The organism is Janthinobacterium silvisoli (genome assembly GCF_014200725.1).
Taxonomy (GTDB): domain Bacteria; phylum Pseudomonadota; class Gammaproteobacteria; order Burkholderiales; family Burkholderiaceae_D; genus Janthinobacterium.
The window spans coordinates 57,672-171,906 of record NZ_JACHCL010000008.1 but is presented as its reverse complement, the minus strand read 5'-3'; the positions used below and the strand labels follow the sequence as shown (position 1 = coordinate 171,906).

Sequence of the window (114,235 nt, the reverse complement as noted above, 5' to 3'; positions counted from 1 at the left end):
CTGGATACGGCCACATCAGTTCAATCACGGATTGGCACCGGCCGTCACCGAAGAAAAACTTAACGTAGTGTCCGGGATGGGTTGACCACTACAAATAGACGCTGCCAAGGGAGCGAAATAGGGATTTCTTCTTTGAGAAGTTGGCCGATAACTAGTCCCTTAGTCGTATCCTCGGACGCGTAAAGGGCCTTGACTGCGGATTCTTGCATGAGGAAGGCAGAGTCCTTGATCATAGGAAGGAACTTGATACCTTCTCTGAATCGCCCATCCTCTAGATATCCAATTGGTTTTACCTCGACCCGTCGGACAAAATATGAGCTTGCACCGTCGCCCTCGACTCTGCGTTCATCCAGGTATTCACCTTGTACTAGGCATACGATGTCCCTGAACCCACGCTGTATAGACAAATATTCCCGGATCGACACGCCTTTGTATTTTTCGCCATGCAAGAACAGTGTGTCGCGGTTCGATTCTTCAAAGATGCGAATCGAAATCTTGGTCCCTTCGACCGCGACGACCTCGCCAACACGAATAGTCATTCGGCCACCCCTTCAGCCAAAGCGGCCTTGGCACTCACTGCCGTTGGTGACGCTGTGAAAACCTGTTCATTGAATGCTGTGAAATCTAGCGGATCATCGAGCACGATGGTCTGCACATTCGGAAACTCAGCAAAGTACCCGTCAATAGTAGCCTTCGCGCCCGCGCTGTAACAGCACACGTAGACTTGAAGTGAAGGATTCGACAGGGATCGCCGAACCAACTGACGAATATGTTCATCCGCAAATGAAAACCCAAAGGTCAACAATACTGCATGAGGCTTCTCAAGCTCATAGCTAAGGTAGCGGAGCATCTGGTAATAGTGCTCTTCGAAGACGGTTTCGTGGAACTTCCACTTGGTAGGGTTGACGATAGGCAGCAAATCGTATTTCTCCCAAAACGCAGAAGTCTCTTTACCAACAAACTTCACATCAGGAAGATCATCTACCTCCTTTGTTGGGTCAAGCAGAACATTTGAAAATTCATCACACTTTGCAAACCCGCCTGAAGTCACGAGCCTTTCCCCGTTGCTGGTGAGGTAGTTGACCTGAATGCGATCTGCATCTTTGAACCAATAATTGGAACCATGCAAGTGGATCAAGTTAATTTGCGAAACTTCGTTTCGATGTCGCCCGAAGATCCCGGTTTGCGTCGTCATCGTACTGAAATTCCTGGCGTCGAGATATCGACGCTTGAAACCGGTTGTCCCATCATTCAAGTAGAACTCATGCTTGCGCTCTTTCCATAGCTCCTCGGCCGCATGAGCAAGGCATCCATCGTAGTTTGTTGTGAATAGGTTGCATACCTTGCGCTGATCGGCCTTTTTTCGCCTTAACAGCAAGAGCAACGAACCGAGAAATCGCCGGTAATTTTCCAATACCTCCGCATGGACAGCGTTTACCGTCGCCCCAGTGTAATCAAACGCCAGCACAGGTTCGATGCACGTTTTGTAGTAGTGCATGAACAACGCGGAATAACGCGGGTCAGTTCGATCCTGAAACAAGGTGGCCAGTGACTCAACCGTGGTATTTGCGCCATCATTCGATTTGATACCAAGTTCAAGCGTTGGGAATAAGCCATATGATGCCCCGGAACCGATCAAGATATTAATATTTTGATCGCAAAGATCGATAAAGCTAAATGTTGATGTCATTGGGAGAAACCTATTCTAAGATTAATATGATTAAAATTAATATTATTATCGAGATATTTCTTAAGGTAACCGAAAAGATGCCTTTCTACCAAATTGCGAGAAGCTGTGCATCCCAGTTGCAAGTTTCTAAAAAGGCAGCAAAATTAACGGCTTGAATGCGGCATGGGCAAATGCATAAACTACTGTATTTATACGCAGTATAGAGAGGGGGAATTACCAAGCGATCTGGACGAAATTATGCGTCGGGATGCGGAAACATAAGAAGCTCGAGAGATACTAGAGCATAATCACCGACTTCCTATTGCTTTGTGAACTGTGCGAAACAGAGGGCTTGCTGGTGGCTATCTGCCCGCGAATGCCTCGCACCGTAGCGACCCTAGTATTCACATTGGCTCGATTTCCAAGCCGTGCCCCGGTAGCCACCATTCGGAGAACACCTTATCAAGAGCATAGCGCTCGCGTTGATCGTTAGTGCACGCCTTGGCTAGGCTGAACACGTTCTTCATTCTCGCCAGTTGCTCGCCAGGAGTCGAAGTTGCCCGAGGCTGTAAGTTATCGATCACGCCGATGACCCGGTCAAAAACCTCCTTTGGAAGTTCATCGGGGGCCACACTAAAGCTGGTAATTCCGTTGTGCGTCATTACTGGCGGAATTGCCCGAAAAATGACCCGATGTAGCGCCTTATCTCCAGTTGCCAACGTGGAATGGTTTCCGATTGAATATCCAAGCTGGCGCAGCACTGGTAGCATGAGCCACATATTCAGGTCGCCAGCGCGGTTACGGAGGTACGGTACGTTCATGTAGTCGCTCTCGTCTTTTTTAGACGGCTGAAATTCTAAGAAAGATGAGAGGTACGAATAGGCAGGTTTAGAGTCACTTTTAAACTTGAACGATTGTTGTTTTTTTAGTGCTACTCCCAGCGCCGTCAGCGCTATCGCGCCCATGAAGCGGGGAATGTCGGTCTGCCCCATTTCAGTCAAGCGCATCAGCGATTCATCGACTGACAACTTCTGAGAGAGCAGATTCTTCATAATAGCGACGAATGGAATTACCGAGCTGAATTGCCTGCGAAGTGCCTTTTCGTTCTTCATTATCAGCTGAACTTGATCGCTTCCATAGCCCGTGCGGAATTTGACACCGTACCGTGCAAGGTTGTCGATCCAGTCGTTGATACGGGCCTCTGGTTCTTCACGGAAGCAGGGATTCGAAAACCACTGCTCTTGAATTGCCATCCAAGGATTTACGACGCAATCGCGAAGCAGATTTTCAGGTAGTTCGGATAGCCATTGAGGTCTAGTTAAGGCATTGTTATCTAGAAAGAGCTCAAGTGCTCCTTGGCGCTGTTCAACATTTAGGAACGGCCAAATTACGGCGGTTCCTGACTCGGTGCGGTGACAGCGGCGAAGAAAGGGGATGGCTTCGTTCATACGTGAAAGTGGATTTGTAAGTTGAAGTAGGGATATATTTTTCGCAATGCTACTCTGCAACGAGTGGCTGAATATGGGAATTATAACAATCTAATCTATCTGATAACTGTTATCCAATAAGTCTGAGCTACCACGCCTTAGTTGCGGCCTGTAGTGTCTGGACGCAAGCCTCGATATTCCTTCGGGTCACCACTCATGAGATAGCGCCGCTCGACCCGTAGGGTTAGATAGTTCTTCAGCGCTGCAACAAGATCAACGGTGGCGACGACCTTTAGTCACAACCGCCCGAAGCACTCCCCCCGCACGCCAGATTTCAACTGAAACAATCTTTCGATAGCCGGAAACATGGCTGTCTTCCTGGGGTCTTATTCTGTACTCATGGCATCGGCCATTCAAGTCCAGAAAGCGAGGCTTATCATGAAAACCAGGATTCCTTTACTTATTCCATTCATTGCCGTCGGCCTTGCCAGCGTCTGCAGCGCAGCGCTGGCGACCGAGTACGGCAACGTCGTCTCCAGCACGCCTGTGACGGCGCAAGTGGCCGTACCGCAGCAAAGCTGCAAGAACGTCACCCAAGTGCGCGCCCCGGAAACGTCGGGTGGCGGCGCGGTGGCGGGCGCGCTGATCGGTGGCCTGGCCGGCAATGCGATCGGCGGCGGCGCTGGCCGCGCGCTGGCGACCGGCCTCGGCGTGGTGGCTGGTGCGATTACCGGCAACAACATTGAAGCGGCCAACACGCCGCCGCAACAAGTCAATAGCCTGGTGTGCCAGAACGGCGCCAGCTACGTCAACCGGGTGATTGGCTACGACGTCACCTATGACTATCAAGGCCAGCGCTACCAGGCCCGCGTGCCGCAAGACCCGGGCGAGCGCATCGCCGTCAACGTCTCCGTGACGGCCAGCGGCGACACCTCGTCACCCGCTGTGATGCAGCAGCAAGTGGTGCCTGTGGTCAATCCCGTCAGCACCACCGTGTATGTCGATAACTCCGACTTTGGCTGGTACCCAGCGTATGGTTACTACGGGTATGGGAGCTTCGGCCGGCCGGTGATCGGCATAGGCGCGCACTTTGGCGGCGGCTTCCACCACGGGCGTCGCTTCTGATCCGGGGCGCCGTTGCCGCCATCGGGCGGCAGCGGCGCCGTTGTTACGCACCCGGCTATCAAAAACATGGGTCGCGTGTAGACTTTGACATTGTAAAAAAGAAATTTTTAGGGGTAATAGATGACGCGTTCTGCCCAAACCGTTTTTCCTGTGCGCGCCGAGGGGCGCATTCTGCCTTGGCTGCTGGTGGCCTTGCTGGCCGTTGCCGGCGCTGGCGGCTGGTGGTGGCACTCCCATCAACAGGCCCAGGGCCAGGCTGCAGGCCAGTCGCATGAAGGTGGCGGGGGGCGCGCACATGGCCAGGGAGGGCCAGGGGGCAGGGCCGCGCCGCCATCGCCGGTTTCCGTGCAAGTGGCGCGCAAGCAAGATATCCGCGTGCTGGTCACGGCGATAGGCAATATTGCCGCCTCGAATACCGCCATCGTGCACGCCCAGGTCAGCGGCGTGCTGCAGCGCCTCGATTTTGTCGAAGGCCAGCAGGTGAAGGCGGGCCAGCAACTGGCGCAAATCGATCCGCGCTCGTTCCAGGCTAGCCTGGACCAGTCGCAAGGCGCGCTGCTGCGCGACCAGGCGCAGCTGGAAAACGCCAGGATCGATCTGGTCCGCTACCAAGGTTTGCTGGCCAAGGATGCGATTCCGAAACAACAGCTCGATACCCAGGTCGCGCTGGTGCATCAACTGGAAGGCACGGTGAAACTGGACCAGGCCGCCGTCGCCAGCGCCCAGCTGCAATTGTCCTACACCCGCGTGACGGCGCCCATCTCGGGCCGGGTGGGCCTCAAGCAGGTCGACCTGGGCAATGTGATCCAGCCTACGGATGCGAATGGCGTGGTGATCATCACGCAAACCCGGCCCATCGCCCTGACGTTTGCCGTGCCGGCCAGCAATATCCCCGTAATTTCAAAGCGCCTGCACGGCGGCGTGGCGATGCCCGTGCAAGCGTTTGACCGTGGCGGCAAGCAGCCGCTGGCCGTGGGCACGGTGGCCACCGTCGACAATAGCATCGATGTGACGACTGACACCATCAAGGTCAAGGCGCTGTTCCCGAATCTCGATGACAGCCTGTTCCCGAACCAGGCCGTCAACGTGACCTTGCAGCTCGACACCCTGCACGATGTGCTGGCAGTGCCGCAGGCGGCCGTGCTGCGCGGCGCGCAGGGCGCCTATGTGTATGTGGTGGGGGCGGATAACAAAGTCAGCGTGCATGTGGTGCAGCCAGGCGCGGCCGATGCCAGCTGGGTAGCGGTGCAAGGCGATCTGCAGGCCGGTGACCGGGTAGTGATCGATGGCGGCGACCGCTTGCGGCCCGGCGCCACGGTGGAGGTGATTACAGCGCAGGCGCAGCACCATGCCGCCCCGGCAGTTGCACACTGAGTAGCGGGAACCACGCATGAATCCCTCGAAGATTTTTATTGAACGGCCGGTGGCCACGGCGCTGCTGATGGTGGCGATCCTGCTGGCCGGCATGCTGGCTTACCGGCTGCTGCCGCTGTCGGCCTTGCCGGAAGTCGATTACCCCACGATAGAAGTGACCACCCTGTATCCGGGCGCCAGTCCGGACGTGATGTCGACCACCGTGACGGCGCCGCTGGAACGCCAGTTCGGCCAGATGCCGGGCCTGAGCCAGATGACGTCGACCAGTTCCGGCGGCGCTTCCGTGATCACCTTGCGCTTTTCGCTGGGCTTGTCGCTGGACGTGGCTGAACAAGAGGTGCAGGCCGCCATCAATGCGGGCAGCAATCTGCTGCCGACCGACTTGCCCATGCCGCCCGTTTACAGCAAGGTCAATCCGGCCGATGCGCCCGTGCTGACCATCGCCATCACGTCGCCCACCATGGCGGTGACGGCCGTGCACGACCTGGTGGAAAACCGGCTGGCGCCCAAGCTGTCGCAAGTCGATGGCGTGGGGCTGGTCAGCATTGCCGGTGGACGCAGGCCCGCCGTGCGCATCCGCGCCAATCCGCAGGCGCTGACCAACCTGGGCCTGGCGCTCGACGATGTGCGCACCGCCATCGTGGCTGCCAACGTCAACCAGGCCAAGGGCAGTTTTGACGGCGCCCAGCGCGCGTCCACCATCGACGCCAACGATCAGCTGAAATCGGCGGCCGAATACCAGGACGTGATCATCGCCTGGAAAAATGGCAATCCCCTGCGCCTGAAAGACGTGGCCAGCGTGGTTGATGACGCTGAAAACCTGCACCTGGCTGCCTGGTCCGACCGCACGCCAGGCGTGATCCTGAACGTGCAGCGCCAGCCTGGCGCCAACGTGATCCAGACCGTGGAAAGAGTGCGCGCGCTGCTGCCCAAGCTGCAAGCCTCGCTGCCGCAGGCTATGCAGGTGCAGGTGATCGCCGACCGCACGACCACTATCCGCGCCTCGGTCGATGACACGCAGTTCGAACTGATGCTGTCGATTGCGCTGGTCATCATGGTGATCTTCCTGTTCCTGCGCAGCGCCAGCGCCACCGTGATCCCCAGCGTGGCCGTGCCGCTCTCCTTGGTGGGCACGTTTGGCGTGATTTACCTGGCCGGTTTTTCCATCAACAACCTGACCCTGATGGCGCTGACGATTTCCACCGGCTTCGTGGTCGATGACGCCATCGTCATGATCGAAAATATCGCCCGCTACGTGGAAGAGGGTGAAACGCCGATGGCGGCCGCACTGAAAGGCAGCAAACAGATCGGCTTTACCATCATTTCGCTGACGATTTCGCTGCTGGCCGTGCTGATCCCGCTGCTGTTCATGGGCGACGTGGTGGGCCGCTTGTTCCATGAATTTGCCATCACCCTGGCCGTGGCCATCCTGATTTCCGCCTTCGTGTCGCTGACCCTGACGCCGATGATGAGCGCGCGCCTGCTGCGCCCCGAGCACGAACGGCGCCAGACGCGCCTGGGCGCCTGGAGCGAACGCAGTTTCAATGCACTGGTCAGCCGCTACGGCGTGGCGCTGGACTGGGTATTGAACCGCCCGCGCATGGCGATGCTGGTGTTTGCGGCGACGCTGGTCTTGACCGGCTTGCTGTACGTGATCGTGCCGAAGGGCTTTTTCCCCGTGCAGGATACAGGCTTGCTGCAAGTGATCACGGAAGCGACGCAAACCACCTCGTTTGACGCCATGGGCAAGCGCCAGCAGGCGATCGCCGATATCATCCTGCGCGATCCCGATGTCGATCACCTGGCCTCCTTTATCGGCGTCGATGGCGACAACCCCACGCTCAACACGGGCCGCATGCAGGTCACGCTCAAGCCGTTTGCCGACCGTAGTGCGGCCGCGCCCGAGATCATCCGCCGCCTGACGGCCAGCACTTCGCATGTGCCGGGCATCACCGCCTATTTCCAGGCGGTGCAAGACCTGACCATCGAAGACCGCATTTCAAAGACGCAGTACCAGTTCCTGCTCAGTTCACCAGACCAGGCCCAGTTGAGCGCTGCCGCCACCAGCCTGCTGGCCAAATTGAAAACCCTGCCGGACCTGGCCGACGTGGCCAGCGACTTGCAGCAGCAGGGCCAGCAAGCCTATGTGCAGATCGACCGCGAAGCGGCCGGCCGCCTGGGCGTGACGGTTTCGTCCATAGATACGGCGCTGTATAACGCGTTTGGCCAGCGTTTGATTTCCACCATTTACACGCAAACGTCCCAATACCGCGTGGTGCTGGAAGCAGCCGGTGGCGCCGATGGCGGGCCGGACGCCATCGGCGGCCTGTACGTGCCCGGTTCCAGCGTCAACGCCGCTGGCGTCACGACGGTGGTGCAAGTGCCGCTCGCTTCGGTGGCGCACATCGTCAACCGGCTCGCGCCGCTGGCCGTCAATCATGTGGGCCAGTTCCCGGCCGTGACGATATCGTTCAACCTGGCGCCCGGCGCGGCGCTGGGCCATGCGGTTGACGCCATCAAGGCGCAGGAAGCGTCCTTGCATTTCCCGGCCAGCGTGGAAACCAGCTTCCAGGGCGCGGCGGCAGCCTTCCAGGCTTCATTGAGCAGTACCGTGATGCTGATCCTGGCTGCCGTGGTCACCATGTATATCGTGCTGGGCGTGCTGTATGAAAGCTATATTCACCCGCTGACGATTTTGTCGACGCTGCCGTCGGCCGGCCTGGGCGCGCTGCTGGCCTTGCTGGTGGCGCGCGAAGACCTGGGCATCGTGGCCATCATCGGCATCGTGCTCTTGATCGGTATCGTCAAGAAGAACGCCATCATGATGATCGACTTCGCCCTGTATGCCGAGCGCGAGGAAGGCATGGCGCCGCGCCAGGCCATCCACCAGGCTTGTTTGCTGCGTTTCCGTCCTATCCTGATGACTACCATGGCCGCCTTGCTGGGCGCCTTGCCGCTGATGCTGGGCACGGGCGTGGGCCATGAGCTGCGCCATCCGCTGGGCGTGACCATGGTGGGTGGCTTGCTGGTCAGCCAGTTGCTGACCCTGTTTTCCACGCCGGTAATTTACCTGGGCTTCGCCGCCTGGGCAAAATCGTTTGCCGACTGGCGTGCGCGCCGCGCGGCGGCACGGTCTGGGCAGGACGCAGGGAGCGCTGCATGAATATTTCAGCGCCATTTATCGCGCGGCCCGTCGCCACCACCTTGCTGACCCTGGCCGTGGCGCTGGCCGGGGTGCTGGGTTTCATGCTACTGCCCATCGCACCCTTGCCGCAAGTGGATTTCCCCACCATTTCGGTCAGCGCCAGCCTGCCTGGCGCCAGCCCCGACACCATGGCGGCCACCGTGGCCACGCCGCTCGAGCGGTCACTGGGCAGCATCGCCGGCGTCAATGAAATCACGTCGCGCTCATCCCTGGGCTCGACCAGCATCACCATGCAGTTTGAACTGGACCGCGACATCGATGGCGCGGCGCGCGACGTGCAGGCGGCGATCAACGCGGCCCGCACCTTGCTGCCGACCGGCTTGCCCAGCAACCCCACTTACCGCAAAGTGAACCCGGCCGACGCGCCCATCATGATCCTGGCGCTGACCTCGTCGACCCTGACGCGCGGCCAGATGTATGACGCGGCATCCACCGTGCTGGCCCAGCGTTTGTCGCAAGTGCAGGGCATCGGCCAGGTGAACGTGGGCGGCGGCGCCTTGCCGGCCGTGCGCGTGGAACTGGACCCGGACAAGCTGGCCGCCAAGAGCATCGGCATCGACACCGTGCGCACGGCGATAACATCCACCAATGCCAACCGGCCCAAGGGCGCGGTGGAGCAGGATGGCCAGAGCTGGCAAATCGGCGCCAACGACCAGGCGCGCACGGCGGCCGACTATGCGCCAGTGCTGCTCAGCTACCGCGATGGCGCTGCCGTGCGCCTGCGCGATGTGGCCACCTTGACCGATTCGGTGCAGGATGTGCGCAATTACGGCGTGGCCAATGGCAAGCCGGCGATTGCGCTGTTCCTGCTCAAGCAGCCGGGCGCCAATATCATCGAGACGGTGGAACGGGTGCGCGCCTTGCTGCCACAGCTGCAAGCCTCGATCCCGGCCGCCATCGACATGAACGTCATCAGCGACCGCACACCGACCATCCGCGCCTCGCTGCGTGAAGTGGAGCGCTCGCTGGCGATTGCCATTGGCCTGGTGGTGCTGGTGGTGCTGGCTTTTTTGCGCAACTGGCGCGCCGCCGTGCTGCCTGCCGTCGCCGTGCCCGTCTCGCTGGCGGGGACTTTGGGCGTGATGTATTTGTGCGGCTACAGCCTGGATAACCTGTCGGCCATGGCGCTGACGGTGGCCACCGGTTTTGTGGTCGATGACGCCATCGTGGTGCTGGAAAATATCTCGCGCCATATGGAACAGGGCATGGGCGCGCGCGAAGCAGCCTTGAAGGGCGCGCGTGAAATCGGCTTCACGGTGGTGTCCATCAGTATCAGCCTGATCGCCGTGTTCATCCCGCTGCTGCTGATGGGCGGCGTGGTGGGGCGGCTGTTCCGCGAATTTGCCGTGGTGCTGTCGACGGCGATCCTGATTTCCATGTTCGTCTCGCTGAGCACCACGCCCATGATGGCGTCGGTGCTGCTCAAGCCGCCCACGCACAAGCGGCCGGGGAAGGTGGGCGCGGCGCTGGCACGGGCCAGCCGGCGCCTGATGCGCGGCTACCGGCGTTCGCTGGCCTGGACCTTGCGCCACCAGCCGGTGGCCATCATCGCCCTGCTGGCGGTGATCGGCCTGAACGTGTTCCTGTACACGGCCATCCCCAAGACCTTCTTTCCACAGCAGGATACAGGCGTGATCGTGGGCAGTGTGCAAGCCGACCAGGGCAGCTCCTTCCAGATCATGCAGCAGCGGGTAGACCGCTTCGTGAAGATTTTGCGCGCCGACCCGGCGGTGGCCAATGTCAGCGGTTCCACCGGCGGCAACCAGATCAATACGGCCAACTTTTATATCACGTTAAAACCGCTGGCCGAGCGCAAGCTGGCGGTGGACGCGGTGGTGGCGCGCCTGCGCGGCCGGCTGTCGCATGAACCGGGCGCCAATCTGTTCCTGGTGCCGGTGCAGGATATCCGCATCGGTGGGCGGCAAGCCAACGCGCAGTACCAATACACTTTGCAGGGCGACGATATCGACACCTTGCGCACCTGGGAGCCGCGTATCCGCAATGCGCTGGTCAAGCTGCCCGAGCTGACCGATGTCAATAGCGACCAGCAGGACAAGGGCGCGCAAACGGCGCTGCAGGTGGACCGCGATGCGGCGGCCCGCCTGGGCGTGAGCATGACCACTCTGGACAACACCTTGAACGACGCCTTCGGCCAGCGCCAGGTGGGGGTGATCTACAACCCGTTGAACCAGTACCGCGTGGTGATGGAGCTGGCCAGCCCGTATCTGCAAGGGCCGGAAACCCTGAACAAGCTGTATGTGAGCAGCGCTTCGGGCGCGCAAGTGCCGCTGTCCGCGTTTGCCACGATTGCGCCGCGCAATACGCCGCTGTCTGTCAACCACCAGGGCGGCAGCCCGGCGTCCACCGTCAGTTTCAACCTGCCGCTGAATATGTCGCTGTCCGAGGCGACCGGCGCCATCGACAAGGCCATGCAGGGCCTGGGCTTGCCGGCGTCCGTGCGCGGCAGTTTCCAGGGCACGGCCAACGCTTTTCAACAGTCCTTGTCCTCGCAGCCTATCCTGATCGCGGCGGCCATCGTCACGGTCTATCTGGTATTGGGCATGCTGTATGAAAGCCTGGTCCACCCGATCACCATCCTGTCGACCCTGCCGTCGGCCGGCGTGGGCGCCTTGCTGGCCCTGATGCTGTTCAAGACACAGTTTTCCATCATCGCCCTGATCGGCGTGATCCTCTTGATCGGCATCGTCAAGAAAAACGCCATCATGATGATCGACTTCGCCATCACGCGCCAGCGGGCCGGCCATATGGGGGCGGGAGCCGCCATTTTCCGTGCCGCCAACCTGCGCTTGCGTCCCATTTTGATGACGACGGTGGCGGCCATCTTTGGCGCCATCCCGCTGGCCGTGGGCAGCGGCGACGGTGCGGAACTGCGCCAGCCGCTGGGTATCGCCATCGTAGGCGGCCTGATTTTGAGCCAGTTGCTGACCCTGTACACCACGCCTGTCGTGTATGTGCTGATGGACCGTTTCCGCCGCCAGGGCAGTAAAGCTGTACCGGCGCCAGACGTTGATCCCTCCCATTCCACCCTTATTGCCAGGTAGCGCCATGCATAACCGTGTTCTTCACCTCCCTCGTTTTGTTTTTTGCCTGCCCTTGCTGCTGTCGGCCTGCGCCGTGACGCGCGTGGCGCCGCCACCGCCCGTTACCGCACCCGCCGCATTCAAGGAAGACACGCCATGGCAGCGCGGCACCGGCGCCGCTGCTACGGCCGCCATTCCTGACGACTGGTGGACCTTGTTTGGCGACCCGCAGCTCAATGCACTCGAAGCGCGCCTGATCGTCGGCAATGAAAACCTGAAATCGCTGGCGGCCCAGCTGGCCAGCGCCCGCGCCGCGGTCGAAGCGAGCCGCAGCGCCCTGTATCCCACCTTGTCGGTGTCGGCTGGCGCCGCCCGCGATGGTAATCCCGCGCAGACGACTGGCAATGGCGGCAGCATCAGCAATACCGCCAACAGCATTACCTTGGGCGCCAACGCCGCGTGGGAAGTTGACCTGTGGGGCCGGCTGTCGCAAGCCAGTGAAGGTGCGCAGGCCAGTGCGCAAGCGAGCTTTGATGATCTGGCGGCGGCCCGTCTGTCGGCCCAGGCTACCTTGGCGCAAACCTATTTTTCGCTGCGCACCAGCGACGCGCAGCTCGATTTGCTGACGCGCAGCGTGGCCGCTTATCAGCGCTCGCTCGATTTGACGTTAGCCCGCTACGATGGCGGCGTGGCGGCGCGCAGCGACGTGCTGCAGGCGCAGACCCAGCTCAAGAGCGCCCAGGCCCAGCAAGCCGATATGGCCGCTCAGCGGGCCACGCTGGAACACGCGATCGCCGTTCTGCTGGGTATTGCGCCGAGCGCCCTGGAAGTGGCGGGCGTGGCGGGCCTGCCTGCCGTGCCGCCGGTGCCGGAACTGCTGCCGTCCACCTTGCTGGAGCGGCGGCCCGATATCGCCGCGGCCCAGCGCCGCGTGGCGGCCGCCTACGCGCAAATCGGCGTGGCCGACGCCAGTTATTTCCCCGCGCTGTCGCTGTCGGCCAGCGCCGGCTACCGCAATACCTCGCTTTCGAACCTGGTCAGCGCACCCAATTTCCTCTGGTCGCTGGGCTCCAGCCTGACCGAAGCGATTTTCGATGGCGGACAGCGCAAGCTGGCCAGCGCGCAGGCGAGGGCGGCGGCGGACCAGGCCACCAGCACCTATCGGCAATCGGTCCTGACGGCCTTGCAGGAAGTCGAGGATAACCTGGTGCTGACCAGGCGCTTGCAGGAAGAAGTGGCTTACCAGACCGACGCCGTGGCGGCGGCGCAGCGCAACCTGGCCATCACCAACGACCAGTATGCGGGCGGCACGGTCAGCTATCTGAATGTGGTCACGGCGCAAACGGCGGCCTACACCAGCGAAAGCAGCTTGTTGTCGGTGCAGAACCGCCAATTGGCGGCCACGGCGATCCTGCTGAAAAATATAGCAGGACGCTGGGAGGTTGACGCACCGGCTCCTGCTCCAGCGCCTCGGAGCTAACGCTTGACCGAGCTGCTTTGTGTCAATTGTCATCATGTTTTTGCTAACAGAAACATGTTCGACATGGCAGCGGAGCAAGATGGAATCAGATGCAGCGCTACGGTGCATCGCTTCCACCTTCAAGGAGAATGATCATGAACGTCGATTATCAAATCAGCAGCTCACGCTCCCACGCCATCTGCGCCGTGATCGCCCTGGCCGCCACGGCCGTCCTGATGTGGCTAGTCTTTACGGTAGCTGGCGATTATTACGTGGCCGATGCACAGGCCGCCGCCGTTGCCATGCAAACTGTGGCGCAGCAGGATATCCCCGCCGCCAATATCGTCCATGTCCATCCATAGCGGTGAACAGGCTTATGTTACAGATGACATATTCGAAGGCCCGTACCGACATGGCGAAACGCTGAGAACGGGTGAGAATACACTCAGCGCGCCACTGCCGGCGCGGCCGACAGGAGAACGATATGCCGATTCAGCAGACCGAGCAGAAAACCACGCCACTGGCACCGGGCCAAGATCAAAAGCTGGAAGTCGCTGAGCTGATCGGCGTTGTCTATACGGAAATACCGCCCGTGGAACAGCGCCATCTGCTGTCGCAGATACTCAAGCCCCTGGGATTATTGTCTTTGGCGGCGGTGGCCAATGGGGTGTTTGCCAGGCTGTGGCTGCGCGGCGACAGCCAGCATGAACATCTGCGCCTGGACGATGCGCATAATCTGCCGCCTAGCGACATCGTCACCCTCGTGCATTTCGTGCAGCAGGTGAGCGCTGAAACCATCGAGGGGCTGGCCAGCACCCTGTGCACTTCGCCCACGCTGGTGGGGTCGGCGGCGGCGGCCATGCTGCTGCGGGTGCTGATGCGGCGGATACAGGAGCGCAGCGAAAGGCACCGCGAGGGGCGCCGCGGCGCGCGGCCGGCTGGCGCCCATTGAACACTTTTACACCATCAGAACAGGGTATCGACGTCGCTGGCCAGGCGGTAGCCGGCGCCGCGCTCGGTGACGATCAATTTGGGCGCGGTAGCGTCTTGTTCCATTTTCACGCGCAGGCGGCGGATCTGCACATCGATCGAGCGGTCATAGACTTCCGCCTCGTGCAGGCGCGACAAGGACAGCAGCTGGTCGCGGCTCAGCACGCGCTGGGGCGAGCGGCACAGGGCGTTGAGCAGGCTGAATTCGCCATTCGACAAATCGACCGCCGTGCCATCGGGCGCGGTCAGGCGGCGCGTGCGCAAGTTCAGTTCCCAGCCCGAAAAACGAAACGCGCGGCGGCTGCCATCGCGCTCGGGCAAGGTCGCTTGCACCTGGTAGCGGCGCAGCACGGCGCGCACGCGCGCCAGCAATTCACGGGGGCTGAACGGCTTCGTCACATAGTCGTCGGCACCCAGTTCCAGTCCCATCACCCGGTCCGCTTCTTCATTACGCCCCGTCAGCAGTATGATGGGAACGGTGGCGCGTTCGCGCACCTGGCGCGCCAGCTGCAAGCCGTCTTCGCCGGGCAGTTTCAAGTCCAGCAGCACCAGGTCGACGGCATGCGCTTCGAGCGCGGCAAACATGGCGCTGCCCGTGTGCACGCAAGTGACGCGCATCTCGTTATTACCCAGGTATTCAGCCACCAGTTCGCAAATGGCGGCATCATCGTCCAGCATCAGGATATGCGGCGCAACGGAGTTAGTCATGTTCAGTAATCAATCGTCGGTAGGGGCCAGGGTAGGAGCAAGGTCGGGCATGGATGATATCGTATCAGAAGCGAAGCCCTTGCTGCGCCGGTCCATCTTGCTGGCCCTGATTATTTCTGCCGTCATGATATTGGTGGCAAGCTTGTCGCTGCTGCATTTGCGGCGCGAAGCGATCGATACCCAGGGCCGCGAATTGCGGCTGCTGTCGCTGGCCCTGACGGCCGAAGTGGGGCGCGGCTTGCAGGGCGTGGATGAGGGATTCCGCGCCATGCAGACCGAATTGCGCGAAGGCCGGCTGCCCACCAGCGGCCCGCTGGCAGCGCGCGTGCTGAAAACCCATGTGGACCTGATGCCGATGGTGCAAAACTTGTGGCTGTTCGACGAGCAGGGCCAGGTATTGGCGGCGGCCGACGCCAGCGCCCCGCCGGCCCTGGCCTCGTTTGCGCCATCGCTGGACAGCCTGCAAGGCGACCGGGTCGCCATCAGCCGGCCGTACGCGGCGGCGCCCGGTGCGCCAGCCAAGGTGGCGATGGCGGCGCACTTTCCTGCCGAGGCAGGCCATCCCGGCGGCTGGTTCGTGGCTGCCTTGCCGGCCGAATCGCTGCTGGGGGCGTTTTCCATCGCCTCGCCCGCGCCGGACGCCCGCATGGCTGTATTCCGCACCGATGGCGTGCGCCTGGCCGGCGCCATCGTGGCAGGCGCCAAGATCAGCGAAGAGCAATTGGCGCGCCGCCTGGCCGCCATGCAAGATAGCGCCGTGCGCCACTTTCACGATGACAGCGAACGCCTGGTCGCCATGCACAGCCTGCCCGAGTTTGGCATCGACGTGGTGCTCACGCGCGACCTGGGCGTGATGCTGGTCAGCTGGCGCCAGGCCGTGCGGCTTACCCTGGTGGTGGTGATCTTCCTGATACTCGTGCTGGCCGTCTCCGCCTATTACATTGTGCGCGCCGATACGCGCCGCGCGCGCGCGCAGCAGGCCTTGCAGGCGCAGCAGGCGCGCAGCAGCAAATTCAGTTCGCTGGGGGCGCTGGCAGGCGCCGTTGCCCATGACTTCAACAATGTGCTGGCGGCCATCGTCGGTTATGGCGAGATGGCGCAAGATGCGGCGGTCGAGGGCAGCGCCCAGCGCCGCCACCTGGATATGGTCATCAAGGCGGCCTTGCGCGGCAAGACGCTGGTGGCGCGCATCCTGACTTTCAGCGGCGGCGGCGCGCGCGCGTCCACCTCGTTTGACTTGAAAGCCATCGTCGAAGAAGTGCTGGCCATGCTGGAAGGCTCGCTGCCGGCCGGCGTCACCTTGCAGGGGCAGTTGCAGCTGGACGAGGGCAGGGCCAATGGCGATCCGACCCAGGCTTTCGAAGCCATCATGAATCTGTGCACCAACGCCATGCAGGCGATGCCGTCCGGCGGCGCCCTGACGGTGGCACTGCGCCGCGTGCAAGTGGAGCAGGCGCGCATCCTGTCGCACAGCCGGCTCGAAGCGGGTGCATATCTTGAACTGAGCGTGGCTGACGAAGGCAGGGGCATTTCACCGGAAGTGATGGAGCATCTGTTCGAACCGTTCTTTACCACCCGCGCCAAGGAGGCGGGCACGGGCCTGGGCCTGGCCGTGGTGCATGGCGTGGTGGCGGAATTTGGCGGCGCCATCGATGTGCGCAGCAAGCTGGGGCGCGGTTCCGTATTCACCATCTTCCTGCCCGAATCGACCGATACGGACGATGATGGCCAGCTGGCCGCCCCGCCCACCAGCGATACACCGCAGACCGTCATGGTGATCGACGACGATCCCGACCTGGTGGCGATGGTCGAGGAAATGCTCAAGGATATGGGGTATGACACGGTCGGCTACACGGAGTCCCCGGCCGCCCTGCAAGCCTTGCTGGCAGAACCGCAGCGTTATGCCCTGGTGATCACCGATGAAGTGATGCCTAGCCTGAGCGGCACGGCGCTGGCCCAGGTGGTGCATGCACAGCTGCCCGACTTGCCGCTGGTGTTATTGAGCGGCTATGGCGGCCCCTTGATGGCGGCCAAGGCAACAGCGGCTGGCGTGTCGCAATTGATGCTCAAACCGCTGCGGCGCGAAGAGTTGGTGCAGGTGATGGCGGAATTACTTCCTCATTTATTGCCACGCTTACTGCCGCGCGCCTGATTAACTAGCGTCTAAAATTAATCGACCAGTGCTTGCATGGGGTTTTCCTCCGAGCCCAACAACTGGATGCTGCCCCGGCGCGAGGCGGCCACGGCGGCATTGCCACGCAAACGCAGTTCATGCTCGTAGCGGGCAATGGCAGGCAGCAAGCCGGAATGGCCATGCGCGACGTCCAGCAAGGCTTGCAATAGTGCTGCCGCATCGGCCAGCGCCGTATTGGCGCCCAGGCCGCTGGCCGGACTCATGGCGTGGATGGCGTCGCCCAGCACGGTGATCGCGCTGGTTTTCCAGGCCGGCACGGGCCTGGCGTGGCGGATGGGCGCTACGGTGATGGCGCCGGGATCGGCCAGCTCGAACAGCGCTTGCAAGGCAGGCGACCAGGAGGCCGTGATGCCCGCAATACAGCCCTGCAAATCCTGCTCCATGCCCACGAAGCGCTCGCGCTTGCCTATCATGGCCCAGTACAGATAGTCTGGAATGTCCGTCAAAGCCAAGCCGGGTGGCATGTTGGGCTGCGATGGCATGGCGTCGATCACCATCGCCAGGCCAGGTTCGAACAGCACGGAGGTGTCGGATTGCAACTCCGGCGCGACCCGGTGTGCAGCCGCCGCCATGGCCGTCGTGCCATAGATGCAAACATCTCCCGATTCTTCCGGCCGCACGCCAGGAAAGCGCCAGCCCATGACGGCCGAATGCACGCCATCGGCGCCCACCAGCATATCGGTCAGCACGCCGCTGCCATCCGTAAAGTACACGTCTACCTTGCCGTCGGCCCGCTCCCTGTAGCGGTCGAACGCTTTGCCGAAATGCACGTGTTCGCTGATGCCGGCCAGCAGGATTTCACGCAGGCTCAAGCGGTTGATGCGCAGGTCGGGTTGGCCGTCCTGCTGCCAGTCCTGTAGCCCTTTGTCCTTCAAGGTGGATAGTTGCGCATCGATCATGCCCACGCCGGGCGAGGGCGGGGCGCCGCATTGTTGTAATAGTGCGTTCAGCTGCGGCGGCAGGCAGGCGGCGAGGGCAGCCAGGCCCGTCTGGTCCAGCCGCAGCCGGTAGCCTTGCCGGCGGCTGTCGTTGGCCGCATCCTTTTCGTACACATCGAAGGCGATGCCCGCCTGTTGCAAGCCTTGCGCCAGACACAGTCCGCCGATGCCGGCGCCGATGATGGTGACGTGGGGAGAGTTAGTTGTCATGCTGGTCCTTGCTGAAGAGTTTGGATACCGCATTATTCGACAGCAAGCCTCTGGCGTGATAACGTGGTAAAGACATAAAACAATGAATTTGAGCCATGCAGGAACTAGAACAGACCATCCCGGATTTCAGCGAACAGGCCGATGGCCCGCCCTTGATCGTGTTGTGGAGCGATGACGGCCCCAAGAGCCAGTTCCAGCTGGGCACGCGCGAAGTCGATTGGCACCGCCATGTGCGCGGTCAAATGATGTGTGTCGAGAGTGGCGTGGTGCATGTGCGCACACGGCAAGGTTCGTGGATCTTGCCGCCGCACCGGGCCGGCTGGCTGCCGCCGGGGCAGGAACACAAGGTCAGTATAGCCGGGTCTATGAGCGGTTGGAGTCTGCTGCTGGCCCCCGACGCCTGCGCTGGCTTGCCCGCGCAGCCGTGCGTGATCGGCAGTAGCGAGGTGCTGGTCGCCATGGTGCGGCGTGCTGCAACGTGGCCGCAACAAGCGCCATTGACGGCCGCCCAGCAGCGAATGATGGCGGTCCTGCTCGATGAATTGGCTGATGCGCCGCAGGAACCCTTGCATCTGCCCATGCCGGCCGACCGCCGCCTGCTGGCCGTGGCCAAGGCCGTGCTGGCCCAGCCCGACAGCCAGCGCAGCTTGCAGGAATGGGCTTTGTGGGGCGCCATGTCGGCGCGTACCCTGAGCCGGCTGTTTCCTGCCGAAACGGGCATGAGTTTTGCTCAATGGCGCACGCAAGCCGGTTTGCTGCATGCGCTGGAAAGGCTGGCCCATGGCGACGCCGTGGCCGAGATTGCGCACAGCCTCGGTTACGCCACGCCCAGCAACTTTATCGCCATGTTCCGCCGCAGCTTGGGCGTCTCGCCAGGCCGTTATTTCAAGCCTTGAGGCAGCAGTTGCCGCGATTTCTCATACAGCAACTTTGCTTTCGCCTGATCGCCCTTGGCCTGCCAGGCTTCGGCCAGGCTATCCCACACATTGGCCGAGGCAGGAAATAGCACGGTATTGAGTTCAAACACGCGCAGGGCGGCGTCCAGCCCCAGATTTTCGCGCAGCATGTAGCCCGTATTGTTGATGGCCTGTTCCAGCGCCGCTCCCTGCATCGAGCTGCGGGCTTGCAATGATTTCGCTTGTGCGGCACTGTCAAAGGCTGGGGCCAGAGCAGCATGAATCAGTTGTTCGGAAACGACTTCCACCGGGAACTGGTCCGGTGCGGCGGCCGCCATGACGCTATTGACCAGGGTGCGCGACCAGACGTTTTTTGCGCTGCCATTGGTCAGGTAAATGACGGTGTAGCGGTCGCCGTCCAGGCCGCCCCGGTAGGCAATACGGGCGCGCACTTTCGTGCCGCCGTCATGGCCTACTTCATGATAAGGCCCCATTTCACCCGTTTCCCAGCCGGTGGCAAAGCCTCCACGCTGGCCGTTGGCCAGCACAGGCGCTTGCCAGAATTGCTGCAATGCAGTCTTGCCGACCAATTCGCCATTCGTCAGCGCCTGCAGGAAGCTGGCTAGATCGTCCAGCGATATATACAGATCGCTATGGGCATGGGCATATGCCGGCCACACTACTTCTTTACTTTGCTGCAAGGCGCCATCCTTGCCCATATAACTTGTTGCCACACCGGTCTTGGGCAAGGCGGCCGCTCCCAGATACGTGTGTTTCAAGCCCAGCTTTTGGAGGATGCGGTCATCGGCGATGCGCTCATACGGCTTGCCGTAATGGGCTTCGAGCAAGGCCGACAGCACCAGATAATTGGTCTGCGTGTAGCGGGTGTTGGTGCCCGCAGCAAATTGCAGCGTTTGCTCTTTCAGGGCGTCAAATGCTGCCTGCAGGCTGGCGGGAAAGGGGGAGCGCGGCCCATCGTCCCTGGTCTGGGCGGCCCCAAAATACTCGGGCACACCCGACGTGTGATTAAGAAACTGTCGCACGGTAATGTGATGCCAGGCTACCGGCAAGCCGTGCACATACAGGCTGGCCGGCTTGTCCAGTTCGACTTTCCCTTGCTCCGCCAGTTGCATGACCAGGGTGCTGGCAAACAGCTTGCTCAGCGAATACACGGGAAACAGGGTGTCGGCCATGATGTGTTTCCTGGTGGCCAGATTGGCATCACCATCGGCGCCCCTAAATAACACCTTGCCGTCGTGGGCGATGAACACAGCCTGGCCTGCGATGCCGTAGCGCTGGGCATTGAGGTGCATTTGCTGGCTGACGGCTTGCGCCAGGGGCTCTGCCGCATAAGCTGAGTGCGGGACCAGCAAAGCCAATGGCAAGGCGAAGCGGAAGAGGGCACGCGGTATCAAGGAAGTTCCTCATTGAATTTGTTGGCGGAAGAATATCACCATTTGATACTCGGCAGCCACATCCCGATGGTGGCGACAAAGATACCGATACTCATGGCCACGCTGCACAAGACCAGCAAGGCAGTCATGCCAAAGCGGGCGGTAGTGCCGCCATGGGCGCGGCACAGCAGATACAGTTGCAGCACGGCTAACGGCAGCAAATATTGAGCGTAGGACAGAAAACTCAGGAACGGCCCCGTAAAAGTGTCGGGATTAAAACCCGAGGGGCCGCCATGGATGGCTATCCAGAACATCAGGCCGACGCGGAAAAACCATACGCCGCTGACCGCCAGGAAGAGTCGCAAGGCCCAGCGGTTGTGCGCCGCAAAATCGCGCTGCAGGGCGCGCCACAAGGCCAGGCCAGCAAAGAGAAGCACCAGCACGGCGTTCAGGCTGGTGCCCAGGTGCTGGGCCATGTCGCCCACGGCGCCGCGCAGCCAGACCATATACAGGCCGGACAGGGCAGCCACCACCGCGCCAGTCAGGTAGACGCGTCCATTCCAGCGGTGAAACACGGGCGCGCGGCGCCGCACTTGCGGCACCAGTTGCAGCGCGCCGCCCAGCATGATGAGCATGGCCAGCAGCAGATGGGCGCCCGTGACCAGATTGCCGGCCGTATCGCCCGGTACATGGCCATGCGTCATGACATGGTTCCAGCCCTTGAAGTTGCCGCGCACAGCACTGCCGCCATACAGTGCCAGGATATAGACGGCAAAGATGCATTGCCCGATGACGGTGGCCACGAACCAGAAGGTGGTGGCCGACGCCAGGGCGGTGGCTGACCAGGCTTGCAGGCGGGGCCGCGCTGACAAGGTCAAAGTTGCTGAAGTCATTTGTGAGTCCCTGTGAGTTGTTTGATCTTCACGATAGGCAGCCGCCGCCAGACAAACAACGGTGCAAGGGCAAACTTGCGATGAGCGGCGGTTTTCAGGACTTGAATGACGGTAGCAGAGCGGTTATTGTGGCGGGATGCCAAAGATGCCACTCACCTCACTCACATTCACCAGGCGCGGCTTGGCCACGCTGTTGCCGAGCGCCAGGCATGCGCTGATCGTGCTGGTGTTTACCCTGGTGCTGTCGTGGGGGCTGCATCTGTTCAGCGGCACGCCGTATCCGGCCGTGTTCGGGCGCATCGGCTTCCTCGGCGCTGCGCTGCTGCTGGCGTATTCGGTGGCCGGAGTCGTACATCCGCGCTGGTTGTCGCCGTCCCTTGCACGTATCGCGGCCATAGTGGTGACGGCGCCCATCGCGGCCCTGATCACGGCCATCGTCGCCCAGCGCGGCCAGTTTATCGCCCACCTGAGCCAGATGGAAAACCTGATCGGCCACTTGCTGATGGTATTTCTGGCGCTGCTGTTCGGCATTTTGTTTTCCCTGCTGGCCATGCGCCGCGAACGCCATGAGCGCGAGCGGACCGACCGGTTGCAGGCCGAGCTGGAAAAGAATAGGCTCGAGCGCGAATTGCTGGATGCGCGTCTGCGCCTGCTGCAAGCGCAGATCGAGCCGCACTTCCTGTTCAATACCCTGGCCAATGTGGAAGCGCTGGTTGCCTCTGGCTCCAGCAATGCCGGGCCCGTGCTGCGCCACTTGATCGCTTATCTGCGCGCCGCCATGCCGCGCCTGAACGATGCCGAAGCTACCCTGGAAACGGAATTGCAACTGGTGCGCGCCTATCTGGAACTGATGCGTACGCGCATGCCGGACCGGCTGCAGTTTTCTGTCACGGACGTGCCCCAGGCGGCGACCTTGCGTTTTCCCGCCATGTCCTTGCTGACCCTGGTAGAAAACGCCGTGCGCCACGGCATCGATCCCGGCATGCAGGGCGGCTCCATCGAGGTTGGCGGCCTGCGTGACGAAAGTACGGGCAAAGTCGTCTTATGGGTCAGCGACACGGGCGTGGGCATGGCGGAAACGGCGCAGCCCGGCGTGGGACTGGCCAATGTGCGCAGCCGTTTGCAAGCATATTACGGCGCCAGCGCCCGCGTCGAGCTGCATGAAACGGCGCCCCACGGCGTGCGGGTTGAACTGCATTTTATTCCTGGAGAAACCCCATGAGACGCACCAGCGCATTGATCGCCGACGACGAACCGCTGCTGCGCGAGCGCCTGCGCAGTCATCTGGCTACTTTGTGGCCCGGGCTGCAATTGCTGGACGATGCCCGCAATGGCCCGGAAGCGGTCGAACTGTTCGAGCTGCACCAGCCACAGGTCGTGTTTCTCGACATCCATATGCCTGGCTTGAACGGCATCGAAGTCGCGCGCACTCTGGCCCGCCGTGCCCACCTGGTTTTTATTACTGCTTATGAGCAATATGCGGTGCAGGCTTTTGAGCAGGGCGCCATCGACTACTTGGTCAAGCCTATCGATCCGGCGCGCCTGGCCGATACGGTGCAGCGCTTACAAGGCCAAATGACCAGTCCGGTATGGGCAAATCCATCCATCGAGGCCGTGCTGGAACAACTGGCTGGACGATTGGTGGCCCAGCCCCGGCCATGGCTGCAATGGATCAAGGCTTCGGTGGGCAATAGCGTGCGCCTGATTCCCGTCGAGCAAGTGCGTTTTTTGCGCGCCGATGACAAATACACGCAGGTCGTGTGGGACGAAGGTGTGGCGCTGATACGCAAGAGCATACGAGAACTGGCCGAACAGCTCGACCCGGCCCGCTTCGTGCAGACGCACCGCTCCGTCATCGTCAACCTGGGCTATGTCAGCGAGGTGGTGCGGGGCATCAATGAAACTGCCGAGCTGCATCTGCGCGGTAGCGTGGAAATCTTGCCCGTCAGCCGTAATTATTTATTTCACTTCCGCCAAATGTGATGACGATATCTGCTGTTTTGCGGCCCAGCGGCGGTATTGCCGGGTGCGCAGAGCATTGCCGATCTGCTGGGCGATCAAGGCGCGCAGCGGGCTGACCCCGGGCTGCGGCGCCCGGTCGCGGCTGAGGCGATTGAGCTGGAACTTGATAACGGCCATGTTGGCAGCGGCCGCATACAGCTTGTCCTTCCACGTCACCGGCTTCAGCACGGGCACGCTGTCCAGGCCCGCACGCCAGTCGCGCGGCAGCGATGGCTGCAGGGCCAGCGCCGTGGCGATGCCGGCCATGGCGATGCCGCTATCGATAACGTTTTCAGCCACGGCGCGGCGCCGGATGCCGCCCGTAACCATCAGCGGCATGCGGGCGATATTGGCCACTTCCTTGGCAAACTCCAGGAAATACGCTTCGCGCGCCAGGGTGCGTCCATCGCGCGCCTCGCCCTGCATGGCGGGCGCTTCGTAGCTGCCACCCGATAATTCGACCAGGTCTACCTGTAAATCGTTGAGCATGCCGACCACGTGGCGGGCGTCTTCCAGGCTGAAGCCGCCGCGCTGGAAATCGGCTGAATTCAATTTTACGGCCACGGCAAAGGTGGGCGCCACGGCGGCCCGCACGGCCTTGACGATATCCGTCAACAGCCGTGCCCGGTTTTCGATGGAACCGCCCCAGCGGTCCTGGCGCTGGTTGCTGAGCGGCGACAGAAATTGGCTCAGCAAATAACCGTGCGCTGCATGGATTTCCACGCCCGTAAAACCGCTTTGCTGGGCCAGCCTGGCGGCCGTGACGAAGCGCTGTATCACGTCCGCGATATCGGCCTCCGTCATTTCCCTGGGCATGGGGAAGATCTTGGAATGCTTGCCCAGGTCTACCGCGATGGCCGACGGCGCCACGGTGGCCTGCTGCATGGCGGCAGGCATTTGGCGGCCCGGATGGTTGATCTGCATCCAGAATTGCGCCCCGCGCGCACGTCCCGCCTGGGCCCATTCGCTGAAACGCGGCAGGTGTGCATCATTTTCCAGCACCACGCCACCGGGCCCTGTCATGGCGCGGCCATCGACCATCACGTTGCCGGTCAGTATCAACCCCGCTTCACCGTCGGCCCACTGCCGGTACAGGCGTAACAGTTGCCTTGACGGCGCCTGGTCGGCATCGGCCATGTTTTCTTCCATGGCGGCCTTGGCCAGGCGGTTGGGAACGGTCTGCCCGTTGGGCAAGGTCAGTGGCGTAAACAAAGTGTGCATGGTGCTGCTTTCCTGAAAAGAGGAGCTCATGCAGGCCACTATAAGATTAAACCATGGTTGAAGGTCAAGCGGCTTGGGCCACTTTTGCTATGATGAAAGCTTAAGGCAAGCTTTAATGTGAAACTTACAGGAAGACATCGATGAAAATCGGCGAATTGGCCAGGCAGAGTGGCTTGAATGCATCGCGCATCCGCTTTTACGAGGCGCGCGGCTTGCTGCATGCCGTGGTGCGCGGAGAAAATGGCTACCGCAGCTACCCGCCCGAAGCGCTGCAGGTTTTGCGCAGCATCACAGGCGCCCAGCGGGCGGGATTTTCCCTGGAAGAAATTCGCAAGCTGATCCCGGCCGACTTGAGCAGTTGGGACCAGGAAGAACTGCTGCAGGCTTTGCGCCGCAAGGTGATCGACATTACAGCGATGGAAGAGCAGCTACGGCAGAGCAGGACAGAGCTCGAGCGCCTGCTGGCAGTCATCGCTGCAAGACCGGCCGATATGGCGTGTGACGACAATGCCAGGCGGGTGCTGAGCGAGGTGCGTTAGCGGCTTTTAGCTGTGCTGCTTTTGCGCCTGGTAGACTTGTAATTGGCAATAAGCGGCGCGCAGCAGCGGCACGTCCAGGCCGTGCTTTTCCGCGCGGTTAGCCATGTTGCCGAGGATATCGTCGGATTCCAGGCGCGCAATATCCTGCGTGATATCGCGCATCATCGAGGCGGCCCAGGTCGATTGTTCGTCGAGCAAGAGCTTTTCCATGCGAAGTACTGTCTCGGGGGAAAGATCAAATCCTTCCGCGGTGGCCACGCCGCGGCATTCCGCGATCGCTCTTTGCATCAGGCTGCGTCCGCCGGGCGCGGCCAGGATGTCGGCCACCGTGCCGCGCATCAAACAGGTCATCAGGGCGCCGGCCGCGATCATCACCCATTTGTCCCATAGCGCCTGGGTAATATTGTTTGAAAACGTGCGCGCGCCGGGGCTGGCGGCGAGCAGGGCGTGCACAGCCTGCGCCTGATCATGCAGCAGCGGCGTTCGGGCGCCAGTGATCACGACATCGTTCGCACCCAAGTGCCGGATGGCGCCATTTTCAGCGAGCATGGTGGCGATGTAGGCGACACCACCCAGCACTCTATCCTTGCCGAAGCGTTCATCCAGCCTGTCGTAGGCGCCCAGTCCGTTCAAAAAAGGCAGGATGGCGGTGGCCTGCCCCACGGCCGGCGCGATGGCGTCCATCGCCTGCTCGAGGTCATAGCCCTTGCAAGTGACGATGATCACATCGTAATCGGTCTGGACGGCATCTTGCGTCACGGTCTGCACCGGTGCGTGAAAATTGCCCAGTTCGCTGTGCACCACCAGGCCGTGCGAAGCGAGCAGGGCAGCCCGTTGCGGGCGGACCAGGAAGGTAACATCGGCGCCAGCCTGTATCAGGCGCGCTCCGTAATAGCCGCCGATGGCGCCTGCTCCCAGTATCAATATTTTCATGATGTGTTCCTTGTAATGGATTACGGCACTGTGCATCCATAGTATATGCACGCTATATGCTAATTTAGTCGCACAACATTATATATGTCAAACATCATTTATATGGCGCGCACAGATTTCACTTTACATAAATTCGATAATTCAACTATCATCGAAATATTGTATCGATTAACTTACTGATGGAGATGTTGCATGCTCACCGCTTTCCTGATTTTTCTTGCCACCCTGGTGCTGGTCATCTGGCAACCCCGGGGCCTGGGCATAGGCTGGAGCGCGGCCATCGGCGCGGCGGTGGCGCTTTTGGTCGGCGTGATCCAGTTATCCGATATTCCCGTCGTCTGGCATATCGTCTGGAACGCCACCGGCACTTTTGTTGCCGTCATCATCATCAGCCTGCTGCTGGACCAGGCCGGTTTCTTTGAATGGGCGGCGCTGCATGTGGCGCGCTGGGGCGGCGGTAGCGGGCGGCGCCTGTTTGTGCTGCTGGTCTTGCTCGGCGCCGCAGTGGCCGCGCTGTTTGCCAATGATGGCGCGGCGCTGATATTGACGCCCATCGTCATCGCGATGCTGCTGGAACTCAAGTTTTCGCCCAGGGCGACCCTGGCTTTTGTGATGGCGGCCGGCTTCATTGCCGACACGGCCAGCCTGCCGCTGGTGGTGTCCAACCTGGTCAATATCGTCTCGGCCGACTTTTTCAAGATCAGCTTTACGCGCTATGCCAGCGTGATGGCGCCCGTCAATGTGGTAGCCGTGCTGGCGACCCTGGGAGTGCTGATGTGGTTTTTCCGCAAGGATATTCCCCGCGACTATGAGCTGTCGCAGCTCAAGCGCCCCGGCGCCGCCATCCGCGATTTGTCCACTTTCAAGGCGGGCTGGCTGGTGCTCGCGGTGTTACTGGTTGGCTTTTTCTGGCTGGAAGACCTGGGCGTACCGATCAGCGCTGTGGCTGCCGTGGGCGCCGTTGTCTTGCTGGTGGTAGCGGCCAAAGGCCATGTCATTTCCACCCGCGCGGTGCTCTGGAATGCGCCGTGGCAAATCGTGGTTTTTTCACTGGGCATGTATCTGGTCGTATATGGCTTGCGCAATGCCGGCCTGACCAGCTATTTGACGGGCGTCCTGAACCATTTTGCGGAGTATGGCGTGTGGGGTGCAGCCATGGGCACTGGCGTGCTGACGGCCGTGCTGTCGTCCATCATGAACAATCTGCCGACCGTGCTGGTGGGAGCTTTATCGATAGAACCGGCCACGGCGCATGGCGCGGTCCGCGAAGCAATGATCTACGCCAACGTGATCGGCAGCGACCTGGGACCGAAAATCACGCCGATCGGCAGCCTGGCCACCTTGCTATGGTTGCATGTGCTCGACAGCAAGAATATCCACATTTCCTGGGGCTATTACTTCCGCGTCGGCATCGTGCTGACCTTGCCGGTACTGTTGCTGACATTGGCGGCACTGGCAGTGCGGCTCGGCTGATCGCCTAGGGAGACTTCTTCGTCACGCCTATCATCGCGCCAAAGTCCGGCCCGACTTCAAAGACATCGCCCGGATACATGCGCGAGACACTGCCGTCCAGGTACAGCGCATCATTGCAGGCCAGCTTTTCGCGCAGGAAGCGGGCAAACATGTAAAAGCTCACCACGTCGCGCGACACCACCAGGGTCAAGGTATTGCCGGGTCCGGTACAGGCCGCGTTGCGGATCACCCGGTTGTCGGAATCGGGCATGAACAGGGTGTTGATCTGGCCGTGGTAGATCAGGATGGGTCCTGATTGCGTGGCGAAACTCACGCCGGCGAGCAGGGTGTCGCGATGCTTGGACAACTGGTCCGTATCGATGATGGCGGCGCGCCGCTCGCCCAACAGCAGCGCGCCGTTGGGCTGGATATAGAAATTGCCATAGGCATTCTTGCGTTCGTTGAGCTGGCGTTTGACCAGGCCATCTTCTATATACAGCCCGCGCGGGCGCAAATCGGTGTCATAGATACCCGCATTGGTCGCGCACACCAGTTCTTCGCCACGCTGGCGCAGCCATAGTTTCAGCTGGTTCAGGCGCCGGAATTCCTGGCCCCGGTCATCCTTCCAGTACATGCGCACGGCGTCCTTGTCGAGATCGATCTTGCAAACGCTATAGCCCGTGTCCTGGAAAACATAACGGTTCAGTTCCGCCGCCTGGCCAAACAGGGGCAGGGCCAGCGCGGCGCAGGCCAGGAAGCGCCGTGGCGCAAGCAAGGTTCGATATATCTTCAACAGCGTGATCTTCTTTATCGTCATAAGCCGGGGCCGGGTGCGCCAGTCCAGGGACGCTATGCTGGACGCGGCCAACATGATACCAGTCCGGGCGACTATCGGCATGCGCCGGACAGTGGACTCAAGCGATGTCTTTTCTGCAGATAATGAAGAAGAAGGGGAAGTTTTCGTGAATTTCCCGGATCTCCAGCAAGCCAGCCTGGCCAAACTCCGCGCGGATGCTGGCTTCGTCATAGAAAAACATGCTCACGCCAGCATGGATTTCATAGCGGTCCTTGTCCAGCAACTTGCCTTGTCCATAGGTATGGGCTTCTTTTGAGATGGCCGTGAACACCATCAAGCCGCCCGGCGACAGTTGCCGGTAGCAGTCGCTCACCAGCTTTGCCCGTTCGCCACTGCCCAGCAAATGGATCAGCGCGTAGCAAAAAACGCCGTCGTAAATGGCGTCATCGAAGGGCATGTCCGTGACGGAACCGTAGTGAATAGTCATGGCTGGCCCGGCATGCTTCCTGGCCAAGTCTATGGCGGTCTGCGAGATTTCAATGCCCGTGACATCCATGCCCTTGTCCCGGAACACCTGTGCATTGCGGCCATAGCCGAAACCGGGTATCAGCACATTGTGGATGGACTCCGCTGCAAACAAGTCGCTGGCCAGCACGGCGGATTGGGCCGGCGCCATGCCCCACATTTCCTGCTTGTCCTGGAAATTTGCTTCCCAGAATTCGGTTTTTGACATGATGATCCTTTCAAACAGGTTTATTCGTGGCCGTCGATCGTCCAGTTGCCGGCCCGGCACAGCGCATCGAAATCGACCAGCAAGTCGGCCAGGGTGACGCTTTGCAATCGGGCATTGAGCAGCGCTTCGGCTTCCTTGAGGGCGCCATCGAGCGCCTTGTCGACGGCCCGCGCCACCGCGCATGCGGGATTGGCTTCGTCGCCGCCGATATAAAACAGGCGCGGGCCGCCCACCGCACGGTGGATATCGAGCAGGCTGGTGGTGCTCAGATCGCAGGCGATGGTCCAGCCGCCGCCATGGCCTTTCACCGATGTGGCATAACCGGCTTCGCGCAGCCCGGCCATGGTCCGGCGCACCACGGCCGGGTTGGTATCGAGCATCTTGCCGATCTGCTCGGACGTAAAAGGTCCGTCGTGCCGGGCCATGTGCAGCAGCACATGCAGCATGCGCGATAAACGGCTGTCGTTTCTCATGATGTCTCCTAGTATCCAGACGGGGAGAATATCACGATACTTTAGATGTTACAAATCATGTGGCTCATAATGTCATGACGATATGAATGAAGATGCGCTTGATATGATGCGAAAATCATCCACTCCGTGCCCCGATTGGGTCAGGCATGCCGAAGCTATCGATGGCCTCGAGCGTATGGAAGCACGGTTTCAGGGCAACGCTTATTGCCTGCATCGCCATGATACTTATGCCATCGGATGTACTCTTGCCGGGGTGCAGCGCTTTCATTATCGGCGAGGCCAGCGGGACAGCCTGCCTGGCAACACCATGGTGCTGCATCCGGACGAATCGCACGATGGGCAAGCCGGTGGGGACGATGGTTTCCACTACCGCATGATCTACGTCCAACCTTCACTCTTTCAAGATGTGCTGTGTGGGCAGGCTTTGCCCTTTATCGATGGCGGGGTGAGCAGCGATCCGCGCCTTGCTGCCGCAACGGCATTATTGCTACAGCCCTTGAACTGTGCGCTGGAGCCGCTGGAGCAAAGCGATGGCATCGCGGAGCTGGCGCACGCGCTTGCTGCGGTTGCCGGCATGCCAGGCCGGCGTCCCAAGGGGGATTTCCTGGCAGCACGGCGTACCCGCGACTATCTGCATGCCAATTTCGTGCAGGTCGTGACCCTGGATCAACTGGAAAAGGCAGCGGGCCGCGATCGCTGGAGCTTGTCGCACGACTTCCGCACGTTTTACGGCACCAGTCCTTACCGCTATCTGACCATGCGCCGTCTCGATGCGGTGCGCCGCATGCTGCTCGCTGGCATCTCGCTGGTTCATGCTTCGGCCGCCGCAGGCTTTGCTGACCAGAGCCACATGACGCGCCATTTCTCGAAAACCTTCGGGTTGACGCCGGGGCGCTGGTTAAGGATGGTCAAAGGCGACGGGCAGCGCTAATCTTCGACAACCTCACCACGATCATTCAATACTTTCCATGGAGGCCAGCGTATCGTGAGCTTCACTTAACTTTGAATGGAGAGAACAATGTCCCAAGCTTCGCATCACAGCGCTGCGCCTATGGATCGCGGTCAGTGCAAGACGATAGACATGGTCGGCAAGATTGCCCAGATCGATGGTCACTGGCAACCGCGCGTCGTCGCTGAAATGAATGACGATCAATTCAAGGTCGTCAAGGTACTGGGTGAGTTTCCATGGCATCGGCATGCCGAAACAGATGAAACATTTCTCGTGCTCGAAGGTGAGTTGCGGATTGATTTTCGTGGTGGACCAAAGGGCGACGGCTGTATCGTGCTGCGTGCCGGCCAGATGGCGGTCGTGCCCAAAGGGATGGAACACAAGCCCAGCGCGTGTGCCGAGGTAAAAATGCTGCTGATAGAACCACGCGGTGTGGTCAACACGGGCGATGGCGCAAAGTCCGAGCGCAGTGTCGAAAATGACCAGTGGATTTAGCTAACTGACGCTGGCCAGGCAAAATATTGCTATCGAACTGACATGAATACTGCCCTTATCAGATTTACTATAAATGGGAGTAACGATGCCTGGGCCACGCCATATCATCATTGCCGCTGCTGCATGGCTTTGCCTGCAGGGCAGCCCCACTGCTGCTGACCCACATGAACACGCCACTGAGCCGGCTCATTTACGGGCGTGGCGCTGATGCAACTGGCCGAAGACGGGCTGGTGCCGAATGCCGCGACGATATACATGCTGGCGCCAACTTTGACGCGAAATTAAGGACGCAAGGATGTGGCGATGGTAGACCAGTAAGCACTGCTTGCTGGATTCAAACCTCGCGCCGTACGATGCCATCAAACACGGCCGACCAGGTTTGCTCGATAAACTGGTCGGTGATCGGATGTTGCCGGATCAGCATGCGGTAGATCAAGGGGCCATACAGGGCATCGACCAGCATTTCCAGGTCCAGGTTCGGTAAAAATTCACCTTGGTCCATGCCACGCTGCAATACCGCCTTGGCCGCCGCGCGTCTCGGCTGTAAATAGCCGGCAAACAAAGCTTCACGCATGTCTGGGTCACCCTGGCTGTGCGCAATCATTTCAGCCAGGATTTCCCCGGTCCTGCCGCGATAAACCAGTGACAAGCCCTTCATCTGGCGCGCGATATCGGCGCGGGCGGAGGAGCTTTCCTGGAATGCAATCGCGGGCGCCACCGCATGCATAAAGGCTTCGGCCGCCAGCACGCCCTTGTTACGCCACCAGCGGTAGATGGTTGCCTTGCCGACATTCGCGCGGCTGGCTACGCCTTCAATCGACATCTGCTGGAAACCTGTCGATACCAGTAATTCATAGGCGGCAGCCAGGATGGACAGGCGCGCAGACTCGCTACGCTTGCGGCCTGGCGTGGACGCTGCGGGCTGGCCGGATGTTGTTGGTGGCAATGCGGTCACGAGGTGCTGCTCCAGTATGAGAGGGCTATATTGTCACACAGGCATATCGCGGTGGATATCGATATAGGTATAGCTAGGCTAAAAGCAGACTCCATGATAATTCAATATAATACGAGACGATGCGAATCGTATTATATTATTTACTGGAAAGGCGCACCATGTCCCTAACATACCCCTTAGTCAGCCTGGAACTACGCAGCAAAATCACGTCAGATGCCACACTGGAATTGTGGCTGGAAGAAGTTGCCGTACCGCCGCCTGCAGACGATGAAATTGTCGTGCGCATCGATGCCGCGCCCCTCAATCCTTCCGACATGCTGGTGCTATTTGGTCCCGCCGACCCGGCCAAGATCGCAATAAATGGCACGCCTGCGCGGCCCACCGCATCGGCCAGGATTGCTCACGAGCGCATGCCAGGGGCGTCGGCAAGGCTGGATCAAGCCTTGCCGGTAGGCAGTGAAGGGGCCGGTGTGGTGGTCGATGCAGGGCAGGGCGCCAGCGCCTTGATCGGCCGCACGGTGGCTATGCGCAGCATGCAAGGGACTTATGCGCAATATCGCGTCGTCAAGGCGGCAGATTGCCTGCTCTTGGCGGAAGGCGTGGCCCCGCACGAGGCTGCTTCCGCCTTTATCAACCCCTTGACCGTGCTGGGCATGGTGGAAACCATGCGCCGCGAAGGGCATACGGCGCTGGTGCATACGGCCGCCGCGTCCAGCGTGGGCCAGATGCTGAACCGTTTGTGCATCAAGGAGGGCATACCGCTGGTCAATATCGTGCGCAGTCCGGCCCAGGTGGCCATATTGCAAGAACTTGGCGCCAGCTACATACTGGACAGCAGCTCGGCCACTTTTGAGCTTGAGCTGGTGGCAGCCTTGACGGCAACGGGCGCGACCCTGGCCTTCGACGCCATCGGTGGTGGCGCCATGGCGGGCACCATCTTGCGGGCGATGGAAACGTCCTTGAGCGCGAAGGCATCTGCTTTTGCACGCTACGGTTCGTCGGTGCACAAGCAAGTGTATATCTATGGCGTGCTGAACCCGGGGCCAAGGATAGTCGAAGGCAATTTCGGCGCGGCTTGGGGTGTGGGCGGCTGGCTGATGACCTGGTTTTACAACAAGCTCGACCCAGCTACGGTACAGCGTCTGCGTGCCCAGGCCACCAGCGAACTGGACACGACCTTTGCCAGCCACTATACGGCGCATATTTCCTTGGCTGATATGCTCAAGCCAGAGATCATGGCTGCCTACAGCCGCCGCGCGACCGGTGAAAAGTTTCTTGTTTGCCCGGCGCAAGCCGGCTAAACGTGGCTGTCTGCAGCTGGCGCCGTGATAATGTTGATTTTTTTCATGAACTCCAGAAAATAGTTGTAACAAGTGCTTGTTCAAGCCGACTTACTGAAACAAAACCTGCTGAACAAAAACTAAGGAGTGATCTTGAATACAATATTGTCACGCGGCTTTGCGGCCGTTGCTGCCGCCACCGCCATGCTGGCCGCCACCCATGCCATGGCGCAATCGGTTGCGCCCACGCCGGTGGAAGAAGTTGATGCTTTGAACCATGTTTTCGGCCAGCACGCCGGCCAGCGCGCTTCGCATGCCAAGGGCTTTTGCGCCGCCGGCGAATTTACGCCAGCCCCCCAGGCGTCCAGCCTGGTGCAAGGTCCTTTGTTTGAGTTAGCCAAAGTGCCCGCAATCGTGCGTTTTTCCATCGGCGGCGGCAATCCTGTTGCTTCCGACAAGGGCCGTGGCGTGCGCGGTCTGGCGCTGCAACTGAATGGCGGCGGCGAGAGCTACAATCTGGCCTTGATTTCAGAACCCGTGTTTTTCGCCGCCACGCCGGCATCGTTCGTCAGCTTCCTGGAAGCGCGCGTGGCCGATCCCGTCACCCACAAGCCCGATCCGGCAAAAATCGCTGCCCACAATGCCCGCTATCCAGACGGCAAGCTGCAGCCGGCCCTGCTTGCTTCCCATGCGGCATCGACTTCCTATGTCACTACGCCGTATTTTTCAAATAACGCCTTTGTGTTCACCAATGCGGCTGGTGTCAAACAAACGGCGCGCCTGGTGGTAGAGCCCGATGCAGGCACGCAATACCTGAGCGCAGAAGAAGAGAAAAGCAAGCCTGATTCTTACCTGCAAGCCGAACTGAAAGACCGTTTGGCCAAGGCGCCGGCCGGTTTCACCGTATTTGCCCAATTGCCTGCCGCCACCGATTCGCTGGTCGATCCGAGCCAGCAATGGAGCGGCACCCAGCGCATCGGCCTGGGTCGATTGCAAATCAACAAACTGGCCGACAGCAATAGCTGCGATCCGGTAGTATTTATTCCTTTGCAATTGCCGACCGGCATCACGGCTTCAGACGATCCTATTTTGAAAGAGCGTAACGCCTTGTATGCCATTTCCTTGTCGCGCCGTTTGCAAAAGTAAGGAAGCCAGCCCCGATGTCCGCACACCAAGCCAGCCCAGACACCACGCTAGACAGCTGGGACCAGATCACGCGCGAGCGCAGTTTTTTGCTGCGTCTGGCGCAGCTGCAACTGGCTTCCAGCGCCGATGCCGAAGACGCAGTGCAGGAAACCTTGTTCGCGGCGCTGCGCAACTGGTCCGGTTTTGAGCAGAAATCGAGCGTGCGCAGCTGGTTGTGCGGCATCTTGCGCTACAAGATCGTTGACGCGATCCGCGTGCGTGGCCTCGGCATGGCGCCTATCGAGCATGACGATAGCGACGCCATCATCGATAGCTGGTTCACCGGCGACGACGCCTGGCACCCGGCAAGCTTTGTCAACCACCTGTGCGGCGAAAAAATCGCGGAACGAAGCCAGCTATTGAGCATCATAGAGTTATGCATGGCGCGTTTGCCGGAACAAAGCGCGCGGCTATTTTTGATGCGCGAATATCTGGGCATGGATTTGAGCGAAATCGAGGCCGGTTGCCAGCTCAGTGCTGGCAATTTGCGCGTCATCTTGTACCGCGCACGCATGCGTTTGCGCGACTGTGCCGTACGCGGCTGGGGAGAGTTCGAATGAGCCAGGCAGCACCGACGTCATCCATCACTTGCCGCGACACCACCTATCTGGTGTGCGAAGCGCGCGACCGCAGCTTGAGCGCAGACGAACAGGCATCGCTGACGAATCACATACAAACCTGCCCTTACTGCCAGGTTGCCGCGAAACAGTTCAGCCAGTTATTTTCACAGCTGGACGAGTTACTGGCCCGCAGCCAGCCCTGAATAACACAACAACTTACTTAAGGAGGCTGATATGCACCCATCTACCCCAAGTCCGACCGACCTGGTCGACGCCCTCAACAATACCTTTGGCAAACATCCAGGCAAACGCGCCTCGCACGCCAAGGGTTTTTGCGCCAGCGGCGAATTTATCCCGGCCGAAGGCGCGGCAGCGCTGGTCGACAGCCCCCTGTTCAAGGCTGGCCCCCTGACGGCGATCGTGCGCTTTTCCATCGGTGGCGGCAATCCCGGCGTATCCGACAAGAGCCGCTCGGTGCGCGGCCTGGCCGTGCGCCTGCAAGGGGTTACGGAGAAATACGATCTGGTACTGATCTCGGAACCCGTGTTCTTCGCCGCCACGCCAGAATCGTTCGTCAGCTTCCTGGCCGCGCGCGTGGCCGATCCCGTCACGAAAAAGCCCGATCCGGCAAAACTTGCGGCGCACAATGCCGCTTTCCCGGATGGCATGCGCCAGCCGGCCTTGCTGGCCAGCCATGCAGCGCCCGCGTCTTACGCCACCACGCCTTACTTTTCCAACAATGCTTTTGTATTCACCAACGCCGATGGCAAGCAAACCACGGCCCGCCTGGTCGTCGAACCGGCTGCCGGCACCCATTACCTGAGCGCCGACCAGGAACGCGACCTCCCCGATAACTTCCTGGAAGAGGAACTGGCGGCCCGCCTGGCGAATGGCTCCGCATCGTTCACCTTGTACGCGCAATTGCCGGCTGAAAACGATACCCTGACTGACTCCAGCCAGCCATGGCAGGGAGCAGGGCAGGTCGCTCTGGGCGATTTGCATGTGACAGGGCTGGCTGGCGCCGAACTGTGCGATGGCCTGGAATTCGTGCCCATCATCTTGCCGCGCGGCATAGCACCATCGGATGATCCGATTCTGGTCTCGCGCGCAGCTGCGTATGCAGTGTCCCTGGAACGGCGCAAGGCGGTTTAAGCCCAGTAAGAAAGTGCGGTGTGTGTCGGGGAAACGTAGTTGTTTAGTTTCGTATGATCATATCCCTCATCGCAGTATAGCCGTGTTCTGCGCTGGTGTCGTGCTTGACCAGTCTATCGCTAGCTTTCTATCGTGATTGGCACCACGAGGCGAAACTGATCGGATAAACGTCAGCCCATGGGTCGCGCATCCATCCGAAAGCCCGCACCACTTCGGAAATCTGGCAGGAAATCAAAGATTCCGGGCTGTCGGATCGCGAAGCTGTCAAGGTGCTCAATATCACCCGGCTCAAGGCCGCCAAGTAGATCAATCATCAAGCTGCTGACCGACAACGGCTTGCAATTCACTGACTGCTTCACAACAAAAGATAGGAAGCTCAGTGGTCAACACGCCTTCGATAAAGTTTGCGCCAGCATGGGCATCGAACGCAGCCTGGCGCTGCTCTGACATCCGCAACGAATGACATGATCGAACGATCCAACGGTTGTGTCGGCGAACTATTGCAGCAGACTCGATTCGACAAGCCGGGCTAATCTGGAAGCGACCTTGCTTAACTATTTAAAGCTTTACCACCACATTCTACAACGCCCCATCGGTATAAAAAAATCTATCAAAGCGCTTAAAGAATGGTAGCAAAAGAATCCGGAGCTATTCGTGAAGCCTGTTTATGATCAAACGGGATTGGACAGTTAAAAATCTTGCTACGTTAAACTGGGCTTTCGCGGGGCGCAGCAGAATCATTTTGAGTCTACTTTTTACATTATTTTCCAATTTACAATAATGCATTTAGGTTAAAGTGTCATGTTCACCTCAGAAGTAGAAAATAATGAATAATATTCAACCTGAAGATTTCCGAAATTTACCGTCATCAGAGCGGCAACTAATAATTGTTCAGCCGGATGAAGTAGCAGCAGCATCACGTCGTTCAGCACAAAGTTCATCATCGGACGAGGGGTCTTTCGACTGGAAGGCTGCAGCTGCACGTGTCGCTAAGACATTTTTCTTACCATATGGACCTGTTATCAGCATTACGATAGAAGCTATTAATGCAGTCGCGAAGGCACGAGAAAGTGGTTTAAACGTTCTGCAAATAGGAACGACTGAGGCGCAATCAATTCAATTTCCTCCTGGGCATCCTCGTCAGCAGACGCTATACGTCGCACATCCTGCAAAACCATCCGTTTACTACACAACGGCGACTTTTCATCGAATGGCGTTCGAACATAAATTTTCTGAAGCCATCTCGTTATTAATGTCTCTAGGGGCAAAAACGATTACTGTAGAGCATGTGCGCGGTTGGTCTAGGGAGTTTTCCGCTAAAGTTTCGACCCCATTAGCAGGGGTCGAAGCGGAGGCAGGCCTTGGCCAGTCGGCGAAAAGCGGGCACTCTCTACTATTTGAAGCTAAATTGAAAAATAACAGTCCACCTTCAATTCCCGAAGATCTCGTATGGTTTCCGCATGAACCAACATGGCAAGCGGTTGCGCAAGGCCGAGTGAAGTTTGGTCTGTCGAAATTTTCGTTGGCAGTAAATTATGACGATGACTTTACTGTGAATGCGGGACTGAAAGTTCGTGTTCAGAAAGCCGGTCTAGATCTGGGTGGTACTTTTGAAGATCATATGGCGACAACATGGAAAATATTTGGTGACTTCGAGGTTGATAACTAAGAACTGAATGCGCATATCCGAGCCTTAGTTAATCATACATGTACATGCTATCGTTCAGCATGGCTGCGTCTTTTTTGCGTGAGCAATTTGTCATTCTAAGCCGTACGGTCGAGGTTATCCTATTGCGTTGAAGAACTCCAACTGGATACGCACTCTCCAAGACTTGCCATTGTCTAAGCAAAGAAAAGACAGACGCTGCAATGAATAGGTTCTCAGGAAACCAAGCATTTTCTATTCGTCATTATTAGTCTAGAAGAATACGTTCCCGATGGTCTTACCACACTATAACGGAAGGCGAAGGATGGCATATCCGACTAGGTCAGTAACAGAATGCATGCTGCTGATCTTTATAAAGGCAAGTTGGTTACGACAGCCTGGTCTATCTTCAACTTGAGTTGCTGAAGAAGGTCCACGACTTTGCGTGCTGGCGGTGCAAAATTGCCGTCGGCACGACATGACACTTGACAGAGTCGGACTTTAAGCTGGCCGGGCAGGCCGGTACATCCGGCATTCGGCCGCCAACGCCAGCAAGTTCGGATCGCGTTCGCGGCTTTTCAGCATCAGCAGGGTAATCAACTGGTGCGAGGCATATTTTGCCTGCAGCGGCAGCAGTTCCAGGCGCGAGCTGAAGGCGCTGACCCGGCCTGGCAGCAGGCTGTAACCGAGGCCGCCGCTGACCATATTGATCAGTGAAAAAATGTCGCCTACCCGCATCGCCGTATGCGGCACAAAACCGGCCAGTGCAAATGCGTGATTGAAGCTTTGGGCCGTGACAAAGCCTTCGTTCAAGGTGACGAATTTTTCGTCGCGCAGCGCCTGCAAGTCGACCGGCCCTGTGCCTGCATACGGCGAGTCGGGCGGCGCGGCCAGGAAGATATCGTCCTGGAACAGCGGCACCGACACGAGGTTGGCATGGTTTTCTTCTCCCTGTTCGCCGATGATGATGGCGTCCAGCCGGCCATCGGCCAGGCTTTGCAGCAGTTCGCGGTTGGAACCCAGGGTCAGGTCGATATCGAGGCCCGGACGGCGCAATTTCAAGGCGATCACCAGCTGCGGTATGCAATGCAGGGTCAGTGAATACAGCGAGCCTATCTTCAACCGCACTGGATTGATGCCCGACATTTCACGCACCTTGCGCACGCCTTCCTCGCATTCGGCCAGCGCGCGCCGGGCCGATTCGGCAAAGGTATAGGCCGCGTGCAGCGGGATCAGGCTGCGTCCCTCGCGCTTGAACAGGGGGCAGCGCAAGCCTTCTTCCAGCGAGTGCAGCGCGCGGTGCACGCTGACCGTGCTCTGGCCCAAGGCTTCACCCACCCGCGCCAGATTGTTCAATTCCATAAAGCTGAGGAAGACTTCCAGCTTTTTCAGTGTAATTTCTTCGTTGATGGCCATGATGTCCCAGTTTTCGCCCAGTTCATTAACCTGACAGTAATGAACATGGTATCAGCTTGATTGAAATGGCTGCGCTTTCTTTCTATCGTATGGTTTCGATACAGCTCAACCGGAGACATGATGTCCATCGCCACCGCCATGCCACCCCAGCCCAGGCAATGGGACAAGCGACGCACTGAAAAGCGGCGCCGCCTCGATGCCGTGCGCCATTACGCCAGCGGCCCTGTGCTGCAGCAGGCCGATATGGTCGCCGTGCTGGAAACCCTGCTGGCCCCCGGTGACCGGGTTGTTTTGGAAGGCAATAACCAGAAACAGGCCGATTTCCTGGCGCGCATGCTGGCCAGGGTGAATCCCGACAAGGTCAACCATCTGCACCTGATCATGCCCAGCGTCAGCCTGCCTGAACACCTGGACCTGTTCGAACGGGGCATCGCCCGCAAGCTTGATTTCTCGTTTGCCGGCACGCAAAGCCTGCGCATCGCCCAATTTCTGCAAGATGGCTTGCTCGAAGTAGGCGCCATCCACACGTATATCGAATTGTATGCGCGCCTGTTCGTCGACCTGACACCCAATGTGGTGATGGTGGCCGGCTACATGGCCGACCGCCAAGGCAATCTGTACACGGGCCCCAGCACGGAAGATACGCCGACCCTGGTCGAATCAGCCGCCTTCCGCGATGGCATCGTGATCGCCCAGGTGAACCAGATCGTCGACGATGTGAGCGATTTGCCACGGGTCGACATACCCGGTTCGTGGATCGATTTCGTGGTGCAGTCCGATAAACCGTTTTTCATCGAACCGCTGTTTACCCGCGACCCGCGCGTGATCAAGCCGGTGCACGTGCTGATGGCCATGATGGCGATCCGTGGCGTGTATGAAAAACACCAGGTGCAGTCGCTGAACCACGGCATCGGTTTCAATACGGCCGCCATCGAACTGATTTTGCCGACCTATGGCGAGCGCCTGGGCTTGAAGGGCAAGATATGCCGCAACTGGGTGCTCAATCCGCACCCGACCCTGATACCGGCGATCGAGACGGGCTGGGTCGAGAGCGTGCATTGTTTCGGCGCCGAACTGGGCATGGAGCAGTATGCGGCGGCCCGGCCCGATGTATTTTTCACGGGCCGCGACGGCTCCATGCGTTCGAACCGGGCCCTATGCCAGCTGGCTGGCCAGTATGCGGTCGACCTGTTTATCGGCGCCACCCTGCAGATGGATGGCGCTGGCAATTCATCGACAGTGACCAACGGCCGCCTGGCCGGCTTCGGCGGCGCGCCCAATATGGGGCACGACCCGCACGGCAGGCGCCACCCCACGCCAGCCTGGCTCGATTTGATCGAAACCGACGACCCGCTGGCGCGCGGCAAAAAACTGGTGGTGCAAATGGTGGAAACCTTCCAGGACGGCGGCCAGCCTACCATCGTCGAATCACTCGATGCGGTGGCCGTAGGGCAGGCCAGCGGCATGCCGCTGGCGCCCGTGATGATCTACGGCGACGATGTGACCCATGTACTGACCGAGGAAGGCATCGCTTATCTTTACAAAGCGCGCTCGCTCGAAGAACGCAAGGCCATGCTGGCGGCAGTCGCTGGCGTGACGCCGATCGGCTTGCGGCACGACCCGAAAACCACTGCCAGCCTGCGGGCCGGCGGCTTGATCGCGCTGCCGGAAGATATCGGTGTGCAGCGCGGAGAAGCAAACAGGTCTCTGCTGGCGGCAAAAAGCATCGCCGACCTGGTGGACTGGTCTGGCGGACTGTATCAGCCACCAGCCAAATTCAGGAGCTGGTAATGACGACCATGACCCTGCAAATCTCACAGCGCCAGACCAGCTTGAGGCCAGCCGCACTGGCCCGGCTCGTGGTGCAAGCGCTGCTCGATGAAGTGACTTTGACACCGAAACCTGGCCTGGTCGACTTGCGCAGCCGCGGCGCGCACACGGACTTGAACTGGGCGCTGATGTGCGATTCGGCCTGTGTGCTGCAACCGGTGTTTGCCGCGCTGGCCGACGCCGGCTGGCACGCCAGTGGCGATGACGACAGCCTGCGCCAGCAGATAGGCCGCCTCGGCCGGCATGGCGAAGCGCTGATGATGGCAGCGACGGGGGGCGTCAATACCCACCGCGGCGCAATCTGGGCACTGGGCATGCTGGTCACGGCGGCCGCGCAGCTGGGCGCGCGAGGAGGACAGCTCACTCCAGCTGCGGTGGCTGAACGGGCCGCCGCCCTGGCACGCCTGCCTGACCGGGGCGCACCGCCGGATACGGGCAACAAGGGCGAACTGGCTTGCCGCCAGTACCAGGTAGGTGGCGCGCGTGGCCAGGCCATGGCCGCCTTTCCGCATGTGGTCGATGTGGGCCTGCCTTGCCTGCGAACCTCGCGGGCACGTGGCGACACGGAAACCACGGCGCGCTTGAATGCGCTGCTGGCCATTATCGCGCAGCTGGACGACACCTGCGTGCTGTCGCGCGGCGGCAGGGCGGCTTTGCTGGACATGCAGGCTGGCGCGGCGCAGGTGCTGGATGCTGGCGGTGCGACTAGCAAGGAAGGCAGCGCCGCCTTGCTCGCGCTGGAAGCGCAGGTGCTGGAGCGGCGTGTGTCGCCAGGCGGCGCGGCCGATCTGCTGGCGGCGACCTTATTTCTCGATCAGATCGATAACACATATGGAGTACAGCATGGAACGGCGTGAATATACCTTTGCGGCGGGTTTGCCCGCTGCCGGACGCGCCCTGGCCGGCGTGGTCGGTTCGGGCGACCTGGAAGTGCTGCTGCAGCCGCATGCACAAGGGGTAACCCGCATTGTGGTCAACACTTCGGTCGATGGCAAGGGAGCAGTCTGGGATGCCTTGCTGACCCGCGTGTTTGGTGGCGAGCCGCTGCCTGCGGCCAGCATTGTCATCAACGATTGCGGCGCCACGCCCGGCGTGGTGCGCATGCGCATCGAGCAGGCTTACGAAGAACTTGCGTCAAAGGAGCAGGCATGAGCACACAGGAACAACTGCTGGAGCGCGACAGCTTTATCGAACGCAGCGCGCGCAGCCGCGCCCGGGCCTTGCTCGATGCGGGCAGCATGCGCGAATTGCTCGATCCTTTTTGCGGCGTGACTTCACCCTGGCTGCCGCAGCAGGGCGTCACCGCGCAAGCCGACGATGGCGTGGTGGTGGCCAAGGGCTTGTTCGACGGCCAATCCGCCGTGGTGCTGGCAATTGAAGGCGCTTACCAGGGCGGTAGCATGGGCGAGGTGGGCGGCGCCAAGATCGCCGGTGCACTGGAACTGGCGGCAGAAGACAACCGCCGGGGCATAGCAACGCGCGCCGTGATCCTGTTCGAGACAGGCGGCGTGCGTCTGCAAGAGGCGAATCTTGGGCTGGCCGCCATCGCTGATATCCAGGCAGCGATTGTCGATTTGCGGCGCTACCAGCCGGTAATCGGCATCAGCGCCGGCACCGTGGGCTGCTATGGCGGCATGTCGATTGCGGCGGGCTTGTGCAGCTATTTGATCGTCACCCGCGAAGCACGGCTGGGCCTCAATGGCCCGGCCGTGATTGAACAGGAAGCCGGCCTTGCCGAATTCAACTCGCGCGACAAGCCCTTCATCTGGAGCCTGACCGGCGGCGAGCAGCGGTATCACAGCGGCCTGGTGGACGCCTATGTGGAAGACGATACGGTCCAGATCCGCAGCACCCTGGCGGGATTGTTCAAGCGCGGGCTGCCGGCGCAGCACCGCAGCGCACAGGCGGACGGTTTCCTGGCCAGGTTGGCGGAAGTGGACGCCAGTGTCCAGGCAGCGCCAGAAACCGTGCGCAGCATTTACAGCAAAGGATTTTCAGCATGAGCGCTCCAGACCAAAGCAGCCGTGGCGCAGTCTGGCTGGCGGCCCTGACTGCCAATGCGGCAGCTGCAGCGTCCTATCCAGCGTCGATACGCGTGGTCGACGCGCCACTGGCCGGACACCATGCGCGCTATATCGCCGTCGTACCTGATCCCTTGAACCGCTTTGCCCGCGCACGTACCGGTGAAGTCGGCCTGGCCGAAGGCTGGCAGCTGGCGCGGGCCGTGCAAGAGGTAGTGCTGCTCGACTGCGATGTGGCCGTCAAACGCCCGATCATCGCCATTATCAATGTGGCCAGCCAGGCCTATGGCCGGCTGGAAGAAGCGTACGGCATCCATCAGGCGCTCGCTGGTGCGGCGGGCGCCTATGCCGAAGCGCGCCTGGCGGGCCACCCCGTGATAGGACTGATCGTCGGCAAGGCCATGTCGGGCGCTTTTCTGGCCCATGGCTACCAGGCCAACCGCCTGATTGCGCTGGACGACCCGCAAGTGATGGTGCACGCCATGGGCAAGGCCTCGGCCGCGCGCATCACCTTGCGTTCCGTCGAAGCGCTGGAGACGCTGGCGGAAACCGTCCCGCCGATGGCTTACGACATCCAGAATTACGCCAGCCTGGGGCTGCTGTGGCAAACCCTTAACGTCACACAGCCAGACCAGCCAACGGCACAGGATATCGCGCTGGTCGAACAAAGCTTGCAGGCGGCGCTGGCCGACATCCGCCTTGATGCGGAACGTGGCCTGGCCAGCCGCCTGGGCGCGGCGAACCGGCAGGCGTCACTGCGCGTGCGTACATTACTGCGCCAGCAATGGCCGGAGGAGAGGGAGGGGCAGGATAGCTAGTAGTGTATAAAAAAACAGCATACGAGAATACAGAGAAGACTTGAAAGTCATTCCATGCTAACGGAGACAACACCATGATTATCTACGGAACCGCATTACTGGCGATCTGCCATTTGCTCGGCATCTTCCTGGGCGACCTGCTCGGCCAGTTGATGGGCGTCAAAACCAATGTGGGCGGCGTAGGCATCGCCATGCTGCTGCTCATTTGCGCCCGCCTGTACCTGCAGCACAAGCAATGGATGCCGGCATTGACCGAACGCGGCGTCGAATACTGGGGCGCCATGTATATCCCGGTGGTAGTGGCGATGGCTGCCCAGCAGGACGTGGTGGCCGCATTGCGCGGCGGTCCGGTGGCGGTGCTGGCCGCACTGGGGGCGGTGGTGATCTGCGCCTGCGCCATCTCGCTGATCAACCGCATGGAAAAACCGGAGTCGGTTGCAGCGGCTGAAGAGACCTTGAACCTGGCCAAGGATACCCATCATGCTTGAGACCTTTGAAAAAGCTGGCCTGAACAATGGCCTGGTGACGGCGTTTGCCTTTGTCGGCCTGATCGTGCTGCTGTCTGTCGCATTGTCGCGCTACCTGACCCTGGGCCGCGTGCACGGTTCTGCCATCGCTATCGTCGTTGGTCTGGGCCTGGCTTACTGGGGCGGTTTGCACAGCGGCGGCCACAAGGGTTTGGCCGATTTGTCGCTGTTTGGCGGCATCGGCCTGATGGGCGGCGCCATGCTGCGCGACTTTGCCATTGTCGCCACCGCGTTCGAAGTGCAGGCGGTCGAGGCGCGCAAGGCTGGCCTGATCGGCGTCGTTGCACTGTTGCTGGGTATCGTGCTGCCATTTCTGGTGGGCGCCAGCATCGCGTATCTGTTTGGCTATTCCGACGCCGTCAGCATGACCACCATCGGTGCCGGCGCCGTGACCTATATCGTCGGCCCCGTCACGGGTGCGGCCATCGGCGCCAGTTCCGACGTGATGGCGCTCAGTATCGCCGCCGGCTTGATCAAGGCCATCATGGTCATGGTGGGCACGCCCGTGGCGGCGCGCTTCTTGCGCCTGAAAACGCCGCGTTCGGCGATGGTCTTTGGCGGCCTGGCAGGAACCGTGAGCGGGGTGTCCGCAGGCCTGGCGGCGACCGACCGCAAGCTGGTGCCGTATGGCGCACTGGTGGCGACATTTCATACAGGCCTGGGATGCCTGCTGGGGCCATCGCTGCTGTTCTTTGCCGTGAAAGCGGTGATGGGGTGATGGTGGCATACCGGCCGCATGATTTGCTATGGGCGCGCGCCTGGCCGCAGGACGCAGCCTTGCCAGACTGGGTGTGCCCGCAATGGCTGGCCATGGCGCCGGTCGTGGTGCGGCGCGCGCCAGCGGCCATCGGACGCATTGCGGTAGGCTTGCGCGGCACGACCCGCAACCAGCGGCACGCCGCCGAGATCGACGCCAGCGCCGTGCTGCGCTGCGTGACGCCGGAAATGCTGGCGGCCAGCGTACCGGCCTGGCCAGATTGCCACACCATCGAGGCGCTGCACCACCTCAAGCCACTGCTGGACGCCACCGGCTGGGCGTGGGGTCCGACCGGTAGCGTAGGTTTTGCGCTGGCCAGCGGTTTGCCAGTGCTACGTACAGATAGCGACCTCGATCTGGTGCTGCGCATGAGCAGTCCACCCGATGCCGTGCAGGCGGACGCCTTGCGCAGCATCGTGGCCAGCGTCATACACTGCCGGCTGGACCTGCAGATTGATACGGGCGCCGGCGGTTTTGCCTATGCCGAATGGGCAGCCGGCCGGCCCCGCGTACTGCTGAAAACGGATCACGGCCCACTGTTGACGGCCTCGCCCTGGGAGCCGCGATGAGCATACTATTTACCTTTCCCGGCCAGGGTTCGCAGCGTGCCGGCATGCTGCATGCGCTGCCAGACGATGTGGCGGTGGCTGCCACGCTGGATGAAACAGCATCTGTGCTGGGCTTGGACCCTTTAACACTGGATACGGAAGCGGCGCTGGCCTCGACCCGCGCCGTGCAGCTATGTCTGTTGATCGCCGGCGTGGCGATGGCGCGCTCGCTTGCTGTCCAGGGTGGTGAGCCCGATATGGTGGCCGGCTTTTCCATCGGCGAGTATCCGGCAGCCGTGGTGGCTGGGGCGCTGGACTATGCCGACGCCTTGCGGCTGGTGGCCTTGCGCGGGCAGTTGATGCAACAGGCGTACCCCAGTGGCTACGGCATGGCCGCCATCGTGGGCCTGGAACACGCGCCGCTGGCAGCGCTGGTGGCCCAAGTGCATAGCGATGTGCATCCCGTATATATCGCCAATCTGAACGCCAGGCGGCAGATCGTCATTGCCGGCAGCGACCATGCATTGCAGCAGGTAATGGCCCTGGCACTGCAGCACGGTGCCAGCAAGGTCCAGCGCCTGGCCGTTAGCGTGCCTTCGCATTGCCCGCTGTTTGGCGCGCAAGCGCAGGAAATGGAGGCGGTTTTTGCGCAAGTGAGCGTGCGCCGGCCTGTGCTGGCTTACCTGAGCAGCAGCGCAGCGCGCAGCCTGTCTGATCCAGACCGCATCCGGGACAGCCTGGCCAGCAATATGGCGCGCCAGGTCAACTGGGCCGATACCGTGCGCCTGGCCTGGGAGCGCGGTGCGCGGCTGGCACTGGAAATGCCGAGCGGCTCCGTGCTGACCCGGCTGACGGCGCCCGAACTGGCCGATGGCCTGGCCATCAGTTGCGAAGGCCAGCGCAGCGCCAGCTTGCTGGCCATGCTGGCGCAGGCAAAGCCTTAAAACGCTGTTTGGAAATCCAGCGACAAGGATGTCAAATTGCCGCCCACCTGCAGCGAGGTATGCGCAGCGTAGGTATGCAAGGCGTTCAGATACTCGCTTGCGCGATCCCGGTTATGCATTTCCAATGCAGTCAAGGCGGCCGCGCTGACCAGCGTGCCTATCCCCAGTCCCTTGGCGTAGCGCTTGTTGTTTACCGTGCCATAAACCGCCAGGCCCAGAGCAGCAGCCGCCACGCTGCCATCGATCCAGATGATGCGCTGGAAATCGCGCTGCATGGTGTCCAGATGAGTACCCTCCGTTTGGAGATACAGCGCTGGCGACTCGTTTAACAGCGTTGCATAGCTGGCATGGCGTTCGTCGATCTGCGATAAATACGCCAGCGAGCCGATGCTGGTGGCAGCGCCGATCAGCAGGAACGGCAGGCCCAGTCCCGTTGAAAAGCGCTGCCTGCGGCGTAACAGCAGGCCACCGAATACGGCGGCGAGCGCACCAGTGGCGGCCGTGGCGGGCAGGGCGCTCTTTTCTGCAGTGTAATAGGCATGCAGGGCGTCGTTCATGCCGGCAGCTCCCGCTGGATGCTGGACAGCCGTGAGCATGGTCGCCGCCAGCAGCCCCTGTTTCATCCTCCGTATCATAGGCATGTTCAACCCTGCATCGCCTTGGAAATCAGGCGGTCAAACATACGGTCGGACAATATCCAGCGCAGGAAAAGCAGCGGTGCTGCCAGGGTGCCGCCGTGGTAGCGCGCCTTGGGTTGTTTGGCTCGCAGGGCCTTGACGATCAGGTCGCTGATCAATTTGGCGGGTGCTTGCGCAGTTTTTCCTTGTATCTTGCCAAAGTTGTTTACCAGGCCGGCATAAGCACCATTGGCGGAATACCGGCTTGCCTCTTCCACCGCGATGCCAGCCCATTCCGATTCGACGCCGCCTGGTTCGATCACGACCACGGCGATACCGAAGGGGCGCACCTCATTACGCAAGGCATCGGAATAGCCTTCCAGCGCGTATTTGGACGTGTGGTACCAGCCACCCAGCGGCGTGGCCAGCTTGCCGCCGATCGAGGAAATGTTAATGATGCGGCCGTAGCGCTGTGCCCGCATATGCGGCAAACAAAGCTGGACCAGGCGGGCCGCGCCGAACAGATTGGTTTCCATCTGGCGCCGTCCTTCGTCCAGCGGCACGTCTTCCAGTGCGCCAAACTGGCCATAACCGGCGTTATTGATCAGCACGTCGATGCGGCCTTGTTCTTTGATAATCTGCTGTACCGCCGCCGACATGGAGCTGTCATCGGTCACGTCCAGCGCCAGGATATGACCGCCCGCCGCCTTGATGTCCGCCATTTTGTCTATCCGCCGCGCGGCGCCATAGACTTCGTAGCCTTCATTGATCAGACGCAGGGCAAAGTCCTTGCCCATGCCGGAGGAGGCGCCCGTCACCAGGGCCACTGCTTTGCTGCTGGTGTTCGTTTTCATGTTGTTCACTCCAATATTGAAATATGAAAATGTTTGACTAGTCAGTCATTTAATAAATGAAACTTAAGCTGAAAGTTTCAGTCTTCCCACTTAGCTTAGTAAACGCCAGGCTGCTTCAAAACCCGTCATGCCGTGCTGTTCCGCATTAGCCGGATCGGCGATCATGAAATCGACGGTCGCGTCGGCAATGGAACTGAGCATGGCGCCCACAAAACCCAGGGGGGCGTCGCGCAGCGGTCCTTGCTGGCGGCTGCGTTCGATAAAAGCCGCCATACCCGCCGTTGCCTCCATGCCAGCCTGCCGCGTTTGTGCCGTAATTTCATCGGATACGCCCAGCTGTGCCAGCGCCCGGCGTTTTTCGGGGGCGGACGCTGTCCAGCGCAACCAGTTGCGCCATAGCTGCAGCATCTGGCTGCGAATATCGCGGTCGACAGGCAAGCCTTTCAGCGCCGCCGCGCTCAGGTCGACCTTCAATTCCAGATACAGCGCGTTCAGCAGCGCAGTCTTGGTCTCGAAGTAGGTGAACAGCGAGCCATTCGATACGCCGGCTTCCTTGGCGATCACAGCCGTGGGCGCACTGAGCCCCTGGCTGGCGATCACGCGGCTTGCCGCTGCCATGATGGCGGCGCGTCGTTCTTCACTTTTTGGTCTGGCCATGGTTGCTTGATTAATAATGCTGATTTTTGATACTCTCATTTTATAAGAGAGTGCCCAGTCAGTCAATGGGCTGGGAGACATCAGCGCGCATGAACAAAATGTCGGCACTGGACGCCGATTCAACAGCCAAAATTCCAAGGCTGGCATACAGCGCAAAGGCAGGGAAGTTGTCGCGGTAGGCGCGCAAGGTCACTGCGGCGGCGTTTGTTGCCTGGCTAGCCTCCGGCAAACGACAGGCGTAAAATCTGCTTGTCCTTTTCAGAGAAGCAACGCCAGCCCAGCATGAAAGACCAGGTCCAATACAGCCGCAGCCATCAACTACCAGGCCTGGTACTGGGCGAGGCACGCCTGGCGAAATTTCGCTTCAAGCGGCACTTTCACCTCGATTATCACATCGGCGTGATTACCGAGGGCGTGCAACGCCAGGTGCTGCATGGCGAAAACATGGTGCTCACGCCAGGTACTATCCAGCTGATGCCGCCCGGCGAAATGCATGACGGCTTCAGCGCCGACGATGGTTTTTATACCTTGAAGACATTCCGGGTCGCGCCCGAGATACTCAATGGCCTGGCCCAGGAAATTTCTGGCTCAGGCGGACAGCTCGGTGACGTCGTCCTGCTCGATCCAGCCGCAGCGTATCGCCTGTCCAGGCTGCATGCAGCCTTCCAGGACGGCGAAACAGCGTCGCCGCTGCAGCTGCAAGCCGATTGGCTGACCCTGCTGGAACATTTGCTGTCGCGTACCCGCTTGAGGACGCCGGAGATGGTCCATGGTGAATTGTCGGCAAGCCAGCGCACGCGCGTGCGTGAGTATTGCGAAGCCCGGCTGGCCGACAAACTCTCGCTCGATGAACTGGCCGCCCTGTGTGGTATCGAGCGTTTCAAATTCCTGAAACTGTTCAAGCGCACCACCGGCATGACGCCGCATGCCTGGCTGGTGCGGCTGCGCCTGGAACGCGCCTGTACCCTGATGACAGCCGCCCGCCAGGACCTGACCCAGGTCGCCCATGCGGTGGGTTTCTACGACCAGAGCCATTTCAACCGGGCTTTTCGCAGCGCCTATGGCGTCGCGCCGTCGCAGTATTAGTAACCCTGCCTATTCGGCCACCTCATACTGCACCGATAGCTGGCCCTTTTTCTCTTTCATCTTGAGTAAAACGAACTGTTTGATCTGGCCGGCGGAAGCCACATGCGTGCCGCCGCACGCCGTCATCGGCAGAGAACCAAAGCCCAGCATGCGCTTGTCGCTGCCCATATCGATGTTCCTGGGCATATCGCGCTGGATTAGCGCATTGACGGCTGCCTGCACCTTATCGGCATCGAGCTCCTGGGCCGCAGCCGTGCGCTCGAACACCACGCGCGCTTCACCAGGCCAGTGATGTCCCTTGACGGCGCGCCAGCCCAGCGGCTCGATCACGTTCGCCAGCAGATGGCCGGCGGAATGCAGGCGGGCGTGCAACTGGCGCGACTCTGCCAGCACGGTAATTTCCACCTCGCCAGGCGCGATCGCCGCCTCCGTCACATGGATCACAAGCTCGTCCTGCTGAAGCACCCGGCTTACAATTATGCCGTTGATGGTCCCCATGTCGGAAGGCTGACCACCGCCTTGCGGATGGAACAAGGTGGCGGCCAGCACCACGTTGAACTGGCCAGAGTCGGCCGGCGTGCAACTCAGCACCTGGCTGTGCATGCTTAACTGGTCGCTATTGAAGTAAATACGCTGCGTCATTTCTATGCCCTCATGGAATCTTGAATGCAGATTTTAGGGAAGGCGGGCAGGGCGGCGCTTGTAAAAAATTGACGGGTGTTTGGTGGATGACTAGAAAACCACCATGATGATGGACCCGGCGACAATCAGTCCGCCACCCAGCGCCACCGGCCAGGTCAGGGTTTCGCCGAGAAATACGATGCCAAATACGATAGCCAGCGCCACGCTGAGTTTGTCCAGCGGCGCCACCTTGCTGACCGGCCCCAGCTGCAGCGCGCGGTAGTAACACAGCCACGACAGACCGGTGGCTATCGCCGACAGCACCAGGAACAGCCAGCTGCGCGTGCTGATGCTGGATGGATTTTGCCATTCGCCGCGCAGGGACACGATGCCGCCGATCACCGCCAGTATCACCACCGTGCGGATGAACGTCGCCAGGTTGGAATTGAGCCCAACCACGCCCAGCTTGCCAAACAGCGCCGTCAAGGCTGCGAAGACGGCGGAAGCGAGGGCGTAGGTGATCCAGTTTGATTGTGGGGACATGTAGGGCATCCTTTAGGGCTAAGTAACTCCCCGATGGTAGCAGGCACAGCTCAGATATTGATTCATTTGTTTGAGATGCTTTAATGGAAAACAGCCGCGCCCTCGCTGCAGGCGCGGCAGGGCCTGCTCGCTTAGTAGCTGAACTTCAGTTCTGTAAACACGGTCCGCTGCGGGAACGGGTGATACAGGTAATAGTTTCGGTTGTTGAGGTTATCGACACCGCCGGCCAGGCTCCATTGGCGGCTGAACTGGTAGTGCACGCGCAGGTCGGCCACCATGAACCCTTCGAAACCGGTGTAGGTGTGGCCGTTGATGTCGGTATTGTCGACCGTGCCGTATTGCTTGCCGCTATAGCGGGCCGCCAGGGTGATGGCCCATTTGTCGGTCGGCCGGTAAGTCGCCATGGCCGTGGCGCGCCACTCTGGTATATACGGCGTGTGCGCGCCGACTGAAGTCGCGCCGGCAGTGGTGGGCACGTAGCTGCTGTTGGCCAGGATGCGCGCGTCGACATAGGTTATCGAACCGCTCAGGTCCAGGCCAGGGATCAAGGCGTTCTGGCGTTCGCCGACCAGCTCGATGCCACGCTGGCGCGTCTTGTCGACGTTTTGCGTGAACGACACCGGCGTGGCGTAACCGGTAATGAAGCTGGTTTGCGAGATCAGCGCATCGCTCACGTGTTCCTCGAACAGCGATAAGCGCAGCTTGCTGCCGTCGCCGTTGCGCTCGAAAGCCAGTTCGCCCGACTTGACGTTTTCCGGTTTTAAAAAGGGATTGGCCTGCGTATAAGTGCTGCCGGTCTGCACGTTCTGGTACAGCTCGCCGACCGTCGGGAAACGCAGCGCCTTGCCGAACGAGAGCGTGGCTTGCCACAAGGGATCTATCTTCCAGTTCAGGGATGCCTTCGGCGACAGGCCCTGGCGTTCGACTGCCGGCTGGGTGACGGCATAACCCTTGCCGTTGCTGGCCGTCGCATAATTGTAGCCGTCGAACGCCCGCCATTGCTCGTAGCGCGCACCCAAAGTGGCCGTCAGCGCGGGCGCAATGCGCCACTGGTCTTGCAGCCACAGCGCTTCGGTGCGGGTCTTGCCGAGCGAGTTGCTATACAGGCTGGCCTCGTCACCGTCGGTCCAGTTGAGACTGTTGTAGGTCGGGCTGACCAGCTTGAACCGGTCGCCGTACAAGCCGAAGCTGAGCACATGCGGGCCGGCAAGGCCGTCCGGATGCCAGCTGGCGCTCAGGTCCAGCGTCGACCAGCCGGTGCCGCTAGCGTCGGCGGTGCGGCCAGCACCACCGTTTTGGGCGGCAGGGAACAAGCCGGTCGAGGTGCGCGTCAGGTCGGTGGCGTAGTGGTAATTGCTGGCCACCACGTCCCAGTCCCAGGCCGCGCCATGGCGGCTTTTGACGTCCAGGCTTTGCATCCAGTGCTGCTGGGTGGTGCTGTTGGCCGAGAACTGGCCCGCCACGCTGCTGGCACTGTAGGATTTGCCGCCGAGATTGACGTTGCCGCTGGCGCCGCCGTAATAGGGCGCGCCGCTGGCCGTGCTCAGGTAAGAGTTCGTGCCAGCGTCGGCGTCGTTATGCCAGTAGCCCAGCGTGTAGACGGCCGTGACGTTGCGCGACAAGTCATAGGCCAACTTGATCTTGGCGCTGTCCTGCACCGTGTGGGTGATATTGCCGGCGCCCAGCACCTGGATCGCGCCGTTAGTGCGGTTCAGGTCGGGATACGCGCCCTGGATCGTCGGATCGCCGGGCACGGCCGGCTTGTTTGATTGGTTCAGCGTGCCAAAGGTGATCGGCTGGCTGTGGCTGTCGAGGTGAGTGGCGCTGACGAACCACGACAGCGCGCCGTCGCGGTTGCCCAAAGTGGTACTGATATCTTGCGTGCCGTAGCGGTCATTCGTGCCGTACAGGCCAAACTTTTGCGATGCCGCGTTGAGCTTGACGCTAGCCTCGAACTGTCTCGGCATGCGGGTGTTGAGCTTGACCACGGCGCCGTAGGAATTGCCGGCGTAGGCCGCCGAGTACGGGCCGTACATGACATCGATGCTCTCGATTTCTTCCGGCGCGACCATGAACCAGCGCGGCGAACCATTGCCGTTGTTGTTATTGACCAGCGCCGAGAGCATCACGCCGTCGGCCATGACCAGGCTGCGCGCGCTGGCGTTGATGCCGGTGGTGCGCGTTGCCAGCGGGGCTTGCGTATCGCCGTCAAAGCGCTTGCGCACCAGGATGCTGGGCAGATATTTCAGTCCATCTTCGACATTCATGACGTTGCTGGTCTCTGCCAGCTGGCGCGCGGTGACGCTGGCAATCGTCGCCGGCGAGCGGACGTCGGTCGGGTCCGGCGTGCTGCCAGTGACTTGCACGACCGGTATCTGGTCGTCGGCCCAGGCTTGTTGTACCGACAAGGCCATGCACGTTGCCAGCAGCAAGCTGGAATTAGGGGAAGCAAATTTCATAGGTATTCCTGGAACAAGAAAGCGGCCATAGCGGCGGGCAGGCACGACCACCATCGCGATATAGACGGCGGCCAAGCGCATGCGGGCGCAGGCAAGGTAATGGTAAAGGTATGGAGTGGCGTTGCAGCCGGCAGTTCACTGGCGATGCAGCAGGGCCAGCTTTGATCAGGCGGAGGGAGGGGCGCGGGAATGTGGCTGAGACCAGGTAAACAGAGGCTCAGGAGCGAGGTAAAACAGGGCGGGGAACAGCGCCATGCCAGCTTTCACAGGCAAGGGCGTGGCAAAAGTCGTGGGCAAGGGCGGCGTGGCCGCATCGCTGACACAGTAGGGGCAGTGCTCGACATGATGCAGCACCGAATCGAGCGGCGACTTGACCGCGATCGTGCCATCGGCATTGAAGTACTTGACCCCATCGACTGTACAGATCTCGATCTGCGTGATCTGCTGTCCGTGCGGCTGCATCGCATTGAGGGCATGGGAAATCGACGGCACGAGCGCATTCATCAGTATCGCGAAACACGCGATCCAGATATGCAGGCGCTGCCGTCTTGTCCATTTCCTCATGGGCGGGAGTATAGCAAGAATTCATGCCTTACTTGCATAAGTATCCGCATCAGGTCGCTTACTGCATCAGCCTATTCGTTGCCTTTAACACCTAACAAAACCTGCTGCGCGTCGATGTGGGCGGCCTGTGATCCCGGCAGTGGAAAGCAGGTCAAACAGTTCGAAGTTTTGCGAAAAAACGAGCATCATCATTTCAACTCAGTTGCAATTCCATCATTAGGGATATCGCTCGAACGTTCGCCGCTTAACCCTTTACTGAAAAAGTGAATTCATAGCGGCAAAGAATTAGTCATGCTTGGCAATTTTCATACCAAATCAAAAAGATTTAATTTTTAAATGTTTTTTTTGCAATTTATGCTAATATGAATTGGTGCTGGGATGCTTTTTTGGGTATCAAGTTGCTTGCAGAAAATTAAACCCATAGGAGCATACAATGATGTATGAGTTCCTCATTAATAATCGAACAAATCTTGCTGCTCGATGTCGTGAGAAAGTAGCGCTTCGGCCTGGACGAATGGCCTCCAAGCTTCAACTGCTGAATGGGGTGCCAATGCTCCTGGATCAATTGATTCGAACATTAGCGGCTGAAAATACATCGCAATCGATCGTTGCATTTGGGATTTCAGGACCAGAAAATGGAGATTTGGCTTTTTCTGAAATAGCTATCTCAGCCGTGGAACACGCTCGAGAGCTGCTGGCTCTTGGCTTTTCAGTTAAGCAGGTTGTTCATGATTATGGTGACCTTTGCCAGTCAATAACAGATCTGGCAATTGAGCGGAAAATTACCTTTACCATACACGAATTTCGGACTTTGAGTCGATGTTTAGAGAATGCAACCGCGGATGCGGTTACTGAATTTAGCTATCAGCGTGACTTGATCGAGGCGAATAAAATAGCGAAAGAAAATAACGATCGGTTAAGGCACTTCGTGCATGAGTTACGCAATCTTCTGGGCACAACGTCGTTAGCATTTACTGCAGCAAAATCTAGCAGATTAAATCTATCCGGATCAACAGGAGTTATACTTGAAAAAAGTATACTTAATTTGGGAAGGCTTATCGATAGCTCTGTTGATGATATTAATGAGATAGTCAGGCAAAAAATCGTTCTAAATACATTTCCAATTTCATCATTTATTGCCGAAGTTTTATCTTCTGCTGAGCTGAGTTGTGAAAATATAAAATGTGAATTAAGGTTGATGCCTGTCGATCCTGATTTGGCAACTTCGGGAAATCGCTCACTGCTACTAATTTCCTTAGTGCGAATTTTACAAAATGCGGTTAAGTTCACACAACTAAATAATCATGTTGTTCTTGCTGTTTACGCATCTGGTGATCAAATTCAGATCGATGTAAAAGATAATTGCAGTGACGTTGACTCACAAGAGGTGGATTCCACGCATTCACAATCGACTCAAATTGACAGAGATAGAATCGGTTCTAGCTTAATTCTGGCAATAGCTAAACAAAGTGTTGTCTCATATGGAGGATCACTTAGTATTCAAAATCAATCTGAAATCGGTTGGGTTGTAAAAATTTCCATTCCCCGCAGAACAGTTGTCAACTAAATAAAATACTGTCTTTAGAATTAATTTTTCTCCTATAAAGTTGATATGAGTGCCGATGCGCCATGCGTATAGCGATCCTGTAATCAGCATAGTGAAAGCTGTAAATGCTGCCCAACATAAGCAGCTGCTCCTATTTCCAAGCAATACACGCGGTCTACAGCCAATAGCTACCTTTCATCCCGAACAGTTCATGAGTGCCAGTATCCCCTTGAGCCACGTTAGCAGCATAATTCTCCTTGTCTTTTTGGCAGAAGACGCGCTACCGAAGAGCGACGCGGAAATATGATTATGGATAATGTATCCAGATATCAGAGTGCACTATTAAAATAATAATTTTATCATTTTTAACAGATTGACTAAAAATGTATTAATCTATAAATCGTATCCTGGAGATAGATATTTTTTAAGAAGTAGGTAGTACTTATGTGAAATGAGAGTACTATGATTCATTCGATTACTTCCATAAGTAAAATTAAATTGGCGAAGATGATTTTATAGACTTCTTATAAATTGTTTCTATAAATTGAATTATTATATCAGTAATTTTCAAGCGGAAACATTGCCTATTAAGCCATCATGAAATAGTGAAAACCGGTGAAGATAAGGCAGGATGGAAGGTGCTTTCCCATGGCGAAATTTACCTGCCGCAGTTTTTTTAAAACGCCAAAATTTATGCCGATCGGAGAAATTACTACGTTGTGGCGTATGAAAGGAATGATTCCTGATGATACGTATTTTTTACCTTGCTCACACCGCCGTTACGATATCGGAGGCTCAGGTACAAGATATTCTGGTAACGTCTCATCGTAAAAACGGGCAGACTGGTGTGACTGGTGTTCTCGTTTATACGGGAAATATGTTTGCTCAGATTCTGGAGGGGCCAGAATTAGCGGTACTTCGTCTATATGTAAAGATTACAGCGGATCAGCGAAACTTCACGATCACCATTTCACCGTATCGATACACAATGAGCAAGAGCGTTCTTTGTTGTCGGACAATCTGAAACCATATGAAAATTCGGCAAACATTTCACTCACCAATCTTGATCCTTAGTGACACCATGCGCGATACTGGACAGGTACGTGACGTACTGGATGGAGAATTCGATAATATCAGCTTGTCTAGCGATCCAGAAAATATGGCTGCCGAATTCGATGCAAGGCCAGCCGATGTTTTGATCCTGGCATTTGACACTCTCGAAAAATCGGAGCGTAATTATTTGTCACTCTACCGACAAAGCGCGAAATTGCCTCTCCATCCGCATCGGACTATCATCTTGAGTAGCAAGGACAACGTGGCAGCGAGCTACCAGGCTTGCCGGAAAAAGTTGTTTGACGATTATGTTTTGTTTTGGCCGATGTACTATGATCGTCATCGTTTGGCGATGTCCATTCATCTAGCACTTAGCCATCTGGCTGATCGTGGCGTGATAACCCAGCCCGATTCCACCTGGCAGAAACCTGATGAAATATTTAAAGAACTGTGCGTGTCTATCAAGCGAGCTATAGGAACGCCTGATATTCAGGAACTTCAAAACCAGCCTATGGGAGGAGGACTTGCTGTTGCCGAACGAAAAATCACGTTTGACTCAGTTAAGACATTGCCTATTGTTATGATAGTTGACGACGATGAATTCATGTGTAAACTATTGGGTGACATTCTTGAGGAGGCTGGCTATCAAATATTGGTGGCGCACGGAGCAAGCGAAGTGTTGTCAACGATACGCAAGCAGCTGCCAGATCTGATTATCATGGATATTTTAATGCCAGGCGTAAATGGTATAGAGATTGCACAGCACTTGAAGGCCGTGCCTAGGTGGGCTTTAATTCCACTCATCATTGTGACCGGGAATAGTGATCACAATATAGTCAACGAATGTTTGAAAATCGGAGTGGTCGACTTTATTATCAAACCTGTAGAGCGCACAGGTTTTTTGAATAAAGTGAGGAGTGCCTTGCAACGAAATTAAAATACTGATTGCTTGCAGTACCCTGGAAGTAGTCTTTAACTTCATCAAGATACCTGAACTTTAGCCTGTAATAGCCATTTTACGGCGCATCATTTATGATGTCGCAAGATGCGACCACACAAAACTCTCACTAGAAAATGAATTGAACTCATTCTATGGGGTGATTTTTTATATCATATATGCCATGCTGTTACATTGTGTGGTGGGCCTTGGTATGAGAAGAACGATACACAATGAGACAGCATTGACGTTTCCCATAGTGAAAAAAACAATGTACGTCTTAAAACAGACTGATCTTGGCCTGTCAACAGAGCCTTATAATGTTGCGTTAAAGAATTTTTGGTAATAAAAAATACTTTTCTTAATAATTAGGCTAGAATACAAGCATATTCTCACCTGATCCGTCAACCGTTTGATCTAGTCTTGGTAACCCGAACCCTTGCCAGAACACTTGCAACGCATACACATTGTCGTTGTGCCCCCGCTCTTCTTTGCGGGAGATCATCCCACCGGCCGCTCATTCCCTCGTTATTGCCAGCGCACCGCTGACACGCCCTAAAATTGCGTAGCTTCAGTTGAAGCGCTCCCATGCCCTCACTGGATACACAATGAAAAATTTTCCTAAAATAGCCCTGTCACTGATTGCTTTCGCCACGTTCGTGCAGGCTAACGCCAGCACCATCACGTTCTCTACCGGCTTTTCGGATGCCGGGACTCAAGCTAGCGCGGCAGCTTACCAGTCCGTCGTCGATGCGGCCGTCGCCACGCCGGGCGCAGGCTATGGTACGACGACGATTGCTAACTACGATAACGTCACCAATAGTAGCCTGTTCGGCAGTGGCAAGAACATCGCATTCAGATCGACCATCAATTTTGGCGTCAGCGCGGCCGATGCAGGTGCTTGGAGCTTCCGTGCCGGCGTGGATTTTGGCAACGGTGGTGCGGTTTTCCTCGACGGCGTGGCGCTGGATTACAAAACGAATGATATGTGGTGGGGCGACAATTACAATAACTCGAGCCAGTTCTTGAGCGGCTCCGGTAATTTATCGGCTGGTAACCATACCTTGACCATCTATGGCCTGGAAAATTGCTGCGATGGCGGCCAGCAAGCGCAATTCAAGGTTGGAAGCAATAGTTTCACCAGCTTCGCTGCCACCGATGGCCTGGTGTCAGCCGTGCCGGAACCATCGACCTATGCCATGCTGCTCATCGGCTTGGGTTTGCTGGGTTTTACTGCGCGCCGCACACGTTCCGCCCAGTTCAAAGCCTGATTGAAAAAGCCCGCTGATGCAGTGATACATCAGCGGGCTTCTTGCCAGGAATTTCTATACAAAGGCTGCACTAGGCCCATGCTAGCGTCGGCGCAGGACATAGCACTGCCAAATCAAATATTAAAAGTATCGCCACCGCCCATAGCGGCCACAAACTGTTACAGGCTGGCGATCCAGTCTTCAAATTCCTTCGCCAAACCTGGAGGATTGGCCAATCGGGTTTGTGCAGCAATCTCGTCATAGTATTCGAGTTCATGCACGACAATCGGGATCGGCCGTGAAAAGCACTGTTCGATAACGCCGTTTTCATGCAGTGCCCGTGCGATCCGAACACATGCGTCTACAAAGTAGGCTGTAATGTCGCTGGCTATGCGCATACACCGGTCAAAGTCGGCTTTTTCATCTTCATCTGAGTACCAAAGCCCGCGTGCCTTCAGTAGCTCTTCCAGCATTTTCCCGCCTTCCGTCCCGGGTTCGGCTATGTATATCAATTCGTTCTGAAGCCAGAAAGCGAAGTTCCATTTTGCTTCTTCGGCATTGGACGCCGAGGGCGTGCATTGCGTCCAATGCGTCAGTGTGTTGTAGCCAAGTTGCAGAACCGGATAACGCGGATCGTCGTCGTTATCTTCAATGAAAAATGACAAGGCGTAGATATCCGGGATGGTCGGCGTATCGATGTTCGCCAACGCAGTACTAATGTGGCGGTAAGAGAATTGTTCAAAATCATTCATAGGGCGTCGTTTTTAAAGTTGACATACCGACGTGCAAGGAAGCGCCAACAGCGGCACGGGCAACTCCCCGTGCCACCATCTGGCAAGATCAGGCGACCTTGTTTTTGCCAGCAGCGATCCGGTTCCAGCCATAACCGATGATGACGATGGCCAGGATGGCTGCTTGCGCTGCCAGGGTTTCCAAAGTAGGCAGGATGCCCAGGATGTCGACGCGGATGAAATCGACGGGGTTCACGCCTACCCAGCCAGCTTCCTGCAGCGCGGCCACGCCTTTGCCCATCAGTATCACGGCCAGTACGGCCACGAAGGCTGAGGTCAGCGAGAAGAATTTGCCGATCGGCATGCGGGCGCTGCTGCGCAGCAAGACCCAGGCGATCACGGCCAGCAACACGATTGCCACTAGGAAGCCGCCCAGCAGGGCGCCGCCATTGCCGTCGGCCGCCAGCGCCGAGTAAAACAGCACGGTTTCAAACACTTCGCGGTAGACGGCGATGAAGGCTAGCGCGAACAGGCCCCAGGCGGAACGGCGCGACATGGCTGCAGACAGTTTTGCGTGCAAATATTCCTGCCAGCGTCCGGCGCTGCTCTTCTGGTGCATCCACAAGCCCACGCTCAGCAGAACCAGTGCTGCAAACACGGAACCGAGTCCTTCGCTCACTTCCCGGCTGGCGCCGCTGATCGTCACCAGATAAGTTGCCGCCACCCACGTCAGGCCGCCAGCTGCCAGGGCGCTGATCCAGCCCGCATGCACATAAGGCAGCACGTCGTTGCGCTTGGCCTTGCGCAAGAAGGCGATAATGCCGATCACGATCAGCAATGCTTCCACGCCTTCGCGCAGCAAGATCGTCAGGGCGCCGACAAAGGTGGTCATCGGGTCTGCCTTGGCGTCGCCCAGTTCCGCTTCCACGTGGGTAAATAATTGATGCAGCTTGTCGCCGGCCGCATCGGCCTCGGCCACCGTGCCCTTGGCAACGGCTGAGCGATACGCCAGCATGGCGCTTTCCACCGCCAGCAACAGGGATTTATTGCGCGCGCCGACCATCGGTTCGATCGGCTCGAAGCCATCCAGGTAGGCCGACAGGCCCAGGCGCGTAGCCGCCGCGCGGTCGCCTGCATGCATGGCGGCCAGGCTTTCGGCCAGGCGCAGGCGCGACAAGGCCAGGCCGGCCGGCTTGTGCGCCTCGGCCTGGCCAGGATTGCTGCGCAGATAAGCTGTCAGCGCCTGGGCTTCATCTTCGCCCAGTTTGGCCGCCGCCGCTTCCTGCGTCAGGGTCGTCACGGCGGCCAGGTCCGTGTACAGGCTCTTGGCGCGGGCGTCTTCCTTCCACAATTTTTCGCCGTGCGCGCGCGCCGCAGCGTCATGCGACATATTGCCTACAAAAAAGGCCAGGTCCCAGCGGTCACTGTCGGACAGGGTGGCAAAACTGGCCATTGAAGTACCGGCCACGCCTTGCGAAATCACCTGGTACAGCGCCATCAGGCTGCGCGACTGCGCCCGCTCGGGGTCTGTAAAAGCGATCGGCTTAGGTTCCAGGCTGGCCGCCAGCGGACCATCGCCAGCGCCGGCCGCGCCATGACAGGAAGCGCACTGGGCCGCATACAGGGCCGCGCCGCGGGTCAGGTTCGGCAACGCTTTTGGCGCTACGGGTATCGGATAGGCGCTAATTAACAAGGCATTCGCGTGGTGCGCCAGGCGCTTGACCTCGGCGGCATCGGCCTTGGCGACCACGGCCGCGCGCAAGTCGGCGATGGCGGCGGCAACGCCAGCCTTGGCAGCATGGGCGGGCAGGGCGGTGATCTGCGTGGCTGCGTTCTCGGTGAAATCGAGCATCTCTGCATATTCCGCCTCGCTGACCACCTTGCCATGCTCGACGGCGCCGCTGTAATCGACGGCCACATAATCAATCAACTGCCACAACTGCCTGGCTTCAGCCCCTTGGTCAGCCCCCTGCGCCTGCGCGCCGCCCGCCAGCAAGCTGGCCGATAAAACGGCTGCGGCCACCAGCGGATTGCAGATGAGCCATTTTTTCATCTTCACGAACATGATTCTCATTCTCATTCATTATCAAGCCGACCACTATAGGACAGGCACTGCAGGGTGTCAACGGCGTGAGGGTACAACGCCGCATCGCTGGCAGCAGCGTTTACTGAAAGTTACCCGCTAGGCTATGTGGTGGCCAGCTATTCAAACACCTTGCACTGTGGTGGTCTATGCCGACACGGAAAATCGCTTCAGGTTTTGCTATTGGCACGCATGAAGTCTATCAAGGTTCTCAGTGCAAGCGGCATTTGCCGTTGTTTCGTATAGTAGGCAAAGAAACCGGGAAATGTCGGGCACCAGTCGCTGAGCAAAGGCACAAGTTTCCCTTCGTCGACGAGATACTGCAAACGATGTTCGGCCCACATCATGATCCCCACTCCCTGCAACGCGGCAGAGACAGCCAGGCTGCGGTCGGTGATGGTGAGCGGTCCCTTTACTTCAATCGCCAGCTTTTGCGTTCCCTTTTCAAACTCCCATTGATAGTGTCCTTGCGTACCGTGTTGACGCCAGTTGATGCAGCGATGCAGGTGAAGATCGCGCGGATGTTCGGGATGCCCGTGCAAGGCAATGTAGGCGGGCGATGCAAGCACAATTTGCCGGAGGGGAGGGCTTACAGGGAAAGCGATCACATCGTCCTCAAGATATTCTCCCAGTCTGATGCCGATATCAAACGCGCCCTTGACGAGATCTTTTATCGAATCATCGACCGTGATGTCCAGGACAATCTCTGGATAAGCGGCGCAGAATTCACCAAGCAAGGGTTCAAGCAAATCCGTGAACGCAATCCTGGGGGTAACCAGTTTGATTTTCCCCGTAGGCGTATCTCGCAGATCCGCGAGGTCCTCCAGCATGGCATCGAGTTCATGCAGCACCGGCGTGAGGCGCTCCAGCAAACGTGCGCCGGCTTCGGTCAGTGAAACGCTTCTTGTCGTTCGATTCAGCAAGCGTATGCCAACCCTCGCTTCCAACTCACGCACGGTCTGGCTTACCGACGAAGCGGACATCGAAAGAATTTCTCCGGCGCGTGCGAATCCTTGCTGATTGGCAACGCAGGAAAAGACCTTCAGTTCCGTGAACTCATTACCGCGCACCTTATTCTCCTCCCTCTGGATGTACACAGATTGTGCATCAAAACTTAATGAATGTATCAACTTTCATGACGATAACGCGTGCGCCGCATCCATGCCATCGGGTAATTGACGATAGCGGCATCGCTAGCAGAACTGTCTGATATGGCTGACAAACCAAGAAAAACGCTGCTGCGTAACAATTCGCAGCGGCGTTTTTCTTCTTGAAATGCATACGGTGTTCACCAGGCCAACGGTTGGTCCTGGTAGTCAAGAAAGAGGTGATCCTTGCAGCCCATATGACGTTCGACAACAGCGGCAACGCCACTGACACTCGACTCCAGATCGATCTCCGCCTCGACCGTGCCATCGAGGGTGCCCATGTCGGTTTTTGCCCATCCCGGATGGATGCTCAGGACAGTGCGTCCGCTGCCTTTGAGATCGGCGTACAGGCCGCGCGCCAGGATGTTCAGCGCGGCCTTGCTGGCTCGATAGAGTTCCAATCCTCCCTCGACATTACCGCTGACGCTGGCGCGGTACGATGACATGAAGCAAATGGTCGGAGCAGGGCCAGTCAAGCGGGCGCTGAGCCGGCGTGCGATGCGCACCGGGCCAATCGCATTGGTCATCATAATTTGCGTGACTTCTTGAGGGGTCGCTTCAAGCACCGATTGGTGCAGCGCTCCGAAGATGCCGGCATTCATGAAAATGACATCGAATTGACGTTCCCCCAGTGACTTTTCGAGTTCATCGATGTGCTCAGCCTGGGTCACGTCTATGTAAGCAAGCCCGAGGCGGGCCGCATCCTGGCTGCCCACAGCCGTCAGCGCATCCACGTTGTCTCCATGGCGGGCGGTGCCGACTACATGCCAGCCACGGTCAAAAAACTGTTGGGCGAGGCCAAGGCCAAGACCGCGTTCAGCGCCAATAATCAGAATATGTTTTCTTTTTGACATGATAATTCTCTCTATGAGGATGTGGATTTATTGTGCGGTATAGCCACCGTCCGCCATGATGGTGGCGCCGGTGATGAAGCTGGCGTGCTGCGACGCCAGAAACACGATGACCCTGGCGATTTCCGAGGCCTGGCCAACCCGGCCGATGGGATGGAGATGGTCATAGCTGGCCAGGGTGGCACGACTGTCTTCGACCATACCGTCCAGGATGCCGGTTTCGACGACACCCGGCGCGACGGCGTTAGCGCGGATGCCACGATTGCCATATTCGACGGCAACCACCTTGGTCAGTTGGGCGATTGCGCCCTTGGACGCTGCATACACCGCCGTCTGCGGCATGCCGACTTCGCTGACGATGGAGCTAACGTTGACGATCGCTCCATTGCCGCGGTCCAGCATGATCCGCAATGCTTCGCGGATATGAAGAAAGGTACCGCGCGCATTGACTGCCATAATGCCGTCCCAGTCCGCGACACTCATCTCAAGGACTGCTTTGTTCATGGTTCGCCCGGCGTTATTGACGAGAATGTCAACTGTGCCGAAATGCTCCAGCGCCAACGCTATGGCGCGCTTCGCCGTTTCTTCCTCAGCCACATCGCCCACCAGGGCGACGACTTGTCCGGTGCACGCGAGTTCGCTGACGGCTGGCTTGATATCTTCAGCGATGACTTTGACGCCGTGCGCGACAAGCAGCGCCACGGTCGCTTTGCCAATGTCGCCGGCAGCGCCGGTCACGATCGCCACCTTGCCATCGAGGCCGAAGGTCAGATCGATATTGCGATTGATTTGCATACTTGCTTTTCCTTTCTATCGTCGTGTTATCTTTGTCTGTTACGCCAAGCCTGGCCATGCTGTGGCCAGAACCTGAGCACAAAGTATGCACTTGACGATTACAGAGAAAAAGCTGGCTAATCCGAATACATTGTGTGATTTCTTATATAGAATCTCGACGTGGTGGGCTGGGCAATGGCACTGAGCATGCCCGACAATAGCGGCAAGGGAATGTTTTAGAGTGCTTTCAGCCGAGAAGAGGAGTTCTCTCTTCAATCCTTTATTTTACATAATATAAATTATGCGAAGGGACGGTAGTTAACGAGCTGTTGCGTATTTTCCTCAAGTACCAAATCGCATACCCGATTAATGGTATGTTTAGGTGTTGCGGTGAACTTAGGATGCTGATGCTAATTCAACTTGCCGATGCGCACATCCCTTCGAGCCTTTCCGGTCCGGTTCTGGTTGACCGGCATGGTCTGCCGCGCTATTGGACAGTCGTATGGTCAGCCGCAGTCGCTGGCGCCCTGGCGGACTCGACACATATAAAGAAGCTGCGCTACATCGAAAATCTATACCAACACGCTGATGAACTATGTGGACACGGTTCACTGGACGACGCGCTTGGCACATTGAATGATTGCCGCCTGGCTGACATGCTTGAATCATGGTTCATTTCCATCCGCAATCAAGCCGTGACGACAGAAGCTGATGAGACACGCTGGCAAGTAGGATTTGGTTTTGTGACCTCGATTGTGTCTTGGATAGCAAAAAGCGACACTCACAGGACATTGCGCCTGATCGAAAGCCGACTTCATCAACTAGCAGTCCTGTACAGCCAGTTCCGCGTGAAGAAGCGAAATACGCCAGAAATGCTCCGTTCGTTGCCGGCGTCTACCGTTGAGGTGTTGTATCAGATCTTAGACCCCGAATCCAAAGATAATCCGTTTCCTCGCGTTCAGACGCGCTGGCGTGTGTATGTGGCGTTTATTCTGATGCTCCACCAGGGATTACGGCGCGGCGAGGTTTTGTTACTTCCCGCGGACGCAATTAAGAGCGCTTTTGACGCAAAACTGGGACGTGATCGGTGTTGGATCAACGTTCGGGAAAATGATTACGAAAGCGCTGCCCAAGATCCTCGCTATTCCAAACCGAGCATTAAAACCAAGAATTCGATTAGGCAGATTCCGACCAGCGAAACCACGGCACGCATTATTGAGTCATATGCTAGTAATTATCGAGGCCGCCCTCAGCACTCATTTCTGCTAAATTCCAAGTCTAACCTACCATTATCGACTGAGGCGCTTACGAAGGCATTTTCTGTGATATCAAGTAGACTTCCAGCTCAAGTGGTCAGGGAACTAGAGTCGCGTACAGGCAAGACGACTGTTACACCGCATGATCTTCGTCATACCTGTTCAGTTGTTCGTCTACATCAGTTACTTCAGCATGGCGACTCGATGGACGAGGCATTGCAAAAAATGAGAACATTCTTCGGTTGGTCACGCCAGTCAACAATGCCATCTCGCTATGCTCGGGCTGTCTTTGAAGATCGGCTTGCGGGCATTTGGAACAATGCATTTGATGATCGAGTCGCCCTGTTACGCGCGATTCCAAAGGAATATTAATGGAAAAGCAGCTAGCTTTTGATCTGGACAGTCCAGAAATCGATGACGCTGCATTGACTACATTTTGTGCCAGGCTGCAGCCGCTGCCTTCTGTCATCAGGTACTACGATGAGTTCGACGACAAAACACGATCAATTCCTGGTCCGACTGAAGAAAATATTTTCGAAATTTTTTTCCACGGGCGCTGCTTAAAGGTGAGCTTTGTCCGACGCAATTCTCATTGCGCTCTCGTACTCAAACACACTCTTGTTATGATGCTCGAACAGGATCTCAGCGCTGCGACCATAGCAAGCTATTTCTCCAAGCTGCATCACCTGACTGACCACGATCTAACGGCTCTGCTACAAGCAAGCCCACTTGAAATCGGAAATTTATGGTCTAAAATGCGCGCACGCGAACTGGGGGCTGGAGTGTACATTCTAGCAAAACACATTCTGCATTTGCTATGTACATATCATTGGAATGGGTGGTCTCATGATTACCGAGATTTCCTGCGCACGACGCTTCCCCTTCCTGCAGTCGATAAATATGCGGCGGTTCGAGGCGGCGACGTTTTTCTATCTCCTGAAGATGAAGCGCCAATTGTGCGCCATTTAGACGATCTGGTGACTCGCCTGCGAGTAGGGGAGCATATCCCCCACCCTGCCCTAGCTGATGCAGGAATGATGTTGTGTGCATATCAGTTTGCGATGCGTCCTGTGCAAATAGGCATACTGGATGCGCGACATGTACGAATCTGGAATGATGGTATTGAAGATGATCCAGCTGTTCACCTAACCTTTCACATGGCTAAGCAGCGAGGTAATCGGCACCGAGTCCAATTGACAAGACGAGTCAAGCGCGAATGGGTACTGATATTTGTTTACTTAAAGGCCTATTTAGACAAAGCCACTACAGACGGCGCTGAAAAATTCTTTCAGGTAAAGTCCGCTCAAGAGGTGAGCCGGCGAATTTCTTCGCTTGTTCGCCAACTGACCGGTTCGGATGATCTGGGCACTGCTACGGATTTGCGCCATACCGCAGCACAGCGACTAGTCGATGCCGGCGCTGGTCATGAAGAATTGGCTGAATATTTGGGACATGCTCATACAAACACAGGGCTGATCTATTACGCCACATCTGCTTCGCATGCCGAACGGGTTAACCGGGCATTGGGGGCTTCAGAAGTGTATCGTCGCATCGCAAAAATTGCACATGACCGTTTTATCTCGCCCGACGAGCTGGCCTTACTTAAAGATGAGCAACAAATTGCAGCGATTCCGCATGGGATTCCGATCTCCGGCATTGGTGGATGCAGTTCAGGGCAACCATCGTGTCCGTACAATCCAGTCGCATCATGCTACGGATGCCGTAAGTTTATGCCTGTCACAGACAATGGTCTGCATAGCAAGGTCTTAGGTGATATGCGGGACATCGTACTTTTTTTTGAGCGAAGTTCACGGGCAGATTTAAAGTCGCCAACTTATATGCAGCTTCAACGAACAATCAGCGAGATTCAAACAGTCATGGACGAAATTGAAGGTGGCGGTGCATGAGCCCACACTACAAATCCTTCGTTGAACTCGGAAAATCGTTAGCCGTCAGTAAGGAGCTTACTTGGGATTTCAAGAGCAACGGCGACGGCTATGCTGTCGACGATGCTGGTTGGAACTTGACGACGTGCGTGGGCGATGTCCCTCCCCCAGCGTATTATCTGCGCGACCTGGGTACTGATGCCAAAACACTCAGTATCATCAATGTCGAACGCGCAGCGTGCGGACTCGTAGCGTTACATCAATGTGCCCTTTCGTCTGCCTGGCAAGACTTTATTAAAGCGGCAGTCATCGAGCAATTACTAGTCAAACGGAACTCTTCTGGATACGTTTATCAAAGCATCGCGCGCCCTCTTCGCGTCATGGCAACGTGTGTAGAAAGAGAACCGTGGGAACTTACATTGGACGACCTGCAGTATGCCATTCGAATTGCAACGTCCGTGCAGGCGTCCGGCAAACTTGGCGACCTCGTTGCCGGATTGGTCAAGGTCATCCTGGATACCAATCATATTTGTGATGCTGGCCAAATGTATGCTCTGCTTGGGGTACAGAGAGTTCAAGTGACCAGCGTGAGATCACGACAGACTCTGTCCGAAGACGAGCTTCGCTCAAAGCTGGAAGAGCGTAAACGCGTCGAACGACTGCCCTCTCGTCGAGCATTTTGGGAGTTAGTACGTATTGTAATGACTGAGCGTCCGCAGTCGTTCATGGATGAACTTCGGTTCGCTGCGACTCGCACGATGATCATTACTGGGTTGCGCGCTGGTGAGGTTACCCTCCTTCCGGTCGATTGGAAGCGTGAACGAACTTATGTTGATGCGAAAGGCCAAGGTTCAGGACAAGTGGGAGGATTTTCCAGTGCACTTATGCTTCGGCACTTCGCGGAAAAGCAGCAAGAGGAAGAGTCGGACAGTCGAATATTGCGGGAAAGTACACAGGCGGTACCGGAGATGTTCCGTACTCTATTGACCGAAACCTTGGAAAGAGTTGCTTGTATCACAGCTCCGCTTCGGGAAACGTTGAAAATGCAATGCGAAACTGGTCGACTGTTGCCATGGTTTCGCGAAGACGAGGTTGTCCCGTTCTCAGATATCTACACCCGTCTCAGTGGCAATCCATTCTGGCTTGGCATAGAACGCGACCCTTTTATCAACGAGTATCGTAAGGATTTTGACCCGGCCATATTACGTGAGCTACACAAATTTCAGGCTGAGAAGTCCCTTGGATCTACCCGAAAGCTCGATATGGCAATTTACATGTTCGGAAATCGCTTGCAAAAGCAAATGCGTGCCGGCGAAACTAGTATGCGCTTCCGCACCTCAACAGGTGTTCCGATTTATGACGAAGCAAGAATGTCTTGGAACAATACCTATTTGAATGTGGGAGAACTGGAGGAGCACATTCGAAAAATGACCCCTTCCAAAATGCCGGACCTCTTACCAATGACCGCCGATTCTGGTGTAATTCAGTCTTGGCAATTGCTCTTCTTGCATCCAAAGCGTTCTCTCTCCGAAGAGCGCAATGACGGGATTTGCGACGTTACGCGCTACTTTTCGATAAGTCGTCCTGACTCGCGTTTGGTGGGCATAGGACTAGGTGATCACGACAAGATCCCATCTCTGTTCGAGCGCTATGGCAAGACTAAGGCAGACCAAGAATTGCGTTTAGAGTCCCACATGTTGAGACACTTACAGAATACTGAGCTCTTCCGGTTAGGCGTAGCCGATACGATTATTTGGAAACGCTACAATCGCCGCAGTGTGGCACAGAGCTATGAATACGACCATCGCAGTTTAGCTGAGGAACTTGAACAGATTTCAATTCCCGAAGAGGTTGAACTGTTGCTTGGAGAAAAGGCCACCACAGTAGCTAAGATGATCAAAGGCGGCAAGGCCAGCGGTCCTATTGTTGAAGCATTCGTCCGAATTCAAGCTAAGGATGGCGATGCTGCGGCGTATGAATACCTACGCGTCGAGGCGGACGGATTTCACGCAACACCCTACGGTCATTGTCTAAATTCCTTCACAGTGGACCCCTGCCCTAAACATCTAGAATGTTTTGCGAATTGCCGCCACCTCTCCGCAACAGGGCTGCCTGAAAACAAGGTAAATCTGATTCGCCTTGAAGGCAAATTTAGAGCAGCAATCGAGACAATACGGGCGCGAACATCCAATAGCATTGGGTGGAAGAACCAGCTTCAGCATGCTGAAGAAAGGCTTGCCGGAGTTCAAAGGCTTCTTGTTACACCCGATGGTGAGCGGGCCTTCCCAGACGGGGTGGATCTGTCAATTCCGCGTGCGCGTGATGTGGTGGACGAATGAGCGAGGGAAAAGCAATGCCGGAACACGAGGCTGCGATGCTAGGAATTCTCGAGATGCTGCTGGCGGACGACCAGGACATCACCGCACGTGCCGTCGCGCGTTTGCACCCCACTATCAAAGCTGCGTCATCGATTACGCGTAACGAGTCCAGGAGTGCTCTTCTGGCTGACTACCAAGGGCGTCAGCATGAGTATAGGGCATGGCGTGGCCGCGTCGGAAAGCAGTCCGCTGTTGAAGCGGCCGCAGCTTTGGCCAAGAAAGAACGACGGATCGTCGAACTGGAAGCCAGCGTTCAAACTTTGACTGCCGCTCATGTTGCTCTGTTGCGTGCTGTTGGAGCAATGGGGGGATTCAGCAAGTGGGCGCAATTCTTCGAGGGTCATCAAGAGGTACTGCGCGCGCTGACGGATTTGGGGGCGATACCGGATAACGTGACTAACATTCAAGAAGAACTTGCTACAAAGCACCTCTCACACAAAGCCAAAAGAAAATGAAGTGAGCGCGCCAATATGATTTTCTGATGCTTAGGAGCAAGAATCTACTTAGATTCCTGCATGCAGAAGCAGCTCGGAGGGAGCACAATGCAATGCACGTGAAATTCGTATTATATTTACAACACTGACATTTCGCTCTCCACGCTCAATCTTCCCCATGTGACTTCTGTCAATCGAAGACCGATGTGCCAGCTCCTCCTGGGAAAGACCTAGGTTCTTACGCAACTCACGGATGGTACCGCCAATTGCTTTTAAATAAACGTCATAATCTGAGGTTTTAGAGGCAGAATTCATACCCCATGTTCAAATTTTCGGGCAAAATAGGCCACGGCATTTACGACCCATTTTCAATGTGCGGGATTCCACACGCACTGGGGGGCAAAGTAGATGAGACTAACCAGGGGGAATTCGATGAAAGAACCTTTGCCACCATTAATGGATCTAGTCGAGCTTAAGAAAGATATACTAGATAAACATCCGAGTGCTGCCCTCCCCTGCCAGCTCTCGGATTTTTGGCTTGATAGGATTGCAGATAGCCTTGATCAAGTTCTGGAAAACCCATGCGATGAGTCACGCGACTACTTGGCAGGGCCTCTTGCTCTTGTCGCTCGTTTGTTGTTTGCCCGTTCGTCGTCAAGTGAGCTGGAAGTTAGTCAGTTGCACCTCTATGAATACCTGTGTGCGTACCGTGTTGAAGTTGCCCTAGAGGTAATGAATCGCCGAACGGACCTCAGAGCTACCTCAGCTTCACTAGAGACTATTTTTACCGACAGACCACTAACATCCTCTTATGCCTATCCAAAATAAGCATCGACCCGCTACTCACGCCCGGCGAAGGCAGGACCAGAGACAGCGCGCCTGTGGGCCTATGTGTGCGATGACCGGCCCGCCGGCGATACCGGCTGCCGGTAATGTGGTTCGCCTAGATGGAGGAAGAGAGTATGGATACTGCTAAGAAAGAGCGACGTACACGCGTTGGAATCATGCTCGCCAACTTTAAGCGAGAAGGCGGCGTGCCCGACGCTGAGCACATCGCATTGTTAGGCCGCTATATTGAAGGAAATGTCACTTTCGGCGACCTGTTCGATCACGCCTGGGAATACGTCACGACCACGCAGGAAAGAGAGCAAGCAAGGTGCGATATCGAAGACGTTTCTGCGCAACTCGTTCGACTAAGTAAGGAATACGACGAGAGCTGCACTACCTATGATGAGGATCGTAGACAGGCGACCTTGGCCAGTATCGGAATGAGCGCTGAGCAACGTAGGCGTCAGGACGCAGTCGACTTCGCGCGTTCTTCGTTATTTCTATCAGGGCTTAAGGTGAGCGAAACCTGCGAACAGGAAGTCGCTCGTTTTATTCGAGGAGAAATCAGTATTGACGAATTTTTCTCGCTAGGAGGTCCGTAAATTGGATACGGTTCTACGTCCTCAGTGATAACTATTAGATAGTCGACCTGATTACGCTATATACCAGACACAGCAAATCGTTTAGTTAGCGCCGCTTTCCTCAGCGCGGCCCGCCAGCTCCCTTCTAAACATGCGAAGCGATTCCCATTTCAGAAATGAATGCGGAAGGACATCGTTGAAGTGCATACCCGTGGGCTTGTTACGGATTTTTCGCCCCCCTTAAGCACAGGGTCTAATCAGACGGGGCCGTGAAGCGACGCCGCGGAAGTTGGTATCCGCCACGCCCCATTCTTAAAGCTACGCTCAAGAGGCCCGCCGAGCGAATATTTCGCGATGCTGTGCAAGGTAGCGGCGTTGCTCCGGGCTAGGAACCCTGCGCAGCCGCGCGGGCAGACCAAGCAGGCTTCGTTGTTCGGGCGAGATGGAGAGGCAGACGAGCATCTCCCCGGAATCGTCGAACGATATCAGATGGCAATCGAAGAGGGCGTCGATGTTAACGGCCAGTAGCAGCCCGTTCTCGGGGTCGAGCCGCTCCTTGTTCTTGCTCCCGGCCCATGGCTTGATGTGCGACGCGCGCAGGACCTGGTGAACGTCGCAGCCGCTTACGGAGCAGACGCCATCCCAGAGCCGAAAAAGGTCCTGGCGGAACTTGCCCTGCCCTAGCCGAGCTTGGATGAGCGCCTCGCGTGTGGTCGGGTCGAGCCCCTCCTCTCGCTCAATCCGGGCGATATCGGTGGCTCGGTCAGGCTCGTCGGAGCCGAGCCTGGCCAGGATGTTGTCTAGCGCCGGGCTGGGCTTGGCGGGTCGGACGGAGCTGGCGATGAGCGAAGCCGTTGCCCGCGATATCTTCTGGTAGCTGCCGAACATCTTTATGAGGAAATTTTTTCCGGTGATCTCGTGTGGGTTCAGGAGCACCGGATCGTCGAGCCAGTGGAACAGCTCGGGCGGGCAAATCCAATTGGCGGACCATTGAAGCTCCTGTGCCCAATGCGCCCGGAACTTGTCCACGTCGTCCCCATAGCATTTTTTGACGGCCGGGACGCTCCAAGTCTCCGCCCAGCGATCCATCCCGCCCGCGATACTGTTGGAGTATTCGCGCCGCTTCTGTGCGTGCTGCTCGGAGATCAGGCTTGTCGCGCCGCCCGCGATTCCGACCAGGTATTGGTGGCCCGCGTGGGAGGCAATCATGAAGACGAAAATGTCGCCGGGATAGTCGTCCAAGGGTTGTTTGCCGAACGGTTCAGTGTGGAAGGTCCGCATACGCCGACCATCCACGAGGACGGTCGAGTTCTCGGACGCGTTCCATTCCTCGTGCCCAAAGCCGTGGTCCTTGGGATAGCCAGAGGTAACCTTCTCACCGCTCGGGCCTTTGTAGCCTTTAGTATTCCAAACTACGGGCTTCAAAAAGTAGAGCGGCATGCCGCGATCTCCTATCGGGTAGGCGAGTTGGGACAAAGAGCTAGAGCCTCTCCATGAATTCATTCTAAACGGTTTCTAAGATCCTCCTGTGAAATATAAGCTACATGGAGACTGCATTGAACCTACTCCGCTCAGCGTGCTTTGGCCGCAGCAACTACCTGTTCGCCGGCGCCGACGGCGAAGACGAACGCGCAGCGGCGATCTACTCGCTGATCGACACGGCCATCCAACTGTGAAGATCAGCGGACAAAATCACTCGCCCGCCGGTGCAAAAGCGCCAATCTTTGAGGTCTTGCCCAACACCTCGAAGAATCTTGAAAGAGTTCTCAATTATTTAATTGCCATCTGGAAATTCCTATTAAATAATAGCACTTTCAAAAATATAGATATAAATCCCACACAATGACAGCGCCACAGAACCTCCCTCCTTCATCAAAACCACCTTTCTACGAAAGAATTCTTGATAAAGTTATCGAAAGCCCATTTGCTACGCTCTGGAACTTGACCGCGATCCTCGGTGGTCTAATTGCATTAATCTATTTTACGCAGCTCGGCTATCTACCTGATCTGGACATTAAAAGTTCGGCAGCGTTCTTCTTTGGAATTGCCGTGGTTAGTATTTTTCTTATCGTATTATTGGTTGTCGTCTTTAGCATTCCCAGCTGGATGTTACGCAGCGAAGTACAGGCAGCAGCGGCCCTTGCACAGAAACGTTGGGAACCAGGTGTCCGCGTTGCACTTAACGGGTTTCTTGCCGCATTTTTCTACTTGCTTATGATCGGTTGCTTTGGCCTTGATGCAGGAAACGAAGAACTGGCAGGCTATATTAAATGGGTTAGTAGTATCGGGATGATGACCTGTATCATACTTATCGCACTCACTGTCTTCAAGCCTATTCTTCATAATTTTACACTTCTGCTTGCATGGTTAATGGTCACGCCTTCATTCTGGTTGTTGGCGATGTTACGCGTCCGTACGCCTGAAGGTCCACTTTCGTCACTGGCTCTTGCTGGAGTACTTATAGCAGTCATAGTTATCGCAAATGCAATATTAGCAGCTATACGCTTTGATACACGCAAGGCATGGTTGGTATCCACGGTGCTGGCACTGGCGCTGCCGATAACTTATTTGACATTGCCGTCTGACGGGCCGGGCATTCCTGAAAGTGTTTTCAAAAAATTGTCACTTGGCGGCATAACCAATACCGTCGTTATAGTGAAATTGCCTGCCTGCGACGCGGTGAATGTGCTGCAAAAGAACGCTTGCATGCCACTTCCCGCCAAGCAAATCGGCTGCATTATTCCTACATTGATGGCAAACCGCCTTGGGGAATACCTATTAGTATTTGAATCCGGTGACAGGAAAATCAAGGTTCCACTGCAAAAAAGCGATGTTGTGGTCTGGAGCAGCTCCACAAAGAAGCCCACTTGCCAAATTGAAGTAGCGTCATGAAGAACAAAGGGCGTTGCGCTTTGACGGGGCCTTTGACCGGCTCGCGGCATTCGCGAGAGTATGGCGGGCGGCTCAGACTGACAGGGGCAATTCAGCTAGCAAACGAACATCTTTAGACTGTTTTAAGCCATATTCAATGACGAAAAGCAGTATTTTTGGGTGGCTCGTGAGCGCCGAGTCAACTCGCGGCAATTCACAGCATTTATTGCGCAAGCCCTGGTGAAGGCATTTTCACGCGGCAAAAAATCGATCACGTTGTTGACTGAAGAGCTGAACGTGAACCACCATACGTTAATATATTGCATGAAGAATAAATCAGCCATTCCCGCTGCCGCTGCTGGCACCAAAGAAAAACGACCGCAAGACTGGACTCCAGCCGAACAGCTTATAGCACTGCAAGAAAGCCTTGGTTGGATGACGCAGGTACGACAAGCCGATCATGATTGACGACGATACTGGCACAACGCCGATAAAAATCGACAAAGTTCGAGCATCAAAGGCGGGCCATGCCTTTCATGAAGCTTGGGCGGCGCGTACCGCCCTTGAACTCCTGCCACCGCTGACAAACCTTACAGCGATCACGCTTGAAGGTTTCGACGCGCAGGACGAGCAGAGTTTGGAAATCGGCGCGGTCGAGATTGCTGATCTTGTTCGGTATTACGGCGCCACGGATGTTGCACGGGCGCATCGGGTCGAGGTTGTCCAGTTCAAATACTCGATCGCGAGCGCCTCGAAGGCAGTTCGAGCTGCTGACCTGGCTTCAACTCTCTGCAAGTTTGCTGTAACCGATGCTGAGCTGCGGGCGACCCATGGCGATGACCACGTTCTTGCCGTAGTCCGCTATGAATTCGCGACAAACAGACCCATACACGAGAACTTGGGGAAAGCGATTTCTACGTTCATCGCAGGCACGCAAGAATCTGGTGATATTGCTAGCCAAGCAGGCCAGATCGTAGAAACCATGAAAAGCTATCCTCATCCATTTGCTGACCTGCTGCGACGCTTGGACTTGGTGGGCAGTAAGGGGAGCCTGACAGAGGCTGAGCGTGCGATTTCCACAACTCTTGCCGCATGGAGCGAACCAGGAGACCCTGATGCGGAGAAACGCCTGCTCAAGTTGCGGAACCTTATCAGGATCAAGGCCGGTCCTGGTAGCGAGAAGGACAAACGAGTTGATCGGGTAGCGGTCTTGGCTGAGTTGGAAGTGGAGCACGAGGATCGGCTATATCCCACGCCTGACGCGTTTCCCGAAGTTGAAATCGTCATTCACCGCGACGTCCTTGGCGATATTGCTGGCCTCGCCCGTGAAACGGGCCTTCCTCTCGTTGTCCATGCGGCGGGCGGGATGGGAAAGACGGTTCTGATGCGAGGTCTCGCCGACCGATTGCAAGCCGATGGCCCCGTGGTGCTCTTCGATGGTTTCGGCGCTGGTCGCTGGCGGGATCCTGCCGACGGCCGACATCTCCCGGAAAGAACGCTTGTCCACCTTGCTAACCTTATGGCCGGGCAAGGCCTGTGCGACATTCTATTGCCGGTAGTTGATGTAACAAGCTTGCTGAGGGCGTTCCGCAGACGGCTCGCCCAGTCGGTGGAGACAGCTAGGCAAACTCGCAGCGATGCATGTGTTTCGCTGGTGCTCGACGCAATCGACCACGCTGGGCTTGCCGCGCGGGATACTGTAACATCATCGTTCGCACACCTTCTCATGCGTAGCATCAGCGTAGATCCGATCGATGGCGTACGCATCGTTGCATCGTGTCGAACTGAACGGCTCGCGCTGGCAACCGGTGGTGCTTCGCACCGTCCTTACACCATCCCACTATTCACTAATTCCGAAGTACGTTCTCTTGTTGAGCTGCGCGTGCCGAATGCGTCAGCTCACGAGATCGCCGCTTTGCAGACTCGGTCAGGCCTTAACCCACGCTGTCTGGATAACCTGATTACCATTGGGCGACCGTTTGATCCCGTGTCTTTCCCAGACACGCTAGGAGAGCCGCAAGATTTGCTAAGCGAGCTGATTCGCAAGCGCCTTACCGAAGCGCGTGAAACTGCACTCGCTCGCGGTGCAAGCGATGTCGACATTGATCTCTTGCTTACAGGCATTGCCTTGCTGGCCCCCCCGGTTCCTATTGCAGAGCTTGCTGCGGCACACGGCTTGATCGCAGAGCAGGTTGAAAGTTTCGCTGCCGACCTCGCCCCTTTGCTTGAGCGAACGCCTCACGGTCTGATGTTTCGAGATGAGCCGACCGAGACCCTGATCCGATCGAGCTATGGCGCGAGCCAAGTTGACCGAGACCGCGTAATCGCCACACTCCAAGAACGCCAGCTCACTTCAAACTATGCAGCTCGGGCACTGCCTGCGTTGCTCACCTCCTTGCGCGATGCCGATCAGCTCATTGAACTGGCCTATGACCTGCGTGTGCCACGAGGAGCTTCACAGGTGAGCGCACGCGATATCCGTCTATCGCGGATAACCGCCGCGATAGCTTTGGCGGGAGAGCTGAGCCGGCGAGACGACCTTCTGCGCCTGCTGTTGGAAGCGTCACTTGTCGCTGCGGGACATGAGCGATCTGACCGCTTCCTCTACGAACATCCTGACCTCACCGCAATAGCGGGTGACCCCGAAGCCTTGCGGCGGCTTTCCGCGACCAATGTTGGCTGGCCTGGGGGAAAACACGCCGCGCTTGCACTTGCGAACGCTTTCGCAGGCGACCGAGACGAGGCCCGCCGCCACGCACGGCGATCAATCGATTGGCACAATTGGGCCGCGCACAGTAAACGCAGTAAGCGTTTTAGCAAATCGAGTGCCTCAAAACAGTGGGACGATATTGGCTTCGCCTATGTCGAGATGCTGGCGGGCAATGACGTGCGCGTTGCAGAGTTTTTCGCTCGTCAAGACGACGGTGTGGCCTTCGCCAAGTTTCTGGATTTGTTCGATCTTTTGGATCGACACCAGCGTTCGGCACATCCGCCCAAAACCCGCGTCGTAATGCGGTTGTTGCGTTGCCGTGTGCCATCTCGCGCGCTCTACGCTGCCGCGCTTTCATTCGTTGGTCGTGATCCATCCTACGCCAGAGGACTTGTCGCGGCACTTGCTGCAGCACCTTCTGCTAATGGCAAAAGCGAAGGCTTGGCGATGGCTAGTGTACTGGCATCGGCACTGGCCATAGAGCTCGGCATGGAGAAAGAGGCGGCAAGCATCCTCGCTGGAACTGCACTTACACCGCCAAGCGTTTATGACTATTCCAGTCACTATCCGAGCGACCGCGCGATCCATGTGACAGTACTAGCCGCCGGTGTTAGAGCCGCTTTGAGCCGGAAGCGCCCTGCCCTAATTGACATAGCACCAGCGGAATTAATCGATTTGGTGCCTGCAAGTGCTCGATCGCGGGGCGCAGCGACCTTCAGTCTGGTGCTTAACCAGAAGCTAACGGCTCCGAAGTTCGATGGAACTCGGCACCGACGGAAGCGGCGGGGTCATCTCGACGAGGAAAAACGCTCAGACTACTCGCGTGCGCTGGGCGACCGGATTCTTCCGATGCTAAACTATGCACAGGATGTTGCCGACATCATTCGTCCGCCGGATGGAAAGACACGAGATGAGATGGTTGTTGCAGCGTTCGACAGACTCATCCGTGATGTCGAGCAGTCGTCCAACTATCCGTATCGTGATGGGAAGGCGTATCTCGCACGGAACGGTTTCCGAGTGATTTTTAATCTTGCCGATGCGTTAGGTGCGTTCAAGGCCTCGCTTGCGAAACGCATTGCCGACTGGGTCGCTAGTGCGCCAGGCCTATTCACGCCGGAGCTGACCAATTCGGTTGCTCGACTATCGCGCATCTCCCCGTGCCATGATGCTGCGCTCCTTCTTGCCGGCCATGTCGAGCGTAAGATCCAGCTCGATACCGATGTCGGATCTAGAATATCATCCTACGGTGATCTCGCTCGCGCAGTCTGGCGAGTAAGCACTGAAGAGGCTGCGGCTTATTTTCGCCGTGCGCTTGATCTTGCCGAGGCAATTGGATCGGATGATTTCGATCGTACCAACCACTTGTTGGAGCTCACCGGCCGCTATTCGGGTCCCGAACTACAGCCGGTGTCGGCACACACCCTAGCGCGGATCCTTGAGCTGAATCAGAACGAGGATGGCAAATTTCCTTGGACTGAATATGCGAAAACGATGGTACCGATTGCTGGTCGAGCGACGTTGGCTATGCTGGCACGACTGGACGATCGTGACGCGGCTCGGCTCGGACTGTCGCTGGGCCCCACGTTAACTATCCTCGTTCGTGATTCGAAGCTTTCGGTGGAGGCCGCCGTCGCTCTATTCGGCTTGGCTGCTCCAGTCGAAACGTGGACGTGGCGTATATCAGACTTCGCTTCAGAGGTCATTCGCCGTCTGCCTCACAAGCGATGGGAATGGTTCTTCGATCTCCTTCTGACCGAGATCGATCGTGAGGATCAACTATCTCCCGCACGAGAGACCATCCAGTGGCTACATGACCTCGGCGAGCACGGTCTTCCTGCCGCTTCTCATGCGCGATTAAGAATCGAGGGCCTGCTTGCGCGCCTCGGATCCCAATCAGAATCGCGAACAGTCATTCCTCCGCCGGCTGCAGTGGAGCCGGCGCCAGTCTTTCCGGCGGATCTCACGGCTGATGACATTGATCGTCAGATCCTTAATCAGAAAATTGACCAGTCAGGGCAGCGTTGGCCAGTTCGAACACTAATCTATTTGGCTAAGCAAGTGAACTCTCCCACCGAGCGCCTTGGGTTTGTCCGCGCGGTCGTTGAAACAACGGCCGCCACGCTTGTTGATAAAATCCACGCATTGAGCGACTACCTAGAGGAATGGGGAAAATCGTCAGCGGCTATGCGTGATGCTTTGCCAAACTTGGGACTGCGCCTGGCCACCAAGCATGCCGCCGAACTTGCCAGTTCAAGCAACGACGCGTGGGGCGGCTGGCGGGGGCTGGAGCAGAGTTTTCATGCCAAACGGGCCACCCTTGTCGAACATGTAGTTGCAGCACTCCGGAGTACCGTGGAAAGTCTTGGTGGTAATGCTTGGCTCGCGCTTGCGGCAAGACTGGCACCTGACGTCAGTGCCAGTGCTCTCGCGGAAGGCCTCGAACGGTTTCTGGCAAACACAGATGAAAAGTTGCCGTCCGAAGTTGGTGACGGACCGTGGAATGTGCGTTTTACAGTGCCGCCCGATGAGGCAACATTTGTAGCGGGATTCGTGTGGACGAGGCTGGGCCACCCGGTCGCAGCAATGCGTTGGCGTGCCGCCCATGCTGTTCGGCGCTTGATGACGGCTGGCCGATCAGATGTGATTGATAGGCTGATTGACCGCTTCGGGGCAACTTCGAATTTGCCTTTCGGTGATGCGAAGCTGCCTTTCTACGTAATGCATGCGCAGCTCTGGCTGTTGATGGCGCTCGCCCGCATAGCGAAGGACGCCGCTACCGTATTTATTCCCCATCGCGCATTTTTTGAACAGATCGTCTGTTCTACGAAGTTCCCGCACGTTGTCATGCGTGCGTTCGCGATAGACATACTTCGCGCGCTTGCGCCTGCACTCAGACCCGAAGAGCGCGAAGCTATGCTTGCTAAGCTTGGCTCCGCAAACCGGTCGCCCTTCCCATCAGCGCCTGGAACCGATTATCGTGAGTTCCGGTATGCAACCAGGCCCGGCTCCTGGCCGCGACCAGAAGATGGCTTTCACCTCGACTACGACTTCAACAAATATCAGGTCGAGCGTTTGTGCCACGTCTTCGCTTGTCCAGGCTGGGAGGTGGAAGACCGCATCAGTGCGTGGGTGCGGCGTTGGGACGCAACCGTGCGAGGAATGTACGTTTGCCCACGCAGTAGAAGCAATGACGAATCCTGGTCTTCGGGGTATGTTCCAGACCGAGATCGGTATGGGGGATATCTCGGATGGCATGCACTTATGCTTGTTGCCGGCGAGTTGCTGGCGACACGGGCAATTGTCGGCGACGACTGGAACGGCGATGCTTGGGCCACGTTCCTGAGGGAATACACACTATCAAGAAACGATGGCCTCTGGCTTGCCGATCTCACCGATCCCTTTCCGCTCGACCTTACCACGGAGCTGGACATGCCTATGCCGGAGAGTGGAGAGAGAAGCACCGTCCGCGAGGACAGCAATCTGCTAACACCGTTGCTCGGTTTGCAGGACGGTAAGGTGGCAGCCGACTGGCTTCAGATTGCGGGACGTTGGTCGATCGGGAGAGACACAACAGTCACGCTTCGAAGCGTAGTGGCGAATGCGAGTGATGCGCGAGCGGTGGCCATGACGGTGCTGTCATCTGAAGCATTCTTCAAATGGTTGCCCGACGATGAAGAGGAGATTGACCGTCACTTCGGCGGCGGCCACACGGTTCAGCCATGGGTGGAGACGACGCCAAACGCCGAGCGCCAACTTGATCGGCATGATCCTTATGGTGCCGCCACGGCACTCGACAGGCCTTTTCCGGCACAGTGGACGAAAGACCTGTTGGGTGCAAGTGCGGACGATCAGGTGAGCCGAAGCTGGTCAGTTGACGGGAGAACAGCGTATCGTGCCGAAGCCTGGGGCGCCGAGGGTGGACGGGGTGACTATGCTTGGAGCGAGACTGGATACCGCTTATTCATCAGTCGTGGCGAATTGCTTTCCCTGCTCAAGGTATCCGAGCGTAGCCTTGTCATCGTACTCACGCTCCAAAAATACCATAGAGGTAAGTCGAGCGGGCGTGCCGGAGACACTAGCAGCTTTACTAATCGTTCGCTGGTCGTCGTCATTGATGGGCGAGGCCAAATCTGGTCGCCGCGAGGCCTTTCTCGACAAGCCAAAGAAACCCTTGCAAAGATCGAAGCTGACCGGCGGCGCGATTTGTATCCGCGGTTTCGTGCGATCGCTGGCTTGCCTGATGAAAGGCTGTCTCGGCGCAACGATCCACCGTTTAGCGAGGAGCAGTATCGATTAGTCATCGAACGTCTATGGCCCGAATAACGGCATGGGCTCACTCCTCAATCGTGTCAGGCTGTACAGGGCGCGTTCTTCGTAGGCTTACATCCGGATTGAAATGCCGACGCGTCGGGATTGCTTGCGTTCCTCGTCAGGCTTTGTAGCCGTCGCGGAAATTGTTGGGACAACGCCGCGATGGAACGGCTGTTCCGCAGCTTCAAAACGGAGTGGCTGCTGTCAACCGGTTACATGACGGCACGAGAGGCACAACGGGACATCAGCTATTACCTGATGCACCGGTATAACTCGATACGGCCGCATCAGTTCAACCAGGTAGTGAGAATGTGTGAACATTTCAGTTTGACAAGATGATATTCTGATCTGCGACTGAAACATGGGATTGCGTTTGAGAAACTGTCACTCCCTCTCCTACAACCTGAACCGCCGAGATCGTGCAGGAAAACAATGGAAAATCTGAACGCAGTTAAGGAAATTAGAGAGCTGAAAAGTCAGTTTTCGTACACGAAACGTATCGGGTTCTTCTTGGGTGCCGGCACTTCCTGCGCTTTAGGCCTTCCTAATATAGCCCAGTTGACAAATCAGGTTGAAGCTTCTCTGGTTGGGGCATCTCTGACGACATTTCAAAACGTAAAAACTGATTTACAGTCAAAAATTTCCGGAGCTGTGAGTATTGAAGACATTCTTAACCAAATTCGCAGAATTCGTGAAATAACTGGTGAGCGTGAGGATAGTAATTTTATTGGGATAAACGGGGCTTTTGCAAAAAACCTAGATATTGAGATTTGTAGGATTATATATAATGTTCTTATGGAGAAGGAAGCTTCGGCGATCTTGACTATTCCGAAGAAATTCCTAGCATGGCTAAGTATGCAGAATCGTGAATCAACCAATGAAATTTTCACGACCAATTATGATCTTATAATAGAAAAATCCTTGGAGTCAATTCAAGTCCCTTATTTTGATGGTTTTGTGGGATCTTATGAACCATTTTTTTGGCAAGATTGTGTGGAGCGAGAAATAAAGAAAAATGATATCACGCAGTCATGGATCAGGCTTTGGAAAATTCACGGATCATTAAGTTGGTTCTGGAAAGCAAATTCTAATCAAAAGTCTCATAAAGTTGTTAGGCTCGGGAAAATAGAAAAAATTGAAGAAGAAAAAAATGAAATTGTGATTTATCCTTCTAAGGATAAATACGATTCATCGAGGCGTCAGCCATTCTTGGTTTATTTTGATCGCCTAAAAAACTATTTGCTGGGTGGCGAGTTGCTATTCGTGTTCAGCGGATACTCGTTCTTAGATCAACATATAAATGAAATAATATTTAATTGTCTACGCCAAAACAATCGTCTAAATATAATTGTTTTCTTTTATAGTGATGCCGAGGTTGAGCGTATGCAACAGCTATCCTCCGGATATTTCAATCTTTCGGTTTTTGGTCCCACTACTGCGATTGTGAACGGAGTTTTCGGAAAACTAAATTTTCAGAATAGCGAGTTGCAGCCAAAGGAAAGCTGCAATACATATTGGAATGAAACTGAAGAAAAATTAATGCTGGGTGATTTCAATGCGCTGGTTGATTTTCTAGTTGCCAATTCAGGTCGAAAAAATGATATTGAGGTGAAAATCAATGAGGAATGATGCCACTTTCTTAGGTCAGGTTATCAGAGTTGATTCCAGTCAAGTAGAAGTGGAACTATCGAATTCAATTCCTTCGGCTGCGCCAATAATTAAAGGTCGATTATATAAGATAGGACAAATTGGCACTTTTGTTAAAATGCCGATGGGAAATATCACTATCTACGGAATTGTGGCCGCAGTAAGTAACAGACCATTTACTGATGATTCGGACGGTCAAAATCGTGCTGCTTCTAGATTTCTTTCGGTGCAGTTGATCGGGGAAAAAGTTGGTGACGGGGTATTTGAGAAGGGGATTGGCACGTATCCTACTATCAGTGACGAGGTACACTTAGTTATCGAAAGCGACCTATTCGAGATTTACGGCGAGCGTGACGGCGGCTCGATTGAAATAGGAAAACATTCTTCCTCAGAAAATCTAAGTGTCTATATAGACACACATAATCTGGTCCTTCGGCATTGTGGAATATTGGGTTCAACGGGCAGTGGGAAATCTAATACTACCGTAAGTATATTGAAAGCAATATTGGATGGGTACGCAGGCTCACGTGTTATATTAGTTGACCCGCACGGGGAGTACGCCACAGCATTTCCAGACGCAAAGATACTTCGGATCGGGGATGAAAACACTCCTCTATACATCCCATTTTGGTTGATGACATTTGAAGAGTTGGCGTATTTTCTTGTGGGTGCAGATCAACGCGACGAGCAAAAAGTTGAATATAGAATGTTGCGAGAAATCGTAACTAATATGAAAAAGGAAAACTTAGACTTAAAAGCAGGTGCTGTTGAAATAAATTTAGTTACAGCCGATTCTCCTATACCTTTTAGCGTACGTGCCTTGTGGTATCGAATGAACTGGCTTTTAAATGCTACTTTCAATATCTCCAACAAGGATGATCAAGTAGATGATCAAGCCCGCATGACAGCTCCTGGAGATGCCGAATCATTAGCGCCGGCATCCTTCGAACCCTATACTATGGGCAAGGATGCCCCTTACAAGTCGAAACATCAAGAGTATTTTTCATATGAAAAGAAAATGCTGAGTCGTCTGAAAGATTCTAGATTTGATTTTCTTTTCAATCCAGGAGATTATAAAACTGCGGCATCTCCTAAAGACTTACATAACTTGCTTACCGATTGGATTGGAAGCGAAAAAAAACTTGCAATTCTCGACTTGAGCGGAGTTCCTTTTGAGGTTTTGGATATCACAATAGGTTTAATCACTAGATTCGTTTACGACAGCATGTTCTGGGGTAGAAATGAACCTTACACGGGAAAAAAACGACCTCTACTATTGGCATTCGAAGAAGCGCATACTTATTTAGGAAAAAATGATAAAACTTCTTATTCAAAAGCCGCTGTAGAAAGAGTTTTTAAAGAAGGAAGAAAATTCGGAATTGGCGCCTTGGTAATTTCACAACGCCCTTCAGAAATTTCAGAGACTATCTTGGCTCAAATCGGCACACTAATTGCATTGCGATTAACGAACTCTGGTGACCAAGCAATCGTCAAATCTTCTGCTCCAGATAATTTAAGCAGTTTGATGGGACTGTTACCTTCTCTAAGAATCGGTGAGGCAGTGATTGCGGGAGAGGCTATAAAGATACCTTCGAGGGTACGCTTGAAATTAAATAATCCTCGGCCAACCAGCGAAGACCCAAAATTAGTTGACTCTTGGAGTAAAGAACATACCGTTAGCGATGATAACTATAAATCGGTAGTAACTCGAATAAGAGAACAGAAGCTTTAGTTCAACCAGGGAGAAAATATGGAATACCGCGATGTAAGTTCAAGCAACATCAGAAGTATTGGTTATGATTTTGAGACTTCGACACTGGAAATTATTTTTCTTTCCGGGCCGAGGTATGCGTACTACGATTTTCCGGAATCGCTATGGTTCGAGTTCGATGGCGCCGAATCTCATGGAAAGTTTTTCCACGCGCATATCAAGGGGCATTTCCGAGAAGCTCAGGTGGGCTAGTTTTAGAAATTTGGCAATCGAGAGCGCAATGCCGCCTTCAGTGCTAGCAAAAGCAGAGGCCGCTGATCTTCCAATTTCTGGCCGGCTCCCGCGCCAGAAATCGTACTGGATCTAGGGCCTATAATTTCTGGCGGACTTGCTCTTGCTCCTACATATCTAGATCGATTTGGCTTGTTTTAAGACCTGGGGCGTGGAGAAGCGCAAAGCATAAGAGAGCTCCAGCTCCAGCGTAGCGGGGGCTTTATAAGAGCTGTTGCTGCATCTGTAATGGATAAATTATTTCGATATGTCTACAAAACTCATTATACCGAAGCATATTTCCTTTATCCCAGTTTAATTTTGACACCACGGCAAAATATATCCACAACAACGCTATCCCTTGGGGATAATCGGGAGCTCCGTTTGGCGCACAAAGATGCAGCGAGCTGACGTTTCGATAGCTGAAAAAATTAATTACAGGATTATTAAGTTCAAATAAGTCATAGTTTCCAGCCACTATTTTCCCTCTATCCAACAATAGAATGTAGTCAACATATGGTCGTCCTTTCGATTTGAGCATAGTTTTCAATTTTCGGAAGTCGGAGTCGGTGCACTTCCCACACACAATAAATGTGAGAGGACGCTCTCTATAAGCACGATCTCCATTCGCTCTACCGCGTAGCGCTTCATTACGCATCTCGGTCCAGGCCTTTAGAGACTCTTGAACTTGCTTGATCGCATTTGGCAATTCGCCAGCGCTATTCTTAATTTGACCAATCGCCGAAACACTTGTGTAAGGCACATAGTGTTGCTCTTGAGGCGCTGGATCGAGCCGGAACGCTTCCTCACTTTCGTAGATTAAGACGTCAACCTCCGCACTGCAGCGGGAGCTTGCACTGTAGAAGTATCCACTTGCGACTTTGTTGTTCGAAGGCAGGCTATCCGAAAACAAGGATCGAACGGCTTCTTCAAGAGGAGCACCACTAGCTTTGATGTTGCGCGCCTTATGTGCTAGTCGGCCTTGATCTACTGCAATCAACATCTTTTTTACTCTAGCATCGAATTGAGCGGGCAGATCTAATTCATTCATCCTCATTCATCCTTGGCTCTTCTTTCTGTCAGACCCATCATCCGTGATGGTATACACCGAAGCCAACACGGACAATACTGGCGTTGAGATTAACTGACGCGGGAACCGATCTTTCTACTATGCTGTAAGCGGCGGAACGCACTTAACGCAAGTGCCCGAACTAGTGAACACGCAACACTGACGACAGTTCTCCGTGCTATTCCGGGACATTGTGTTGCGCGACTAGGCCCATGGTGCGCAACGAAACTGCACCGACTCCTTACGCAACACCAAAGTCGATATTAGAGTACATTAATTCAATAGGCAAGGGCTACGTGCGCAAGCAACAGCGTCCATAAGTACCAAGATTGCGAAGAAATGAAGGTTTATGAAATATTGCGCATTTTGCTCAAGTACCAAATCGCATACCCGATTACCGCTATGTTTAGGTGTTGCGGTGAACTTGGGACGCTGATGCTCATTCAACTTGGCGATGCGCACATCCCTTTGAGCCTCACAGCCGCGGTCTGGTTGGCCAACATGAAATGCTCCGTTCGTTGCCGGCGTCTACCGTTGAGCTGTTGGCTCAGATCCTGGACCCTGAATCCAAAGATAATCCAGTTCCTCGCATTCAGACGCGCTGGCGTGTGTACGCGGTGTTTATTCTGATGCTTCACCAGCGATTACGGCGCGGTGCGGCGAGGTTCTGGTACTTCCTGGGGATGCAATCAATAGCGCTCTCGACGCAAAACCGGAATGTAATCGTTGCTCGATCAACGTTCTGGAAAACACGCATTTCGGCCAGATTCCAAATCTGACGTAGCACTCTCGACTGAGCCACTTACAAAGTGATACCCAGTAGACTTCCAATTCAAGTAGTCAAGAAATTAGAGTCGCGTACAGGCAAGACGCCCCTTACCATGTTCGGTTTTTCTGATATTGACGCATATCAATTTCACTGCATTGACGATTTTATAAGTCGCAACTATACTCGCCACACTGTCAGCCCACCTTGGTGGTGGCGCCGGCATGCCACCTTTCAAAGCCAGCCTGACGCCAGCTTTTCAGACCGGCCCGCGATGCGGCGCATCACCTCTCTCGTTTGCCTTATCACGCTATTGTCATTTGTCGCCGTCGCCTCCAGCCGAAGCGCGCTTCGCTTGTCACGACGCCTATTGCAATGCATCCCCACAGGATGTCCGACATGAGAAGGACAAGAAATGCGAGCTGCACAGATACGCCGCCACCTCGGCGCCCCCTCTGCCCTCCTGCCCCGCACCGGCAGGGAACAAGGCCTGGAGTCGAGCACGCCACAGTTGCTGCGCGGCATGGCCGCGTCGGTGGCTGGCGCCCAGGCCGCCGGGACGCCGGCGCTGAACCTGGAATTTTCTCCGCGCGACTACATTACTTATTTGCTGTCGATAGACGCCGAAATCGAACATTGCCTGATGGTGCAATACCTGTACGCCGCCTATTCGCTGGGCGGCCCGCAGGTGCCCGAGGTCTTCCGCGACAGCGTGCGCACTTGGCAGGAAGTGATACTGGGCATCGCCAAGGAGGAGATGGGCCATCTGATCTCGGTGCAAAACTCGCTGCGCCTGATCGGTTCCCCGCTGCACATGGAGCGTGAAGACGAGCCCTGGGACTCGCCGTTCTATCCATTCCCGTTCACGCTTGAACCGCTGACGCTCGACTCGCTGGCCAAGTACGTGTACGCCGAATCGCCGGTCGACTGGGACGGCGGCGCACTGGGGAATGAAATCCGCCTGCGCGTGCACGCCCAGACCAGCGACCCGCACCAGGTCGCGGCGCTGTTCCACACCTTGATTCCGCTGGTGGCCGATCCTGACTACCTGCCAGACGACGCCTTCGATCCATCGACCCTGCCGGCCCAGGCCGACTTCGCCGAGTGGGGCCGCGGCTACCAGGGTGGCCATCGTGGCCGTCCCAGCGGCCAGCCGGCGCAGACGCCAGACGTGCTGGTGGTGCCGCAGACCTGCCGCGACGACATGGTCGCCGCCCTGCGCGCCATCGCCGAGCAGGGGGAAGCCACCAGCGGCACCACCGCCTCGCACTTCGTGCGCTTCCTGCGCATTTATGTCGAGATGCGCGAACTGATCGAACACGCACCGCTGACGGCCGAACACTGGAATGCCGCCCGCCCGCCTGATTTCGCCGCGCCGCAATGGCAGGCGCTGCAACCGGAGAGCAAGGCGAAGGCTGGCCTGCTCGCCGCCGGTCCCGCCTGGGCGCCGGCCCGCCAGGTCGCCATCAACCCCTACGTCTCGCTCGATCCCGATGACGAGGGCGGCGATGAAAGCGCTACCAGCACCCGCATCACCCATCCCGAATCGGTGCTATGGGCCACGCTGCACAATATCCGCTACCGCATGCTGCTGAACTATCTGATCCACAGCTTCACGCTGTACGGCGGCTTGAATGCGGCTGGCGCGATTACCCCCCGTGGCGCCATCATCAACGCTACCTTCGGCGAGATGTACAACCTGCGCGCCGTCTCCGAGATCCTGATGCAGTCGCCCGTCTCGGTCGACAACCCGGCCGCCGGTTTCGCCGGGCCGCCGTTCCAGATGCCCTACACGCTTAACAGCCCGTTCGGCGAGGCCAACAAATGGCGCGGCCACCTCGACCTGCTGACCGCCTCGGCCAACGTGGTCGAAGCGCTGCAGCTGCTGGCGCCCGAGTCCCGCCACAGCTATCTGGCCTCGCTGCGCGAAGCCGACCGCAATATGCGCGAACTGATCTTGCGCATCCTGTCGGGCAGCATCGACACTGCCCTGCTCTAGGAGACCATGATGCCGATACTGGAACTGAGAATTCTGCCCCCGCTGGCCGTGGCCCGCCTGGGTGGCGCGGCCGAGCCGCTCGAAGCCTACGACCTGGAGACCGATCCGGACAGTCCGATGAACTACCGCCGCATCGTGCCGCGCGAGAGCTTCGAGATCGATCCGCTGGACGGGCGCATCGTGCGCGCCTACGTGCCCGACAAGATCCGCTTCAAGGATGACGACAAGCTGGTACGCCCGGTCGCGCCCTTCCTCGAAGTATACGCCCGCACCAGCGCCGAACCCGAACAGCTGCAGCCGCTGACCGCCGCCCTGCTGGCCGAGCACGGCCTGAGCCTGGCCAATCTGCACTGGGACGTCGAGCTGGGCAATATCAAGGTCTACCGCCGCACCAATAACCGCGACGACCAGATCCACGCCAGGCTGTCCGGCTTGCAGGACCATGCCCGCCACGCGCTGGAAGGCCGTTGCGAGAATTTCCTGGCCGGCAAGACACTGCCGCTTGGTCACGTGCAGTTCATCGCGCCCAGCGACGAATTCCCGGAAATCCGCCTGCGCTACACGCCGGCCGCCGGCAAGGTCTACGGCAGCCGCCTGCAGCGCCTGGAGCCGCAGGCCAACGGCGTGCCGCTGCTGGTGCCCGACCCTATCATCGACAACGAGGAACTGGTGCTGTACGACGCGGCGCGCGGCGACTGGCTCAACTACACCGAAAGCAGCGGCCCGACACTGACCAACCCGGCCGGCATCTACGCCGGCTACGCCAACGCCCAGGGCCAGCAGGTCAGCTGGGGCTACCTGGACGACGAATGCGACGGCTGGGTACGGGTGGCGCTGACGCTGGCCGATGGCAGCGCGCTGGTGGCCCAGGCCACCATCGGCGCGGGCCCGCCGGCCTACGCGCCGGACACGCTGCCGATCCGCGTCGTCTCCGACGAGCTGGAGCAATTGCTGCACGGCCCCAGCGTACAGGAGGAAGAGGTGTCGCTGGAGCAAGCCACCGAACTGGTGCTGCGCGCGCTCGAGACGGTGCGGCTGATGAACACGGCGGTGATGAACGGCAACCCGGTCAATGGCCGCCTCAACGTGGCCAGCACCATGGTGCGGCAGAACAGCAGCGACTTCGAGCGCTACTACGAACCGATCGCTGCCGCCTCCCTGGTCGACAACCTGGCGCTGCGCGCCCTGCACGAGCGGGTGTTCAGCGCCCTGTCGGCAGGTGGCGCGCCGTGGTTCGCCCAGACGCTGCGCCTGCCCGAGGAAATCGGCGACCTGTCGGCGATCACGCTACGCAAGATGCCGGCGCTGATGCGCGGTGCCGACGGCCGCAGCCTGACACTGACGCGCCGCCACATCGACATGGTGGTCAAGGCCGCCCGCAACGCCATGTTCAGCCAACCCGACAACCCTGCAGGAGAACTGTGATGGCCGCCAAGCAGCCCAGCCTGAGCGCAAGCAACCTCACCGCGCAAATCCACCACCGTGGCGCCGGCAACCCCGCATCGATCCTGCCGCGCAGCGCGATTTCCAACTGCTTCCCCGGCCTGGAATTCGACTTCCGCAACCTGTGGCGGCGGGCCTTCGAGGGCATCGTGCTGGTCGAGAACAACAACTACGTGATCGACGCCGAGCCCGAGTTCCAGCACCTGGTCACGCGCCGCCTGCTGCGCTTCGCCGGCCTGGAGGTCGGTACCATGGTCAATACCACCGGGCCGGTGTACCCCGACGGCAGCTCCGGCACGCTGGCCTCGGTGGCCAACCCGAACGCGGTGTCCTTCATGGAATGGTCGAACTCGATCGCCCGTATCCTGCACCTGCAGGGCCAGCTGGTCAGCTGCGAGTTCACCGCCCAGACCGGCGCCGACACCGAGGTGCTGGCCGGCCCGGAGACGCCCAGCATCACCGTCGAACTGCGCCTGCGCACTTTCTTCGAGCCCGACACGGCAGCCTTCAATCCGGCATTGCTGCAGCCGGGCGAGCTGACCCAGGGCCTGTGCGCGCCCTGGCAGAACGACTACCGCGAATGTGCCTGCTACTACTGGGCAGCCTCGCGCCCCGACTATGTCAACGTCGAACCAGGTGTCAACGGCCTGTCGCATGGAGACATGTGGTTCGCCAAGAAGCGCACCGGCACCTACATCCCGGACAACCGCACCGACACCCGGCTGTATTCCTACGACGACCTGTTCAAGTCCTGGCAGGAAGACCTGAGCTTCATTATCCGAGGCAAGGATGCCGATGAAAGCTGACCCCATGGCTGACACGCCGCCCGCCGCCCGCGCCACGGCGGTGGAAGGCGTCGTCCTGGCGCGGGCGCTGAGCCGGCGCATTGTGGCAGCTTCCCAGCCGCGCCAGCGCCACGCCCACCTGGTCGACGACGCCCAGGGCGCGCAGCTGTTGATGGTCAACGGCACGCGCCTGTATCATTTGCCACCCGAGCTGACCGGGCAGTTCCGCGCCGCGCTGGGTAGCGCCGACCCGGCCCTGCTGCAAGGGCTGATCGACAGCTGCGGCCTGCGCGCCGAGGCGCTGATCGACGATACCCCGCTGGCAGCGCCGCCGCTGCATGCGCTATCGCTGGCGATCGCGCAGAAGTGCAACCTCGGCTGCACCTATTGCTATGCGCAGCAGGGCGAGTTCGGTGGCAAGGCCAAGAGCATGGAGGAGACGCAGGCGGTCAAGGCGGTCGACCTGCTGCTGTCGCAGGCGGCGCCCGGCGCCAAGGTGAACCTGGCCTTCATGGGCGGCGAACCGCTGTCGAACCGCGCGGTGCTGCGCAACGTGACCGACTACGCCAGCCGGCAGGCGGCGCTGCGCCAGGTCGACTGCCGCTTCTCGATCACCACCAACGGTACCCTGCTGCGGCCGGACGACGCCGACTTCTTCGAGCAGCACGGCTTTGCCGTCACGGTCAGCCTCGATGGCGCCGCCGAACAGCACGACCGGCTGCGTCCCTTCAAGGGCGGCAAGGGTTCCTTCGACAGCATTCTCGAACGCATCACGCCGCTGCTGGCGATGCAGCGCCGCATGCAGGTGTCGGCGCGCGTCACCGTCACGCCATTCAACCTGAACCTGCCTGCTACGCTCGACCTGTTCATTGGCATGGGCTTCCACAGCGTCGGCTTCTCGCCACTGCTGCGCGCCGCCAACGGCCGCGCCGAAATGGGCGAGGCGGAACTGGGCGAGATGCTGGAAGCGATGATCGCCTGCGGCCTGGCTTTCGAGCAGAACGTGCTGCAGGGCCGCCGCTATCCTTTCATGAACATGCAGAACGCACTACGCGAACTGCAGCGTGGCACGCACCGGCCCTACCCCTGCGGCGCTGGCGCCGGCTATTTCGGCGTATCAGCCGACGGCGAACTGTCGGCCTGCCACCGGTTTGTCGGCGACGAGCAAGGCGCCATGGGCTCGCTGGACGGCGGGGTCGACCGCGCCCGCCAGGCGATCTGGCTCAGCGAACGCCATGTGCACCAGCAGCAGCCCTGCTCGGACTGCTGGGCGCGCTACCTGTGCGGCGGCGGCTGCCACCACGAGGTGCTGGCGCGCGGGCGCAGCGCTTGCGACTACATACGCGGCTGGCTGCATTACACGATAGGCGCCCACCACCGCCTGAGCCAGCTGGCGCCCGACTGGTTCGCCGCGCCGGCCGGCAAGCCGGACTGAGTTCGATGCACGACGGCGACAGCTCGTTCGACGCGCTGGTGATCGGCGCCGGTCCGGCCGGCGTCAGCGCCGCGCTCCGTCTGCAACAGCTCGGTTACCGCGTGCTGCTGGTCGAGCGCAGCACCGTCTGGCCGCGTGTCCATGTGGGCGAGGCGCTCACGCCCGGCGTGCGCAACATCATCGAACTGCTCGACGCCAACGATGCGCTGGCGGCGGTGCCCCACGTCGCCCACGCGGCAAGCCGGGTACTGTGGCGCAGCCGCACACCCGACCTGCTACAACAGGCCGGCTCGGCCATCGTCGACCGGGGCCGTTTCGACGCGGCCCTGCTGGCGTTGGCCCGGCACCGTGGCGTGGAGCTCGAACAGCCGGCCCGGCTGCTGCACCTGTCCGGCGTGGCGGGCGACTGGCGCGTCAGCCTGCTGTGCGGCGAAGCGCGCTGCCGCCAGGTGCGGACCCGCTACATCCTCGACGCCAGTGGCCGCGGCGCCTTGCCGCGCATCGACTGCGCGCCCCGGCTGGCGGCCATCTGGGGCGAGGTCGACCAGTCGGCTTTGGCCGAGCTGGAGGGCGGCACCCAGGTCGAAGCGCTCGAACACGGCTGGCTGTGGGCCGGCTGCCTGCCTGGCCAGCGCTATCGGCTGATGCTGGTCTGCGATCCGCAGTCGTCCCGGCAAGCCACGCCGGGAGGACCCGAAGCCCGCCTGCACGCTGCCTGCGCCGCCAGCCGCTTGCTGCGCGCGGCGGCCGGGCTGCCACTGCTGGGTGCGGTGCAAATGTGCTCGGCCACGCCCTACCTGGCGCTTGACAGCTGGCAGGACGGCAGTCTGAAGCTGGGCGACGCGGCTTTCGCGCTCGATCCGGTTTCTTCATCTGGCGTGGAAAAGGCGATGCGTTTTTCGCTGCAGGCGGCGGTAGCCCTGCATACCGTGTTGAGCGACGAGGACCCCGGCAGCCATGCACTGGCCCGCCGCTTTTTCGAAGGCCGGCTGGTGGAGGCTTGCGCGCGCCACGCGCACTGGACCGCAGCGTATTACGGCCAGGCCTGGTGTGCCGACCAGCCCTTTTGGCAAGAGCGCACCCGCCACGAGGCCATCGGCGACAGCGCTGTGCGGCCGGAACTGCTGACCTCCCTGTCCGCAGAGCGCGCCCGGCTGGCCGGCTACCAGCCGCCGGAGCTCAAGCCCTTGGCCGCGCTAAACCCGGCCCGGCCGCTGCGCCTGCATGGCGGCGCCGCGATCGTCGAGCTGCCCTGCGTGGTGGACGACCGGGTGTGCCTGCAGTTGGCGCTCGACCATCCCCATCTGGAGCGGCCGCTGGCGTTCCTGGAAAACGAGGCCTTGTTCCCGCACCTGGCCAGGCTGGTCCAGCCGCTGCCATTGCCTCAGCTGCTACAGATGCTGAGCGCTGGCATGCCCGGCCACAAGGCCCACCGCATCGTCGGCTGGCTGTGGCAGCGCGGACTGCTGGAAAGTGTCGGCTAAGAGCCTATCCCAGTAGTGAGCGTCTTCTGCGGGCAGCTCATCGGGAGCGCGGGCAAGGCGTGAGGAGGACGCATGGCTAGCCATGCGACGACGAGCACGACGAGCAACACAGCCCCCGCTTCTGAGGGGCGCCTGCAGGGGGCGTATTCATCTACTGGGATAGGCTCTAAGCATCCAGGAGCATCAAACCCCTGCTGTTCGCACGGAAACCAGGAACGCACGCAAATCCGCCGCATAAAGCTGCGGCTGCTCCCACGCCGGGAAATGGCCGCCGTGAGGCTGCACCGTATATTGCTGCACGTTGTAAAAACGCTGCGCCCAGGTTTTGGGGGCGAGCACGAGGTCCTTGGGCCACATGCAGACTGCCGTTGGCACCGTAACGTAAGCGCCGGTGCCCAGCGGCGCGCGGTGGTGCCGGGCCTCGTAGTAGTAACGCATGGAGGATGCGATGGTCTCGGTTGACCAGTAAATATTCACGTTATCGAGCAGCATATCGGCCGGGAAAACCTCGAATAGGTCGCTGCCGGCATCGCTCCAGAAGTGGAATTTTTCCAGGATCCAGCTGGCCAGGCCCACCGGTGTATCGTTCAGCGCGTAAGCGACGGTTTGCGGCCGGGTAGCCTGCAGGTGCAGATAAGCGCCTTCATCCGCGCTCCATTGTTGCACCTTGGCCTGGTAGGCGATTTCCTCGGCCGTCAACGGCGCCGTGCTCGCGTCCAGCGACGGATCGACAACGGCGGAAATATGCAGGCCGCGCACCGGGTCCGGATATGCCAGGGCCATGCGGGTGGCGACGCCAGCGCCGAGGTCGGTCCCGGAGATCATATAGTCGCTGTAGCCGAGTCCGTCAATCATCAGCCGGTGAAATAACTCCACCGCCTGGACCTGATTAGGTATTGATGGCCGGCCGGAATAGCCGAATCCTGGGTGCGCGGGAATGACGACATCAAAAGCAAGCTCGGCACTGCCGCCAAAAGCGGCAGGATCGGCCAGCATGGAAGCGAGCTTGCCATATTCGACAAAACTAGATGGCCAGCCATTGATCAGCAGCAAAGCTTGCGGCGACGGGGCTTTGCCCTTGAAATGCAGGAAATGCACGTCAAAGCCATCTATCGTGGCACGAAAGTGCGGCAGCGAATTGATGCGTGCCGCCGCCCTCTGCCAGTCGTAGCCCGTCTGCCAGTAATCGACCAAGGCCTGCAGCGGCTTGGCTGGCGTGCCATAACTCCAGTCCACGGCCACTGCATCGCACCAGCGCATGCGCCGCAGACGCTGCTGCAGTTCAGCCGCAAATGATGGGTCAAACGGCGATTGCCACGGCGTAACTTTCACTTTGCTCATCATTTCCAATTCGATAGGTCGGTAGTGGCCACTGGCCAGCTTGGCGTACACTGGTAAGCATAGCTTCACCGTCAGTGGGATGGAAGCGATGAAATCTGTACTGCTCATTAGAAAAGCTAAACAATGACGCGCATATCCCTGCAATTCCTACCTGCCTTCAAGGCTGCCGCCGAACTGGAGAATCTGCGCGCCGCGGCCGCCCTGCTCCATCTGACACCGAGCGCAATCAGCCAGCAAATCAACAAGCTGGAGGAACAGCTAGGCTTCGCCGTGTTTGCCAGGCAGGGCCGCCGGGTGGTGTTGAACGATGCGGGCAAGTTATTACTCGGCAGCGTAGAAACAGCGCTGAAAGAAATTGAACAGGGAGTGCAAGCGGCGGCTGCGGTCGCTAACGCCCAGGCCAGGACGGTGGTGCGGATCACCGTGGTCCCTTCGTTTGCGCAGCGCTGGCTGTTACCGCGTCTGGCGCGATGGCGATCGCTGCACCCTGATATCCGGCTGCAAATTGAAACTACCCAGCAAACCATCGACTTGCAGCGCGCAGGCATGCATGTGGGCATACGCGCCGGTAGCGGCACCTGGGCCGGGCTGAGTGCGGAAGCGCTATGCGACCTTGATCTGCCCCTGTGCGTACTGGCTTGCCGCGAGGCAGCGCAGCGGGTGGCTGGCAACTTGCCGGCGTCTATCGCCAGCGAGTCCCTGCTTGGCGATCCAGGCTTATGGGCCAGCTGGTTCCAACTGGCCGGGATTGCCAGCGAAGCTCAGCCAGCGGCGACCTTTGCCGACAGTGGCTTGATGCTGCAAGCGGCCGAACAGGATATTGGACTGGTGCTGGCCCGAGGTCTGTACACGGTCGACGCGCTGCGCGATGGGCGGCTGGTGCAACTTACCAGCGTGGCCCTGCCGATTCCATCCCCGCAGCGCTTCTTCCTTGTCTTTCCGCCATCGCTACAGGATTGGCCGCCATTGACCGCCTTGCGCGCATGGCTGCTGGAAGAAGTTCAACAATCCAGGCTTGAACTTGCAGAACGTGATTTGCTTCAACAATAACTGCTGCGACAATCAAGCCCGATAACATATCAGGCTTGATGTCCAGAGAACGATCTTATTTCTGGAATAATTTTGATTGAATATAACGTTAAAAAACCTAATGGTGCAAATCAGGCCATTAGGTTTATATTATCTACATTTGCATTTTAACCGTAGGATCGGTCTCGCTTCCGTGGAGCGGATCATCTTCAATTGGGTCGCGGACAGGATATCCAGGAATTTCTACGCCACCGGAAACCGACTGAATTTCCTGCTCATTTATTTCAATCATTTTTAAGCCTCATAAAGTTGACAGTTTTAGCCTTCCCGCAATAATCCATAAAAGGAGACGGCGAAATAACGATAGCAAGAAAAATTCATTACTGCAAGCAAAATTATTGCCGAATAGAATTATTAATTCAGGCATCATTTTTTGTCCTCATTACTGACTAATTCTGCAAGACCGGGCAGTATTCCTATAAAAATACTACATCGATACGACTTAATACATAGCGTCACCATTATCCTGGTTTTGCTTTTTTTACTTTGTGCAAAGCCAGCCAAGGCTGAAGTGCAATATGACGGTGCGCACACCATCAAGGTCAGCGGGGAAATCCGATGGGAAGCGCACAAAAAACTATCTACCTTGCTGGAAAATGAAGCGGTATCGACTGTCACATTCAGGAATTCGGGCGGTGGCACATTATCTTTCAGCCTGAAAATCGGAAAAATTATTGCAGAAAAAAAGATAAAGACAGTCGTCGAAGGAATATGCGCCTCGGCATGTGCGATTGCATTCATGGGTGGCGATAGCAGGGAGTTTTCTACGCAACAAGCCGATTCGGCGCTGATGTTTCATCCCGGATTTACAGGAAGCAGCCAGCTACCAGCCCCGGAAACCAAGGCCATCTTGTTTGCATGGCTGGAAGCCAGAACCAGGCAGCCATTAGCGCCTGGGTTTGTCGCCGCGATGGATGAAATCACACAACGCAAGGGTGGCGTTTATTTTCTTGCACTTTCACATACCGTCGCCGTGAAAACAGGAAATTCCGTATTCTTTTGTGATGGTAGCGAACAAAATGTCAGCAATTGCGCCCAGCCTGGCGATTTGAGCGCAGAGAAGATGCACATTATCTCAACCATGGATATGCATTGAACGCCTCCCTTCCGGCATCAACAGCGCTGCTCATCTGTCCTGCGCACTACCCTTCCCCTGCCTGCGCCACCCGTAACGCTTCAAACCTGCGCAGGCGCCGGTTGCTGATGCTCAAGCTGCCGATCTTGGCGCTGGCTCCCGGAATAAATGTGATGGTGCCGAAGCTACTGGTAAAACGGTTGCCGCCGGCGGGTGTCAGTTCGATATCGTACTGCCGCGGCCAGGAGAGTCGCAAGACGCCGTCAACCAGGCGCACGGTGTAGCGCATATCGGTTTCATCGCTGTGGTAGCGGCCGGTGAATGCGGCCAGTGCGGCTGAACTTGGCATCGCTTCATTGATTTGGACGAAGCTGCGCTGGGTGGGCCAGAAGTCGCGGATGTGCAGTGTGACTGGGCCGGAATCTGTTGTTGATGTAAATCGCCATTCGTGCGGCATATCGGCCGGACGAAACACCTTGTCGGCGATCGGCACCAGGGCCGCGGCTACGCCTGCCTGGCGCAAGACGCCGTCCTTCCATTCCAGCCGCAGTATTTCATCGGTTTGCGCACTCCAGTAGACGCCGGCCCAGGCTGCAGGCACCGCTGGCGGCGTTGGCAATGCGGGCGCCAGCGCCGGTTCCGTCATCTGTTCGTTCAGGTAGAGCTCGGCCACTTTGCGTGTCAGTTCGGTCGGCACTGCCGGCGAGGCGTTGCACAGTGCGACGATAGCCAGTTTTTGGTCCGGGAACATCACGGCTTCGCTGCGGTAGCCAGCATCGGCGCCGTCGTGGCTGACCATGCGCAAGCCCCGGTAGGCGCCCAGCCGCAGGCCGCTGCCGTAGGCGATCGGGCTGCCGTCGTTCAAGGTGCCCGAAGTTTGCATCCACGCGCTTAATGCCGGGCCGCCGATGCGCCCATCGACCAGGTTTTGCTGCCATTTCAGCAAGTCGCCCACCGTGCTGAACAGGCTGGTCGAGCCGTAATGGTCGATATGGGGAATGCTGATGCTCCAGCCGCCACTGCCACCTCCCACACGCGGGCTGTAGGCAGCCGTGCGCCCTGCCACCATTTCCTTGTGGTCGTCGTGGAAATGCGTGCTGGACATGCTCAAGGGCTGGAAGATGTGTTCGTCGGCATAAGCCCGCAGCGATTTGCCCGACACGCGCCGCACGATCATGGCCAGCACGGTGTAGGCCGCATTGCCGTACACGACTTCCGTGCCGGGTGCGAAGTTCAGGTGGCGCTGGCGAGTCAGCGCCCACAGTATGTCGGACTCGGTGGTCAGGTCGTCGCTGCGCCAGCCGGCCAGGTTGACCAGTTGCCCCTGTTCCCGCAAGCCGTTGGTGTGGTGGATCAGCTGGCTGATGGTAATGGGCATGCCCACGTCGGGCAGTTCCGGCACATACTTGCGGATATCATCGTCCAGCGACAGCTTGCCGTCCTGGGCCAGCAAACCGATGGAAAATGCCGTGAACTGCTTGGAAATCGAGGCGACATGAAAGATCGATTGCGGCGTGATGGGTATGCCATGCTCGAGATTGGACATGCCGTAGCCGCGTGCGTATTCCAGTACTCCATTGCGCGTTATACCCAGCGCGCAGCCCGGCGTCGCCTTGCCGTCCCAGCGCGCAAACAGCGCATCGACCTGCGCATGCCGCGTTTTATCCGCACGGTCAGTTGCAGCGATAGCCGGCGATGCCAGTGTAGTTGTCATGGCGCTTGCCAACAGGATACGGTGCCATCGATGCATGCGATTTCTTTCTGGGTTGTGTCGAATAATCCGAAAAAAACAGTGTCTCATTTTATGACTCTGTGCGGCAAGATTGCTATCAAGATAATTTCTTGATCTGCCCTTTTTCGGTGCATATTTTCTCGGTGTTGACTTCCCTTCCCCGCCCTATTTTGGGGCAATACCACTGCATTCTACAGAACGAACTGGTATTGCTATTTCGCGCTATTATCCCCGCGCTTTGTTGAATTGGTATTGCCATACTGGATAGAAATTAAAACCAGTTGACTACCACCTTCAACACTTGCAATCTGGAAATTCCACCGGGTTTCTATCCGGATCGGCCACGAAAAAACTAACCAGGAGCGGTACATGAATAGAACATTGATGAGTACTTTGATCGTTGGCTTGCTGGGCGGCAGCCTGACAGCCTGCGGTGGCGGTGGGGACACGCCTGCTTCCAGCAAGATGCTGGCGGACACGGTGACCAATGCGGCGGTCGCCTGCTTCACGCCATGGAACAGCAGCACCGTTTACAATGCGGGCGGCCAGGCCAGCTATAACAACGTCAATTACAACGCCAATTGGTGGACGCAGGGTAATAACCCATCGACCAGCAACGGCGGCGTGGGTACGGGACAACCATGGACCTCGGTTGGCGAGTGCGGCACCGGAACGCCGACGCCTACCCCGACTCCTACACCTACCCCGACTCCAACGCCTACCCCAACTCCTACACCAACACCAACACCAACACCAACACCGACTCCTACGCCGACGCCGACGCCAATTGGCGGCCTGGCCAAGCATGCGCTGATCGGCTACTGGCACAATTTCTCCAATCCTAGCGGCAACACTTACCCGATCAGCCAGGTCAGCGATGACTGGGACGTGATCGTGGTGTCGTTCGCCGACAACGCGGGCAATGGCAATGTCAGTCTGACCATCGATCCATCGGCCGGTTCGGAAGCGCAATTCATCGCTGACGTGGCGGCCAAACGGGCCAAGGGCAAGAAAGTGATCCTGTCGCTGGGTGGCCAAAACGGTTCCGTGTCCGTGGGGTCGACAGCCGAAGCCACCAACTTCACCAACAGCCTGTACGCCATCATCACCAAGTATGGTTTTGACGGTATCGACCTGGACCTGGAAAATGGCGTCACGCAAGGCGCGCCTATCCAGACTTACCTGCCGATCGCCGTGAAAAACCTGAAGGCCAAAGTGGGCAGCAATTTCTACCTGTCGATGGCGCCGGAATGGGTGTATGTGGAAGGCGGCTACACCAGCTACGGTGGCATCTGGGGCGCCTACATTCCCATCATCAATGCCTTGCGCAATGAGCTGACCGTGCTGCACCCGCAGTATTACAACAATGGCGATGTCTACACCCCATACGCATCGGGCGCCCTGAAGGCAGGTTCGGCCAACCAACTGGTGGCCACGGCGCGCATGCTGACCGAGGGCTTCAACTATGGCGGCAACACCTTCGCTGGCTTGCGTCCAGACCAGGTGGCCTTCGGCGTACCATCAGGCCCAAGCTCGGCCGGCTCGGGTTTCACCACCAATGCCGACGTCGCCAATGCCTTGAATTGCCTGACGCGCCTGTTGAACTGCGGCACTATCAGCCCTAGCCAGGCGCGTCCAGACTTCCGCGGCGTAATGACGTGGTCGATCAACTGGGACCGCCACGACGGTTATAACTTCTCCGTTCCAGCGAAAAATGTGTTGAAGACACTGCCGTAAGCCAGCCTGATCTGAAGTAGCACAGGACGCCCGTATCTCTGCGCTGGAGATACGGGCGTTGTTTTATCTATGCCGATAGATTATTTAATAGGAATTACCTATTGATTAGTTTGGAATATTTTACTTTCTTTTGTAAATGAGAATCGTTACTATCCAAATCAAGGATTAGCCAACTCAGGAAGGAGTTCCCTTGATTACCGCCATCAAAACATGTAGCCAGGTTGTGACGCATATGTCGATCGCCTTCGGCCTCGCCTACTTGCTAACGGGGTCCTTGGCGCTCGGTGGACTGGCGGCCATCATCGAGCCGATACTCAATGTCGCGCTGCTCCCCAAACATGAAAAAACCTGGCACGCGATCCGCCACCGCTACGCCAGCACGCGTTTTGGCCTGGCGGCCGTGGCCGGTGAAAAGGTCAGCCAGACTCTGCTGCATATCAGCGTGGCGTTTGCCGTACTGTACTGGGCAACCGGTTCGATGGCGTTTGGTGGCTTGCTGGCGATTCTCGAACCAATCTGCAACGTGATCGTGCTGCCGATCCACGACCGCCTGTGGGAACGGCTGCGCACCCGGTTCGATAGCCGTGGTGGCGCCGTTGCCGCCTAGCGTCGAATCAGTTACCCGCCCACACCTGCGGCCGGCGCGCACTCCACGGTGCTGCCCGCTCCAGCTGCCCGGCCAGGCGCAGCAGTACGCCATCGGCGCCATATCCCGCCATGAATTGCATGCCGACCGGCAAACCGTCCGATGACATGGCCAGCGGCACGGACATCGCGGGCAGCCCGGCCACGTTGGACAGCGGCGTGTAGGGCGAGTGTTCGAACAGGCGCGCCGTCCAGCCCAAGCCGTCCAGCTTTTCCTCATTCTCTGCATAGCGGCCCAGTTGCCACGGCAAATCCGGCATGGTCGGCGTCAGCAGCACATCGTATTGCGCAAAAAAGGCGCCGCTGTGGCGCGTGACCGTGTTGCGCACGTCCAGGGCAGCAACGAACTCGACGGCGGACACCGTCTTGCCATAGCGATAGCACGCCAGGGTCGCCGCTTCCAGATGCGCCAGCGATACGGTCCGGCCATATTGTTGCGCCAGGCCATCGATCCAGCCCACCAGATTGGCGCACCAGATGCGCGCATTGGCCAGCACGAATGCTTCCCACGACACGCCCAGCGCGGGGTGGGCGGCTTCCACATGGTGGCCCAGCCCTTCCAGCAGCCGCACGGTATTGTCCAGTGCGGCGCCGATTTCCGGCTCGGGACGTGCGCCATTCCAGGCAACCGTCAATACGGCTATGCGCAGCTTGCCCGGATCCACACGCACCTGCGATAGCCAGCTATGGCCAGGCGCGGCAGTCACATACGGTTCTCCCGGCATCCCACCTTGCACCGCATCGAGCAAGGCCGCGCTGTCGCGCACACTGCGGCTCAGGCCCAGTTGCACGCCCAGCCCACTGAAAATCTCATCCATGTCCGGCCCATTGGATACCCGCCCGCGGCTCGGTTTCAAGCCGAACAATCCCGTGGATGCGGCCGGCACGCGGATGGAACCGGCCGCGTCCGTCGCATGGGCCAGCGGCACGATGCCAGCGGCCACGGCCGCCGCTGCGCCACCGCTGGAACCGCCCGCACTCAGGGCCAGGTTCCACGGATTGCGCGTGGCGCCCGTCAATACCGGTTCGGTGGTAGTGGCAAAGGCCATTTCCGGCGTGCTGGTACGCCCCAGGGTGACCAAGCCTGCCTGGCGGAATTTTGTCATCAGATAAGAATCGGCCTGCGCGACATGGCCTGCCGCCAGCCGGCTGCCGTATTCGACCCGTTTGCCGGCCATGGTGACGGCGATATCCTTGATCAGAAAAGGCACGCCGGCAAATGGTGCGGTCTTGTCCAAGGCGCTCATCTCTGCCGGCCAATGTTCAACCACCGCGTTGATCTGTGGATTCACGGCAGCCACGGCGCGCAGCGCCAAGGCTTGCAGTTCGCTTGAGGATACCTCGCCGTCGCGTACCAGCTGCGCCAGTCCCAAACCATCATATTGCGTATATTCATGGAGTTGCATTAGTTTGTTCCTGTAATAGATGAAGAAATTGTCGCGACAGGAACTACTGTAGACCTTGCGCTATCATAGGAGAAATGAATAGTTGAAATACAAGGTATAGCCATGGACAATTTACGCAAGCTGGATTTGAACTTGCTGCTGACGCTCAATGCGCTCTTGGTCGAGCGCAACGTGACGCGGGCGGCCGCCCGCTTGCATCTGAGCCAGCCCTCCGTCAGCGTGCAACTAGGCAAATTGCGCGATGCTTTTGATGACCCGCTACTGCTGCCGGGGCCACGCGGCATGCTGCCCACGGCGCGGGCGCTGGAATTATTGGCGCCCTTGCAAGCCGTGCTGGCCCAGCTGGAACAAGTGCTGTTGCCGGTAGCGCCGTTTGAGCCGGCCCAGGCGCAGGTGGAATGGAAGCTGGCGGCCGCCGATGCTGCCGAATATGCAATCCTGCTGCCGATGTTGCCTGCCTTGCGGGTACTGGCGCCCTTGTCGCGCATGGCCGTGCATGAGGCGGTGCCGGCGCGCATGGCGCAGCAGCTGGAAAATGGCCAGATCGACCTGGGCTTTGTGGCGCAGGAAGAAGCGCCTGCCGGCTTGCGGCACCGGTTGCTATTCCGCGAACACTATGTGCTGGCGGGCCGCCACGACCATCCGCTGCTGCAATCGCCGCCCAGCCTGGAGCAATTTTGTGCGCTGGAATTTATCGTCGTGTCCACCAATGGCGGCGGCTACCGCACGGCCGTCGACGCAACGCTGGAGCAGCTGGGCCGGCAGCGCAAGGTCGTGCTGTCCGTACCGCATTTCCTGATCGTGCCGCACTTGCTGGCTGCATCCGATATGGTGGCCATGCTGCCTTCGCGCCTGCTGAAAAATGCCCTGGGCGGCTTGCGCACCTGGGAGCCGCCCGTCACCATGCCCGATTACGACATGGCCATGGTCTGGCACGAACGCATGCACCTGGACCCGGCGCACCGCTGGCTGCGCGAGCAGATCGCGGCGCGGCTGTGATAGGCTGATGCTCACCATCAAACAGGAGGCGGCATGAGTAATAACGCTGATAGCAAGGATAACAAGGTTCACCGCGCAGCTGCCGAAGGTTATATCACTGGAGCAGACCCGTATGTGCGAGGCCGGCCCGATTATCCGCCTGAAGTTGCCGGCTGGCTGCGCAGCGCGCTGGGCCTGGCGCCAGGCGTGACGGTGCTGGACCTGGGCGCCGGCACGGGCAAATTTACGCCGCGCCTGCTCGAAACGGGCGCCACGGTCATCGCCGTCGAACCGGTGCCGCAAATGCTGGCCAAGCTGGCGGCCGGCTTTCCCCAGGTACAGCCACTGGCGGGCACGGCGACCGCGATTCCCTTGCCCGATGCCTCGGTCGATGCCGTGATTTGCGCGCAGGCTTTTCACTGGTTTGCCACTGCCGAGGCGCTGGACGAAATACTGCGCGTGCTCAAACCTGGCGGCAAGCTGGGCCTGATATGGAATTTGCGCGATCCCAGGGTAGACTGGGTGGCCAGGCTGGACGCCATCGTCAACCAGGTCGAAGGCGACACGCCGCGCTATTACACGGGCGCCTGGCGCAAGGCTTTCCCCCATGCAGGCTACGGGCCGCTGCAGGAAACCCATTTTGCGCTGGGCCATACGGGTTCGCCCGAAGACGTGCTGCTCAACCGCGTGCGCTCGACCAGCTTTATTGCCGCCCTGCCCGAACATGAACGCCGTGTCATCGAAGAGCAGATACGCACGCTGATCGAGTCAGAGGAAGATTTAAAAGGCGATGTAGTGACCGTGCCCTATCAGACGGCTGCTTTTGTAGCAGAGAAACTCGTCTGAAAGCTATCAGCTAGCCTTGGCATGTCCTAATGCATCCATCGCCGCCTGCACGATAGATGGCCGCCATTCGCGCTTGAAATCGAGCCGGGCGGCAATCATGGCCGACACGCCCAGACCCGAAAACGCGCTGGTGATGCGGATCAGGCGTTCCAGGTTCAGGGCCGCCAGGTCTATCCCCAGCGCCTCGTACATCATCATGCCCATCTGCGTCATTTCTGGCGTGGTTCCTTCGCCATTGTCGGCCAGCCGGTTGGTGAAGGCCGAGATACCGGGCCAGTCAAAGCTGAGCTGTACAGACGTTTCTACCACCGCCAGGTCGCGTTCGCGGCCAACGGGAATGCCATCGACCTTGGCCAGCAGCGCGCGCATCTGGTCGAGGCAAGTGATCAGGACTTGATCGTAAATGGCTTTCTTGCTGGGATAGTGGTGCAGCAAGCCCGCTTTCGAGTACTTCACGGCATCGGCGATCTGTTGTAGCGACGTATGCTCGAAACCATGCTTGGCGAACAGGCCCGCGGCACGGTCGATAATCTCGGCGTCTATTTCAGTTTTGGTCAGTCTGGGCATAAGCTTCATCAAGAACAACATGGAGGACAGGCAGCATAGCCCTGTTTACTCAGCTATTCAAGGGCGGCACTAGCTTAAGTGTCCCTGCAACATAGTCTGACTTATTTCTTGCAAGCGTACGCTGGCAAACAGATGCCGATGGCGCTAGCGGCAATCATGGGCTACCTTCCCCACCGCACAGGAAAAGCCATGACCGCCATTCCAAAGCCAGCAGTACCGTACGATAGCCGTTATGAAGTCGAAGAGGAAGGCGAGCAAGACACCAAGGCGCAGTTGCTGCAGACCCTGCACGGCATTTCTGCCACGACGTATAAGGATAGCGGCCACGCCACGCGCAGCGTGCATGCCAAGAGCCATGGCTTGCTGCGCGGCCATTTAAATGTGCTCGAAGGCCTGGCGCCCGAGCTGGCGCAAGGCATCTTTGGCCAGCCCGGCCGATTTGAAGTCGTCATGCGCTACTCGACCATCCCTGGCGACATTCTCGATGACAAGGTGTCCACGCCGCGCGGGCTGGCGATCAAGCTGATCGGCGTGCAGGGCGTGCAGCTATCCAGCCTGGACACTGATGCCACTGGCCAGGATGCCACTACACAAGACTTTGTACTGGTCAACGGCCCGGCCTTCCTGGCGCCGACCGCCAAGAAATTTCTCGGCAGTCTCAAATTGCTGGCCAGCACCACGGATAAAGTACCACGCCTGAAACAGGCGCTGTCGAGCGTGCTTCAAGGGGCGGAAAAAGCGCTGGAAGCAGTCGGTGGCGAAAGCGGTACCTTGAAAAGCCTGGGTGGCCATCCCGAAACCCATGTCTTGGGCGATACCTACTATAGCCAGGTGCCCATCCTGTATGGCCAGTATATGGCCAAGGTCTCGGTCGCGCCGGTCTCGCCCGAACTGGCTGCTTTAAAAGGCGCGCTAATCGACCTGCATGACAAGCCCAACGGCTTGCGCCAGGCCGTGATGGACTTTTTTGCCCGTCGCTCCGCCACCTGGGAAGTGCGCGTGCAGCTGTGCCGCAATATAGCAACCATGCCGCTGGAAGACGCTTCCGTCGTCTGGTCTGAAGAAGAAAGCCCGTATTTTGCAGTGGCGCGCATTACAGCCTTGCCGCAGGCGGGCTGGAGCGAAGCGCTGTCGCGCCTGGTCGATGACGGCATGGCCTTCAGTCCGTGGCACGGCGTGCTGCAGCACCGGCCGCTGGGCTCCATCATGCGCGTGCGCAAGGCGGCTTACCAGATGTCGGCCCGCTTCCGCTTCGAGCGCACGGGACATGTAATGCAGGAACCCGCTCATCTGGACGACTGGCCGGCGAGTTAAGTCATGTCCAGCCTGGATAAAATCGCCAGTATCGTTAGCGATACAAAGGACGAGCCGACGGAAACCTGGCTGGCCAAGCTGGGGCCAGGCTTGATCACGGGCGCGGCCGACGATGATCCCAGCGGCATCGCCACCTATTCCCAAGCCGGCGCCCAGTTCGGTTTCGGCATGCTGTGGACCTTGTTCCTGACCTTTCCCTTGATGCTGGGCATACAGATCATCAGCGCCAAGATCGGGCGGGTTAGCGGCCATGGCCTGGCCACGAATATCCGCCGCCAGTACTCCCCTGCCCTGCTATATGGCATCGTCGGCTTGCTGCTGCTGGCCAATGTCATCAATATTGCCGCCGATGTGGCCGCCATGGGCGACGCCATGACTCTGATCGTGGGTGGCCCGACACATTTTTATGCCCTTGCCTTCGGCTTGTTTTCGCTGCTGTTGCAGGTTTTCATACCGTACCGCAAGTACGTGACCATCCTGAAATGGCTGACCCTGGGCTTGCTGGCCTATGTCGCCACCGTCTTTACGGTGCACATTCCATGGGGTGAAGTGCTGCAACGCAGCGTCTGGCCACAACTGGCCTGGTCAACGGCGGCCGTCACCATGGTGGTGGCCATCTTCGGTACCACCATCAGCCCTTATCTGTTTTTCTGGCAAGCATCGCAGGAGGTGGAAGACTTGCATGCCGATGCGCAGGCGCAGGCCTTGCGGCGCAAGCCTGAACAGGCGGCGCGGCAATTTCGTCGCATCAAGATGGACACCGCCATCGGCATGGGCTTTTCCAATCTGGTCGCCTTTTTCATCATGCTGACTACGGCCGTGACCCTGGGTGCGCACGGGGTCACGCATATCGACACCTCGGCCCAGGCGGCCGAGGCGCTGCGCCCGATCGCCGGCAACTTCGCCTTTGCCCTGTTCAGCCTCGGCATTATCGGCACCGGTTTGCTGGCCATTCCCGTGCTGGCCGGCTCGGCCGCCTACGCCATGGCAGGCGCCTTTCAATGGCAAAACAGCCTGGAACTGGCACCCAGGGCGGCCAAGAAGTTCTATTCCATCATCGTCGCGGCTACCCTGCTGGGTGCGGCCCTGTGCTTCACGCCGCTCAATCCGATCAAGGCACTGTACTGGAGCGCCGTCATCAATGGCGTCATTTCCGTGCCCATCATGGCCATCATGATGTCGATGGCCACGCGCCGCGCCGTGATGGGCAGCCTGGTCATTTCACGCCGCTTGCGTTGGCTGGGATGGCTATGCACCCTGGTGATGGCTGCCGCAGTGCTGGCAATGTTTGCTACCATGGCGTTTTGACTGCAGAAAACAAGCGCGCCATGCTGGCGGCCAGCCCATAAAGATAATCAATGAGCAACTCATTTAATAATATCGTCAACAACATCGTCAAGAATACCGTCAGCCACGCCGTCTATCGCTATTACACCGCATACCGCCACCTGGCAATCGCCGAAGCGCAAGCCGCGCCGACTGCGCAACAGATTGCGGCCATCGAAAGCTTGCTGGAAGCACCGTTGCCACCCGCCTTCCTGGCGTTTTTGCAAGTGGCCAATGGCGCGTATATCGATTACACCTGCGATGTGCCCGATGGCCAGGGCGGTGTGGAACACATGGCTTTCAATACTTTTTTCAATGCCGATGAAGGCGATTTTTGCGATGAAACTTTCGTGGGCGAAATTCGCGCAGCGCGCCAGCAAACGGCCATGCCGGTAAAAATCCTGCCGTTTGCCCGCGATGGCGGTAATTCCATGGTTTACCTGGACTTGACGCCCGAGGGCGGCGGCCGCGTGCTGGCCTATGTGCAAGAGTTGCCGGACTGGACAGGGCGGCGCGCCCACGGCTTTATCACACTGGCGCCTTCTTTCGATGCCTGGCTGGACAGCCTGTATATCGACCGCGAAACCGTGCTCGACGAACTCGAACATAATGCGTCCGAACCTTCACATCTGGAAGCGACCAAGGAATGGCTGGACATCGGCCTACCGAACTGGCGCCAGGATGCGGGTATCTGCGCCTTGCTGGCGCTCAAGCAGGTTCAATTGTGCGCTAGCGAACAAGACTAGTCCTACGTGTATGGTCGAAGGTCTCCTATGGGTGTGCGCAAGCTGCTGGCTTAACATTGTTATCAGCTTGTAGAAAAAACCACTCAGAAAGGATTTCCCATGGCTATTATCACCACCAGCACTAACAGTACCCGCGCCCTTTCCCTGAAAAACGTGGCTCTCGGCGCTGCCGTGGCCCTGCTTAGCGGCATGGCCATCAACAGCATCGCCGCTGCCGCGCCTGGCGCCTATGACCGTACCTTCCTCAGCAAGGCGGCCGACGCGGGCAGCACGGAAATTGCCGCGAGTAAAATTGCCCAAGGTAAAAGCGCCAATGCAGACGTCAAACAATTTGCCGACGCCATGGTCACTGACCACAGCAAGGTGGCCGACGAATTGAAACAGCTGGCCAGCAGCAAACAGATCGACGTCAGCGACCAGCCCGGCGCCCGGCACAAGTCTGAACTAACCAAGCTCAATACGCTTGCTGGCAAACAGTTTGACCAGGAATATGTGGCCAAGATCGGCGTAGCGGCCCATAAAGACGCCGTGAAACTGTTCACCGATGCAAGCCAGAAGGCAACGGACCCGGACATTAAAGCTTTTGCTGCCAAGACGCTACCTGCGTTGCAGCATCATCTGGACATGGCGAATACCTTGCACGAGACTTTAGCAAAATAGATAAAGTAAGCGTGGAAATACGGCCAAATACCTGCGGTTCGTGCCGTACGGCAAGTATTTCCACACTTGGCATACAATGCGGCACCTTTGTTTTCAGCGACGCAGTGACCTCATGCAGCTACTCAAGAAGACCGGCCTGATCGCCGCCGCCATCCTGCTCACCATCATGCTGACCGGCTGGGTGTTCATCAAGCTGAGTGCGGCGCGCAACGCGACTGTATACGCCCAACAATGGAGCGAGAACGGCAATTGCGTGATCAAGACCTATATCCCGCACTACGGCAACGGCTTGCCGAGCAACATCGTACGCGCCCTCAGTACGGCATCCTTCTTCCGCGTGTATGACAAGGCAGGTAACTTGCTGGAAAGCACGGAATGGGTGCTGGACATGCACGAAGACGGCATCCAGGACTACGCCCGCTGGGGCAATCAGCGGGCGATTTACCCGACCGATATGGGCTACGAGGGCTGGACACTTCCCCAATGCACCTGATGGAGGACGCCTCACCAAACATGCTGCGCGACGGTTTTGTGAGGCGTTGTTGCTATTATGCTTAGTTCCTGCTTAGTGCCTGCTTAGTGCCTTATATCGACAGATTCCGTATGGCAGGCACAATCATGCCCGCTGGCCGCTTCCGATAAATTCTGCAAAATCGCGCAGTCTTGCGACGGCTGCGGTTTGTCGCACTGGTGGCGCAGGGTCACCAGTTGCTGTTGCAACGTCTGCAAGTTCGCCATTTGTTCAGCGATGCGCTCGATATGGTGATCGAGTAGTTCATTGACGCTCTGGCAACCTTCAGCCGGATTATTCTTAAATTCCAACAAGGCGCGGATATCGGTCAAGCCGATCTGCAGGGAGCGGCAATGGCGGATGAATTGCAGCCGTTCCTGATGCTCGTCCTGATACTCTCGGTAGCCGGCGCTGTTGCGGCTGGGCTCTTGCAGCAAGCCTGCTTTTTCATAGTAACGCACAGTTTCCACATCGCAATCTGTGCGCTTGGCCAGTTCTCCGATACGCATGACGTTTCCCTCTTTCATATTTTCGTACAAATTCTGCTTGACCCTGTAGCCACTACAGGGTTTCTAATGGAAGCATACACGAATCCATGAAGGACGATGCGATGCCGCATGATACTCACTCCCACGATAGCTGCTGCTCCCATAAACACGCCCATGCGGCGCCGGTAAAGCTCGACACCGCTCCGGTCTTGCCTGCTAAGCCCATCGCTGGCGCGCAAATGGCCAAGTACCGTATCGACAATATGGATTGCCCTACGGAAGAACGGCTGATCCGCAACAAGCTGTCCGGCATGGCGGGCGTGGTGGGCCTCGATTTCAACCTGATGAACCGCGTGCTGGACGTGCATCACACCTTGCCGACGTTAGCTACCGTCGAGTCTGCGCTGCATAGCATCGGCATGCAGGCTGTTCCCATGCAGGAAGGCGAAACGCGCGCCGCGCCGCAAGGCGGCCTGTCCGGTATGCAAAAAGGTTTGCTTGTCGTGTCCGGCCTGGCTGCCGCCGGTGCCGAGGCATTGGCATGGAGCACGCAAAACGACCATTCCCCTACCGTTATCGCGCTGGCACTGCTGTCGATCGCCACCGGTGGCTGGCCGACCCTGAAAAAAGGCTGGATCGCGCTGAAAAGCTTTACCTTGAACATCAACTTCCTGATGTCCCTGGCCGTGATTGGCGCTATCGCCATCGGCCAATGGCCGGAAGCGGCGATGGTGATTTTCCTGTTTGCCATTGCCGAGCTGATCGAGGGCCTGTCGCTGAACCGCGCCCGCAACGCCGTGCAAAGCTTGCTGCAACTGGCGCCAGACGTGGCCACCGTGGAAGATGGCAAGGGTAGCTGGCAGCAAGTGCCCGTGGCCACCGTGGCCGTGGGCGCTACCCTGCGCGTCAAACCGGGCGAGCGCATTGCCCTAGATGGAATAGTGAAAAATGGTGCGTCGTCCGTCAACCAGGCGCCGATCACCGGTGAAAGCATGCCAGTGGACAAGGCCACGGGCGACGTCGTATATGCCGGCACCATCAATGAACGCGGTGTACTCGACATCACCGTCACGGCCAATAGCGGCAACTCCACCCTGGCGAAAATCGTCAAGGTAATCGAAGAAACCCAGGGCAAACAGGCGCCCACCCAGCGTTTCGTCGACAGTTTCGCCCGCTATTACACGCCGGCCGTGGTTGTGTTCGCCATCCTGGTGGCGGTGCTGCCGCCGCTGCTGACGGGCGCGCCTTTCATGGCCTGGGTCTACAAGGCGCTGGTGATGCTGGTGATTGCCTGCCCTTGCGCCCTGGTCATTTCCACACCCGTGACGGTCGTCAGCGGTTTGACGGCGGCGGCCCGGCGCGGCATTCTGGTGAAAGGCGGGCAATTCCTGGAAACCGGCTACCGCTTGAAAGCCATCGCCGTCGACAAGACAGGCACCCTGACCATGGGCAAGCCCGCCGTCACGGAAGTCGTGGCTTTTGAAGGCAGCAGCCGCGAGAACATCTTGCTGCTGGCCGCCAGCCTGGACGCCAACTCGGCCCACCCACTGGCCGCCGCCATCGTCAAGGCAGGCCCGCCCGCAGCCAGCCACTTGCCTGTGAGCCAATTTACCGCCCTGCATGGCCGCGGTGTGCAAGGCGATATCGATGGCCAGACCTATTACCTGGGCAATGCGCGTTTGATGACAGAGTTAAATGTCTTGAACCCGGAACTGCAAGCCATCCTGGCCCGGCTGGAAGAACAAGCCTATACGGCCATGGTGCTGGCGACCAACGATCAGGCGCTGGGGGTGATTGCCGTGGCCGATGTGTTGCGTCCGACGGCAAAAGCGGCCATAACGCGTCTGAATGCGCTGGGCGTCACCACCGTGATGCTGACCGGGGACAACTTGCTCACGGCGCAGCGTATCGGTGCTGAAGTTGGTGTCAGCCTGGTCAAGGCAGAGTTGCTGCCGGAAAACAAGCTCGATGAAATCAAGGCTTTGCAACAACAGTTTGGTGTGGTCGCCATGCTGGGCGACGGCGTCAACGATGCGCCTGCCCTGGCACAGGCCGACATCGGTTTCGCCATGGGCGCGGCCGGCAGCGACACGGCCATCGAAACGGCCGACGTGGCCCTGATGGATGATGAGCTGGGCAAGCTGCCCGAATTTATCAGCCTGAGCCAGCGCACGCGCAGCATCCTGGTGCAAAACATCAGCTTTGCGATCGGTATCAAGGCGGTCTTCTTTGGCTTGGCGCTGGCCGGCATGGCGACCTTGTGGATGGCTGTGTTTGCCGATGTGGGCGCCAGCCTGCTGGTGGTGGCCAACGGCTTGCGTTTGCTACGAACCAAAAATGCCTGATAGCGCAACCGTGGATATTCTCACCAATGATGTCAATTATTCACAATTGACATAAATAATTATCATTTTTTGCAATAATCTTCTATGTTCGTTATGGTACATACGGCCTCAAACCCGCTGAATATGCGGGGTTGAGGCCACTACCATCGACGCACACCACACTGGAGGATGTCGCAATGAATGCAAGAGACGATCAGCAGAAATCAGTTTCCCGGCGTCGCAATTTCCTGAAAAAGACAGCAAAATTCACCGCCGCCGGCGCCCTTGCCGGCTGGCTGCCGCTGGCGCGCATCAGCGCCGCCCAGGCCGCCAATTGCGCTACGCCCGGCAATTTCCCGCTCGATATCCCCCTGTATAAACAAACCTTCCAGAACTGGGCTGGCGATATCAAGGTCGATGAAGTCTGGACATGCGCACCCACCGATGCACAGCAAGTGGTGAAGGTGGTCAACTGGGCCAGGGACAATGGCTACAAGGTGCGCCCGCGCGGCATGATGCATAACTGGTCGCCCCTGACCGTGCCGGCCGGCGCCGTTTGCCCCAGCGTGATCTTGCTCGACACCACCACGCATTTAACTGCCGCCAGCATCGATACCTCCGGGCCTGTGCCGCAAGTGACGGCGCAGGCCGGCATCAGCATGGAAGCGTTGCTGACGGCGCTGGAAAACGCGGGACTGGGTTTGACGGCGACGCCGGCGCCCGGTGACCTGACCCTGGGCGGCGTGCTGGCCATCAATGGTCACGGCACGGCCGTGCCTGCCAAGAATGAACAGCGGCCGCTGGGCGCCACCTATGGTTCGCTGTCCAACCTGGTGCTGTCGCTCAAGGCCGTGGTGTATGACACGGTCAGCCGCGCCTACATCCTGAAAACCTTTCTGCGCAGCGACCCGGAAACCGGCGCCCTGCTGGCCCATGTGGGCCGCGCCCTGATCGTCGAGGCGACCTTGCAAGTGTCGCCCAACCAGCGCCTGCGTTGCCAGAGCTGGACCAATATCCCCTACACCGAGATGTTCGCGCCCAAGGGATCGGGTGGCCGTA

The 114,235-nt window shown here is 57.9% G+C and carries 99 protein-coding genes and 2 pseudogenes (1 of these 101 running past the window's edge); 67 read left to right on the top strand and 34 right to left on the bottom strand.

The annotated features are described in order from the left end of the window. Positions 1-59 precede the first annotated feature (59 nt). The 3 genes from HDE75_RS24695 to HDE75_RS24685 all read right to left on the bottom strand — a co-directional run bounded on the left by HDE75_RS24695 (position 60) and on the right by HDE75_RS24685 (position 3,117). Entirely contained in the window at positions 60-539 is a 480-nt protein-coding gene (locus HDE75_RS24695; RefSeq protein ID WP_183681681.1) for a hypothetical protein, read from the bottom strand. After that, positions 536-1,690, bottom strand: a complete 1,155-nt coding sequence (locus HDE75_RS24690) for an SIR2 family protein (protein WP_183681684.1) — start codon at positions 1,688-1,690, stop codon at positions 536-538. Before HDE75_RS24690 ends, HDE75_RS24695 begins: the two co-directional genes overlap by 4 nt. A gap of 383 nt (positions 1,691-2,073) precedes the next feature. After that, complete coding sequence (locus HDE75_RS24685; protein ID WP_183681685.1) at positions 2,074-3,117, bottom strand: hypothetical protein; 1,044 nt, start codon at positions 3,115-3,117, stop codon at positions 2,074-2,076. Positions 3,118-3,534: 417 nt separating this feature from the next. On the opposite strand from HDE75_RS24685, the gene HDE75_RS24680 reads away from it, so the two are divergent. The 7 genes from HDE75_RS24680 (at position 3,535) to HDE75_RS24650 (ending at position 14,252) form a co-directional block, all read left to right on the top strand. Beyond that, on the top strand, positions 3,535-4,221 hold the full coding sequence (locus HDE75_RS24680) for a glycine zipper 2TM domain-containing protein (protein ID WP_183681688.1): 687 nt from the start codon (positions 3,535-3,537) through the stop codon (positions 4,219-4,221). Between the two features lie 120 nt (positions 4,222-4,341). After that, positions 4,342-5,595, top strand: coding sequence for an MdtA/MuxA family multidrug efflux RND transporter periplasmic adaptor subunit (locus HDE75_RS24675; protein ID WP_183681691.1), 1,254 nt, complete (start codon positions 4,342-4,344; stop codon positions 5,593-5,595). 16 nt (positions 5,596-5,611) lie between these two features. Next, a complete protein-coding gene (locus HDE75_RS24670; RefSeq protein ID WP_183681694.1) occupies positions 5,612-8,758 on the top strand; it encodes a multidrug efflux RND transporter permease subunit in 3,147 nt (1,048 codons plus the stop codon). Continuing rightward, positions 8,755-11,862: a multidrug efflux RND transporter permease subunit gene (locus HDE75_RS24665; protein WP_183681697.1), complete on the top strand. Its 3,108-nt coding sequence runs from the start codon at positions 8,755-8,757 to the stop codon at positions 11,860-11,862. Before HDE75_RS24670 ends, HDE75_RS24665 begins: the two co-directional genes overlap by 4 nt. Before the next feature lie 4 nt (positions 11,863-11,866). Next, entirely contained in the window at positions 11,867-13,321 is a 1,455-nt protein-coding gene (locus HDE75_RS24660) for an efflux transporter outer membrane subunit (RefSeq protein WP_183681700.1), read from the top strand. 134 nt (positions 13,322-13,455) lie between these two features. Continuing rightward, positions 13,456-13,662, top strand: coding sequence for a hypothetical protein (locus HDE75_RS24655; protein ID WP_183681705.1), 207 nt, complete (start codon positions 13,456-13,458; stop codon positions 13,660-13,662). Positions 13,663-13,784: 122 nt separating this feature from the next. Then, positions 13,785-14,252, top strand: a complete 468-nt coding sequence (locus HDE75_RS24650; protein WP_183681707.1) for a hypothetical protein — start codon at positions 13,785-13,787, stop codon at positions 14,250-14,252. Between the two features lie 14 nt (positions 14,253-14,266). Here HDE75_RS24650 and HDE75_RS24645 read toward each other — a convergent pair whose 3' ends face one another. Further along, positions 14,267-14,998, bottom strand: coding sequence for a response regulator (locus HDE75_RS24645; RefSeq protein WP_183681710.1), 732 nt, complete (start codon positions 14,996-14,998; stop codon positions 14,267-14,269). A gap of 49 nt (positions 14,999-15,047) precedes the next feature. Here HDE75_RS24645 and HDE75_RS24640 point away from each other — a divergent pair, with 49 nt between their 5' ends. Beyond that, positions 15,048-17,150, top strand: a complete 2,103-nt coding sequence (locus HDE75_RS24640) for an ATP-binding protein (RefSeq protein ID WP_183681713.1) — start codon at positions 15,048-15,050, stop codon at positions 17,148-17,150. 17 nt (positions 17,151-17,167) lie between these two features. On the opposite strand, the gene HDE75_RS24635 is transcribed toward HDE75_RS24640, so the two are convergent. Then, positions 17,168-18,340: an FAD-dependent monooxygenase gene (locus HDE75_RS24635; RefSeq protein WP_183681716.1), complete on the bottom strand. Its 1,173-nt coding sequence runs from the start codon at positions 18,338-18,340 to the stop codon at positions 17,168-17,170. A gap of 95 nt (positions 18,341-18,435) precedes the next feature. Between HDE75_RS24635 and HDE75_RS24630 the strand changes: the two genes are divergently transcribed. Next, entirely contained in the window at positions 18,436-19,236 is an 801-nt protein-coding gene (locus tag HDE75_RS24630) for an AraC family transcriptional regulator (protein ID WP_183681719.1), read from the top strand. On the opposite strand, the gene HDE75_RS24625 is transcribed toward HDE75_RS24630, so the two are convergent. Both HDE75_RS24625 and HDE75_RS24620 read right to left on the bottom strand, forming a co-directional pair. Continuing rightward, the gene (locus HDE75_RS24625) at positions 19,221-20,651 is read right to left on the bottom strand and encodes a serine hydrolase domain-containing protein (RefSeq protein ID WP_221291992.1); all 1,431 of its coding nucleotides are present in this window, start codon (positions 20,649-20,651) and stop codon (positions 19,221-19,223) included. The two genes, HDE75_RS24630 and HDE75_RS24625, sit on opposite strands and share 16 nt — an antisense overlap. Before the next feature lie 35 nt (positions 20,652-20,686). After that, positions 20,687-21,523, bottom strand: coding sequence for a DUF2306 domain-containing protein (locus tag HDE75_RS24620; RefSeq protein WP_183681721.1), 837 nt, complete (start codon positions 21,521-21,523; stop codon positions 20,687-20,689). Positions 21,524-21,668: 145 nt separating this feature from the next. On the opposite strand from HDE75_RS24620, the gene HDE75_RS24615 reads away from it, so the two are divergent. After that, complete coding sequence (locus tag HDE75_RS24615; RefSeq protein ID WP_183681724.1) at positions 21,669-22,745, top strand: sensor histidine kinase; 1,077 nt, start codon at positions 21,669-21,671, stop codon at positions 22,743-22,745. Further along, entirely contained in the window at positions 22,742-23,506 is a 765-nt protein-coding gene (locus tag HDE75_RS24610; protein WP_183681728.1) for a LytR/AlgR family response regulator transcription factor, read from the top strand. The genes HDE75_RS24615 and HDE75_RS24610 overlap by 4 nt, the downstream gene beginning before the upstream one ends. Here HDE75_RS24610 and HDE75_RS24605 read toward each other — a convergent pair. Beyond that, positions 23,483-24,745: an NADH:flavin oxidoreductase/NADH oxidase family protein gene (locus HDE75_RS24605; protein ID WP_183681731.1), complete on the bottom strand. Its 1,263-nt coding sequence runs from the start codon at positions 24,743-24,745 to the stop codon at positions 23,483-23,485. The genes HDE75_RS24610 and HDE75_RS24605 overlap by 24 nt on opposite strands. Before the next feature lie 140 nt (positions 24,746-24,885). Between HDE75_RS24605 and HDE75_RS24600 the strand changes: the two genes are divergently transcribed. After that, positions 24,886-25,284, top strand: a complete 399-nt coding sequence (locus HDE75_RS24600) for a MerR family transcriptional regulator (RefSeq protein WP_183681734.1) — start codon at positions 24,886-24,888, stop codon at positions 25,282-25,284. A gap of 6 nt (positions 25,285-25,290) precedes the next feature. Here HDE75_RS24600 and HDE75_RS24595 read toward each other — a convergent pair whose 3' ends face one another. Further along, positions 25,291-26,217: a ketopantoate reductase family protein gene (locus HDE75_RS24595; RefSeq protein WP_183681737.1), complete on the bottom strand. Its 927-nt coding sequence runs from the start codon at positions 26,215-26,217 to the stop codon at positions 25,291-25,293. Positions 26,218-26,409: 192 nt separating this feature from the next. On the opposite strand from HDE75_RS24595, the gene HDE75_RS24590 reads away from it, so the two are divergent. Further along, a complete protein-coding gene (locus tag HDE75_RS24590) occupies positions 26,410-27,690 on the top strand; it encodes an arsenic transporter (protein ID WP_183681740.1) in 1,281 nt (426 codons plus the stop codon). Positions 27,691-27,694: 4 nt separating this feature from the next. Here the strand turns inward: HDE75_RS24590 and HDE75_RS24585 are convergent, their stop codons facing one another. The 3 genes from HDE75_RS24585 to HDE75_RS24575 form a co-directional block, all read right to left on the bottom strand. Continuing rightward, on the bottom strand, positions 27,695-28,462 hold the full coding sequence (locus tag HDE75_RS24585; protein ID WP_183681743.1) for a phosphodiester glycosidase family protein: 768 nt from the start codon (positions 28,460-28,462) through the stop codon (positions 27,695-27,697). A 121-nt stretch (positions 28,463-28,583) separates the two neighbouring features. Further along, on the bottom strand, positions 28,584-29,198 hold the full coding sequence (locus HDE75_RS24580) for a class I SAM-dependent methyltransferase (protein ID WP_183681746.1): 615 nt from the start codon (positions 29,196-29,198) through the stop codon (positions 28,584-28,586). 20 nt (positions 29,199-29,218) lie between these two features. Continuing rightward, on the bottom strand, positions 29,219-29,671 hold the full coding sequence (locus HDE75_RS24575) for an Rrf2 family transcriptional regulator (RefSeq protein ID WP_183681749.1): 453 nt from the start codon (positions 29,669-29,671) through the stop codon (positions 29,219-29,221). Positions 29,672-29,753: 82 nt separating this feature from the next. Between HDE75_RS24575 and HDE75_RS24570 the strand changes: the two genes are divergently transcribed. After that, positions 29,754-30,602 (top strand): AraC family transcriptional regulator, encoded by an 849-nt coding sequence (locus HDE75_RS24570; protein ID WP_260174322.1) that lies wholly within the window; start codon positions 29,754-29,756, stop codon positions 30,600-30,602. 87 nt (positions 30,603-30,689) lie between these two features. Then, the gene (locus HDE75_RS24565) at positions 30,690-31,115 is read left to right on the top strand and encodes a cupin domain-containing protein (RefSeq protein ID WP_183681752.1); all 426 of its coding nucleotides are present in this window, start codon (positions 30,690-30,692) and stop codon (positions 31,113-31,115) included. A gap of 334 nt (positions 31,116-31,449) precedes the next feature. Here HDE75_RS24565 and HDE75_RS24560 read toward each other — a convergent pair whose 3' ends face one another. Then, positions 31,450-32,070 (bottom strand): TetR/AcrR family transcriptional regulator, encoded by a 621-nt coding sequence (locus HDE75_RS24560; protein ID WP_221291991.1) that lies wholly within the window; start codon positions 32,068-32,070, stop codon positions 31,450-31,452. Between the two features lie 158 nt (positions 32,071-32,228). On the opposite strand from HDE75_RS24560, the gene HDE75_RS24555 reads away from it, so the two are divergent. From HDE75_RS24555 to HDE75_RS24530, 7 genes and pseudogenes are all read left to right on the top strand, one after another. Further along, positions 32,229-33,371 carry an MDR/zinc-dependent alcohol dehydrogenase-like family protein gene (locus tag HDE75_RS24555; RefSeq protein WP_183681755.1) on the top strand — a complete coding sequence of 381 codons (1,143 nt, stop codon included), beginning with the start codon at positions 32,229-32,231 and terminating at the stop codon, positions 33,369-33,371. A gap of 132 nt (positions 33,372-33,503) precedes the next feature. Then, positions 33,504-34,496, top strand: a complete 993-nt coding sequence (locus HDE75_RS24550) for a catalase family peroxidase (protein WP_183681758.1) — start codon at positions 33,504-33,506, stop codon at positions 34,494-34,496. Between the two features lie 14 nt (positions 34,497-34,510). Continuing rightward, positions 34,511-35,095 (top strand): sigma-70 family RNA polymerase sigma factor, encoded by a 585-nt coding sequence (locus tag HDE75_RS24545; RefSeq protein ID WP_183681762.1) that lies wholly within the window; start codon positions 34,511-34,513, stop codon positions 35,093-35,095. Continuing rightward, positions 35,092-35,298 carry a zf-HC2 domain-containing protein gene (locus tag HDE75_RS24540; protein ID WP_183681765.1) on the top strand — a complete coding sequence of 69 codons (207 nt, stop codon included), beginning with the start codon at positions 35,092-35,094 and terminating at the stop codon, positions 35,296-35,298. The genes HDE75_RS24545 and HDE75_RS24540 overlap by 4 nt, the downstream gene beginning before the upstream one ends. 31 nt (positions 35,299-35,329) lie before the next feature. Further along, positions 35,330-36,247, top strand: a complete 918-nt coding sequence (locus HDE75_RS24535; protein WP_183681768.1) for a catalase family peroxidase — start codon at positions 35,330-35,332, stop codon at positions 36,245-36,247. A gap of 309 nt (positions 36,248-36,556) precedes the next feature. Further along, positions 36,557-36,880 (top strand): annotated as a pseudogene (locus HDE75_RS27080) (IS481 family transposase); the annotation flags it as partial. A gap of 193 nt (positions 36,881-37,073) precedes the next feature. After that, on the top strand, positions 37,074-37,916 hold the full coding sequence (locus tag HDE75_RS24530; RefSeq protein ID WP_183681771.1) for a hypothetical protein: 843 nt from the start codon (positions 37,074-37,076) through the stop codon (positions 37,914-37,916). Between the two features lie 477 nt (positions 37,917-38,393). On the opposite strand, the gene HDE75_RS24525 is transcribed toward HDE75_RS24530, so the two are convergent. Then, complete coding sequence (locus HDE75_RS24525) at positions 38,394-39,308, bottom strand: LysR family transcriptional regulator (protein ID WP_183681774.1); 915 nt, start codon at positions 39,306-39,308, stop codon at positions 38,394-38,396. Between the two features lie 120 nt (positions 39,309-39,428). Here HDE75_RS24525 and mdcA point away from each other — a divergent pair, with 120 nt between their 5' ends. From mdcA to mdcH, 9 genes are all read left to right on the top strand, one after another. Continuing rightward, a complete protein-coding gene (mdcA, locus tag HDE75_RS24520; RefSeq protein ID WP_260174323.1) occupies positions 39,429-41,099 on the top strand; it encodes a malonate decarboxylase subunit alpha in 1,671 nt (556 codons plus the stop codon). Then, positions 41,099-41,995 (top strand): triphosphoribosyl-dephospho-CoA synthase, encoded by an 897-nt coding sequence (locus tag HDE75_RS24515; protein ID WP_183681776.1) that lies wholly within the window; start codon positions 41,099-41,101, stop codon positions 41,993-41,995. The genes mdcA and HDE75_RS24515 overlap by 1 nt, the downstream gene beginning before the upstream one ends. Beyond that, positions 41,982-42,290, top strand: coding sequence for a malonate decarboxylase subunit delta (locus HDE75_RS24510; protein WP_183681779.1), 309 nt, complete (start codon positions 41,982-41,984; stop codon positions 42,288-42,290). The genes HDE75_RS24515 and HDE75_RS24510 overlap by 14 nt, the downstream gene beginning before the upstream one ends. Beyond that, a complete protein-coding gene (locus tag HDE75_RS24505) occupies positions 42,287-43,141 on the top strand; it encodes a biotin-independent malonate decarboxylase subunit beta (RefSeq protein WP_183681782.1) in 855 nt (284 codons plus the stop codon). Before HDE75_RS24510 ends, HDE75_RS24505 begins: the two co-directional genes overlap by 4 nt. Next, positions 43,138-43,977, top strand: a complete 840-nt coding sequence (gene mdcE, locus HDE75_RS24500) for a biotin-independent malonate decarboxylase subunit gamma (RefSeq protein ID WP_183681784.1) — start codon at positions 43,138-43,140, stop codon at positions 43,975-43,977. The genes HDE75_RS24505 and mdcE overlap by 4 nt, the downstream gene beginning before the upstream one ends. A gap of 74 nt (positions 43,978-44,051) precedes the next feature. Continuing rightward, complete coding sequence (madL, locus tag HDE75_RS24495) at positions 44,052-44,465, top strand: malonate transporter subunit MadL (protein WP_183681787.1); 414 nt, start codon at positions 44,052-44,054, stop codon at positions 44,463-44,465. Continuing rightward, a complete protein-coding gene (gene madM, locus HDE75_RS24490) occupies positions 44,458-45,222 on the top strand; it encodes a malonate transporter subunit MadM (RefSeq protein WP_183681790.1) in 765 nt (254 codons plus the stop codon). Before madL ends, madM begins: the two co-directional genes overlap by 8 nt. Then, entirely contained in the window at positions 45,222-45,830 is a 609-nt protein-coding gene (locus HDE75_RS24485; RefSeq protein ID WP_183681793.1) for a malonate decarboxylase holo-ACP synthase, read from the top strand. The genes madM and HDE75_RS24485 overlap by 1 nt, the downstream gene beginning before the upstream one ends. Further along, positions 45,827-46,753: a malonate decarboxylase subunit epsilon gene (mdcH, locus tag HDE75_RS24480; RefSeq protein WP_183681796.1), complete on the top strand. Its 927-nt coding sequence runs from the start codon at positions 45,827-45,829 to the stop codon at positions 46,751-46,753. Before HDE75_RS24485 ends, mdcH begins: the two co-directional genes overlap by 4 nt. Here the strand turns inward: mdcH and HDE75_RS24475 are convergent. The 3 genes from HDE75_RS24475 to HDE75_RS24465 all read right to left on the bottom strand — a co-directional run bounded on the left by HDE75_RS24475 (position 46,750) and on the right by HDE75_RS24465 (position 48,881). After that, a complete protein-coding gene (locus HDE75_RS24475; RefSeq protein ID WP_183681799.1) occupies positions 46,750-47,376 on the bottom strand; it encodes a hypothetical protein in 627 nt (208 codons plus the stop codon). The genes mdcH and HDE75_RS24475 overlap by 4 nt on opposite strands. 20 nt (positions 47,377-47,396) lie before the next feature. Then, positions 47,397-48,224, bottom strand: a complete 828-nt coding sequence (locus HDE75_RS24470; protein WP_183681802.1) for an oxidoreductase — start codon at positions 48,222-48,224, stop codon at positions 47,397-47,399. 90 nt (positions 48,225-48,314) lie between these two features. Beyond that, on the bottom strand, positions 48,315-48,881 hold the full coding sequence (locus HDE75_RS24465) for a TetR/AcrR family transcriptional regulator (RefSeq protein WP_183681805.1): 567 nt from the start codon (positions 48,879-48,881) through the stop codon (positions 48,315-48,317). Positions 48,882-49,163: 282 nt separating this feature from the next. On the opposite strand from HDE75_RS24465, the gene HDE75_RS24460 reads away from it, so the two are divergent. Then, entirely contained in the window at positions 49,164-49,967 is an 804-nt protein-coding gene (locus tag HDE75_RS24460; RefSeq protein ID WP_183681808.1) for an AraC family transcriptional regulator, read from the top strand. 9 nt (positions 49,968-49,976) lie between these two features. Here the strand turns inward: HDE75_RS24460 and HDE75_RS24455 are convergent, their stop codons facing one another. From HDE75_RS24455 to HDE75_RS24440, 4 genes are all read right to left on the bottom strand, one after another. Continuing rightward, positions 49,977-50,609, bottom strand: coding sequence for an alanyl-tRNA editing protein (locus HDE75_RS24455; protein WP_183681811.1), 633 nt, complete (start codon positions 50,607-50,609; stop codon positions 49,977-49,979). A gap of 90 nt (positions 50,610-50,699) precedes the next feature. Beyond that, entirely contained in the window at positions 50,700-51,131 is a 432-nt protein-coding gene (locus tag HDE75_RS24450) for an EamA family transporter (protein ID WP_183681814.1), read from the bottom strand. A 131-nt stretch (positions 51,132-51,262) separates the two neighbouring features. Further along, a complete protein-coding gene (locus tag HDE75_RS24445; RefSeq protein WP_183681816.1) occupies positions 51,263-53,590 on the bottom strand; it encodes a TonB-dependent receptor in 2,328 nt (775 codons plus the stop codon). Between the two features lie 165 nt (positions 53,591-53,755). Next, positions 53,756-54,154, bottom strand: coding sequence for a DUF2946 domain-containing protein (locus tag HDE75_RS24440; RefSeq protein ID WP_183681819.1), 399 nt, complete (start codon positions 54,152-54,154; stop codon positions 53,756-53,758). Between the two features lie 433 nt (positions 54,155-54,587). On the opposite strand from HDE75_RS24440, the gene HDE75_RS24435 reads away from it, so the two are divergent. The 4 genes from HDE75_RS24435 (at position 54,588) to HDE75_RS24420 (ending at position 58,961) form a co-directional block, all read left to right on the top strand. Then, a complete protein-coding gene (locus tag HDE75_RS24435) occupies positions 54,588-55,721 on the top strand; it encodes a sensor histidine kinase (RefSeq protein WP_183681822.1) in 1,134 nt (377 codons plus the stop codon). 724 nt (positions 55,722-56,445) lie between these two features. Next, complete coding sequence (locus HDE75_RS27050) at positions 56,446-56,724, top strand: BLUF domain-containing protein (protein ID WP_183681825.1); 279 nt, start codon at positions 56,446-56,448, stop codon at positions 56,722-56,724. Between the two features lie 6 nt (positions 56,725-56,730). Further along, positions 56,731-57,690 (top strand): response regulator, encoded by a 960-nt coding sequence (locus HDE75_RS24425; protein ID WP_183681828.1) that lies wholly within the window; start codon positions 56,731-56,733, stop codon positions 57,688-57,690. 608 nt (positions 57,691-58,298) lie between these two features. Next, positions 58,299-58,961 carry a CCXG family PEP-CTERM protein gene (locus tag HDE75_RS24420; protein ID WP_183681831.1) on the top strand — a complete coding sequence of 221 codons (663 nt, stop codon included), beginning with the start codon at positions 58,299-58,301 and terminating at the stop codon, positions 58,959-58,961. Between the two features lie 158 nt (positions 58,962-59,119). On the opposite strand, the gene HDE75_RS24415 is transcribed toward HDE75_RS24420, so the two are convergent. From HDE75_RS24415 to HDE75_RS24390, 5 genes are all read right to left on the bottom strand, one after another. Next, complete coding sequence (locus HDE75_RS24415; RefSeq protein WP_183681834.1) at positions 59,120-59,692, bottom strand: hypothetical protein; 573 nt, start codon at positions 59,690-59,692, stop codon at positions 59,120-59,122. Positions 59,693-59,780: 88 nt separating this feature from the next. Further along, positions 59,781-61,736, bottom strand: coding sequence for a cytochrome c/FTR1 family iron permease (locus HDE75_RS24410; protein ID WP_183681837.1), 1,956 nt, complete (start codon positions 61,734-61,736; stop codon positions 59,781-59,783). 188 nt (positions 61,737-61,924) lie between these two features. Beyond that, positions 61,925-62,824 carry a LysR family transcriptional regulator gene (locus HDE75_RS24405; protein ID WP_183681840.1) on the bottom strand — a complete coding sequence of 300 codons (900 nt, stop codon included), beginning with the start codon at positions 62,822-62,824 and terminating at the stop codon, positions 61,925-61,927. A gap of 218 nt (positions 62,825-63,042) precedes the next feature. Further along, a complete protein-coding gene (locus tag HDE75_RS24395) occupies positions 63,043-63,756 on the bottom strand; it encodes an SDR family oxidoreductase (protein ID WP_183681845.1) in 714 nt (237 codons plus the stop codon). A 27-nt stretch (positions 63,757-63,783) separates the two neighbouring features. After that, positions 63,784-64,548 (bottom strand): SDR family NAD(P)-dependent oxidoreductase, encoded by a 765-nt coding sequence (locus HDE75_RS24390; RefSeq protein ID WP_183681847.1) that lies wholly within the window; start codon positions 64,546-64,548, stop codon positions 63,784-63,786. A 386-nt stretch (positions 64,549-64,934) separates the two neighbouring features. Between HDE75_RS24390 and HDE75_RS24385 the strand changes: the two genes are divergently transcribed. Genes HDE75_RS24385 through HDE75_RS24370 form a run of 4 tightly spaced genes read left to right on the top strand, consistent with a single transcriptional unit; the run spans position 64,935 to position 70,502 of the window. Next, positions 64,935-66,155 carry a site-specific integrase gene (locus tag HDE75_RS24385; protein WP_183681850.1) on the top strand — a complete coding sequence of 407 codons (1,221 nt, stop codon included), beginning with the start codon at positions 64,935-64,937 and terminating at the stop codon, positions 66,153-66,155. Beyond that, positions 66,155-67,690 (top strand): site-specific integrase, encoded by a 1,536-nt coding sequence (locus HDE75_RS24380; protein ID WP_183681853.1) that lies wholly within the window; start codon positions 66,155-66,157, stop codon positions 67,688-67,690. The genes HDE75_RS24385 and HDE75_RS24380 overlap by 1 nt, the downstream gene beginning before the upstream one ends. Further along, positions 67,687-70,008, top strand: coding sequence for a hypothetical protein (locus tag HDE75_RS24375; RefSeq protein WP_183681856.1), 2,322 nt, complete (start codon positions 67,687-67,689; stop codon positions 70,006-70,008). The genes HDE75_RS24380 and HDE75_RS24375 overlap by 4 nt, the downstream gene beginning before the upstream one ends. Beyond that, positions 70,005-70,502: a hypothetical protein gene (locus HDE75_RS24370; protein ID WP_183681859.1), complete on the top strand. Its 498-nt coding sequence runs from the start codon at positions 70,005-70,007 to the stop codon at positions 70,500-70,502. The genes HDE75_RS24375 and HDE75_RS24370 overlap by 4 nt, the downstream gene beginning before the upstream one ends. Positions 70,503-70,550: 48 nt before the next feature. Here HDE75_RS24370 and HDE75_RS24365 read toward each other — a convergent pair whose 3' ends face one another. Beyond that, positions 70,551-70,796 (bottom strand): helix-turn-helix domain-containing protein, encoded by a 246-nt coding sequence (locus HDE75_RS24365; protein WP_183681862.1) that lies wholly within the window; start codon positions 70,794-70,796, stop codon positions 70,551-70,553. 117 nt (positions 70,797-70,913) lie between these two features. Here HDE75_RS24365 and HDE75_RS24360 point away from each other — a divergent pair, with 117 nt between their 5' ends. Further along, positions 70,914-71,309, top strand: coding sequence for a hypothetical protein (locus tag HDE75_RS24360; RefSeq protein WP_183681865.1), 396 nt, complete (start codon positions 70,914-70,916; stop codon positions 71,307-71,309). Between the two features lie 134 nt (positions 71,310-71,443). Further along, complete coding sequence (locus HDE75_RS26885; RefSeq protein ID WP_260174332.1) at positions 71,444-71,911, top strand: antitoxin VbhA family protein; 468 nt, start codon at positions 71,444-71,446, stop codon at positions 71,909-71,911. A 303-nt stretch (positions 71,912-72,214) separates the two neighbouring features. On the opposite strand, the gene HDE75_RS24350 is transcribed toward HDE75_RS26885, so the two are convergent. After that, positions 72,215-73,330 carry an HNH endonuclease gene (locus tag HDE75_RS24350; RefSeq protein WP_183681868.1) on the bottom strand — a complete coding sequence of 372 codons (1,116 nt, stop codon included), beginning with the start codon at positions 73,328-73,330 and terminating at the stop codon, positions 72,215-72,217. A gap of 402 nt (positions 73,331-73,732) precedes the next feature. Between HDE75_RS24350 and HDE75_RS24345 the strand changes: the two genes are divergently transcribed. The 7 genes and pseudogenes from HDE75_RS24345 (at position 73,733) to HDE75_RS24315 (ending at position 85,392) form a co-directional block, all read left to right on the top strand. Next, a complete protein-coding gene (locus HDE75_RS24345; RefSeq protein ID WP_183681871.1) occupies positions 73,733-74,782 on the top strand; it encodes a hypothetical protein in 1,050 nt (349 codons plus the stop codon). A gap of 219 nt (positions 74,783-75,001) precedes the next feature. Beyond that, complete coding sequence (locus HDE75_RS24340; RefSeq protein ID WP_183681874.1) at positions 75,002-75,229, top strand: hypothetical protein; 228 nt, start codon at positions 75,002-75,004, stop codon at positions 75,227-75,229. Further along, positions 75,222-81,794, top strand: coding sequence for a hypothetical protein (locus tag HDE75_RS24335; RefSeq protein ID WP_183681877.1), 6,573 nt, complete (start codon positions 75,222-75,224; stop codon positions 81,792-81,794). The genes HDE75_RS24340 and HDE75_RS24335 overlap by 8 nt, the downstream gene beginning before the upstream one ends. 117 nt (positions 81,795-81,911) lie before the next feature. Beyond that, a pseudogene (locus HDE75_RS24330) lies at positions 81,912-82,121 on the top strand (integrase core domain-containing protein); the annotation flags it as partial. Between the two features lie 93 nt (positions 82,122-82,214). Continuing rightward, positions 82,215-83,411: an SIR2 family protein gene (locus HDE75_RS24325; protein ID WP_183681880.1), complete on the top strand. Its 1,197-nt coding sequence runs from the start codon at positions 82,215-82,217 to the stop codon at positions 83,409-83,411. Further along, a complete protein-coding gene (locus tag HDE75_RS24320) occupies positions 83,401-85,161 on the top strand; it encodes an ATP-binding protein (RefSeq protein WP_183681883.1) in 1,761 nt (586 codons plus the stop codon). The genes HDE75_RS24325 and HDE75_RS24320 overlap by 11 nt, the downstream gene beginning before the upstream one ends. Before the next feature lie 18 nt (positions 85,162-85,179). After that, positions 85,180-85,392, top strand: coding sequence for a KTSC domain-containing protein (locus HDE75_RS24315; RefSeq protein WP_183681886.1), 213 nt, complete (start codon positions 85,180-85,182; stop codon positions 85,390-85,392). A gap of 241 nt (positions 85,393-85,633) precedes the next feature. On the opposite strand, the gene HDE75_RS24310 is transcribed toward HDE75_RS24315, so the two are convergent. After that, positions 85,634-86,461, bottom strand: coding sequence for a DUF6602 domain-containing protein (locus HDE75_RS24310; protein WP_183681889.1), 828 nt, complete (start codon positions 86,459-86,461; stop codon positions 85,634-85,636). A 1,199-nt stretch (positions 86,462-87,660) separates the two neighbouring features. On the opposite strand from HDE75_RS24310, the gene HDE75_RS24305 reads away from it, so the two are divergent. The 5 genes from HDE75_RS24305 to qhpG are packed head-to-tail and all read left to right on the top strand — an operon-like array spanning position 87,661 to position 94,391. Then, positions 87,661-89,244 carry a ferritin-like domain-containing protein gene (locus HDE75_RS24305; protein ID WP_183681892.1) on the top strand — a complete coding sequence of 528 codons (1,584 nt, stop codon included), beginning with the start codon at positions 87,661-87,663 and terminating at the stop codon, positions 89,242-89,244. Between the two features lie 6 nt (positions 89,245-89,250). Further along, a complete protein-coding gene (locus tag HDE75_RS24300; protein WP_260174336.1) occupies positions 89,251-90,669 on the top strand; it encodes a hypothetical protein in 1,419 nt (472 codons plus the stop codon). Then, complete coding sequence (locus HDE75_RS24295; RefSeq protein ID WP_183681894.1) at positions 90,669-91,493, top strand: hypothetical protein; 825 nt, start codon at positions 90,669-90,671, stop codon at positions 91,491-91,493. Before HDE75_RS24300 ends, HDE75_RS24295 begins: the two co-directional genes overlap by 1 nt. Beyond that, entirely contained in the window at positions 91,483-92,907 is a 1,425-nt protein-coding gene (locus HDE75_RS24290; protein ID WP_260174339.1) for a radical SAM/SPASM domain-containing protein, read from the top strand. Before HDE75_RS24295 ends, HDE75_RS24290 begins: the two co-directional genes overlap by 11 nt. Then, positions 92,802-94,391 carry a flavin-dependent monooxygenase QhpG gene (gene qhpG / locus HDE75_RS24285; RefSeq protein WP_183681897.1) on the top strand — a complete coding sequence of 530 codons (1,590 nt, stop codon included), beginning with the start codon at positions 92,802-92,804 and terminating at the stop codon, positions 94,389-94,391. The genes HDE75_RS24290 and qhpG overlap by 106 nt, the downstream gene beginning before the upstream one ends. A 183-nt stretch (positions 94,392-94,574) precedes the next feature. Here qhpG and HDE75_RS24280 read toward each other — a convergent pair whose 3' ends face one another. Continuing rightward, on the bottom strand, positions 94,575-95,876 hold the full coding sequence (locus HDE75_RS24280) for an epoxide hydrolase family protein (protein WP_183681900.1): 1,302 nt from the start codon (positions 95,874-95,876) through the stop codon (positions 94,575-94,577). Between HDE75_RS24280 and HDE75_RS24275 the strand changes: the two genes are divergently transcribed. Together HDE75_RS24275 and HDE75_RS24270 are read left to right on the top strand one after the other, a co-directional pair. Next, the gene (locus HDE75_RS24275; protein WP_183681903.1) at positions 95,856-96,782 is read left to right on the top strand and encodes a LysR substrate-binding domain-containing protein; all 927 of its coding nucleotides are present in this window, start codon (positions 95,856-95,858) and stop codon (positions 96,780-96,782) included. The genes HDE75_RS24280 and HDE75_RS24275 overlap by 21 nt on opposite strands. A gap of 412 nt (positions 96,783-97,194) precedes the next feature. After that, a complete protein-coding gene (locus HDE75_RS24270) occupies positions 97,195-97,917 on the top strand; it encodes a hypothetical protein (protein ID WP_183681908.1) in 723 nt (240 codons plus the stop codon). 46 nt (positions 97,918-97,963) lie between these two features. Here HDE75_RS24270 and HDE75_RS24265 read toward each other — a convergent pair whose 3' ends face one another. After that, complete coding sequence (locus HDE75_RS24265) at positions 97,964-99,610, bottom strand: serine hydrolase domain-containing protein (protein ID WP_221291989.1); 1,647 nt, start codon at positions 99,608-99,610, stop codon at positions 97,964-97,966. 387 nt (positions 99,611-99,997) lie between these two features. Between HDE75_RS24265 and HDE75_RS24260 the strand changes: the two genes are divergently transcribed. Further along, positions 99,998-101,365 carry a chitinase gene (locus HDE75_RS24260; RefSeq protein ID WP_260174342.1) on the top strand — a complete coding sequence of 456 codons (1,368 nt, stop codon included), beginning with the start codon at positions 99,998-100,000 and terminating at the stop codon, positions 101,363-101,365. A gap of 190 nt (positions 101,366-101,555) precedes the next feature. Further along, positions 101,556-101,972, top strand: a complete 417-nt coding sequence (locus HDE75_RS24255; RefSeq protein ID WP_183681914.1) for a DUF2061 domain-containing protein — start codon at positions 101,556-101,558, stop codon at positions 101,970-101,972. Positions 101,973-101,979: 7 nt separating this feature from the next. Here HDE75_RS24255 and HDE75_RS24250 read toward each other — a convergent pair whose 3' ends face one another. Then, positions 101,980-103,416 (bottom strand): amidase, encoded by a 1,437-nt coding sequence (locus HDE75_RS24250; protein ID WP_183681917.1) that lies wholly within the window; start codon positions 103,414-103,416, stop codon positions 101,980-101,982. Positions 103,417-103,518: 102 nt separating this feature from the next. Between HDE75_RS24250 and HDE75_RS24245 the strand changes: the two genes are divergently transcribed. Then, positions 103,519-104,415, top strand: coding sequence for a LysR family transcriptional regulator (locus HDE75_RS24245; RefSeq protein ID WP_183681921.1), 897 nt, complete (start codon positions 103,519-103,521; stop codon positions 104,413-104,415). Positions 104,416-104,448: 33 nt separating this feature from the next. Continuing rightward, on the top strand, positions 104,449-105,240 hold the full coding sequence (locus HDE75_RS24240) for a class I SAM-dependent methyltransferase (RefSeq protein WP_183681923.1): 792 nt from the start codon (positions 104,449-104,451) through the stop codon (positions 105,238-105,240). A gap of 6 nt (positions 105,241-105,246) precedes the next feature. Here HDE75_RS24240 and HDE75_RS24235 read toward each other — a convergent pair whose 3' ends face one another. Beyond that, positions 105,247-105,807 carry a TetR/AcrR family transcriptional regulator gene (locus HDE75_RS24235; protein ID WP_183681925.1) on the bottom strand — a complete coding sequence of 187 codons (561 nt, stop codon included), beginning with the start codon at positions 105,805-105,807 and terminating at the stop codon, positions 105,247-105,249. A 189-nt stretch (positions 105,808-105,996) separates the two neighbouring features. Between HDE75_RS24235 and HDE75_RS24230 the strand changes: the two genes are divergently transcribed. The 5 genes from HDE75_RS24230 (at position 105,997) to HDE75_RS24210 (ending at position 110,346) form a co-directional block, all read left to right on the top strand. Beyond that, a complete protein-coding gene (locus tag HDE75_RS24230; RefSeq protein ID WP_183681928.1) occupies positions 105,997-107,121 on the top strand; it encodes a catalase family protein in 1,125 nt (374 codons plus the stop codon). A gap of 3 nt (positions 107,122-107,124) precedes the next feature. Continuing rightward, positions 107,125-108,429, top strand: a complete 1,305-nt coding sequence (locus tag HDE75_RS24225) for an NRAMP family divalent metal transporter (protein WP_183681931.1) — start codon at positions 107,125-107,127, stop codon at positions 108,427-108,429. A 50-nt stretch (positions 108,430-108,479) separates the two neighbouring features. Next, positions 108,480-109,193, top strand: coding sequence for an SMI1/KNR4 family protein (locus HDE75_RS24220; protein WP_183681934.1), 714 nt, complete (start codon positions 108,480-108,482; stop codon positions 109,191-109,193). 99 nt (positions 109,194-109,292) lie between these two features. Further along, the gene (locus HDE75_RS24215) at positions 109,293-109,853 is read left to right on the top strand and encodes a DUF4142 domain-containing protein (protein WP_183681937.1); all 561 of its coding nucleotides are present in this window, start codon (positions 109,293-109,295) and stop codon (positions 109,851-109,853) included. Between the two features lie 112 nt (positions 109,854-109,965). After that, on the top strand, positions 109,966-110,346 hold the full coding sequence (locus HDE75_RS24210) for a hypothetical protein (RefSeq protein ID WP_183681940.1): 381 nt from the start codon (positions 109,966-109,968) through the stop codon (positions 110,344-110,346). A gap of 83 nt (positions 110,347-110,429) precedes the next feature. Here the strand turns inward: HDE75_RS24210 and cadR are convergent, their stop codons facing one another. Beyond that, a complete protein-coding gene (cadR, locus tag HDE75_RS24205; RefSeq protein WP_183681943.1) occupies positions 110,430-110,873 on the bottom strand; it encodes a Cd(II)/Pb(II)-responsive transcriptional regulator in 444 nt (147 codons plus the stop codon). 101 nt (positions 110,874-110,974) lie between these two features. Between cadR and HDE75_RS24200 the strand changes: the two genes are divergently transcribed. Continuing rightward, complete coding sequence (locus tag HDE75_RS24200; protein ID WP_183681946.1) at positions 110,975-113,197, top strand: heavy metal translocating P-type ATPase; 2,223 nt, start codon at positions 110,975-110,977, stop codon at positions 113,195-113,197. A gap of 176 nt (positions 113,198-113,373) precedes the next feature. Next, a protein-coding gene (locus HDE75_RS24195) for a cholesterol oxidase substrate-binding domain-containing protein (RefSeq protein ID WP_183681949.1) crosses the window boundary here: on the top strand, positions 113,374-114,235 show its 5' portion. The gene runs 896 nt beyond the window's last position; only the first 862 of its 1,758 coding nucleotides appear in the window; the start codon lies at positions 113,374-113,376; the stop codon falls past the right edge of the window.

Bases quoted from the DNA above. Each gene is read 5' to 3' on its own strand.
- HDE75_RS24640 (WP_183681713.1), top strand. From the start codon at position 15,048: ATGGATGATATCGTATCAGAAGCGAAGCCCTTGCTGCGCCGGTCCATC.
- HDE75_RS24375 (WP_183681856.1), top strand. From the start codon at position 67,687: ATGAGCCCACACTACAAATCCTTCGTTGAACTCGGAAAATCGTTAGCC.
- HDE75_RS24660 (WP_183681700.1), top strand. From the start codon at position 11,867: ATGCATAACCGTGTTCTTCACCTCCCTCGTTTTGTTTTTTGCCTGCCC.
- HDE75_RS24680 (WP_183681688.1), top strand. From the start codon at position 3,535: ATGAAAACCAGGATTCCTTTACTTATTCCATTCATTGCCGTCGGCCTT.
- HDE75_RS24655 (WP_183681705.1), top strand. From the start codon at position 13,456: ATGAACGTCGATTATCAAATCAGCAGCTCACGCTCCCACGCCATCTGC.
- HDE75_RS24675 (WP_183681691.1), top strand. From the start codon at position 4,342: ATGACGCGTTCTGCCCAAACCGTTTTTCCTGTGCGCGCCGAGGGGCGC.
- HDE75_RS27050 (WP_183681825.1), top strand. From the start codon at position 56,446: ATGATACGTATTTTTTACCTTGCTCACACCGCCGTTACGATATCGGAG.
- HDE75_RS24545 (WP_183681762.1), top strand. From the start codon at position 34,511: ATGTCCGCACACCAAGCCAGCCCAGACACCACGCTAGACAGCTGGGAC.
- HDE75_RS24670 (WP_183681694.1), top strand. From the start codon at position 5,612: ATGAATCCCTCGAAGATTTTTATTGAACGGCCGGTGGCCACGGCGCTG.
- HDE75_RS24360 (WP_183681865.1), top strand. From the start codon at position 70,914: ATGAAAGAACCTTTGCCACCATTAATGGATCTAGTCGAGCTTAAGAAA.
- HDE75_RS24575 (WP_183681749.1), bottom strand. From the start codon at position 29,671: ATGAGAAACGACAGCCGTTTATCGCGCATGCTGCATGTGCTGCTGCAC.
- madM (WP_183681790.1), top strand. From the start codon at position 44,458: ATGCTTGAGACCTTTGAAAAAGCTGGCCTGAACAATGGCCTGGTGACG.
- HDE75_RS24290 (WP_260174339.1), top strand. From the start codon at position 91,483: ATGAAAGCTGACCCCATGGCTGACACGCCGCCCGCCGCCCGCGCCACG.
- HDE75_RS24610 (WP_183681728.1), top strand. From the start codon at position 22,742: ATGAGACGCACCAGCGCATTGATCGCCGACGACGAACCGCTGCTGCGC.
- HDE75_RS24635 (WP_183681716.1), bottom strand. From the start codon at position 18,340: ATGACAACTAACTCTCCCCACGTCACCATCATCGGCGCCGGCATCGGC.
- mdcE (WP_183681784.1), top strand. From the start codon at position 43,138: ATGAGCGCTCCAGACCAAAGCAGCCGTGGCGCAGTCTGGCTGGCGGCC.
- HDE75_RS24275 (WP_183681903.1), top strand. From the start codon at position 95,856: ATGACGCGCATATCCCTGCAATTCCTACCTGCCTTCAAGGCTGCCGCC.
- HDE75_RS24505 (WP_183681782.1), top strand. From the start codon at position 42,287: ATGAGCACACAGGAACAACTGCTGGAGCGCGACAGCTTTATCGAACGC.
- madL (WP_183681787.1), top strand. From the start codon at position 44,052: ATGATTATCTACGGAACCGCATTACTGGCGATCTGCCATTTGCTCGGC.
- HDE75_RS24570 (WP_260174322.1), top strand. From the start codon at position 29,754: ATGAATGAAGATGCGCTTGATATGATGCGAAAATCATCCACTCCGTGC.
- HDE75_RS24335 (WP_183681877.1), top strand. From the start codon at position 75,222: ATGATTGACGACGATACTGGCACAACGCCGATAAAAATCGACAAAGTT.
- HDE75_RS24565 (WP_183681752.1), top strand. From the start codon at position 30,690: ATGTCCCAAGCTTCGCATCACAGCGCTGCGCCTATGGATCGCGGTCAG.
- HDE75_RS24365 (WP_183681862.1), bottom strand. From the start codon at position 70,796: ATGAATTCTGCCTCTAAAACCTCAGATTATGACGTTTATTTAAAAGCA.
- HDE75_RS24295 (WP_183681894.1), top strand. From the start codon at position 90,669: ATGGCCGCCAAGCAGCCCAGCCTGAGCGCAAGCAACCTCACCGCGCAA.
- HDE75_RS24250 (WP_183681917.1), bottom strand. From the start codon at position 103,416: ATGCAACTCCATGAATATACGCAATATGATGGTTTGGGACTGGCGCAG.
- HDE75_RS24225 (WP_183681931.1), top strand. From the start codon at position 107,125: ATGTCCAGCCTGGATAAAATCGCCAGTATCGTTAGCGATACAAAGGAC.
- HDE75_RS24420 (WP_183681831.1), top strand. From the start codon at position 58,299: ATGAAAAATTTTCCTAAAATAGCCCTGTCACTGATTGCTTTCGCCACG.
- HDE75_RS24600 (WP_183681734.1), top strand. From the start codon at position 24,886: ATGAAAATCGGCGAATTGGCCAGGCAGAGTGGCTTGAATGCATCGCGC.
- HDE75_RS24345 (WP_183681871.1), top strand. From the start codon at position 73,733: ATGACAGCGCCACAGAACCTCCCTCCTTCATCAAAACCACCTTTCTAC.
- HDE75_RS24645 (WP_183681710.1), bottom strand. From the start codon at position 14,998: ATGACTAACTCCGTTGCGCCGCATATCCTGATGCTGGACGATGATGCC.
- HDE75_RS24535 (WP_183681768.1), top strand. From the start codon at position 35,330: ATGCACCCATCTACCCCAAGTCCGACCGACCTGGTCGACGCCCTCAAC.
- HDE75_RS24385 (WP_183681850.1), top strand. From the start codon at position 64,935: ATGCTAATTCAACTTGCCGATGCGCACATCCCTTCGAGCCTTTCCGGT.
- HDE75_RS24410 (WP_183681837.1), bottom strand. From the start codon at position 61,736: ATGTTCGTGAAGATGAAAAAATGGCTCATCTGCAATCCGCTGGTGGCC.
- HDE75_RS24475 (WP_183681799.1), bottom strand. From the start codon at position 47,376: ATGAAACAGGGGCTGCTGGCGGCGACCATGCTCACGGCTGTCCAGCAT.
- HDE75_RS24485 (WP_183681793.1), top strand. From the start codon at position 45,222: ATGGTGGCATACCGGCCGCATGATTTGCTATGGGCGCGCGCCTGGCCG.
- HDE75_RS24310 (WP_183681889.1), bottom strand. From the start codon at position 86,461: ATGAATGAATTAGATCTGCCCGCTCAATTCGATGCTAGAGTAAAAAAG.
- HDE75_RS24555 (WP_183681755.1), top strand. From the start codon at position 32,229: ATGTCCCTAACATACCCCTTAGTCAGCCTGGAACTACGCAGCAAAATC.
- HDE75_RS24320 (WP_183681883.1), top strand. From the start codon at position 83,401: ATGAGGAATGATGCCACTTTCTTAGGTCAGGTTATCAGAGTTGATTCC.
- HDE75_RS24455 (WP_183681811.1), bottom strand. From the start codon at position 50,609: ATGACGCAGCGTATTTACTTCAATAGCGACCAGTTAAGCATGCACAGC.
- HDE75_RS24665 (WP_183681697.1), top strand. From the start codon at position 8,755: ATGAATATTTCAGCGCCATTTATCGCGCGGCCCGTCGCCACCACCTTG.
- mdcH (WP_183681796.1), top strand. From the start codon at position 45,827: ATGAGCATACTATTTACCTTTCCCGGCCAGGGTTCGCAGCGTGCCGGC.
- HDE75_RS24350 (WP_183681868.1), bottom strand. From the start codon at position 73,330: ATGCCGCTCTACTTTTTGAAGCCCGTAGTTTGGAATACTAAAGGCTAC.
- HDE75_RS24530 (WP_183681771.1), top strand. From the start codon at position 37,074: ATGAATAATATTCAACCTGAAGATTTCCGAAATTTACCGTCATCAGAG.
- HDE75_RS24315 (WP_183681886.1), top strand. From the start codon at position 85,180: ATGGAATACCGCGATGTAAGTTCAAGCAACATCAGAAGTATTGGTTAT.
- HDE75_RS24515 (WP_183681776.1), top strand. From the start codon at position 41,099: ATGACGACCATGACCCTGCAAATCTCACAGCGCCAGACCAGCTTGAGG.
- HDE75_RS24450 (WP_183681814.1), bottom strand. From the start codon at position 51,131: ATGTCCCCACAATCAAACTGGATCACCTACGCCCTCGCTTCCGCCGTC.
- HDE75_RS24445 (WP_183681816.1), bottom strand. From the start codon at position 53,590: ATGAAATTTGCTTCCCCTAATTCCAGCTTGCTGCTGGCAACGTGCATG.
- HDE75_RS24325 (WP_183681880.1), top strand. From the start codon at position 82,215: ATGGAAAATCTGAACGCAGTTAAGGAAATTAGAGAGCTGAAAAGTCAG.
- HDE75_RS24525 (WP_183681774.1), bottom strand. From the start codon at position 39,308: ATGGCCATCAACGAAGAAATTACACTGAAAAAGCTGGAAGTCTTCCTC.
- cadR (WP_183681943.1), bottom strand. From the start codon at position 110,873: ATGCGTATCGGAGAACTGGCCAAGCGCACAGATTGCGATGTGGAAACT.
- HDE75_RS24395 (WP_183681845.1), bottom strand. From the start codon at position 63,756: ATGTCAAAAAGAAAACATATTCTGATTATTGGCGCTGAACGCGGTCTT.
- HDE75_RS24695 (WP_183681681.1), bottom strand. From the start codon at position 539: ATGACTATTCGTGTTGGCGAGGTCGTCGCGGTCGAAGGGACCAAGATT.
- HDE75_RS24685 (WP_183681685.1), bottom strand. From the start codon at position 3,117: ATGAACGAAGCCATCCCCTTTCTTCGCCGCTGTCACCGCACCGAGTCA.
- HDE75_RS24415 (WP_183681834.1), bottom strand. From the start codon at position 59,692: ATGAATGATTTTGAACAATTCTCTTACCGCCACATTAGTACTGCGTTG.
- HDE75_RS24650 (WP_183681707.1), top strand. From the start codon at position 13,785: ATGCCGATTCAGCAGACCGAGCAGAAAACCACGCCACTGGCACCGGGC.
- HDE75_RS24210 (WP_183681940.1), top strand. From the start codon at position 109,966: ATGCAGCTACTCAAGAAGACCGGCCTGATCGCCGCCGCCATCCTGCTC.
- mdcA (WP_260174323.1), top strand. From the start codon at position 39,429: ATGTCCATCGCCACCGCCATGCCACCCCAGCCCAGGCAATGGGACAAG.
- HDE75_RS24235 (WP_183681925.1), bottom strand. From the start codon at position 105,807: ATGCCCAGACTGACCAAAACTGAAATAGACGCCGAGATTATCGACCGT.
- HDE75_RS24620 (WP_183681721.1), bottom strand. From the start codon at position 21,523: ATGACTTCAGCAACTTTGACCTTGTCAGCGCGGCCCCGCCTGCAAGCC.
- HDE75_RS24630 (WP_183681719.1), top strand. From the start codon at position 18,436: ATGCAGGAACTAGAACAGACCATCCCGGATTTCAGCGAACAGGCCGAT.
- HDE75_RS24380 (WP_183681853.1), top strand. From the start codon at position 66,155: ATGGAAAAGCAGCTAGCTTTTGATCTGGACAGTCCAGAAATCGATGAC.
- HDE75_RS24595 (WP_183681737.1), bottom strand. From the start codon at position 26,217: ATGAAAATATTGATACTGGGAGCAGGCGCCATCGGCGGCTATTACGGA.
- HDE75_RS24260 (WP_260174342.1), top strand. From the start codon at position 99,998: ATGAATAGAACATTGATGAGTACTTTGATCGTTGGCTTGCTGGGCGGC.
- HDE75_RS24510 (WP_183681779.1), top strand. From the start codon at position 41,982: ATGGAACGGCGTGAATATACCTTTGCGGCGGGTTTGCCCGCTGCCGGA.
- HDE75_RS24220 (WP_183681934.1), top strand. From the start codon at position 108,480: ATGAGCAACTCATTTAATAATATCGTCAACAACATCGTCAAGAATACC.
- HDE75_RS24215 (WP_183681937.1), top strand. From the start codon at position 109,293: ATGGCTATTATCACCACCAGCACTAACAGTACCCGCGCCCTTTCCCTG.
- HDE75_RS26885 (WP_260174332.1), top strand. From the start codon at position 71,444: ATGGATACTGCTAAGAAAGAGCGACGTACACGCGTTGGAATCATGCTC.
- HDE75_RS24240 (WP_183681923.1), top strand. From the start codon at position 104,449: ATGAGTAATAACGCTGATAGCAAGGATAACAAGGTTCACCGCGCAGCT.
- HDE75_RS24590 (WP_183681740.1), top strand. From the start codon at position 26,410: ATGCTCACCGCTTTCCTGATTTTTCTTGCCACCCTGGTGCTGGTCATC.
- HDE75_RS24440 (WP_183681819.1), bottom strand. From the start codon at position 54,154: ATGAGGAAATGGACAAGACGGCAGCGCCTGCATATCTGGATCGCGTGT.
- HDE75_RS24200 (WP_183681946.1), top strand. From the start codon at position 110,975: ATGCCGCATGATACTCACTCCCACGATAGCTGCTGCTCCCATAAACAC.
- HDE75_RS24605 (WP_183681731.1), bottom strand. From the start codon at position 24,745: ATGCACACTTTGTTTACGCCACTGACCTTGCCCAACGGGCAGACCGTT.
- HDE75_RS24465 (WP_183681805.1), bottom strand. From the start codon at position 48,881: ATGGCCAGACCAAAAAGTGAAGAACGACGCGCCGCCATCATGGCAGCG.
- HDE75_RS24390 (WP_183681847.1), bottom strand. From the start codon at position 64,548: ATGCAAATCAATCGCAATATCGATCTGACCTTCGGCCTCGATGGCAAG.
- HDE75_RS24305 (WP_183681892.1), top strand. From the start codon at position 87,661: ATGCGAGCTGCACAGATACGCCGCCACCTCGGCGCCCCCTCTGCCCTC.
- HDE75_RS24245 (WP_183681921.1), top strand. From the start codon at position 103,519: ATGGACAATTTACGCAAGCTGGATTTGAACTTGCTGCTGACGCTCAAT.
- HDE75_RS24370 (WP_183681859.1), top strand. From the start codon at position 70,005: ATGAGCGAGGGAAAAGCAATGCCGGAACACGAGGCTGCGATGCTAGGA.
- HDE75_RS24425 (WP_183681828.1), top strand. From the start codon at position 56,731: ATGAAAATTCGGCAAACATTTCACTCACCAATCTTGATCCTTAGTGAC.
- HDE75_RS24690 (WP_183681684.1), bottom strand. From the start codon at position 1,690: ATGACATCAACATTTAGCTTTATCGATCTTTGCGATCAAAATATTAAT.
- HDE75_RS24435 (WP_183681822.1), top strand. From the start codon at position 54,588: ATGATGTATGAGTTCCTCATTAATAATCGAACAAATCTTGCTGCTCGA.
- HDE75_RS24615 (WP_183681724.1), top strand. From the start codon at position 21,669: ATGCCACTCACCTCACTCACATTCACCAGGCGCGGCTTGGCCACGCTG.
- HDE75_RS24300 (WP_260174336.1), top strand. From the start codon at position 89,251: ATGATGCCGATACTGGAACTGAGAATTCTGCCCCCGCTGGCCGTGGCC.
- HDE75_RS24470 (WP_183681802.1), bottom strand. From the start codon at position 48,224: ATGAAAACGAACACCAGCAGCAAAGCAGTGGCCCTGGTGACGGGCGCC.
- HDE75_RS24265 (WP_221291989.1), bottom strand. From the start codon at position 99,610: ATGACAACTACACTGGCATCGCCGGCTATCGCTGCAACTGACCGTGCG.
- HDE75_RS24580 (WP_183681746.1), bottom strand. From the start codon at position 29,198: ATGTCAAAAACCGAATTCTGGGAAGCAAATTTCCAGGACAAGCAGGAA.
- HDE75_RS24230 (WP_183681928.1), top strand. From the start codon at position 105,997: ATGACCGCCATTCCAAAGCCAGCAGTACCGTACGATAGCCGTTATGAA.
- HDE75_RS24540 (WP_183681765.1), top strand. From the start codon at position 35,092: ATGAGCCAGGCAGCACCGACGTCATCCATCACTTGCCGCGACACCACC.
- HDE75_RS24460 (WP_183681808.1), top strand. From the start codon at position 49,164: ATGAAAGACCAGGTCCAATACAGCCGCAGCCATCAACTACCAGGCCTG.